Consider the following 110,352-nt stretch of genomic DNA (forward strand, 5'->3'; position numbering starts at 1 on the left):
TCGAAGCGCAGTGCGAACGTGCCGCGGCAGGGGATGAAGTTCTGCTCTTTGGGTCTTTTTTCTGCGTGGCCGAAGCCCTGATGTGGCTGGAGCGCTACGCCCAGGAGGATGTGCAGGATGGCCATGCTGGATAGTGGAACCAAGCAACGTATCGTCGGCGCACTGGTACTGGTCGCGTTGGCGGTGATTTTCCTGCCGATGCTGCTTTCCCGTCCCGACGAGCTGCGGCACGTGGTGGTCGACGCGCCGAGCATTCCCGCCAAGCCGGTCACCCCCGAAATCGAAATGCAGCCGGTGATCGTGCCCGATCCCCAGGAGCTGCCCCAGGAGCCGGTGCCGGGCGACGGCGCGCCGGCCGAGCAGGCGCAAGCCCAGGCGCCGGTCGAGCAGCCCATCGTCGAGCTGCCGGCCAGCGAGCCACCAGCGCCCACGCCGCCTCCGGCTGCGCAGCCTACTCCGAGCAAGCCGGCCGAGGTGGCGCCGCCGCCGCAAAAGGCGCCGGTCGAGCGCCTGGACGCCAACAGCCTGCCGGTCAGCTGGTCGGTGCAACTGGCCAGCCTGTCCAGCCGTCCGGGCGCCGAAACGCTGCAGAAGACCCTGCGCGCCCAGGGCTACAACGCCTATATCCGCACGGCCGATGGCATGAACCGGGTGTTCGTCGGGCCACTGGTCGAGCGTGTCGAGGCCGATCGCCTGCGTGACCAGCTCAACCGTCAGCACAAGCTCAATGGCTTCGTGGTGCGCTTCCAGCCGGAAAGCAACTGACGCATCGCACGCATCCGCGCTTAACCGATGGGCAGGGCTCTGCTAAAATGCAGCGCCTCTTCCATCGGTAGCCTGCATCGTGGCATTCACCTGGGTCGATTGGGCGATCATCGCCATCATCGCCGTTTCGAGTCTGATCAGTCTGAGCAGAGGCTTCGTCAAGGAAGCCCTGTCGCTCGTCACCTGGATCATCGCCGGCGTGGTGGCCTGGATGTTCGGCGGCGCGCTGTCGCAGCACCTGGGCGCCTATATCGAAACCCCGTCCGCCCGTGTCATCGCTGCCTGCGTGATCTTGTTCGTGTTGACGCTGCTGGTCGGTGCGCTGATCAACTACCTGATCGGCGAGCTGATCCGGGTCACTGGCCTGTCGGGCACCGATCGCTTCCTGGGCATGGTGTTCGGCGCTGCCCGCGGGGCTTTGCTGGTCGTGGTGGCGGTGGGGCTGCTCAGCCTGGGGCCGGTGCAGCAGGACAGCTGGTGGCAGCAATCGGCCTTGCTGCCGCATTTTCTGCTGGTTGCAGATTGGTCGAAGAACCTCATATTGGGTGTGTCCAGCGAGTGGCTGGCCAGCGGTATACGCGAGCCGGTCGAGCTGCCGTTCAAAGAGGTGCTGCAGGGGGCTACTCCTGTCGGCACCGGTAAATAGTCGTTTCACTGAGTAGGGGTTGCGTCACATGTGTGGCATTGTCGGTATCGTCGGTAAATCGAACGTCAATCAGGCGCTGTATGACGGCCTCACCGTCCTCCAGCACCGCGGCCAGGATGCTGCCGGTATCGTCACCAGCCATGAAGGGCGCCTGTTCCTGCGCAAGGACAACGGCCTGGTGCGCGACGTCTTCCAGCAGCGCCACATGCAGCGCCTGGTCGGTCACATGGGCATCGGCCATGTGCGCTACCCGACCGCGGGCAGCTCCAGCTCGGCCGAGGCCCAGCCGTTCTACGTCAACTCGCCGTACGGCATCACCCTGGCGCACAACGGCAACCTGACCAACGTCGAGCAGTTGGCCAAGGAGATCTACGAATCGGATCTGCGCCACGTCAATACCAACTCCGATTCCGAGGTGCTGCTCAACGTGTTCGCCCATGAGCTGGCCGTGCGCGGCAAGCTCAACCCCAGCGAAGAGGACGTGTTCGCCGCGGTCAAGGACGTGCACAAGCGCTGCCGTGGCGGCTATGCCGTGGTGGCGATGATCACCGGTTACGGCATTGTCGGTTTCCGCGACCCGAACGGCATTCGCCCGATCGTGTTCGGTCAGCGCCACACCGACGAAGGCGTCGAGTACATGATCGCCTCCGAAAGCGTCGCCCTGGACGTCCTCGGCTTCACCCTGATCCGCGACCTGGCGCCGGGCGAGGCGGTGTACATCACCGAAGAAGGCCAGATGTTCACCCGCCAGTGCGCGCCCAACCCGCAGCTCAAGCCGTGCATCTTCGAACACGTGTACCTGGCGCGCCCCGACTCCATCATGGACGGCGTGTCGGTCTACAAGGCGCGCCTGCGCATGGGCGAGAAGCTCGCCGACAAGATTCGCCGCGAGCGCCCGGACCACGATATCGATGTGGTCATCCCGATTCCCGATACCAGCCGCACCTCGGCGCTGGAGCTGGCCAACCACCTGGGCGTCAAGTTCCGCGAGGGCTTCGTCAAGAACCGCTACATCGGCCGGACCTTCATCATGCCGGGCCAGGCGGCGCGCAAGAAGTCGGTACGCCAGAAGCTCAACGCCATCGAACTGGAGTTCCGCGGCAAGAACGTGATGCTGGTCGACGATTCCATCGTGCGCGGCACCACCTGCAAGCAGATCATCCAGATGGCCCGCGAGGCCGGTGCCAAGAACGTGTATTTCTGCTCCGCGGCCCCGGCCGTTCGCTACCCGAACGTCTACGGCATCGACATGCCGAGCCCCCACGAACTGATCGCCCATGGTCGCACCACCGAGGAGGTGGCCGAGTTGATCGGCGCCGACTGGCTGGTCTACCAGGATCTCGATGACCTGAAGGAAGCGGTCGGTGGCGGCAAGATCAAGATCGAACAGTTCGACAGCGCGGTATTCGACGGCGAGTACGTCACCGGCGATGTCGACGAGGCTTATCTGAATCGCATCGACCTGGCCCGCAACGATGGCAACAAGGCCAAGTCGCAAGCGGTCAGCGAGATCATCGATCTGTACAACAACTGATCGATGTTAAATGATTCAACAACCGGGCCCTTTGGGCCCGGCCTGTTTTCTGGATGAGGAAAAGGATATGACACAGGATTGGCAAGCCGGTCGGCTCGACAGCGATCTCGATGGCGTAGGCTTCGACACCCTGGCGGTCCGTGCCGGCCAGCACCGCACGCCGGAAGGCGAGCACAGCGAGGCGCTGTTCCCGACCTCCAGCTACGTGTTCCGCACCGCCGGCGATGCCGCGGCGCGTTTCGCCGGTGAAGTGCCGGGCAACGTCTACTCGCGTTACACCAACCCGACGGTGCGTGCTTTCGAAGAGCGTATCGCCGCCATGGAGGGCGCCGAGCAGGCAGTCGCCACGGCGTCGGGCATGTCGGCGATCCTGTCCATCGTCATGAGCCTGTGCAGCGCCGGCGATCATGTGCTGGTCTCGCGCAGCGTGTTCGGCTCGACCATCAGCCTGTTCGAGAAGTACCTCAAGCGCTTTGGCGTGCAGGTCGACTATGTGCCGCTGGCCGACCTCGAGGGCTGGGCCGCCGCGTTCAAGCCTAACACCCGGCTGCTGTTCGTCGAGTCGCCCTCCAACCCCCTGGCCGAACTCGTCGATATCACCGAGTTGGCGGCCATCGCCCATGAGCGCGGTGCGTTGCTGGCGGTGGACAACTGCTTCTGCACGCCGGCGCTGCAGCAGCCGCTGAAGCTCGGCGCGGACATCGTCATGCATTCGGCCACCAAGTACATCGATGGCCAGGGCCGCGCCATGGGTGGCGTGGTGGCCGGTAGCGCCAAGCTGATGACCGAGGTGGTGGGCTTTCTGCGTACCGCCGGGCCGACCCTCAGCCCGTTCAATGCCTGGATCTTCCTCAAGGGCCTGGAGACCCTGCGAATTCGCATGCAGGCCCACTGCAGCAGTGCGCTGGAGCTGGCGCGCTGGCTGGAGCAGCAGGAAGGCATCGAGAAGGTGCATTACGCCGGCCTCGCCAGTCATCCCCAGCACGAACTCGCCGCGCGCCAGCAAAGCGCCTTCGGCGCGGTGGTCAGTTTCGAGGTCAAGGGCGGCAAGGCGGGTGCCTGGCGGTTCATCGACGCTACGCGGGTGATCTCCATCACCACCAACCTGGGTGATACCAAGACCACCATCGCTCATCCGGCCACTACTTCCCATGGTCGCCTGTCGCCGCAGGAGCGGGAGAATGCCGGGATCCGCGACAGCCTGATTCGCGTCGCGGTCGGCCTGGAAGATATCGCCGACCTCAAGGCCGACCTGAGCCGCGGCCTGAAAGCGCTGTGAGCACGAACCAGGGCCGCGTTGCGCTGGTCACCGGTGCTGCCCGTGGCATCGGTGAGGGGGTGGCGCGCTGGCTGCTGAACCATGGCTGGCGGGTGGCGCTCTGCGACCTGGCGGACAGCCAGGGCGACGCGGTCGCTGCGGCCCTGGGCGGCAATGCGATGTTCGTAGCCATGGATGTGGCCGAAGAATGTCAGGTCGAGAGTGGCGTAGCGGCGGTCATCGCCCGGTTCGGCAGGCTCGACGCCCTGGTGTGCAATGCTGGAGTGGCCAGCCCCCATAGCGGCCCTCTGGAGGACCTGTCCGTGGCGCAGTGGAATCAGGTGCTGGCGATCAACCTTGGCGGGCCGATGCTGCTCGCCAAGCACTGCGCCGCGCACTTGCGTGCCTCGGGTGGCGCCATCGTCAACATGGCCTCGACCCGGGCCAGCCAGTCCGAGCCGGAAAGCGAAGCCTATGCGGCCAGCAAGGGTGGGCTGGTGGCCTTGACCCATGCGCTGGCCGTCAGCCTCGGCCCGGAGGTTCGGGTTAATGCGGTGAGCCCGGGCTGGATCGATTCCCGCGCTGCCGCGCAGCGCGCCAGCGAGCCGCTGAGCGCTGACGACCATGCGCAGCATCCGGTCGGGCGGGTAGGGCAGGTGGAAGACGTGGCCGCGCTGGTGGCCTGGTTGCTGTCGGCCGAGGCGGGTTTCGTGACGGGCCAGGAGTTCGTCACCGACGGCGGCATGACGCGCAAGATGATCTACCGCTAGGGTCTGTTGCCATGCGCCTCGCGTTGAAACGGCAACAGACCTTGGGGCGCTTCGCGTCTTTTTCGAAAAAAATTCAACACCAGCCTTGACTTAGGTCGGGTGCCCGCGTAAATTTCGCGTCCTCGCAAGGCCAAGGGTGATTAGCTCAGCCGGGAGAGCATCTGCCTTACAAGCAGAGGGTCGGCGGTTCGATCCCGTCATCACCCACCACTTGCCTTGAGAGAAAACGGACGCAAGTCCACCGACGCGCAGCGGTAGTTCAGTCGGTTAGAATACCGGCCTGTCACGCCGGGGGTCGCGGGTTCGAGTCCCGTCCGCTGCGCCATATTTTCCATCCCCGACTCAGGTCTGGGATGTGATGGGAAAGCCAGGCTTTACCATCTGACGAAGCACGAGTTCCATGGACGTAAGTCCACCGACACGCAGCGGTAGTTCAGTCGGTTAGAATACCGGCCTGTCACGCCGGGGGTCGCGGGTTCGAGTCCCGTCCGCTGCGCCATATTCACCTGCCTCGAGCAGGTTCCTGAAAAGCGACCCTTGGGTCGCTTTTCTTGTTTCTGCCCGCCGGTTCCTGCGTGCTGGTCGCCTGACAGGCGAGTGCAGTGCCCTCCAAGTGCTGCCTAGCTCACTGCGCCTCGCGCGTTGCGCATCCGTTTTATTGCATGGATTACTGAAGCTTGCGCAGCCTTCGGTCTGAATCGCTCATTTAGTTCGAATTCCAACAGGTTCCTGGCTTTACCGCTTCACTAGCGAGTGCTATTTTCGCAAATGAAAATGTCACATAACTGTCACATTCTCATCTGCAGCTAAAACAAGAACCGGAGCCTTTGGATGTTTGCCTTCTTCCGTCCTGCCCCCCATCGGGAACCTCTGCCCGATGACCAGATAGACAGCACCTACCGCCGCCTTCGCTGGCAGATCTTCGCCGGTATCTTCATCGGCTATGCAGGCTATTACCTGCTGCGCAAGAATTTCTCCCTGGCCATGCCCTACCTGATCGAGGAAGAGGGCTATACCCGTGGGCAGCTGGGCCTGGCGATGTCGGCCATTGCCATCTCCTATGGCTTGTCGAAGTTCCTCATGGGGCTGATTTCCGACCGCTCCAACCCGCGTTACTTCCTGCCGTTCGGCCTGATGGTGTCGGCTGGGGTGATGTTCGTGTTCGGTTTCGCGCCCTGGGCAACCTCCAGCGTGACCATCATGTTCATCCTCCTGTTCATCAACGGCTGGGCCCAGGGCATGGGCTGGCCGCCCAGTGGCCGGACCATGGTGCACTGGTGGTCGCAGAAGGAGCGTGGCGGCGTGGTGTCGGTGTGGAACGTGGCCCACAACGTGGGCGGCGGTCTGATCGGCCCGCTGTTCCTGCTCGGCATGGGCCTGTTCAACGAGTGGCATGCGGCGTTCTACGTCCCCGCTGCGGTGGCGATGCTGGTTGCCGTTTTCGCCTTCGCGACCATGCGCGATACGCCGCAATCGGTCGGCCTGCCGCCGATCGAGAAGTACAAGAACGACTACCCGGAAGGCTACGATGACAGCCACGAGAAGGAATTCAGCACCAAGGAAATCTTCGTCAAGTACGTGCTGCGCAACAAGATGCTGTGGTTCATCGCCCTGGCCAACGTATTCGTCTACCTGCTGCGCTATGGCGTGCTGGACTGGGCGCCGACCTACCTGAAGGAGGTCAAGCACTTTACCGTCGACAAGAGCTCCTGGGCCTACTTCTTCTACGAGTGGGCGGGCATTCCCGGCACGCTGTTGTGTGGCTGGATGTCGGACAAGGTGTTCCGTGGCAATCGCGGCCTGACCGGCGTGGTGTTCATGGCCCTGGTGACCGTGGCCACCGTGGTGTACTGGCTGAACCCGCCGGGCAACCCGATCGTCGACATGGCGGCGCTCGTGGCCATCGGCTTCCTGATCTACGGCCCGGTGATGCTGATCGGCCTGCACGCGCTGGAACTGGCGCCGAAGAAGGCGGCCGGTACCGCGGCAGGCTTTACCGGTCTGTTCGGTTACCTCGGCGGCTCGGTGGCGGCGAGCGCGGCGATGGGCTACACGGTCGACCATTTCGGTTGGGATGGCGGTTTCGTGCTGCTGGTCGGCGCCTGCCTGCTGGCCATCGTGTTCCTGATCCCGACCTTGTGGCACAAGAAAGCGCCTAGCGAAGAGCGGGCGACCTGATCGCACTGTCCAGCGCGTGGCGCCCGCCACGCGTTGGACGGGTCGTGCAGGTGGCGATCATCCGTATCCTGCCAGCCTGTTCATGCCGAAGCGCGATGCCCGGCAGCCAGCTTTGCTCCACGTTTGGAGCCCCATCGATGCGTGCCGAGTGACAAACGCGTGGCGGCTTACGCTGCCCGACGCCCAGCAAAAACCCTGGTGAAGGCCGACGTCACCGGGCACCGACAACCTGTTACCCTTGGCGCATCAGGCTGCGGCGGAACGCCGGGTCGTCCAGATAAGCCACGTTGAGTCGCGTCCAGGGCACCGGGGTCTGCCGGTTGACGGCGAAGATCGAGCCCGGTGCGAGCATCACCCCCTGGCTCAGGCAATGGCGGGTCAGGGCGTTGGCGTCGTCGATGCCGGGAAAACGTGCCCACAGGTAGAGACTCTGCTGCGGCCGGCAGAACACCTCGGCTCCCAGTTCGTCGAGCACCGCGAGGCCGCGATGCGTGGCGGCACGCAGGCGATCCTGCAGGCGCGACAGGTGCCGCAGGAAATGCCCTTCGCCAAGGATCACCTCGATGGTGCGCTCGCTGTATTCGGCGCCGCTGTTGTGCAGCAGCATCTTCAGGTCGGCCAGCTCCTCGATGCGCTGTTTGCTGCCGGCGATGAAGCCCACGCGCAGGGCGGCGGAAATCGATTTGGAAAAACTGCCCAGGTACAGGGTGCGTTCGCACTGGTCCAGCGCCGCCAGCTTGGTGGCCGAGCTGGGCTTGAAGTCGGCCATGGCGTCGTTCTCCACCAGCAGCAGGTCGTGCGCTTCGGCAATCTGCAGCAGGCGGTGGGCCTTGGCGGGGGAGATGTCCGAGCCGGTGGGGTTGTGGCCCACCGACTGGAGAAAGAACAGCTTGGGCCTTGCCCTTTTCAGCACCCGCTCCAGGGCATCCAGATCCGGACCGTCGGCTTCCCGCGGCACGCCGAGCATGCGTGCGCCCTGCAGCTGCAATTTGCCGAACAGCGGGTAGTAGCCGGGGTCTTCGACCAACACCGCGTCGCCGGGAATGACATGGCGGCGGATGATCAGGTCCATGCCGTGGTTGGCGCCCAGGGTGGTGACCAGTTGCCGTGGCGAGACGGCGATGCGGTAGTCCGCCAGCTTCTGCGCCAGGCGCTGACGCAGGCCGGGGTTGCCCAGCCGCGTGCCGTAGCGAAACAGGGTGGTCACGCCGCCGCGCACCACCTGGCGGTGAAACTTGTCCAGGCGCATGTCCATCAGCCACTCCACCGGCGGAAAGCCCTCGCCAAGGTGCGAATGGCCGGGGTCGCGGACGAACTGCTGGCGCATCATCCAGATGGTGTCCAGCGCCCGGGTATAGGGCTGTGCTTCGTCGTCCTCGACGCTGGCGCTGAGGCTCTTGCAGACGAAGAACCCCTTGCCGTGGCGGGCTTCCACCAGCCCCTGGGAGGCCAGGTGCTCGTAGGCGGTGATCACGGTGTTCTTGGAGTGCCCGTGCAAGCGCATGTACTCGCGCAGCGAGGGCAGCTTGCTGCCTGCCTGCAGAGCGCCATCGGCGATCTGCCTGGCGATGGCATCGGCGACTTTCTGGGCAAGGGTCGGTCTGGGCATGGCGCTAATCCCTGGGTACAGGAATGAAGTGTCAGGGCAAACTGTACCTTCTTTCAGGGATACAGTGCGGCTAACGTTCGCCTCAACCAAGAACAAACGACTCCCCGAGGAGCGCCCATGTCGATCGATTCCCGCCTGCCCGATTTCCGTAATCTGTCCCCCTCGCAACGTCTCGAGCACGTGCAGCAGCTGCTTGGCCTGTCCGCCGAGGACACCGCGCTCTTGCGTGACACCGGTGCGCTGCCACTAGAGATCGCCGACGGCATGATCGAGAACGTGATCGGCAAGTTCGAGCTGCCCTACGCCCTGGCCAGCAACTTCCGCATCAACGGCCGGGAGATGCTGATTCCGCTGGTGGTGGAGGAACCTTCGGTGGTGGCCGCGGCTTCGTTCATGGCCAAGCTGACGCGCCCGGCAGGTGGTTTCCAGACCTCCAGCAGCGCGCCGCTGATGCGTGCCCAGGTGCAGATCATCGGCGTCAGCGATCCCTACAACGCGCGCCTCAGCCTGCTGCGCAACAAGGATGAGATCATCACCCTGGCCAACAGCAAGGATCAGTTGCTGAACAGCCTGGGCGGCGGTTGCCGTGATATCGAGGTGCACACCTTCATCGACAGCCCACGGGGGCCGATGCTGGTCGCGCACCTGATCGTCGACGTGCGCGACGCCATGGGCGCGAACACGGTGAACACCATGGCCGAGGCCGTGGCGCCGCTGATGGAACAGCTCACTGGGGGCAAGGTGCGCCTGCGCATCCTCTCCAATCTGGCCGATCTACGCCTGGCCCGTGCCCAGTTGCGGATCGCCCCGGAGCATCTGGATACCGCCGAATACAAGGGCACGGAGGTCATCGAGGGGGTGATCGATGCCTATACCTTCGCGGCCATCGACCCGTACCGTGCCGCGACCCACAACAAGGGCATCATGAACGGCATCGACCCGCTGGTGGTGGCCACCGGCAACGACTGGCGGGCCGTGGAGGCGGGCGCCCATGCCTATGCCTGCCGCCATGGCCATTACGGTTCCCTGACCACCTGGGAGAAGGATCGCCAGGGCCACCTGGTGGGCACCCTCGAGATGCCCATGCCCCTCGGCCTGGTCGGTGGCGCCACCAAGACCCATCCACTGGCCCAGCTGTCGTTGCGCATTCTCGGCGTGAAGAGCGCCCAGGAGCTGGGCGAGATCGCCGTCGCCGTCGGCCTGGCGCAGAACCTCGGGGCCTTGCGTGCCCTGGCCACCGAGGGTATCCAGCGCGGCCACATGGCCCTGCATGCGCGCAATATCGCGCTGTCGGCCGGTGCCCGTGGCGATGAGCTGGACTGGCTGGTCAAGCGCATGGTCGAGACCCGCGACGTGCGCGCCGACCGCGCCGAGGCGCTGTTGCGCGAAAAGCGCGGGCAATGAGCATGCCTGCGGTCAGGCTGGTGGAGGTCGGCGCCCGCGACGGCCTGCAGAACGAAGCCCTGACCCTGCCGGTCGAGGTGCGCGTGGCGCTGATCGAGCGGCTGGTGGCGGCTGGGCTGCGGAACCTCGAGGCCGGTGCGTTCGTATCGCCGCGCTGGGTGCCGCAGATGGCTGGCTCTGGCGAGGTGCTGCGCCGTCTCGGGCAACGCCCCGGAGTGACCTATACGGCGCTGGTGCCCAATCTTCAGGGGCTCGACGCTGCGCTGCAGGCCGGGTGCCGGGAGGTGGCGGTTTTCGCCGCGGCCTCCGAGGCGTTTTCGCAGAAGAACATCAACTGCTCCATCGCCGAAAGCCTGCAGCGTTTCCAGCCGGTACTGGGCAAGGCGCTGGCCCAGGGCGTGGCGGTGCGCGGCTATGTGTCCTGCGTGCTCGGTTGCCCGTTCACTGGCGAGGTGCCGGTGGCCGACGTGGTGCGGGTCGTGGGCGAGCTGCACGCCATGGGCTGCTACGAGATCAGCCTTGGCGACACCATCGGCCGAGGCACGCCAGGCAAGGCCAGAGCGCTGATCCAGGCCTGTGCCAGCGAGGTGCCGATCACGGCACTGGCCGGGCATTTTCACGACACTTACGGCATGGCGGTGGCCAATGTCCAGGCTGCCTTGGAAGCCGGGGTGAGGGTGTTCGACAGCTCGGTTTCCGGCCTCGGTGGCTGCCCCTATTCGCCCGGCGCCACCGGTAATGTGGCCACCGAGGAACTGGTCTATCTGCTCGAGGGCCAGGGCCTGGCAACCGGCGTGGATCTGCCGGCATTGCTCGAAGCCGGGGCTTTCATCGACGCGGCGTTGGGCAAACCCTCGGCCTCGAGAGTGGCCAACGCCATGCATAAAAGGACGCATTGACGTACAGAACAACAACCCGGAAAGGCTACGGCCAGCCGCGACAGCCTCAGGTCGCACTGCCCGGATCACCCCGTCAACTCACTGTCCCAACGTACATCGCTTTTCCATGGCGGCGCCTCTGCGCCCCCAGCGGCGTACGACACAGGAGAACCCATGAATTCACCGACCGATGCATTGGCGAGCTTCGCCAGAACCGCCGGGCCCCTGAAGGGCGTGACCGTCCTCGACCTGACCCGCGTCGTCGCCGGCCCCTACTGCGCCATGCTGCTGGCCGACATGGGGGCCACGGTGATCAAGATCGAGAACCCCGCCGACCCCGACCTGACCCGTGAATTTCCGCCCCTCAGCCGTAGCGTCAGCGAGCCGGTGAGTGGCTTCTTCGCCCAGTTCAACCGCAACAAGCTGGCGGTCGGCCTGGACCTGAAGAAGGCCGAGGGCAAGGCCACCTTCCTGGACATGGTGCGCAAGGCCGATATCGTCATCGAGAACTTTCGGCCCGGCACCATGGCCAGGCTGGGGCTGGGCTACGAGGTGCTCAGGGAGGTCAACCCGGCCATCGTGTTCACCGCCATCAGCGGCTTCGGCCAGTACGGCCCGAACTCGCTGCGCCCGGCATTCGACAGCAGCGCCCAGGCCAGCGGCGGCCTGTGGTCCATGAACGGCACGGTGGAGGAGCCGATGCGCGTGGGCACGGTGCTGGGTGATCTGTCCGCTGCGCTGTATGCGGCCATCGGGACCCTCGGCGCGTTGCGTGAAGCGGAGCGCACCGGCCAGGGCCAGCTGGTCGACGTGTCGCAGCAGGACTCCATCGTCTCGCTCACCGAGAACGCCCTGGTGACCTACACCGAGACCGGCAAGGTCACGGTGCCCGAGGGCAATGGCCATCCGTTCGTGCGCCCCTACGGGCGCTACGCCTGCAAGGATGGCTACGTGTTCTTCGGTGCCTACACCGACAAGTTCTGGCGCGAGGCCTGCCTGACCTTCGGCGACGAGGCGATGGCCAGCGACCCCGAGGTCGACAGCATGGCCAAGCGCTTCGAAACCGACGTCTACCTGCGCAAGGTCAAGCCTGCCGTGGAACGCTGGCTCGGTGCCCACACCAAGGCCGAACTGGAGGCCATGACCGGTGATCGTTTTCCGCTGTCGCCGATCAAGAGCATCGATGAAGTGGTGGCCGATCCCCACCTGCGCGAACGCGACATGGTGGTGCCCGTCGATTGCCAGGGGGCGCGCTTCGAAGTGTTTGGCAACCCGATCAAGCTCTCCGGCGGCACCCTGGAAGGCGGCGCCAGCGCGCCCTCGGTCGGCCAGCACAACGCCTCCATCTATCGCCAGTGGCTGGGTCTGGACGAAGCCGAATACGCCGAGCTGGTTCGCCTGGGGGTGATCTGATGGTCGATCTGATCAGCGCTGCGGCGCGGCGCAGTATCGGCACCTCGCTGCCGCCGTCGCGCTTCGAGGTGAACCGCAACGACATCAGGAAATACGCGGTGGCCACCGGGCAGCGTCAGCGCCGCTATCTCAATGGCGACGAGGCGCCGCTGCTGTTCCTGTTCAGCGCGATGATGCCGGTGTTGCCCCTGGAGCAACTGCTCGAGGACGGACACAAGCCCGACGACCCGCTGATCCCCGAGTTGCCGCTCAAGCGCATCATGGCCGGCGGCAGCGACTATCAGGTGCACCGCAGGATCTTCGCCGGCGACGTGCTGCTGTGTCGGCAGACCCTGCTGGACATCTATCAGAAACAGGGCGCCGAAGGGCCGCTGATCTTTCTGGTGTTCGAGAACCGTTTTGAAACCGAAGCGGGCGAGCCGGTGGTGACCGAACGCCTGACCCGGATCGCGAGGTGAGCATGGCCAGGCAGACGATCAGAGCAGGTCAGCGGTTGACCGAGCGCGAATATCGGCCCGGCACCGTGCAGCTGTTCCTGTACAACGCGGCCATCTGGAATGCCCACCGTATCCACTATGACCTGCCCTATGCCCAGCACAGCGAGGGGCACCCGGCGCTCCTGGTGGACGGCCCGTTGCAGGGCGACTGGCTGACCCAGCTGGTGTACGAGTGGATGGACGAGGGCGACGAGCTGCTGAGCTTCCAGTACAGCAATCGGCGCGCCGGTTATCTCGGCGATGTGCTGACCGCCGCCGGCGAAGTCGTCGCGGTGGAGGGCGGGCGCGTGACCCTGGCGCTGTGCCTGAGCAACCAGGCGGGCCAGGTGATCACCCTGGGAGACGCCAGCGTACGCCTTGCCGGCGCGGACTGAACAAGAGAAACGACCGGCGCCATGGCCGGTGCCTGGCGTGCACACGAACCCGACCTTGCGGTCGCCAACCAACTGCTTCCTCAATAACAACAAGAGCCCGAAAGGGCGGGGGACACCATGAGCCAAGAACTTGCCAGACCGGCCGCGACACCGCCCTGCGCGGACGCGGCGCGCAACACCGACAACCTCTACGAGGTGTGGGGCGACACCGTCGATGCCCGGCATCTGGTGCTGGCCATCACTGTCAGCGCCATCGTCAGCCTGGGTGCCTACGGGCTGGCGCTGTGGATACTCGACGGCCTGGTCGAGTCGGCGCAGATGGCCAGAGCCTACGCCATGCTGTTCGGCATTCTCGGTTGCCTGGGTGGTGGTGCGATCAGCGCCATGCTGTTCAAGCCCAAGCGCGAGGTGGTCGAGCACGTGGCGGACCCGGCCTTTCGCGAGCAGGTGGTAGCTGACCTGCTCAAGGAATACGGCAGCCTTGGCCGTCTCGAGGAGACCTCGCCCGAGGTGCTCGCCGAACTCCACGAGCTCGGCCTCTACGAGCTGTTCCGGGATGCCCAGGCCCGGGAAGAACAGGCCCGCGAGCAGCGTGCCGAGACCGACGTGGATACCCGCGATTCCCTGGTGCTGAGCGGAGGGCGCCGGTGATGGAAGGCCTGCTCTACGAAATCCTCATGGCCCTGGCCCTCGGCCTGTTCGGCGCCGTGCTGTTCTCGGCCATCGGCCTGGTATCGGGCACCGACGAAACCACCACCCTGGCGCCGCTGACCATGCTGGTGGTGCTGCTCGGCGCGCCGCCGGCCGGCATTCTCACCTTCTTTCTGGCCGGTGCGGTGGCCAAGCACATGACCCACGCGGTGCCCACCGCCTTGCTGGGTATTCCCGGTGATACCTCGGCAACCGCATTGATCGGCGACGCCAACCACCTGCGCCGCCTCGGCGTGCCCCATGTGGCGCTGCGCAAGATGATTTCCGGCGGCGCCGTGGCGGCCGTCATCGCGGTACCGCTGGCGGTGCTGTTCGCCGTGCTGCTGGCGCCGTTTGGTGACGTCATCAAGCAGTTCGCCCCCTGGGTGTTTCTCTGCGCCGCCTTTACCATCGCCTACTTCTCGGCCGGGCGCTGGGCCTCGGTGCTGGCCTTGCTGCCGTTCGTGCTGGTGATCGTCGCCCTGCAGACCCTGACGGCCCAGTACGGCGTCAAGCTGGCGGTCAGCTACTTCCTCGGCATCGCCGTGGCACCGCTGATCACCTCGCTCTTCTCGATGCTGGCACCCGCCGAGCGGGAACGCATGCGTCGCGACCAGTACCGGGTGTTCTCCCTGGCGCCGGACATGAAGGGCTGGCGCGGCTACTTTCCCAACCCGCTACGGGTGATCAACAAGCGCCAGACGCGCATGACCGCCATGGCGGCGAGCGTGACCAGCGCCACCTTCGTGTTCAGCCCGGTGGCCATGACGGTGATCATGGGCGAGCTCATCGGTGCGCGCATCAAGCAGGCCTACGAGCGGCTGACCACGGTGATCACCGCCCGTAACGGAGTGACCGAGTCGACCTATATCGCCGAGGCGCTGATCCCGCTGATCGCCTTCGGCCTGCCGCTCAGCCCGGTGGCTGCCGGGCCGGCCGCGCCACTGTTCAACGCACCGCCACGCTTCAGCGTCGACACGGCCACCGGAGAGGTCAACAACCTGCATAACCTGCTCAGCAACTGGGAGTTCTTCGGCTACGGCATGATGGCCGTGTTGGTGGCCATCGTGATCGCCTACCCCTTCACCATGAATTTCGCCCACCAGGCGGCTTCCTTCGTGTCGCGCAGGGTCAGCCACGAAGCGGTGATTGCCACCTTCATCGGCCTGGTGCTGGTGGTCGGGATCTGGGAGGGTGGCCTGCTCGGGCTGCTGGTGATCGTCACCATCGGCCTGCTCGGCGGCTTTCTGGGGCGCTTCCTGGGCTTCAATATCGGCGTGCAGTTCATGGGCTACTACACGGCGGTGCTCAGCGTGCCCGCGTTGATCGCCTTGTTGAACTGAACGAGGAGGGGCGTGCGGCTTTCGCCTGCACGCCCCCTTTCGTCATTGCGCCTTATGCAGCGGGTGATGGTCGGTCTGCTTGGGCTTGGTCCGCAGCAGCGACAGCACCCAGACGAAGAAGAGCGGCACGAAGATCACCCCCAGCAGGGTCGCGCTGAGCATGCCGCCGAGCACCCCGGTGCCGATGGCGCGCTGGCTGGCCGCGCCGGCGCCGGTGGCGATCACCAGCGGCACCACGCCAAGCATGAAGGCCATGGAGGTCATGATGATCGGCCTGAAGCGCAGGCGTGCGGCCTCGATGGCAGCATCGCGCAACGAGTAGCCGTCTTCCCACAGGTCCTTGGCGAACTCGACGATCAGGATGGCGTTCTTCGCCGCCAGGCCGATCACGGTGATCAGGCCGACCTTGAAGTACACGTCGTTGGGCAGGCCGATGGCGGTTACCGCGAGCACCGCGCCAAGGGCGCCGACCGGCACGATGAGCATCACCGCCAGGGGGATCGCCCAGCTCTCGTAGAGGGCCACCAGGAGCAGGAACACCACCACGATGGCCAGGGCAAAGAGCATCGCCGCCTGGCCGCTGGCGACCTTCTCCTGGTAGGAGAGGCCGGTCCATTCGTAGCCGATGCCCTCCGGCAGCCCGGCGGCGATGCGCTCCAGTTCGGCCATGGCCTCGCCGGTGCTGACCCCCGGCGCGGCGTCGCCGGAAATGCGGATCGACGGGTATCCGTTGTAGCGCGCCACCTGCACCGGGCCCTGTTCCCACTGGGTGGTCACGAAGGCGCTCAGCGGCACCAGGCTGCCGCTGTCGTTGGGCACGTGCAGCCTGAGCACGCTGTCCGGCGTCATCCGTGCGCCCTGTTCGGCCTGCACCACCACGCGCTGCTGTCGCCCGGCGTTGGCGAAGTCGTTGATCACCGAGGAACCGAAGGCGGTGGACAGCGCATTGCTGATCGACTCGAAGCTGACGCCCTGGGCACGTGCCTGCTCGCGGTCGATGACCAGGCGCAGCTGCGGCGCTTCGGCCAGGCCTTCCATCATGCCGTAGAGGAACAGCGGGTTGCCGTTGACCTTGCCGAGTACCTCGTCACGGGCGGCCAGCAGCGCCTCGCGGCCAAGGCCGCCGCGGTCCTGCAGGCGCAGGGAGAAGCCGCCCGAGTTGCCCAGGCCATCGATCGGTGGCGGTGGCACGGCCATCATGGCGCCGTCGTCGAGGTTGGCGAAGCGGCCGTTGACCGCGGTCGTCTCGGCTTCGACCGATTGCTCCGAATCACGCTCGGACCAGTCCTTGAGCAGCGGGAAGGCGATGGCGGCGTTCTCGCCCATGCCCGAGAAGCTGAAGCCCAGCACCAGGAAGGAGGTCGCCACGGCCTCGCGGGAGGCGAGGAACTCCTCCAGCTCCTTGCCGGCGGCCGAGGTGCGCTCGCGCGTCGCGCCGGGTGGCAGCTGGATATCGACGATCATGTAGCCCTGGTCTTCGACCGGCACGAAGGATTCCGGCAGGCGCAGGTAGAAGAAGCCCATCAGCACCACGATGCCCAGGTAGATGAACATGAAGCGCCCGGCGCGCGGTACCAGCTTGCTGTTGAGGTCGGTGTAGCGCCCGGTCAGCCCGGTGAATTTGCGGTTGAACCAGCCGAAGAAACCGGTTTTCTCGTGATGCCCCTGGGGGATCGGCTTGAGAATGGTGGCGCACAGCGCCGGTGTGAAGGTCAGCGCCAGGAAGCCGGAGAACAGGATCGATACCGCCAGCGACAGGGAGAACTGCTGGTAGATAACGCCCACCGAACCGGCCATGAACGCCAGGGGCAGGAACACCGCCGACAGCACCAGGGTGATGCCGAGGATCGCCCCGGACACCTGGCCCATCGCCTTGATGGTCGCCGGCACCGGCTCCAGGCCTTCTTCGGCCATGATCCGCTCGACGTTCTCGACCACCACGATGGCATCATCGACCAGGATGCCGATGGCCAGCACCATGCCGAACATGGTCATCATGTTCACCGAGAAGCCCAGCAGGTACATGAAGGTCAGGGTGCCGAGCAGGCACACCGGCACCACGATGGACGGGATCAGGGTGTAGCGCACGTTCTGCAGGAACAGGAACATCACCAGGAACACCAGCACCATGGCCTCGACCAGGGTCATGATGACCTTGTCGATGGCCACGTCGACGAATCGCGAGGTGTCGTAGGGCACCGAGAACTGCACGTTGTCCGGGAAGTTGGCGGACAGTTCGGTAAGGCGCTGCTTGACCGCCTCGGCGGTCTGGATGGCGTTGGCGCCCGGGGCCAGCTGCACGGCGGCGGCCACGGCGGGCTTGCCGTCCTGGCGCGAGCCGAAGTTGTAGTCCTGGCTGCCGACCTCGATACGCGCCACGTCGCCCAGGGTCAGGCGCGAGCCGTCCTGGTTGGCGCGCAGCACGATGGCGGCGAATTCCTCGGGGTTGTCCAGGGTGCCCTTGACCGCCAGGGTCGCGGTCAGCTCCTGCTCGGCGCTGCCCGGCGTGCTGCCGAAGGCGCCAGCCGGCACCTGCACGTTCTGGGCGCGGATGGCGTTGTTGACGTCGTCGATCGACAGGCCATAACCGACCAGCTTCTGCGGGTCGATCCACACGCGCATCGCCGCTTCGGAGGCGAAGAACTGCAGCTTGCCGACACCCGGCACCCGGCGGATCTCGTTGTTGATGTTGCGCGCCGCGTAGTCGGCCAGGGCGGTGGTGTCGTCGTTGGCGCTGCCATCTTTGTAGGTCAGCGAATAGATCAGCAGGAAACCCGCGGTGGCCTGTTCGGTCTGGATGCCGAGGGTCAGTACGGCCTGGGGCATGCGCGCTTCGGCACGCTTGAGGCGGTTCTGCACGTCGACCTGGGCCAGCTCCGGGTCGGTGCCCGGCTGGAAGGTCACGGTGATCTCGGCGATACCGTTGGCGTTGCTGGTGGACTCGAAGTACAGCAGGTTCTTGGCGCCGTTGAGCTCTTCCTCGATCACGCTGGTGACCGAGTCGGTCAGCACCTGGGCCGACGCGCCCGGGTAGGTGGCGGTGACGGTGATCTGTGGCGGTGCCACGTTGGGGTACTGCGCCACCGGCAGGAAGGGGATGGCCAGCAGACCGCCCATGGTGATGAACAGCGCGACCACCCAGGCGAAGTTCGGGCGCCGGATAAAAAACAAGGACATGTCGATGCTCCGGCTTATTGCGCCTGGGAAGGGGTGTCGGTCTGGGCGTCAGCGCCGGGGCGGCGTGGTACCACCTTGGCGCCGGGGCGGATGGCCGACAGCGAGCTGGTGATCACCTGGTCACCGGCCTTCAGGCCGTCGGTGATCTGCCAGCGGCCGCCCTGCATGGCGCCGGTGGTGACCGGCCGTGCTTCCACGGTATCGTCGGCGCCGAGCAGCATCACGCTGGCCTTGCCGTCGGCGGCGCGCTGCACGGCGCGCTGCGGCACCAGAATGGCGTCCTGATCGAGCCCCTGGGGCGTGCTCACGCGCACGTACATACCCGGCAGCAACACGCCCTGGGGGTTGTCGAAGCGTCCGCGCAGGGCGATCTGCCCGGTGCTGCGATCCACCGAGATGTCGGTGAACAGCAGGGTGCCCTGGCTCTGGATATCGGTGCCGTCGACGCGCAGCGACAGGGTCTTGTCGCCATCGCCGGAGACCTTGCCGTCGGCGATGGCAGCGCGCAGGCGCAGGGCATCGGCAGCCGGCTGGCTGAAGTCGGCATACACCGGGTCGAGTTGCTGGATACGGGCGAGCAGGGTGGTCTCGCCCTGGCCGACCAGCGCGCCCTCGGTGACCTGGGCACGGCCGATGCGCCCGGCGATGGGCGCGCGCACCTGGGCGTAACCCAGGTCGAGCTTGGCGGTTTCCACGTTGGCCTGGGCCGAGCGCTTGTCGGCCTGGGCACTGCGCAGGGTGGCGCGGGCCACGTCGAAGTCCTGCTGGCTGACCGCGTTGATCTTCACCAGCGGCTCGTAGCGCTTGAGCGTGGCCTGGGCCTGGAACAGCTGCGCATCGGCGCGGGCCAGCTCGCCCTCGGCGCGCGACAACGCGGCCTTGAACGGCGCGGGGTCGATCTGGAACAGCAGGTCGCCGGCCTTGACGTCGGCGCCTTCCTCGAAGGTGCGCTTGAGCACGATACCGGCGACCCGGGCACGTACCTCGGCGACGCGCACGGGTTCGATACGCCCCGGCAATTCGGCCACCACGGTGAAGGGCTCGGTCTTGATGGTAAGGACATCCACCTCGCGAGGCGGCGCTTCGCCCCAGCCCTGTTCGCCTTTGTCACAGCCGGCCAGGCCGATGACGATTGCAAGGGTGATAGCCGATACGACGTGACGGGTGCGAATCCTGCTCATGCTTCACCTGGGGCGATGCCCAATCCAGTTAGTCCTTGAAAGGCGCGAATGGTCGTTTATAGGTGCATGTGAGTCAATATTGTCTCATTTGCATTTTTTGTGTCTAAAATTGCCGGTCCTTTTGAACGCCCAGAATTTTCCTGCACAATGGCGCGGCCGTGCCGCTGAGCCCCGAGAAGAATGTAGTGATGCCAAGACCTGTCGCTGAAGAAAAACTGCTCAAAGCCCTGGCCGTGGCCATGGTCGAGCACCCGCGCGGCACCTTCAAGGAAATCGCCCAGGCGGCAGGTGTGAGCAAGGCGACCCTGAATCGCTACTGCGGCACCCGCGACAACCTGATCGAAATGCTCTTCGATTATGGCTCCGAAGTGATGAACCAGGTCATCGCCGAGGCCGACCTGCAGCATGCGCCGGTGCCCGAAGCCTTGCAACGCCTGGTGGACGGGCATCTGGTGCACCGCGACCTGCTGGTTTTCCTGATGTTCCAGTGGCGCCCGGACTCCCTGCACGAGTGCGGCGAGCAAGCGCGCTGGCTGCCGTACACCAATGCGCTGGATCAGTACTTCCTGCGCGGTCAGCAGGAGGGTGCCTTTCGCATCGACATCGGCGCGCCGGTGCTGACCGAGCTGTTCGCTTCGCTGCTGTTCGGCCTGGTCGACGGCGAACGCCGTGGGCGGGTGGCGCGGGCCAGCATGGGTCCGTCGCTGCAGACGTTCTTCATGCAGGGTGCGGCCACCTGAGGGCCCCGGTCACGGCCGGCAGCCGGCAGACGAGCGCGCCGGGTCGGAGGGCTGGTAGTATGCGGCTCATGTCGTGGCCCTGAGCCGGATTACGCAGAGGGACGCTGCGCCTCGCGGAGAAACCAAGCATGAATGTACAAGTGATCGAGCGTGACGGTGAACCGGAGTACGCGGTCGTGCCGTGGGCCGATTATCAGGCGCTGCTCCAGGCTGCCGGCCAGAGTGCCGTGACACCGGCGGCTCAGGCGGAAGTCGATGCCCCGAAAGCTTTGACCGAGCTGAGCGCGTTGCGCGAGGCCAAGGGCCTGAGCCGTGATGAGCTGGCGCGGGCGGTGGGTATCAGCCCCCATTACCTGGGCATGATCGAAAGCGGTGAGCGCCAGCCCGATGCGGCCATTCTGCGGGCCTTGGCCTGGGTGCTCGGCATCTCGGGTTGGCAGGCATGAGCGTGCGCATCAGCCGGGCCCACTGGGAGGCGCTGCTCGCGGCCCTCGACGATGCCCGGCGCCAGCGCCACCTGCTGACCTATCGCGCGCTGATCGAACGCCTGTCACTGCCGGCGCCCGCCATGCAGACCCTCACCGCCGCGCTGGAACACCTGGCCGCCCTGGATGCGCGTAGCGATCGCCCGCTGCGCAGCGCCCTGGTGATCAGTCAGGGCGCCAGCCGCCTGCCACGCACCGGCTTCTTCGAGTGCGTATCACGCCTGGGCCGCTTCGACGGCGCACCCGACGGCGTCGCCGCCGCGTCCTGGCATGCCTCGGAAGTGGCCCGGGTGTTCGAGTTCGATTATCCCGCCGAGGCCTGAGGGGGGCGTTCCTGCAGCGTATGGGTGTCGATCACGTGCAGGCTGTAACCCGGTATCGCCTTGGCCTGGCGCTTGGCTTCGGAGGCCAGGCCGGCCAACTCGCTGGCGTCCAGCTGCGGGCAATGCTGTGGGTGCAGGTGGACCACGCCGAGCGACAGTGACAGCAGCGGGAACTCCTCGCGCTGGCCCTGGCGGTTGTGGCTGATGAAGCAGCCAGCGTCCAGGTGTTCTTCCAGGTAGAAGCGCCGGCACTGCGCCTGGAAGTCCTCCAGCAACTGATTGAGGCGGGCACGCCAGTCCCGCGAGCCGAACACCAGCAGGAAATCATCACCGCCGATATGACCGACGAAATCCCGGCTGGGGTCGATGCGCTCGTTCAGACAGTGGGCCAGGCACAGCAGCACCTCATCGCCCTTGGCGTAGCCGTACAGGTCGTTGAAGGGTTTGAAGCTGTCGACGTCGACGTAGCAGACCGCCGCTTCGCGGTTCTGCTGCAGCAGGCGCGCCAGGCACTGCTGAATCGGCACGTTGCCCGGCAGCAGGGTCAGTGGGTTGGCATAGCGGGCCTGCTGGATCTTCAGTTCGGTGATCAGCTTGAGTACGTCGATCACCCGACCCAGACCCTGATAGCAGCCATCGACGGTGATCACGAAATCCTCTTCCATGCGCTGGCGGGCGCGGCTGGTCAGCAGACGGCTGACCTGTTGCAGCGACTGGGTGATCTCCACCGCCAGGAAATCGTTGCTCATCAGGCGGCTGATCGGCTTGCGCGCGTACAGCTCGGTGGCGAAGGGCTTGAGCAGCACGTCCGACAGCGAATGACGGTGCACGATGCCCACCGGGCGCTGCTCGTCGTCGAGCACCGCCAGGGAATTGAGGTTGGCCTGGGCGCGAAACGCCTCCAGCACGTCGGCGGTGGGTGTGGAAACGCAGACCGCCAGCTGTTCGTTGAGCAGGGCGGTGAGGTCGGTGCCTTCCTCACCCAGCGGCGTAGGCGCCTGGCCGACGGCAGGCAGCATCTTGCGGGCGTCGGTGGGGGGCGCTTCCTGGGGACGGCAGAGCAGGTAGCCCTGGAGCAGGTCGACGCCCATCTCGCAGAGCACGGCGAGCTCTTCCTCGAGTTCGATGCCTTCGGCGATCACCTTGGAGCGCGAGGCCTTGGCCATTTGCAGGATGGAACCGACGAACTCGCGTTTCACCGCATCACGGTGGATGCCGTCGATGAAGTGGCGATCGATCTTCACGTAGTCGGGGCGCAGTTCCGACCAGAGGCGCAGGCTGGAATAACCAGCGCCCAGGTCGTCCAGGGCGATGGAAAAGCCCATGTCGCGGTAATGGTGCAGGGCGGTGTCGAGCAGGTAGAAATCGTCGGTGGGTGATTGCTCGGTCAGTTCGATGACCACCCGGCTGGGGGCGATGCCGTAGGTCTGCAGCAATTGCAGGGTGCGGCCGGGTTGGTGATTGGCGTCGAGCAGCGAATCCGGCGAGACGTTGAGAAACAGCAAGCCATCGAGTTGCTGCTCGCTGAAACGGCGGCAGGCGCTCTTGCGGCAGGCCAGCTCCAGCTCGCTGAGCAGGCCGGTCTGGCGGGCCGCGGCAAACAGGGTCAGCGGCGAGTGCAGGGGGCTGTTGGACGGGCCGCGGGTCAGCGCTTCGTAGCCGAGGATGCGTCGTTCGGCGACCGACACGATGGGCTGGAACAGGCTATGCAGATCACCGTGGGCGAGGATCTGGCCCAGCGAGCTCAACTGTTCGGTGACGGTCATGGCGAATCTCTATGCGAATCGGGTGGCGGGAGATGGCTATTGGCCATGATGAGGCGTCCCGCTAGATGAGCATGATTTGACTACAGAATGATGACCGATTGATGAATGGGGCGGGCGTCAGAAGTGAATGGATGGTTTTTCTGGCACTGCCGGCAATCGTTCAGGCAATAAAAAAGGGCGTCGTAGTCGCGACGCCCTTCGGGTTACCGCTGGCCGGTGATCACTGCTTGGCCAGGCGGGTGTTGAGCTTGAGGTAATCGATAAGGATGTGGCCGGTTTCCGTCAGGTAGGCGTCGTCTTCCGGCTTGGTCTTCTTGTCTTCCTCGGCCTGGGCCAGCACGTCGTCCTCGTCTTCCTTCTTCAGCTCCTTGAGCGGCTCTTCGCCCTTGGCGCTGCGCCGGGCGTTCTCGATCGCCAACTGGCGTTTCTCGATGTCGGCCTGCTGGGCGCGGCGCTTGGCTTCGTTGAGGCTGACGGTCTTCTCGGCCATCAGCTCGCGGGACAGAGCCAGGCGTTCGCGGGCGAAGTTGAAGTCCGGGTTGTCCGCGGTGCGGGCGTCGTAGCGGTTCTTCAATTCGGTGAGGAACGGCTTGATCGGATCCAGCTCCGGCTTGATCGCCGGGCGGATGCTGTCCCAGGGCATGGCCTCGGGCAGCGCGCTTTCGCCGATTTCCTTGTTGTCCATCACGTCCGGGTAGGCGATGTCCGGGACCACACCGCGGTGCTGGGTGCTCTGCCCGGAAACCCGGTAGAACTTGGCCAGGGTCAGCTTCAGCTCGCCATGGTTGAGGGGCTGGATGGTCTGCACGGTGCCCTTGCCGAAGGTCTGGCCACCGAGGATCAGTGCGCGGTGGTAGTCCTGCATGGCGCCGGCGAAAATCTCCGACGCCGAGGCGGACAGGCGGTTGACCAGCACGGCCATCGGGCCTTTGTAGAAGGCGCCATCCTGCTCGTCGGCCAGCACGTCGACACGGCCATCGCTGTTACGCACCAGCACGGTCGGGCCCTTGTCGATGAACAGGCCGGTCAGTTCGGTGGCTTCCTGCAGGGAACCGCCGCCGTTGTTGCGCAGGTCGATGACGATCCCCTCGACCTTCTCGGCCTGCAGTTCGGTGATCAGCTTCTTGACGTCGCGGGTGGTGCTCTTGTAATCCGGGTCGCCGGCACGGAAGGCCTTGAAGTCCAGGTAGAACGCCGGGATTTCGATCACGCCCAGCTTGTAGGCGCGGCCACCCTGATCGACCTCGAGGACGGATTTCTTGGCCGCCTGCTCTTCGAGCTTCACCGCCTCGCGGGTGATGCTGACGACCCTGCTGGTCATGTCGTTCGGCGCATTGCTGGCCGGAATCACTTCCAGGCGCACGCGCGAGCCTTTCGGACCGCGGATCAGCTTGACCACTTCATCGAGACGCCAGCCGATCACGTCGACGATCTCGTCGTCGCCCTGGCCAACCCCGACGATCTTGTCGGCAGGCGAGATCTGCTTGCTCTTCTCGGCCGGGCCGGCGGGTACCAGGCGCACTACCTTGACGTGCTCGTTGTCGCTCTGCAACACGGCGCCGATGCCCTCGAGGGACAGGCTCATGTTGATGTCGAAGTTTTCCGCGCTGTCCGGCGACAGGTAGTTGGTGTGCGGATCGTAGGTCATGGCGAAGGCGTTGATGTAGGCCTGGAACACGTCCTCGCTGCGGGTCTGCTGCAGGCGCGCCTGCTGCGCCTTGTAGCGCTTGGTGAGCAGCTCCTGGATCGCCTTGGGTTCCTTGCCGGCCAGCTTCAGGCGCAGCACTTCGTCCTTCAGGCGTTTGCGCCACAGGTCGTCGAGTTCGGCGACGTCCCTGGCCCAGGGGGCTTTTTCGCGATCGACCAGGAGGCTCTCGTCAACCGTGAAGTCGATCTTGTCGACGCCCTTGGCCAGCAGCCCCTGCACGTAGTTCAGACGGTCCTGCTGGCGTTCGAGATGGCGCTTGTAGATATGGAAGCCGGGTTCCAGGTCGCCCTTCTTCAGGAGGTCGTCGAACTTGTCCTTCCAGCGGTCGAATTCGGCGATGTCGGCGGCGGTGAAATAGCTGCGCGCCGGGTCGAGCATTTTCAGGTAACCCTGATAGATCTTTTCCGAGCGGGCGTCGTCCAACGGGGGCTTGCTGTAGTGATGGCGCTGCAGCAATTCGACCACGTTGAGGCTGGCGATCACCTGATCACGATCAGGCTGCAGGTACTCCCACGAGTCGGCCTGGGTGGTTTTGGCCGCAAGGGGCAAGGCGCCCAGCCCGAGAACGAGGGCCAGGGTAGCGCTGATAAAGGATCGCTTCATGCTGATTCGACGTGGGGACAGTTGATAACGCATATTAGGCCGTCTTTGAGGGCGCCAGGTTCCATCGGCGCAATGCAAAGGCCCGTCGCTGAGCGACGGGCCAGGTTCAAATGCACTATGGAGGCACCGTGAAAGCATTGCAAGGCGTTGAAGGGCAGGTGGAATGGGTCGATCGACCCACGCTTGCCTGTGATGTAGGGGAAGTGCGCATTCGTGTGGCGGCAGCGGGCCTGAACCGCGCCGACCTGTTGCAGCGGGCCGGCAATTACCCGCCACCACCGGGTGCCAGCGACACGCTGGGCCTGGAGTGTGCGGGCATCGTCAGTGAAGTGGGGCCGGGTTGTGACGACTGGCAGGTGGGCGATCGCGTCTGTGCCCTGCTGGCCGGCGGCGGCGTGGCCGAAGAGGTGGTGGTCGATGCCCGCCATGTGCTGCCGGTGCCGGAAGGCTTGTCGCTGCACGAGGCCGCGGGGCTGCCCGAGGTGTACGCCACCGCCTGGCTCAACCTGTTCCAGCTGGCCTGTCTGAAGCCCGGCGAGAAGGTGCTGCTGCATGCCGGCGCCAGTGGCGTCGGCTCGGCGGCCATCCAGCTGTGCAAGGCGTTCGGCAGCAGCTGCTGGGTGACCGTCGGCTCCCAGGAACGCCTCGCGTACTGCGAAAGCCTGGGCGCCAACGGCGGCGCGATTCGTGACAAGGACGGCCTCAAGGTGCCCGATGATTTCGGCCCCTTCGAGGTCATCCTCGACCCGGTTGGCGCCAACTACGCGGCGCTTAACCTCAAGCTGCTGGCGCGCGATGGGCGTTGGGTGAACATCGGCCTGATGGGCGGGCGCAAGGCCGAGATCGACATGGCCCAGGTGCTCGGCAAGCGCATCCAGCTGATCGGCTCGACGCTGCGCAACCGCGACGAGCTGTTCAAGGCCGAACTGTTGCGTGACCTGCGCCAGCACGTCTGGCCGCTGTTCAGCGAGGGGCGACTCAAGCCGCAACTGGCCCGCACCTTCCCGATTGCCGAGGCCCACGAAGCCTACGCCACCCTGGAAGGTAACCAGGTCAACGGCAAGCTGGTACTGGTCATCGACGACAGCCTGAGCTGAGGTCCGCCGGCGAGCGGCCACGGTGGTGGACGCTCGCGGTTTTCCGCAGCGGGTCGGCAGCAAGGCGCGATGATCAGACGGCGCGGGTCACGCCGCCATCCACCCGGATGTTCTGGGCAGTGATGTAGGCGGCTCCCTCGGAGGCCAGAAAGGCGATGGTCGCCGCGACTTCCTCGCTGCTGCCATAGCGTTGCAGCGGCACGCTGGCGCGGCGCGCTTCGGTGGCCGGCAAGCTGTCTATCCAGCCCGGCAATACGTTGTTCATGCGGATATTATCGCGGGCATGGGTGTCGGCGAAGATCTTCGTGAACGACGCCAGGCCGGCGCGAAACACCGCCGAGGTCGGGAACAGCTCACTGGGCTCGAATGTCCAGGCGCTGGAGATATTGATGATCACCCCAGACTTCTGCCCCTGCATGACGGGCGTCACCAGGCGGGTGGGGCGAATCACGTTAAGCAGGTAGGTATCCAGGCCGCGGTGCCAGTCTTCGTCGCTGATATCCAGAATCGGTGCCCGTGGGCCGTGGCCGGCGCTGTTGACCAGCAGGTCGATGCGCCCCCAGCGCGCCAGCGTGCCTTCGACCAGCCTACCGAGATCCTCGCTGGACTGGTTGCTGCCAGTCACTCCGAAGCCGCCCAGCTCTTCCGCCAGCGCCTCGCCCTTGCCGGAAGAGGAGAGGATGGCGACCTTGAAACCGTCGGTGGCCAGGCGGCGTGCGGCTGCGGCGCCCATGCCGCTGCCGGCAGCCGTGATGATTGCTACTTTTTCTACAGGCATCGTATTGTCTCCTCAAATGCAGTTGTATGTCCTTTGAGGCTAACAGCGGGCCTGGCCAGGCAGAGAGGCAGCCCTGGCACCCTTAATCAGTAGAAAAACTACAGTCATGTCGGAAGAGTTCGGTCACTTGCCATCGCTCAATGCCCTGCGGGTGTTCGAGGTGGTGGCGCGGCATCTGAATTTTCGCCTGGCCGCCGATGAGCTGGGCGTTACCCAGAGCGCGGTGGCGCAGCAGGTGCGAGCCCTGGAAGCCGATCTGTCAGTCAAGCTCTTCGAGCGGCAGGCGCGTGGTCTGGCGCTGACCGAGAGCGGCAGAGGCTACAGCCAGAGCGTGCGCCGGGCTTTTGAGCAGATCGCTGACGCCACCCGGGCGTTGCGGCCGGCGCCCTCGTACCTGACGATCAGCGTGACGCCGACATTTGCCTCGAAATGGCTGATTCCGCGACTGCCGGATTTCTCTGCGCGCTACCCGGACGTCGACCTGAAAATCCTCGCCAGTGAGCGGCTTTCCAGCTTTCACAACGATGGGGTGGATATGGCCGTGCGTTATGGCTGCCCGCCGTTCGGCCCTGGCCTGCACGCCGAGCTGTTGCTGGAACAGGCGATTGTCGCCGTGGTGAGCCCAGGCTTGCTCGAGCGCTTGGGCGCCCCGGGCGATCTGCAGACCTTGGCGCGTTATCCCTTGCTGCATGACGCCCACAACCTCTGGCCGCGGTTTCTCGATCTGCTGTTCCCCGACGCGCTGCAGGCCTCTGCCAGAAGCGTGCGCTTCAACCAGACGTCACTGGCCATCGAGGCGGCAGTCGCGGGTCAGGGCATTGCCTTGGCCAATCGTTTTTTTGTCACCCGGGACATTCAGGCCGGGCGTCTGATCAACCCCTTTGACGCCACGTTGCGGGACGACCGCGGGTTCTATCTGCTCGGCCCGCGGCGAGTCAGACAGCAGGCACCCTTCGCGGTGGTTCGTGACTGGCTGCTGGCGCAGACTCATGACGATCTTCGATGACCGCGTCTTCAATTCCCGGCTTATCTGCCCAATGGGCGAGACCCCCAGGCCTGTGGCACACTTGAGCGCCAGTGAAAACGGGTTGTGAAGCGACGTGTGTCGCTCACCCGTGCACCGGTGCCGCCGGCCCTTTGCCGCGGTCTGCCAGGCAATCGCCGACAACAAGAGGAAGCAGCGTGCATAACGTCGTCATCAGCGGTACGGGCCTTTATACCCCGGCCAACAGCATCTCCAACGACGAGTTGGTGGCGTCCTTCAATGCCTATGTGCAGCAGTTCAACGCGGACAACGCCGCGGCCATCGAGCGCGGCGAGATCGAGGCGCTGAGCGAGTCGAACAGCGCCTTTATCGAGAAAGCCTCGGGCATCAAGAGCCGTTTCGTGATCGACAAGCAGGGCATCCTCGACCCGCAACGCATGGTGCCGTCCATCCCCGAGCGCGATAACGAGCAGTGGGGCATTCTTTGTGAGATGGCGGTGGCGGCCGCCGAAGAGGCGCTGGCCCGTGCCGGCAAGACTGCCGCTGATATCGACGGGGTGATCGTCGCCTGTTCCAACCTGCAGCGCGCCTATCCGGCGGTGGCCATCGAAGTGCAGGCGGCGCTGGGTATCCAGGGCTTCGGCTTCGACATGAACGTGGCCTGTTCCTCGGCGACCTTCGGCATCCAGGCGGCGGCCAATAGCATTCAGCTCGGCCAGGCGCGGGCGATCCTGATGGTCAACCCGGAGATCTGCACCGGGCACCTGAACTTCCGCGACCGTGACAGCCATTTCATCTTTGGCGATGCGGCCACGGCGGTGATTCTGGAACGCGCGGATCTGGCGACCTCGGAGCATCAGTTGGAGATCCTCGGCACCAAGCTGCTGACCCAGTTTTCCAACAATATCCGCAACAACTTCGGCTTTCTCAACCGCGCCGCCGACGAGGCAGGTGCAGTGGCCGAAGGCCGGCTGTTCGTGCAGGAAGGGCGCAAGGTGTTCAAGGAAGTCTGCCCGATGGTCGCCGAGCTGATCGCCGCCCACCTGCAGGAGAACGGCCTGGATGTGGCCGATGTGAAGCGCTTCTGGCTGCACCAGGCCAACCTCAACATGAACCAGCTGATCGCCCGCAAGCTGCTCGGCCGTGACCCGGAGGCCCATGAGGCGCCGGTGATTCTCGACACCTACGCCAATACCAGTTCGGCCGGCTCGGTGATTGCCTTGCACAAGCATCAGGATGATCTGCCGGCAGGTACCCTGGGTGTGCTCAGCTCGTTTGGCGCCGGTTATTCGATCGGTAGCGTGATTCTGCGCAAGCGTTGATCGTGTGGGGAGGGGCTGCTGGGTTTACCAGCGCTGAGGAGGAGCTCCCGCCGGTGGCAGGAGCCCGGTTCATCACTTACGGCTTGGCCCATTTCAGAAAGGCGCTGCGGCTTTCCGGAGTCAGCAAATTCCACATTTGCTGCAGGGTGGTCAGGGTGGCGTCGTTGTGCGGCAGGGCTGCGGCCTGGGCCGGCGCGGGGTGCAGCGCCACCGGCTGTGCGGCTTGTGCCGGAGCACTGCCCAACGGGGCGACGGTGGTGGGCTGAGCGGCGATTTCGCTGGTGCCCATCAGGGCCGCGAGTGCCGAAACGTTGCGATTGCCCTGTTGGGCCTGTTCACGTTCACCGGTACGGGTGTTCACCGCCCAGGCCTTGAATTCATCTTCGAACTTCTTGGCTTCGGCCAGGTTCTCCGGGCGGTCGAACTCCAGGCGCCAGACGTCGCCCGCTTTGCCATCGATGGCGAAGATGGCGGTGCGGCCGCGAACTATTTCATGGCTGATGCCACCGGCAACGTCGAAACCGTACTTGTAGAAGGCCTGGATCTGATAGGCACCCGGCTGCAGCAGCAGCTGCTTGTCGTCCAGGTTGTAGGCGGCATTGGCCGCCGTATAGGGCTGGCCGTTGATGCTGCGGATTTCCAGTTCGCCGGGTACCACGACTGTCAGCACTTCGCTCTGCGGCTGAGGTGCACCGGGATACAGCTGAACTTTGGGCTGCTGGGCACAAGCGGCCAGTAGACCGGCCAGGGCGATAACGAGCAAGCGGCGCATGAAAACTCCTAGGGGCGAAGACCCGCCGATGTCCGGCGGTGTCGGGATGGTTACATTTCGAAAACGAGAATAAGACGGGTAGGTGTCAGTTAAATGACAAGCCGGGCTGTCCTCAGAGAACAGCCCGGCTAGTTTTCATTCCAATCCGCGAATGGGATCAGAAGTCGTAACGCAGACCTACGGTAAAGCCAGAGGCTTTCTCGCCCAGCGCGTGGTTTACGCCATCATCATCGATCGACTGGCCGGTAGGGTTGGCGGTACGCGATTGGCTCCACGGGGTGTAGGCAACCAGGTCATCGTTGTCTACCACGGCGTAGTTGGCATAGACGCGTACGGCCTTGTCCAGCTTGTGCTCGACACCCACGACCCACATGGTGGCATCACGGTCCCTGGCATCGTTGTTGTGGGTCATCCAGGTGGCTTTCAGCGCGGTGTTCTTGGCAACGGCGAATTCGCCACCCAGACCATAGACGTCGAAAGTCCCCTGATCACGTTGAGCGGAGGTGGTGGTGCTGACGCCTTCGAAATCAGTGGTCTGGTAGAAACCGACCAGCTTGAAGTTGTCGACGATCTTGTAGGCGACAGCGGCGCGAATGGAGTCGGCCTCGCCACGCAGGGTGTCTTCTTCGACCTTCTCGTAGGCCAGGGAGGCTTCCAGCGGGCCGCCGAGGTAGTTCAGCGAGGTGCTGAAGGCGTCGCTGTCTTCGTTGTTGCCGGTGTCGGTGATGTTCAGCGACTGGCCCTGGTACATCGAGTAAGCCACTTTGACGTTGAAACCGGAGAAATCCGGAGTGGTGTACTGGATGGTGTTGTCATAACGCTCGTCGAGGCGGCCGGAGGTGACGCGGGCGAGGTTGTTCATGTCGCCGACCTGGTCACCGAACAGGTTGAACGGGCCGCGGGCCACCTTGAACGGGCTGTCGAAACGGCCAACCTGAATGGCGCCGAAGTTGCCGCCCAGGCCAACGAAGGTGTCACGGGTAGCGAAGCTGGTGCCACCGCTGGAGGAGCCGGTGGTGAAGTTGATCTGTTGTTCGATCTGGAAGAAGGCTTTCAGATCCGGGTTGATTTCATGGTCGCCTTTGAAGCCCAGACGCGAGGAGTTGCTCGACAGGTTGGTTTCGGAGTAACGGGCACCGTCATCGAGGTAGTCAACCGATACGTGCGCACGGCCGTAGATGCTCACGTCTGCCATTGCCACAGCAGGTACCGACAGGGCAGCACCAACAGCAACCGCAATCAACTTCATCTTCATTGAAAAAAGCTCCTTCGTTTATGAAACGCCGTCAGTGCCGGTGGCATGACATCGTCGGTTTGGACGGAGGCGATTATGGAAACCGGATGTGACAGAAGGCTTGCTGTGGCGTGACATTTTCAAGTCTGCGGAACTTTTTTAAAATCAGACGGTTGCGCTGGATATGAGGGTCTTTTGGCTGGGGCCGGCAGGGGGGCGAAGAGGGCGTAATTACGCGGCCGAACCTTATAGGGTGATTATTAAAGTTTGAGGATGACGGCGGTTGTGGTCGCCAGTAGGCAGCGGCATCATGCTTTGGCTTGCCCTCGCTGGCGCGCTTGCAGAGCCGCAACCTGCCCTGGATATTCCCTGCTGGAGCCTTGCCATGACCCTTGTTCTCGCCGAGTCCTTGAATGGCGTGCCGGCTGCGAGTTGGGACACGCTGTTGTCGAGTGATCAACCGTTTCTGCGCCATTCCTTTCTGGCCAGCCTGGAGGACAGCGGCAGCGTTGGTGGGCGTAGCGGCTGGCAGGCGGCCCATCAGGTGCTGCTCGGTGATGACGGCCAGCCGCAGGCGGCGCTGCCGGCCTACGTCAAACACCACTCCCAGGGCGAATACGTGTTCGATCACGGCTGGGCCGACGCCTGCCGCCGCGCCGGGATTGCCTATTACCCCAAGCTGCTCGGCGCCATTCCGTTTTCGCCGGTGACGGGCCAGCGCCTGCTGGGTTCGCCCGAGGCAGCAGGGCAGTTGCTCGATGGCGTCACGGCGACGCTCGAGGAGCAGGGGCTCTCCAGCCTGCACGTGAATTTCACCGATGTTGCCGGCGACCAGGCGCTGCAAGGTCGGGCCGGCTGGCTGCAGCGCCTGGGCTGCCAGTTCCACTGGCATAACCGCGGCTATCGGGATTTTCAGGATTTCCTCGATACCCTGAGCTCGCGCAAGCGCAAGCAGATGCGCAAGGAGCGTGAGCTGGTGGCGGGGCAGGGCATCGCGTTCGACTGGCGCGAGGGGCACCAATTGAGCGAAGCGGAGTGGGATTTCGTCTACCACTGTTACGCCAATACCTACCACCTGCGTGGCCAGCGGCCTTACCTGACCCGGGAGTTCTTCAGCCTGCTGGCCGAGCGCATGCCCGAGGCGATTCGTGTGGTGCTGGCCTGCCGCGCTGTACAGCCGGTGGCCATGGCCTTCAGCCTGCAGGGCGGTGGCAGCCTGTATGGGCGCTACTGGGGTTGCCTGGCCGAGTTCGACCGGCTGCATTTCGAGACCTGTTTCTATCAGGGCATGGAGCAGGCGATCGCGCAGGGGGTGCAGCGCTTCGATGCCGGTGCCCAGGGCGAGCACAAGCTGATTCGCGGCTTCGAGCCGACCCTCACCCACTCCTGGCACTACCTGGTGCATGAGGGCTTGCGTGATGCGGTGGCTGGGTTTCTGCAGGAGGAGCGGCTGGGGGTGCTGGCCTATGCCGAACAGGCACGGGAAATGTTGCCTTACCGGCAGGCGTGAGCGGCGCGCTGCGGTCGCCCGCAGCGTGCAGCATGCGTCCGATCAACCATCGTAACGGCCGCCCCACTCGAGGAAACGCATCTTGTGGGTTTCGCCCTGGCTGTCGGTGTAGACCATGATCACCGGCACGACGCCTCGCTTGTCGGAAACGTCGGTGCGGTACAGCACCTTCTGTACATCGACTTTCATGCCGTAGTGATAATCCTCGGTCGGCAGGCCGGCACCCGGTTTGTTCTGGATATCGGCGGCGAACACGGCGGGGGCGAGACTGGAGAGCAGGGCGGTGATAGCGGTTGCGACTTTCATGATGGAGTCCTCGATGGTTCGATGACCGGCAATCGCATCGACCCATTCGATTGCGTTGCCTGGTGGACTCATATGACCAGCAAAGCCGAAGCGGCGGAAATTGATGGTCTCGTTAGTGGGTATCATGAAAATTGATATCTGTTAGCTAGCTAACTAGTTTGCCGCTGCCAGCCGCGCCGGGCGAGAGCCCACCCGGTTTCAGTCGACGCCGACGAAGCCGCCGGTCTGGTGCTGCCACAGGCGCGCATACAGGCCACCGCGGGCGATCAGCTCGGCGTGGGTACCGGTCTCGATCACCTGGCCCTTGTCGATCACCACCAGGCGATCCATGCGCGCGATGGTCGACAGGCGGTGGGCGATGGCGATCACCGTCTTGCCGTCCATCAGGCTGTCCAGGCTTTCCTGGATCGCCGATTCGACTTCCGAGTCCAGGGCCGAGGTGGCTTCGTCGAGCACCAGAATCGGCGCGTCCTTGAGCAGCACCCGGGCGATGGCGATGCGCTGGCGCTGGCCACCGGAGAGCTTGACGCCGCGCTCGCCCACCTGGGCCTCGAAGCCCTGCCCGCCCTGGCTGTCGTCGAGGGTGGCGATAAAGCCATCGGCGCGGGCCTTGCGGGCGGCGGCCCAGAGCTCCTCATCGCTGGCCTCGGGGCGGCCGTAGCGCAGGTTGTCGCGGATCGAGCGGTGCAGCAGGGAGGTGTCCTGGGTGACCACGCCGATATTGGCGCGCAGGCTTTCCTGGCTGACCTCGGCGATGTCCTGGCCGTCGATGAGGATGCGCCCGCTCTCCAGGTCGTAGAGGCGCAGCAGCAGGTTGACCAGGGTCGACTTGCCGGCGCCGGAGGGACCGACCAGGCCGATCTTCTCGCCGGGACCAATCGCGATGTTCAGGCCGCTGATCACGCCGCCCTGCTTGCCATAGTGGAAGTGCACGTCGTCGAAGCGTACGCCGCCCTGTCGAACCTCAAGGGGCTTGGCGCCTTCGCGGTCGAGCACGTGGCGCGGCTGGACGATGGTCTGCATGCCGTCCTGCACGGTGCCGACGTTCTCGAAGATGCCGTTGACTACCCACATGATCCACTCGGCCATGTTGTTGATGCGGATCACCAGGCCCAGCGCCAGGGCGATGGCGCCGGTGCTGATCAGCGATTCGCTCCACAGCCACAGGGCCAGGGCGCCGGTGCCGACGATCAGCAGGCCGTTCATGCAGGTGATCAGGAAATCCAGGCTGGTGATGGTGCGCGACTGCAGGCGGAACTTGTCGAGCAGCTCCTGCATGGCCTCGCGGGCGTAGGTTTCTTCCTCTCGGGAATGGGCGAACAGCTTGAGCGTGGCCACGTTGCTGTAGCCATCGACCACCCGACCCATGACCTTGGAGCGCGCCGCCGAGGCTGCGGCCGAACGCTCCTTGATGCGCGGCACGAAATACCAGAGTGCCGCGCTGTAGCCGATGATCCACAGCGTCAGCGGCACGATCAGCCGCAGGTCGGCGGCGGCGAACAGGTACAGCGCGCTGCCGGCATAGACCACCACGTGCCACAGGGCGTCGATCACCTGCATGGCCGAGTCGCGCAGTGACGGGCCGGTCTGCATGACGCGCTGGGCGATGCGCCCGGCGAAGTCGTGCTGGAAGAAGTTCAGGCTCTGCTTGAGCACGTAGCGGTGGTTCTGCCAGCGGATCAGGTTGGTCAGCCCCGGGTTGATCGCCTGGTGCGTCAACAGGTTGTGCAGGCCGAATACCAGCGGCCTGATGATCAGCGCCACCAGGGCCATCCACAGCAGCTCGCCCTGGTGCTCGGCGAAGAAGGTGCGGGCGTCGGCGGTTGCCTGGGCCATGTCGATCAGCTGGCCGAGAAAGCTGAACAGCGCCACCTCGATCACCGCGGCGAAGAAGCCGACGATCAGCACCACCACCATCAACGGCCAAACCTGCTTCAGGTAATGGGCGTAGAACCGCAGCATGCCGCTGGGCGGCGCCACGTCGGGGCTGGGTTTGAAGACGTCGATGAGGTTTTCGAAGCGGCGAAACAACATGGGGTGCAGTCTGCTCTGGCGGATGAGGGGTGGTTGCGGGTAACGAAGGCTGCCGAGGGGGCAGGAGCGCAGGGCGCTGAGGTAACCCACGCGCTCAGGCACGTGGGTTACCAGGGGAGGGTAGCAGTATCAGAGGCGCTTGGCGTCGAGAATCACCACCGGGTCGATCGGCACGTTCTGCTGGCCGGCGCGGTTGGCGGTGCGCACCTGGGCGATACGGTCGACCACTTCCATGCCGCGGGTCACCTTGCCGAACACCGCGTAGCCGAAGTCGCGCGAGCCGTGATCCAGGAAGGCGTTGTCGGTGTGGTTGATGAAGAACTGGCTGGTGGCCGAGTCGCGTACCTGGGTACGGGCCATGGCCAGGGTGCCGCGCACGTTGTGCAGGCCGTTGTCGGCTTCGTTCTTGATCGGTGCCTGGGTCTGCTTCTGGCGCAGGTTCTCGTCGAAGCCGCCGCCCTGCACCATGAAGCCTGGAATCACGCGGTGAAACACGGTGCCCTTGTAGAAGCCGCTGTCCACGTAGGCGAGAAAGTTCCGGGTACTGATCGGCGCTTTCTGCTCGTCGAGCTGCACTTCGATTTCACCCAGGCTGGTGGTCAGCAGCACGGTAGGGTTTTCCGCGGCCATCAGGTGGGCGGTGAACAGCAGCGAGCAGGCGGTAAGGGCGAGTTTCTTCAACATCGGTCTAGTCCTTGGATGAGGTGGCGGCAGTGTTTTCGACTTCCTGCAGAAAGGCAAGCAGGCTGCGGTTGAAGTGTTCGGGCTGGTCGAGCGACCTGGCATGCCGAGAGTCGCTTGTCCGGCAAGCAGGCGTCGGGCAACCCGGCGGATACAGGTCGGCTGGTGCGCGGCCGGCAGGTAGTCGGTCCGGGCACCAGGGTAGGACAGGCGATGCGGTGCAGGCGTTCAGGTACGCCTCAGGCCGTGGAACGCTGCCCGAAGCAGGCAGGGACAGCGCTCAGGCCGGCGAAACGAGCGCGGCGTCGAGCGGCGCCGCATCGAAGCGCTGGATCAGATCGGTAAGGATCTGCGTGGCCGGGCCCAGGGCCTTGTCCTTGCTGGCGTAGAGAAAGAACACCGGCTTGCGGTTGCCGCCCTTGTCCAGCGGCAGCGGCTTGAGCAGGCCATCCTTGAGTTCGCGTTCGATCATGTGCCGCGGCAGCCAGGCGAAGCCCAGGCCGCTGCCGACGAAGGTGGCCGCCGTGGCCAGGCTGCCCACCGTCCAGCGCTGCTCGGCGCCGAGCCAGCCCATATCGCGGGGCTGGTGGCGCCCGGAGTCGCGGATCACCACCTGCATCTGGGTTTCCAGGTCCTGGAAATTGAGCTCGCGCTGCAGGCGATGCAGCGGGTGATCGGGATGGGCCACGGCGAGGAATTCCACCGGGCTCATTTCCGAGCCGAGAAAGCCTGGAATGTTGTAGGCGCTGATCGCCAGGTCGGCGACACCTTCCTTGAGCACCTCCTCGACGCCGGACAGCACCTCCTCGCGCAGGCGCACGCGGCAGCCGCGGCTCTGCGGCATGAAGGCGGTCAGGGCACGGACCAGGCGGGCGCTGGGGTAGGCGGCGTCGACCACCAGTCGCACTTCGGCCTCCCAGCCCTGTTCCATATGGTGCGCCAGGTCTTCGAGCTGACTGGCCTGCTTGACCAGTTGCCGGGAACGGCGCAGCAGCACGTCGCCGGCTTCGGTGAGCACCGCCTTGCGCCCGTCGATGCGCAGCAGCGGCACGCCCAGTTGCTCCTGCATGCGCGCCACGGTGTAGCTGACCGAGGATTGCGAGCGGTGCAGCACCTCGGCCGCCTGGGCGAAGCCGCCATGATCGACCACGGCCTGCAGGGTACGCCATTGGTCGAGGGTAACGCGTGGAGCCTTCATCTGTTCTCCTTGACCAGCGGCTGTGCACGAACAGGCCCTGGCTCTAAACTGACGGCTCACCTCGGAGGTTGGCCATGAAAAAACTCTGTTGCGCACTGATCGCCTGCTTGCCGCTGGCGGTGCAGGCCTATCCCATCGAACTGGAAAAGCAGTTCAACGGTGCCGAAGTGTCGGCGAGTACCCAGGAAATCGATCACAACATGGCCGCCGTGCGGGTGCAGAACTACGGTCAGCAGGCCGCTTCCTGCAAGGCGGTGTTTCGTAACGGCCCCGAAGCGCCGCGTACTCGTAGCGTCAAGCTGGCGGCCGGGCAGAGCGGCAACCTCACGGTGAAGTTCGCGCGCAGCATCATCCGCCTGCGCGTGCAACTCGACTGCCAGCCTCAATAGGCGGATCAGACTAGGGTCAGCGGCTGGACAAATCAACTTCATCGATGATTACCCGCGGATAATCATCGTTTCTTATCGGATACCAGCCAGGCAGCCTCCCGCTGGCGCAGGGTGCTGTCAGCCGCCTCAGGGGGCGGCATGCCGTGCGGATTGTCTGTCGGCCGGCGAACCGTTATGGTGCGCCGCCCATCCGTGCAGCGCTGCTCGCCTGACGGTCCGCGCTGTCGCTGCGGCCTGAGCGGCTGAACGGCACGGGTGACTTTCCTATCTTCGAGGTGCGCGATGACCCTTTCCGGACCCGGCGTGCTGTTCTCTGTCAGCGCCTCGATCCTCTTCGCCCTGATTCCCGGCTACGTGCAGATGCTCACGCCGCTGGATGGTTTCCAGGTATTCGCCCAGCGTGTGCTGTGGTCGATTCCGGCCGTGCTGTTGCTGCTCACCCTGTTGCGTCAGTGGCCGTTGCTGCTGAGCGCCCTGCAGCGCCTGGGCCGCGAGCCGCTGCTGCTGGCCGCATTGCCATTGGCGGCGGCGCTGATCGGCCTGCAGTGGTTCCTGTTCGTGTGGGCACCGCTGACCGGCCATATGCTCGACGTATCCCTGGGTTATTTCCTGCTGCCACTGGCCATGGTGCTGGCGGGTCGGGTGTTCTATGGCGAGCGCCTGCGCCCGCTGCAGCGGCTCGCCGTGGCCTGCGCCTTGGCCGGGGTGCTCCACGAGCTGTGGCAGTCCCAGGCATTTTCCTGGGTCACCCTGGTCACGGCTCTGGGCTATCCGCCGTATTTCATGCTGCGCCGCTGGATGCGCCTGGACGCGCTGCCGGGGCTGGTGCTGGAGATGCTGGTGATGGCGCCCCTGGCCATCTGGCTGATCGTCTACTGGGCGCCGGCCGGCATGTTCGTCGAGCATCCGCGCCTGTGGTGGATGGTGCCCGGCATGGCGCTGCTGGGCACCATCGCCCTGGCCCTCATGATGGCCTCGTCACGCCTGCTGCCGCTGGGTCTGTTCGGCATTCTCAGCTACGTGGAGCCGGTGTTGTTGTTCATGTTCAGCCTGCTGTTTCTCGGCGAACGGTTCGATCCGGACCAGTTCATGACCTATCTGCCGATCTGGGTGGCCGTGGTGTTGGTGGGCTGGGACAGTGGTCGGCTGCTGATCAAACAGCGGCGCCGGCAGACGCTGGCCTGAGTTCTTTCGGCTGCTGGCTAGAGAAAGCATTCGGCCCCGAGGCGCGAACGCGGTAACCTATGCGGCTGATTTAGCATTTGCATCGAGGTTGCCCCCGTGTTTGCCCAATTTGCCCTGCATGAACGCCTGCTCAAAGCCGTGGCCGAGCTCAAATTCACCGAGCCGACCCCGGTGCAGGCCGCTGCCATTCCACCGGCACTGGAAGGCAAGGACCTGCGGGTGATCGCCCAGACGGGGAGCGGCAAGACCGCCGCCTTCGTATTGCCGATGCTCAATCGCCTGCTCGGTGACGGCAGTTCCAATGCCCGGGTCAGCGTGCGTGCACTGATCCTGCTGCCGACCCGCGAACTGGCCCAGCAGACCCTCAAGGAAGTCGAGCGCTTCGCCCAGTACACCTTCATCAAGGCGGGGCTGATCACCGGCGGCGAGGATTTCAAGGTGCAGGCCGCCATGCTGCGCAAGATCGATATCGTCATCGGCACCCCTGGCCGGCTGATCGAGCATGCCAACGCCGGCAACCTGCTGTTCGACGACGTCGAGGTGCTGGTGCTCGATGAAGCTGACCGCATGCTCGACATGGGGTTCGCCGAAGACGTGCAGCGCCTGGCCGAATTGTGCGGCCGTGAGCACCAGACCCTGCTGTTCTCTGCCACCAGCGGTGGCGCTGGCCTGCGCGAGGTGGTCGGCAAGGTGCTGCGTGATCCCACTCACCTGCAGCTCAACCGGGTCAGCGAACTGGCCGAGGGCACCCGCCAGCAGATCATCACCGCCGACCACAGCTATCACAAGGAACAGCTGGTCGAGTGGTTGTTGAGTAACGAAACCTACGACAAGGCGATCATCTTCACCAACACCCGTGCCCAGGCCGACCGCCTGTACGGCAAGCTGGTGGCCAAGGAATTCAAGACCTTCGTGCTGCACGGCGAGAAGGATCAGAAGGATCGCAAGCTGGCCATCGACCGCCTGCGCCAGGGCGCCGTCAAGGTGTTGGTCGCCACCGACGTGGCCGCCCGCGGCTTGGATGTCGAAGGGCTGGATCTGGTGATCAACTTCGACATGCCGCGCTCCGGTGACGAGTACGTGCACCGCGTCGGGCGTACCGGTCGGGCCGGCGCCGAAGGCCTGGCCATCTCGCTGATCACCCACAGCGACTGGAACCTGATGTCGAGCATCGAGCGCTACCTCAAGCAGCGCTTCGAGAAACGTAGCGTCAAGGAACTCAAGGGCAGCTATCAGGGGCCGAAGAACCTCAAGGCCTCCGGCAAGGCTGCCGGCACCAAGAAGAAAAAGGTCGACCCGAAAACCGGCAAGAAGATCGCCAAGAAACCCGCGGCGAAAACCCCGGCCAAGCGCAACACGGTGAACAAGCCCAAGAGCGATGCCGGCCTGGTCAGCCAGGACGGGCTGGCGCCGCTCAAGCGCAAGGCGCCGTCGACCGACGCCTGATGCGTACTCCGGTCACCGGCAGCCACTGCCGGTAACCGGTTACCGCACCTGTTCCTCGACCTCGCCGCCGATGTCTTCCAGCTCCTGCAGGCGTTGGTCATAGGCATCGCAGTCGGTGGCATGCTGGCCGGTGCTTTGCGGCTGCGCCTGCTTCAGCTCCTGGCGCAGTACCGCGGCCCGCTCCGGGTCGCGCTGGGTAATTTCCTCGATCTTGGCCGCCAGTTCCTGGGCCTTGGCCGTCGCCTCGTCGGCCGTGCAGGCTTGCGCCTGGCCCACGCCGTAGAGGGCGAGAGCCAGGCCGCAAAGCGGTGCGATATGTTTGCTCATGCTCCAATCCTCACGCCTTCCCATTCGAGCGGTTGAGTGCCGCCAGCCGTCAAGGTTCAGGGCGTGTTACTGCTTGTTGTTCAGGCTTCTGACGGTCAGGTCCAGGGCCTTCTGCATGTCCAGCCTGGCGGAGCGGCCGATGTCCTTGTCGTTGAGGTCGAAGCCGCGTTCCGACGGCAGGATCGGCGCGGTCAGGTCGTCGGCATCGGTAGGCTCGAAATCGAATTCTTCGCCTATGGTCATGGCGCTGCGGCGCAGCAGCATGCGCAGCTGATCGGGGTGCAGGTCCGGGTTGATCGACATCAGCGCGGCCACCACGCCCGCCACCAGCGGCGTGGCGTAGGAGGTGCCGCAATGCACGCTGCCCTGCTGGTTCTCCTTGGCGGTGGAGGCGCGCACGCAGGCGGCGGCGGTGATATCCACGCGGGTGTCGACGTTGGATGAGCTGCGCCGTGTGACGTAGGCCGGATCATCCACGGCGACATCCTTGTGCTCGCTGCGCTGGTGGCCACCGACCACGAACAGCTGCTCGGTGACGAAAGAGGAGGGCAGGCGGTAATCGTCGGCACCGGAGAACGAGGCGCCGTTGCCGGCGGAGTTGACCACCACCACATCCGGGTGCTCGCGGCGCAGCCACAGGAAGAATTCCTCCAGCAGCTCTTCGTAGCCGCTCATGGCCACGCCCGAGCGCACCAGCGAGTCGACCTCGTCGCCGTGAATGTTCTTGGCGCCGATGCGATGAATGCCCCAGCTCCAGTTCAGCACCCGCACGCCGTCCTCGACCAGGTTGACCGAGGCGGCGATGTTGGCGGTGATGCCGGCGTCGGAGTTGCGGTCGACGATCACCTCGAAGCCCGGGCCGGCGCCGTCCAGGCCGCGCAGGAAACCGGTGTTGCCGCCATCGTTCCAGCGCGCGGCGAGGATGCCGGCCACGGTGGAGCCGTGGCCGTCCGGCTTGTCGGCGTCGCGGCTGTACAGGCGGGTGTGCGGTGTATGGCCCTGGCGCTCGGCGGCGCCGAGGTAATCCCTGAAGTCCGGCGCATCGAAATCGACGTTGCGCTCGATCAAGCCGATGCGCACCGGCTTGGTGGTGATGGGCGAGCGCTTGGAGGGAATCCGTCGCTGGTAATAGTTGACCGCATCGACGAAGCGGTTGGCGGCCCATTCCTCTTCGCCCAACTGATCTTCCTGGCTCGCGCCCGCCTGCGCTTCCTGCTCCTCGGCGGAGGATTCCTCGATCACCACGGCGTCCACGCTCAGCTCGCTGCCCAGGCGCAGCACCATGGCGTCACGCTGAACCAGGTCCTTGGCCGGCAGGCGCAGCTGATAGGTATTGAGCGGCGCAATCGCGCCGACCACCTCGGCGCCATATTTCCTGGCCAGCGCCTTGGCGGTGTCCAGGCCCTGGGCATCTTCCTCGATGACCACACTGACCAGGTCGACATAGGTGTTGAGACCGTCCATGTTCTCTGCCACTTCACCTGGCCTGGCGGCCACTACGTGGCTGCCGGCCATCGACAGCCACACCGGGTTGCTCACCTGGTTGCCCTGTTTCAGCCACAGCGGGCCGCTCTGGTAGCTTTTGCTCTCAAGTGTGATACGCAGCCCATCTCCTCGCCTGACGGCGCTGGCGGGCAGCGCCTTGCCATCGAGCACTACCTGCAATTGGCCGTCGGACACCCCGCGAGCCGTGAGGCAGAAGGTCTGGCGCTGGGTGTCGAGCGCGTCCTCGCAGCGATACAGGTGCTTGAGCCGCAGCGGCTCGGCCGCCAGTGCCGAGGGCGCGATGCTCGCCACGAGCAGAGCGCTGAAGACGGGGCGCAGCAGGGGCCGGCGGAGCATGCAGAGATCCTTTGTGCAGGGGGATGCGCCTCAGACTGGTGGCGCAGGCCTTGGTTCAGGCTGCGTTCGGCAGATAGCCCGAACCTTGTCCACGACCCAGGCGTCACACCTCTACAGGCGCGCCAAGCGCCGAAAACAAGAGGAGACCAGGCGATGACGACTCACCCGCAAACCCATAACTGGGATCTTGTCGAGCGTATGCTCCACGAGGTGCAAAATGGCGCCGGCCAGCCATTCGTGCCACGCCGCTGCGCCGAGGAACTGGCAGACGCGCTGCAGCAGGCCGGCAAGCCGATCGACAACCTCGATTCGCTCAAGGCCCAGGCCGACGACTACGAGGCCACGCTGCTCGACGGCGGTTTCATCGCACCACGCCCCGAGGCCGAGGGCGGCAATGGCGAGAACTTCGTGCTCACCCCGCGCGGTGCGCAGCTGCTGAGCATGATCGACAGCACCTTCCCGGGCGAGGAACACCCCCGTGAAGTGCTCGACCGCCATGGCCTGGCGGCGTTGACGCCCGAGGTGTTCGATGGGCTGGCGCCACGGGCGACGCTGGTCTGATACCCCTGCGCCCTGGCTGCGACCGTGCATACACGCGCTGACCTGCCAGGCCATGGGCAGGATCGGCGGCGAAGGCAGGTTGGCGATGAAAGGGTGGGCAATCGGGTTGCTGCTGGTGGCGATCAATGCCACGGCCGATGAGCTGCGCATCGGCTTCGGGACGCACAAGCCGCCTTATATCTTCGAGGGCGAGCACAGGGGGCTCGAGTACGACATCGTGGTCGCCGCTGCCCGGGCAGCCGGTATCAAGGTGGTGCCGTCCTACGCGCCGATGGAGCGCCTGCACCGGGCGCTGGGGCGTGGCGAGCTCGACGGCATCGCCACCACGCGCAGCCAGAGCGGCGTGGCGAGCTTTTATTCCCAGCCCTATATCCGTTACGACAACGTGGCCGTGGCCCTGAAAGCCCGTGGTTACCGGATCGAGCGGATTGCCGACCTGGGCCATTATTCGGTGCGTGCTTTCCAGCGTGCGCGGGTGATGCTGGGCGAGGAGTTCCAGCGCATGGCCGAGGCCAATCCGCGTTATCACGAGGAGGCCCAGCAGATCGCCCGTAATCGCTTTCTGTACAGCGGCCGGGTGGACGTGGTGGTCGCCGACCGACGGATCCTGCGTTATTTCAACCGGGACGTGTATCACCAGGTGGATGTCAGCCAGCCGATCACCGAGTACCCGCTGTTCCCGCCAACGTCCTACCAGCTGGGGCTGCGTGATCGATCGATGCGCGATCGCTTCGACCGGGGGCTTGCCGACATCATCACCAGCGGTGAGTACGGGGAAATCGAACGCCGCTACGCCCTGTATTGAGCCGTCTCGTCACTGGGTCAGTTGCTCGGGTTCTTCCTCGACCTTGGCAGCCAGCATCTCGGTCTCGATCGGGCGCGTCTCGACGCGGAAATCGGTGATTTCGATGGCCCCCTGGCCTTCGCCGAGCAGGTGGAAGGAGAACGCCTTGCGGGTATCCAGGTTGTCGAAGGCGAAGTTCAGCTCGACCGGCTGGCCCTTCTTCAAGCGCGGTATCGGCGGCACGTTGATCAGTACGTCACGGTCGAATTCCTTGGTCTTCAGGCGCAGCGTGGCGCCGGCTTCGCTCATGCTCAGCGCGTTGATCTCCAGGGTCACGCGGGTCTGGGTGCCCTTGGGCAGCTCCAGGTACTGGGCGCCGATCAGGTTGTCGGCCCAGTCATCGCCCGGTGTGGTGCGCAGGCGAATGCGCTCGGTGCTGGCGAACTGCAGCACCTGGTTGTCCTGGCCATCGGTCAACGAGCGATCCAGCAGCTCGGCACGCAGGCTGACCTGGCGCGCCGGCTTGCCGCTGACGCGGCCCAGGTACTCGGCGTGCTCGGCGATGAACCCCGGGCTGGCGTAGCGCCGGCAGACCTGCTGGAAGTTGCATTCGGTCAGCGTGCCCTGGCCGTCGTGCTCGCGCAGCAGGCCGTTGGTGTAGGAGATGATCTTCCGGCCATGGGCGTAGTCACGCAGCATCGAGCGCCCGGCGATGTTCGCCGGCAGCGGCAGGGCCAGGTAGTCGAGAATCGAGGCGGTCAGGTCGATATGCCCGTAGACGCCGCCCTTGAGCGAAGGCAACTGGGCCTGCTCGGGCGCCAGCATGAGATTGAAACCCCAGGCCGATGCCAGGCGCACGTTCTCGATACCGTGGGATTCGTCGGAGGTCACCACCACCAGGGTGTCGTCGAGCACGCCGCGCTGGTGCAGGCCGTCGAGGAAATCGCCAATGGCGTCGTCGAGGTAGGCGATGGCGGCCTGCTTGGCGCTGTCATGGCGCTCCAGGTAATCGGCCGGCGCGGAATAGGGCTGGTGGGTGCCGACGGTCAGCAGGGTCAGCATCCACGGGGTCTTCTGCTTGCGCAGGCCATCGACGTAGCTCAGGGCGCCTTCGAAATAGGCGCGGTCGTCCATGCCCCAGGCGAAGTCCAGGTATGGCGTGTTGCGGAACCAGTCGCGGCCCAGGGTCTTGTCGAAGCCCATGCGCGGCATGATCTGGTCCTTGGCCATGAAACGCAGCCCGGCGCCCTGCAGAAAGTGGGTGCTGAAGCCGTTGTCGCGCAACTGGGCCGGCAGGCACTGGGCGGCGCGCTCGGCATTGCCCAGCAATTCGAGGCCCTTGGGCGTTCCCGAGGCCAGCTTGTCGTAGTCGCCGCAGAGCATCGCATACAGGCCGCGAATGGTCTGGTGGGCGTGCAGCACGTAGTCGCTGGTGAGCATGCCGCGCTCGGCCCAGGCGCTCAGGCGCGGCATCAGGTCAGCCTGATAAGGGCTGCCGATGGCCCGACGGCTGGCGTCGATATAGGCGCCGGGAATGCCTTCCAGGGTAACGATCAGCACGTTGCGCGCGCGGCCTGGTCCCAGCAGCGGAGCGCCGTCCATGTCCAGGCGGGTCAGGCCGGTGATGTCCGGCGGGCTGTTGGGCTGGCCGCGGCTCATCCAGTCCTCGACCTCCAGCTGGGCGAAGCTGAGCCCTTCGGCCAGCCATTTGTGGGGCAGGTTGAACTGCACCCACTGGTCCGCTTCGCTGGGGCTACGGTACTGGTAGACGGCGTGGGCGGCAAGCAGCGCCAGGGGGGCCAGCAGCCAGGCCAGCGAGGGTTTGCGCACGGGCGGCCGAGCGGCGAGCAGGAGCAGGAACGCCAGGGCCGCCAGGATCGAGGCGCTGGCCAGCCAGGGATGAGTGAGCCCACCGCCCTGGGTCGAGTGGCTGAGGAACTGGGGGTCGGTCAGGTAATGCAGGTCGGCAGGCTCGGGCATGCGGCCCACGGCGCTGACCAGCTCGACGGTACCCAGGTTGAGCACCACCCAGCTCACCGCCAGTGGAATACCCAGCAACAGACGGCGGCGCAGGGTTAGCCAGAGCAGCAGGCTGCCGATCGCCAGGTCGGAGAGATAACCGAACGGGTGGGACCAGCCCAGCGAGTAGCGGCTGAGTAACGGCAATGCAATGAACAGCATAACCAGTACCAGCAGGACGCTGGTCGGGCGCTGCAGCCAGGGGCTGAGAGAACGCACGTATCTTCCTTAAACGATGATCGACAGACGATGGCTTTCAGCAGGCCTTTGGATCGACTAAGGGCTCGAAGCTGAAAAAACACTGACATCATTTTGAAACATGCATGTGCTCATCGCCAGCAACAAGCGCTGAAGACGGGAAATAAGTCGTTCAAATCATTGCCCGGGCGGGCGAGGGGGACTGCCGACCTGGCGCCCATCGTGGGGCGCGGCAGGTCGATGCAGAAAATCACTTTTTGGAGATGGTGATGTGCCGGCTGGCGGGGCCATTGGTCTGGCCGCTGACGCCTTTGGCGATCTCCTGGATCTTGCCGCCGGACTTGAGAAACGCCGCTACCTGAGCGTCGATCGATTCACTGGTTTCCACCGCAGGGGCGGGCTTGGCTTTGCTGTGGGATGCTTTGACGCGCATGACGGTCATATTGCCTACTCGAGTCATCAAGATGGCCGCCTATTGTATCACTGCTGAGCGCTCAGCTGTTCATTCGATGACCAATGGATGAGGTCGCGGTAGCCGGTCGGGTTTCCCAGCGGCGAGTCGGGTACACTGCCGGCCTGAAAACGAGGGTAGGTACCATGGCTGTTATCGGACGTATGAATTCCTTGCAGGTCGTCAAGCACACCGACTTCGGTCTGTACCTCGACGGCGGGCCGGACGGCGAGATTCTGCTGCCCAAGCGTTACATACCCAAGGAGACGCCGAGCGAGGTGGACGACTGGCTCAACGTGTTCGTCTACTTGGACAGCGAAGACAAGCTGATCGCCACCACCGACAAGCCCAGGGTGCAGGTCGGCGAGTTCGCCAGCCTCAAGGTGGTTGACATCAACCGCGTGGGCCTGTTTCTCGACTGGGGCCTGCCCAAGGACCTGCTGCTGCCGCATTCGGAAGAAAAACGTCCGCTGCAGATCGGCGATTATTGCGTGGTGCACGTGTTCGTCGACAAGCGCAGCCGGCGCATCACCGCCACCGCGCGCCTGGATCGCTACCTGGACAAGGTGCCGGCTACCTACCAGGCTGGCGAAGAGGTCGACCTGCTGGTGGTCGAGCCCACCGACATGGGCTTCAAGGCGATCATCAACGGCAAGCACTGGGGCCTGATCCACAAGAACGAAGTGATCGGCTACATGCGTGGCGGCATCCGCCAGCCGGGCTTCATCAAGGAAATGCGCAGCGACGGCAAGATCAGCCTCGCCCTGCAACCGGTCGGCCAGCAAGTCGCTGACAGCCTCGGGGAACAGATCCTGCAGCGCCTGCGTGACAGTGGCGGGGTGCTGGAGTTGAGCGACAAGAGCGCGCCGGAGCGTATCAGCGCGATGTTCCGGGTCAGCAAGGGCAACTTCAAGAAAGCCATCGGCGGCCTGTACAAGCAGGGCCTGATCCGCATCCATGACGAGCGCATCGAACTGGTCAAGTAGCCCCACCACGGCAGGCGCCGCAAAAAAGCACTTGAGCGGCACGCGGCGCTTGCCAATAATGCGAGCCCCGCCGGTGTAGCTCAGTCGGTAGAGCAGCGCACTCGTAACGCGAAGGTCGCAGGTTCGATTCCTGTCTCCGGCACCAGTCAACAGATTCATGCAGTGCCAAGCAGTCGCATGAAATCCCCCAGAAGCCCGCCTAGTGCGGGCTTTCTGTTTCATGCGGTGCCATCCAGTTCCATCCCAGCGCTTGTCCTTTGAGTACCTGTACGAGTACCTTATCGTGGTTCAATAATCCATGGGTACTCAGCATGCCTTTGACGGCACTACAGGTTAAGAATGCCGCTCCACGTGAAAGGGACTATGGGCTTGCCGACGGGGCAGGCTTGTTTCTCTGGATTCGTGCAGCGGGTGGCAAGTCGTGGCGCTTTCGATTCCGCTTAGATGGCAAGCAGTCACACATTTCGCTTGGCACCATCGAAAAGGTCACTCTTGCGCAGGCGCGACAGCATGCCTCCGAGGCCCGTCAGCTTGTGGCACAGGGGCGACATCCTGGGCTTGAGCGAAAGGTTGCACGAGCACAGGCAGCGGTCTCACGTGCGAATACTTTCAAAAGCCTGGCGTTGGAGTGGCATCAGCACAAGTCGCCTCGTTGGTCAGCAGGTTATGCCACTGATGTAATCGAGGCCTTCGAACTCGATATCTTTCCGCAAGTCGGGTCTTTCCCGTTAGCTGAAATCAAGCCCATGCAGTGGTTGCAGGTCTTCCGCCGTATCGAGTCCAGGGGCGCTCTCGAAAAACTGCGCAAGGTTCGGCAGCGTTGCCAAGAGGTTTATCGTTTTGCGATTGCCACTGGACGTGTTGAGTACAACCCCATCGCAGATATTGGAGGGGCGCTTCAAACCCCAACGTCTCGACACTACCCCTTCTTGCCCATCGCAGAGCTACCCGACTTGATACACAGCTTTCAGGCATGTCCTGGGCACGATGTGGTGAAAATCGCTACCCGCCTGCTCATTCTGACAGGGGTACGAACTGCTGAGTTGAGGGGAGCGCCCTGGTCTGAATTCGATCTTGATAAAGAGCTATGGGTCATCCCCGCTGAGCGAATGAAAATGCGCCGCGCGCATTCTGTGCCTTTGCCTAAACAGGCAGTGGCTGCATTGCGTGAGTTAGAGGGCATTACTGGCGGCTATACCCTTGCATTCCCTGGCCGGAACGATCCAGCCAAGCCCATGAGCGAGGCTGCCATAAATCAGCTACTCAAGCGCTCTGGTTACGACGGTCGTGCTACAGGGCATGGGTTCCGCCATACGATGTCGACCACTTTGCATGAACAAGGATATCGCAGCGAATGGGTCGAAACTCAGTTAGCGCATGTGGACAAAAACAGTATTCGCGGCACATACAACCATGCCCAGTATTTGGAGGGGCGTCGTGAGATGCTCCAGTGGTATGCGGACCTTTTGGATTCATTACCATCGAACAGGGTGGTCGTTTCCGCTGTATCGGGGGAGCGAAATACATGACTGATGAACTGATCCGTTTGTGTGATCTTCTACCTATGTACTCTAATTATCATGGGGTCAGTTTGCCTGAGGCTGCATTTGGCCTCCACGAGCTTATGGATGAAGCGTTTCTTGCATATTTAGGTCGTGCTGAAGAGCTGCTTCCCGAACGGCTATTTTGGGTTGGTGGGGTCGGTTCATCAAAAAGATCAGTCAGGGGTTATGTACTAAATCATGAAGGATTGATCAAATATTTTAAAGCTTTGTGTGAGCCTTCCGGTAGTACTCAGTTTATTAGCTGTTTTTGTCATGCTGAATATGAGTACGTTAACGTTCCTGCTAGCATTGTTTACTCCTCCAAGACGGCTCTCAGTGAATGGTTAAAAAATGCGGGAGTTTCAGATTGCTCGTTTGTCTTGGATGTTGGGATTAATTCGAAAGAATGTGGCGGCAGCAGTGCTATTAGTTCTAAAGAGCTTAATTCAATTAGCTTGATTATTAATGGCTTGGTTGAGTTGATTAAGGAAGTTGATGCGGCTCATGCAGTCCAAGGGCTTGATGCAGTTGCTCAGAATCGAGCTGATGCTATCAAGCGTCGTGCTTTGGGTATTCGTTCGGTACGCAAGAATTCTAATCCATGCATGGCAATTCTATCGTTAGCCGACGCTGCTCAAGTCGAAATGCCCAAAAGCCACAAGACCCTTGGAAAGTTCATGAAAGGCGATATTTAGAGTGATATAGCGAAAAGTTCGTGATTCTTGAGGATTTCTGGCATTTCCTTGAAAAAAAGGCAATTGCCACGACTCGCTGCCACAGGTGCCATTAAATCCCTAGCCATCCAATCCGGTTCCAAGGAGACCCTTCCAGATGGCTAGTCAACAAATCTCACCTCTACTGCTTCGTCTGCCTGGCGTCTGTGCTCTGGTAGGGCTTAGCAAATCTCAGATCTACCGGTTGATCCGGGCCGGCGATTTCCCCCCAGGCGTTTCCCTTGGTGCGAACTCTGTGGCTTGGCCAGCGGAACGTGTGAATGCGTGGATCGCTGAAAAAATTAAAGCGTCGCAGGGGTGATGCAATTTGTCATCCGATCATGGGCGTATCGTAAGAGAGGCTCGCCCTGGTGAGTCTTGGGCGGAAGTTGAGGCTAGGGTTAGTGGGAAGTGTATACAAGATCAAGCGCGTCCAGGTGAGTCATGGCAAGAGTTTAAAGCTAGGCGTCGTGAAATTTATAAAAGTAAAAAGCCGGAAGAAGTTGAGTTGGTTGATTGTTTTGTATCAGCTGACAGTGTTGCTATCAAAGATGGTCGGCACTTTATGGATGTTGCACTGTTCCGCATGTCCAAAAGGGAAAAGCGTGCTGGTGAAATAATACGCTACAACTTGGTAGATGGGTATGTCGAAGTGAAAGCAGGGCCTGATGGGATGGCAACGATTTGGGACTACGATATTGTGCTGATGCTGTTATCGCATTTGACCGAGTCTATGAATCGCTTTAAAAACGGGCGTGGGGCAATGCCGGGCCGTATTTTTACCATGCATGTCTCGGATGTGCTGAGATTTAGCAAGCGCGGCGATGGTGGTAGTCAGTCGGAAAGAGTTGAGTCAGCATTGGATCGCTTAAAGGGAACCATAATCAAAAGCGTATTTTCTCGTGCTGTAGGTAAGGAAAAGCTCTTAATGCGAGAGGTGAAAAGTGAGGGTCTTATTAGTGGGTATCGTGTGCTTTCCGTCACGGGCAGCGGTAGAGTTGATCGCGTTGAAGTTGAATTATCTAATTGGATCTATTTGCAGGTGACGCGCAGTCCAAGATCTGCGGTTCTTACTCTGAGTTCAGAGTATTTTCTTATCGAATCTGCTGTGGGACGCTTTGTTTATCGATTGGCCCGGCGTGCAGCGGGGAATGATAGGGCTCGGTGGGGATTCAAAACGATATATGAGCGAAGCGGAGTTACTCGCTTTAAGGAGTTTTGTCGAACCCTAAGACGTCTCATTAGGTTGAATAACCTCCCTGAGTATGAGTTACGCGAGGAGGCTGGACAATCCGGGCCGCAATTGATCATGACGCGACGGGGTTGGGATTCGGGCTGTGGATAACCCGTCTATTACCCACCACGTTCCGTCCATTGCACACCATTTTCCGTCGATTACCCACTATGGCCCGTCTATTGCCCACTTCTAATAGCCTCATGCCATTGAAAAATAACGGTTTTTCTGGGGTTTTCAGTCTTAAAGCTTTGAATCCCTTCAAAAACTCTGTAAATCGCTGATTTGTGGCTTGGCGCTGATTGCTGGCCATGAGCAGAAATTACGATCTCTCATGAAGGCTCGTCTCACGACTGCGGTCTTTGCATCGTCGCCAGTAGCCCAGATCTCCATCGGGTCGTAATTTTTCCAATGCTCAGCTACGCACTATTGTCTAGCGCTCGGATTTGGGACAGGGACGCGCTGATTCATGAATTGGCCTATGGGAGGTTGTGAAAGTCGCGAGAGCGCTCGGCATTCAGAGCATGTCTTACAGCACAGGCTGTTTCGTCGCCTCCGGAGGCCCAAGAGTCCATCAATGCGGAGACCTGATCCAGCCGGTCCTGCATTATCCGAAGTTGTTCTTGATCTCTGTAGGTGGCCCTCAATGCCACGTCGCGGTCTTGGTCAGAAATGGCAAGGATGTCACGCAGGCTTTCCATCTCTTGATGGTGACGTTTGGAAATGCCAGAAACATGGGCAATGTGGTGCAGCTCCATCTCTTTGAGTGCGTCGCTGTGCTCCTTAAGCAGAGCTTTGTGTCGCTCCACGCTCGCGTCGAGCGTCGCCTTGAGCCGCGTTGTGGACTTTTTGCTTTCCAAGAGCATCACTGCTAAAACACCAATCACGATCACCGCTACGCCGATCACGAAGAGTAAGCTGCTGCTGATCCATGTAGGGTCGATGTTTATTCTCAACGCAGGTAAACCTCTGTGATTTCCGGCCGGAAATGGCCCATTTCCTGCGAAACCACGGCCAGTGCCTGCTTTCGCGTTAAGTGGCTTTGCAATTTCGCCATGCGCTCCTGAGCGTAGGTATGCCGCAGTCCATGTGCGCCGTTCGACCACCCGAGTGCGACTTTGGAGGCTGCGCTAACGCTTTTGCTCCACGGCTGGCCCCCCCAATCTCGTAAAACTGTTGGTAGTTGATTCCTCGATCTTTGACAGTGCGTGGCTCTGTCAGCCGGGCTCTCTCAAGTCGCTGGGCTAGGGGAATTGGAATACGGACTTCGCGGATCAACCCACCTTTGCCGTGAACGGTGTAGCTGATGGTCGATTCGCGAATTCCTGAAAACTTCATCCCATGCGCAGGACGTTGATCCGGTACGCGTTGGTGCGTTCTGCGAAGGCCGAGTAACTCATGGGCACGGAGGCCTGCGGCATACGCGATCTCTGTCGCCAAGGCGTTGTGGGGAGCTTGACGAGCTGCAATCAATGACATTTGTTCGCCGTTGTAGGCTCTCGTTTGATCGGCCAGCCTGCGGCCCAAGGCAGGATGGTTTGTCGTTCCTGTGCGACCTATTGCGGTGCTCTTGATGACTTCAAGGGGCTGGCCCGGTGGTAGCTGGTGAGTGACATGCTGCATCATGGCTTGCAGAGCCTGGCGCTCCATATCCAAGGTTTTCTGGCCAACGACGGTCGCCCTTTGGTGTAGGTACTCAAGGGCGCGGGCGGGGGTCATTTCACGGAGGCTGCCGAGTCGATGCTCCTGAAGGTAAGCGGTAATGCGCACCAAGCGTTGCTCATAATTGCGAACGGTGCCCACTGACCGGATGTGAGTGCCCTGGAGGCTTTTCATCACGGACGCGGCTTGTTTTGCAGGCTTGGCAAACTTAGCCACTCAGGCGATTCCGATGTAGCCATCGGTGCACGGTCGAGCGCTGAATCTTGATGCCTTTTTCAGCTATCCAGCGTTGCAGTTCGGAGCCATTGCAACCTGCTGAATCAAGCTGCAAAAGCTCGTACTTGTAGTTATCCAGCAATGAGCGACGCTGGGCATAGGTTCGGGGCTTTCTCCGAATCCTAGATTCGGCCTTGAGGCGTGCAGTAATGCTCTGCGCATCGAATTCGCTCATGGGATTCTCTCTATCAGGTGTAAGAACTCCTGACCGTTTCCGGTTCAGCGACACACCATCCGTAGATGGTTCGTTGTGTGCCTGTTCGCCCCCCTTAGCATGAGATGCAGGCGGGGACTGTTCACGCCTACTCGGATTCTCCGAGTGAGTTCCTAAGTGTCCGCTCAGGTTCGGTTGCCATTGGGTCTGGCTGACCATGCTGGGTTGTCTTCTCTCCTCAAGTGGTTGGTCGTTGATGGTCCCGACACGTAGTCGGCGTTGGGCCGGGCACACATGCGATGACGCGGGTGTGTCCGATGGGCTAGTGCCCGCGATGACGCAGGCCGAGCCCCCTGCCACTGTCTCAACCCATGAATCACACGGGTAACGAAACTGCCGGGCAGTGCGGTTTGGTTCCCGATCAGCTTACGAAAATGAGGATGGGCAGACAACGCAATGTCGCTGCGTTGTATTTGTTGCGTCAAATCGGAATGGTCGAGTGTGCCCGCTATGTAGAGCGCCGTTTAGGCGCGTTACATAGCGGGCACATAGGCGCCGAAAGGTGAGACGGTAGTAACTACATCGAGTTGAGTGGAGACGCAGGAAGGGGAGCGATAGGCTGGAGGTCGTTCTGCCTTTTTACCGGAGAGATGTGAGCATGAAACTGAGGATTTTTCTGGACTCAATGCACCTGCGGATGCCTTGTGCCACAAAGTGGGTTGGTAGGGCTGGCATCGTCCTCGGGCCAGTTCTTGGTCTGCTGCACTTGTTCGCTGCGGCAGTTATGCGGCCATATGGTCAGCATGTGGTGGAACAGTATGATGCGGTTCAACGCACGGGCAATTTGCTAGCTGCACCTGCGGCCCAGTATTTCATCCTGCTCGGTTTTGCGCTGTGTCTGATCTGGTTTGGTTTGTGGGCCGCCAGGATTGGTTTGGCCCTTCGGAGCTGGATAATTCGGCGGCGGGCTGTTTGATGAGTGTCGCGTCGGCTGAGGATTTTGCCGGGTTCAACTGGGTATTCGGTCTATGGGAGAACGTCGCTTTGACGATCATGACCGCTACCGAACCACTGTTCGTTGCGCTCAATGAGACGAGCACTGAACTGATCGTAGTGGTGGGGATTGGCTGGCTACTGCTGGTTGTGCTGCGGTTAGGTGAAGGTGCAGGCCGTACATTTTTTGCCGGTGTCCTAATTTTCCTGCTGTTGGCGTATGGAATGAGACCGGCGGCTGTGACGCTTCCAAGTGGCGCATCAGTACGAATGATCGAGGTCCAAGCGGTTCCGCTTAAGGTTGTCATGGCGATACACGTGATGTACCGGCAGGCATTTGACCAGGTTTTGAGCGACCAAACTGTGGCCGGGACAATCGTCCCAGCGCAGGCGGCAATCGACAATATGGTTGGGCGCTCAGCGGATGTGTTTGCGGGTAGTGATCTCGCCCGGCTGATCAGGGATTACAACGCCAGTTGTGCCCCAGCACCGGCTGAGCTAGCAGGGCCTGAGCATGCAGCCAAAGTGGAGGCGCTGCATGCCATTGGCCTGTTGGGCGGCGGCGGGCTTGGGATTCCAGATAAAGAAGTTGGTCTCATTGCGCAGGCGCGTACCGGCCTTGGAGGTGCATGGACATATGTTTTTGGCTCCGCTGAAGAAAATGGCGGTTGGGGGCCTACTTGCTGGGAGGAGGGGCTGCTCGTACAGGTTTGGAGCATGTGCTCGATCAGAGAGCAATCCAGTTACGCCGAGAAGCGGGTATACGAGCTTTAGAATCGGCAGGCCCCTTCATGGGGAGCAGCTATGCGTTGCCAACTCAGTCACATTGGGCTGCAAGGCTTGCAGGTCTAGATGATGCGACGCCGTCCTATTTGCCAATCAGCAAAATGCCTAATCAGAAATCGACAATCGTCGGGGATGATCAGGGGATCATGTTTCGGCCATCCAGCTGTGTAGAGGCGTACCAGATCGCGCAGATAGGGGCAGAGCAGGCCTACCAAGCGCTGCGCGACTCAGGTCAGGTCATTGCGGGTGGGCAGCGAGTCAGCGCGGAGGTTGGAGCGGTCAGTACCGCCGTGGCGTGGCAACGATTCATGGCTCGTTCTCTAGGGAGAACGACGGGCATGTCGGCTGGGGACACCGAGGTCGCCGGTGGAATCTTGGCCGCTGCGCAGATGTTCAAAAACTTCAGTAGCTGGCTGGATCTGCAAACGCTGTTGCCGGGATATGTCATCATGTCGGCTTGGTTGTTCTGGATTGTCTTGATCCTTGCCCCGCTTTTCCTGCTGCTCGCGCCGCTGCGGGGCGCTACGATACTCGTTAATTGGCTATCTCTACTCCTTCTTCCGGTCGTCGCGGTTATGACCGCTCAGATGATCACCGTTGCGATCTCACAAACTATGGCTGCTGTAGCCGTAGCGCAGGCGGGAGCTGCAAGTGGATGGACTGGAGTAGGGGCTGATTACGATGGTCTTCGTGGATTGATGTCAGCCGTAGCTGCCGTATCGCTTGGCCTTTCCACTTGGATCACTTCGAGTATGCTAGGTGTTTCGCTGGGAGGCCTAGCGGGCAGCCTTTCAGGCGCCGTGGCTACAGCTAGTGATGCGGGTCGCTTCGCTATGAAAGCGGTTGGCGTTGCCATGTTGGGGTCTAGGTTGGTCGGGATAGGTGCTGCGGCTTCATCACGAGGTGGGGGTGGTTCGAGCCCTCAGAACGGTGCTGGAGTCTCTCCATCGGTCCCACGATCTCCCAATCCGGTTGGGCCTAGCTCAATTCCACCACCTCGGCCAAGTAGTCAAGGTGCGGGGCGGTCGCTAAACCCCCCGAAATTTAACAAGTAGAGTTTGGGCAGGAGGGGCGGCGCTGACTGCCCTGGTGCAGATGATGACGCCACGTTCAGTGGGGCGCGTCTGCACAAGCCCCCATTTCGCAGAAGCTCTCGTGCTGCTGCATGTCTCCGGCAGAAATCTCAAGTTTCGTCCCGCCCCAGTATTTGGCCGCACCGCTTCACCATCGGCATGCCAGTGAGTCACATCTAGGCTGCCCGTCAATGATCCCCTCGAAAGCTAGCGCTACCATCGACGTGTATTCGTACCAACTAATGGCGCCACTGCCGCACCAGTGACAGGCCGTTGGGATTCATCTTCATACTCTGTGACACCTTGTAATCTCCCTTGCGCACCTCGCGGCCTCTCAAGAAATCGTTACGGCATCCTCAAATCCCACTGGGGGAACTCAGCATCTTTTCTAGAGCGCAATGACACGCCCCGAGATGGAGGTAACTTCGGCTTCAAATGAGGCAGGAGGTCGGTATGAAGCAGTTTTGGGTCACAGTTGTGTGTGCCGGCGCGGGTTTTTGGCTAGGGGCTCACCGTTTGGTTCCCTTATGGTTGATCGTCGTTCTGGCAGTACTAGGCGCGGGGTTGTGGGGAGTGGCCGAGTGGATTGAGCGTCGAGAAACGAATGGCGAGCGCAAACCATGATGCGAGCCGATCTGCAGGAGCTTCTGGTGCTCGCTGCGATGTTTCCCTCCTGGTCGTGGAGGCAGACGGCAGCGCGTCGGGTCATTGTGGCCACGGAGGGCTCCGTCATCCGCCTGTACTGGATGCCGGCGCTTTTATGTCTGGACGAATTACGCTGCCAACTGTTTGTGCAGCAACTCAATGCTATGGGCGCAAGCCGTAGCTTTGTCGGGAGGTAAATGGAACAATGGCACATTGTCATCAAGGAGCGTGCTGGGTGAAGAAATGGAAATTGGCGTTACTGGCTATGGTATCTGTGTCTGTAGCTGGATGTTGGCAGGGCGATTATGCGTTCGAGGGAAAGTATTTCGCCACTGAAGGTGAGGACTGTACGACGCCGTCTAGCGTTACGGATCGGGAGCAGTACTTTCTGGAGATAACCAAGCAGGTACACAACGGCACTGCACTTTACTCGGCCAGGTTTCCAATCGCTTCTCGGGCAGGAGCCCCAATTGTCGCTGCTCAAAGCGTCTCTGCAACGGACGATGATGAGCTCACCTTCAACTTCACTAAGCCAGAGGTGACGGGGACATTTTCAGGGAGCCCGGCGGTGGATATCGTCATCACTGTCATCCCCAACAAGAGTAAGGAGGGTCACCTTTGGCTCAAAAAGGCAGAGCTCACAAGCGTTCGGAATGGAAAGGTCAGCGAAGCTGATCTTCTTGCGAACCTGAGAAGAGCTACCACTATTGGAGAGACAGGTGCCTGCTTGAGGAAGAGTAGCAACACTCACTGATATGGGCAGCCGTGTGTACCACGTTACCAGAGACGTTGCCTGTGCCGGAGATCACGCTGCATGCTTTGTCCTGCAATCCAGCATAGGTAGCGCCGTCGAGAGTGGCGGTTTTAATCAGGCCATAAGCGGGAGAGGTCTGCGGGTGCGCCCAAGTAATCGGTAGCATGTAACCGGTTGATGCAAGTCATGGATGACATCAACGAGCGCGAGAGGAGTACCGAACAGTGTGGGCCGCAGCGTACAGTCACCCTGACTTGGAGATGAGGAGGAGATGAGGAGGAGATGATGTGACAACCCTATCCAACGCGGGTTGTTAAACTGGAGAGTAAAGTGTTGATATTGGCTTGTTGTTGTGGTGATAGTATTCAACGGGGTTTTTTGGAGGCCGCAGTATTTTCACGACAACTCTTCAGTCTATCGGAACAATGACTGATTAGTTTAGTGCTTGGTGTCGGAATAATTTATCTACGCTGGTTGCCTAGATTGTGTTATCCATCTTTTCAAAGATAGGTCTGAACCTGTTTCCAATATAGTGGTTGAGCGCTGAGTATAATGTTGTTAGCTTTCCATCAATAACGAGTATGCTGCGGCGTGAGTCTTCCGTTGTATATGCGAAATTTGAAATTTGGTTTCTAAGATCGCTGATCATTTCAATGTATTGATCATAAAATTCTGGAGAATCGGCATCGTAAAAAAACATGCTAGAACACCGCCTGACTAACAATGAAAGAGTTGACTCAAGTAAGTCAAGCTTCATATTGAAAGTGGCTTCGTATATGTTGGCTTTGGCATGCTCGAAGGTGGCGTTGTCTTGCTCTAGCATTAAATATGATTCAAATTGGCGGTGCGTAATCTCCGAAAGCTCCTTGAGAATCGACTGAATGTTATTGGCCTGCTGGTGCGCTTCGTTGCGTACGCTGGCAGAAGTTGCAGATGCAAATGTGGCGACTATCGCAATAACGGCAATGATGAGCGCAAGTTTGTCCATTTTAAGATTTCTTTACTTAATTCAGTTTGGCTGCTGCTTCGTCGATGTATTTTTTTACATTCCTTTTAACGCTTTCGTATTTCGAGATCACGATAACGCGCCTTCTGAGCTCGGTTGGACTAAGAACTTTACTCCTTATGATACCCCCAAAAATTTCCTCAAGGAAGGAGGGTGTTGTGCCAATAGTTTCCGAGAAGTCAAGCTTAATTGTTTGGTAATCTATAAGCGCAGGTATGATAAAGTTATCTCTGTAGTCGGCGCCGTTTTTTGGACCGTCGAGGGAGTTTCGTCCGATTGGTGTGTCGGTATACTCTGCTACATTAAAGACTTTCTCAGGCTTCATCACTGTCACCATTTGCATCGGTCAAAGCAAAATTCCATTGAATTAAAGTTCCAGGAAACTTATTTTGAAGGTTCATCCAGTTCTCTGCTTTACCCTTGGAGCGGAATCTATACAGGCTCTTACCTGACATGATGTGTAGCTGTCCATTTGGGTTTATCTCAACAAAACGTTTTACGGCAGGTAGACCATTGCCTCTGCCTTGAGTTCGATATCTTGAATTCCCGTACTCTAGAGCAGTTTGAATGTCAATGCTATCTAAGCTCATTCCTTTTAATCTGGATAGCACCTCAGCGCTGAGTGATCTATACCATGATTTCTTCTGGGTACTTGCAGGTATGCCCACCCCAACATCATATACAGCCATAAAGAGCTGGTCATCAACATGCTGAAGAGCAATCCACCATTTTTGAGATTTAATCGCTACTGGCAAAGTGCTATGTCTCTTTTCGATGTCAGATGCATATGCATGTTGCCATACATTTGAAAATGATTCAGAGACGGCTTCAAATAAAAGGGCGTCTGTTTCTTCAGCGGGACTACTTGGTTCGTAGGAAGAAATTGCGCGTTCAGCGTAACGGATTGCCTCTTTCAGTGGGCGCTTATCGTCATTCTCTTTCTGCTGATGAGATATGGAGCAAATTTTTATGGTATTTTCCTTTGGGGTATAATTCCCCCCAAGGAGCTCCCAGAATCCAAGTTTATCAAGCGTTTCATTTATTCTTTCATCCAGGGATGGATGCCACCTTATTCTCATTTGTGCGCGCGATTCAATAAGTATCTCTAAGTGCGCAAAAAGAATTATAATTGCTGAGATCTTTAGTGTTGAGAGGCGACGAAAGTCTAGCAGTATTTTTGCTTCTTTAGGTGTATCGCTAATTTGGCGTAATAGCTTGTAAAGTGCATAGCGTTTAATATCGGAGAATACGCTCAAGTCCTTGGGCAAGGTAATGGTATACAAACCTAGCGCCGAATTCACGAGATACGGACTGGGTGAATACCTAGGTCTCGCCAAGCTGCGGTACGCACGCCGAGACGCATTGCATTGCTTTATCCAATCTGATTCTTTACGTTTCTTCACCAGATCATTTCCTTGCACTGGCATGGCAAAATTGCTCGACCGCAATACGGCGACCCTCCATCCTATCTCAAAATGGAGCGGATTTCCTCCAAACAGTGGTTAAACACAGGATGTAGGTCCCGTCGTTACGATTCATTTGGCCACTCTGAACACAAGCGCTCATCGGGGGCAAGCAAACGAGGATCAGGGCACTAGGGCGCTGCTCAGTAAAGGGCGGTGCTATCAAGACGGTCGTGAGATCCGCCGGTCTGTCGAGTCATCAGAATGCTTGCCCCTCCCACCATCCCCTCATGTTCAGGTTCGATTCCGGGCACCGTTTCCGCCCGGTGATCGCCGGAGTTGATTAGCTTGAGTACCTTATTGAGTACCTATTATTTTTTTGAAACTAACAGGGTCCCTGATTTTTCTGACTTTGGCATAGCAGATTCGACTCCTGTCTCCGCACCAGTCCTGGCCTCGAGCCAAGCTGACAAAACCCGCCTGGTGCGGGTTTTGTCGTTTATGGCGGGGTGATCATCCAGGCATCGGCAACCTGTATCGCTGGAACGACGCGCGCCCTGCCGTGCTGCTGCAGGCGCTATGTCAGGCGTGGCATCAGGCCGTTGCGCCGTGCCCCTGATGCGGCGCGCCCCGCCAGATACGCGACGACACCTGCCATCGCCAGGATCGCGGCGCTGAGCTGGAAGGTCGCCCGATAACCGCTGAGGTCGAATGCCAGGCCACCCAGGGCGGCGCCTAGGGCGATGGCCAGTTGAATGATCGCCACCATCAGGCCGCCGCCTGCTTCGGCATCGTCCGGCAGGGTGTTCGCCAGCCAGGTCCACCAGCCGACCGGGGCTGCCGTGGCGGCCAGCCCCCAGCAACCCAGGAGTAGGGTGGTGGCCGATGTTGAACCGCCAAACACCCGCAACGCCACGGCGATCGCCGCCATCGACAGCGGGATCGCCACCAGTGTGCGATACAGCCCGTTTTTCAGGAACGCTTCGATCACCAAGGTGCCCACGAGACCGGCCACGCCCAACACCAGCAGAATCAGTGAAAGGGTGCTGATGGTCACTCCGGTGACGGACTCCAGAAACGGGCGCAAGTACGTGAACAGCATGAACTGGCCCATGAAGAACAGGCTTACCGCGGCCATGCCGAGCGCCACGGGCGTACGTTTCATCAGGTTCAGGACGCTGCTGCCCGCATCACGGCGCGGCGTTCTGATCGAGGGCAGGCTCAGCATCAGCCAGACCGTGGCAAGCGCGGCGACCGGCACGATGCAGAAGAAGGCGCCCCGCCATCCGATCAGCGAACCCAGAAAGGCGCCCAGAGGCGCGGCGATTACCGTGGCCAGGGCATTGCCGCCGTTGACGACTGCCAGCGCCCGTGGCACTCGATCGGCCGGTACCAGACCCATGGCGGTGGCGGCCGAGAGCGACCAGAAGCCACCGATCGCGATACCGATCAGCCCGCGGCCAACCATGAAAATCGGATAGCTCGGGGCCAGGGCCACCACGGTGCCCGAAACGATCATCAGCGCTGTCAGGGACAAGAGCAGCCGCTTGCGGTCGATCCGAGCAGCGATCGAGGCGATGACCAGGCTGGTAAGCAGGGCGAACAGCCCGGATACCGAGATGCCCTGGCCCGCCTGGCCTTCAGAAATGTGCAAGTCGGCCGCGATGGGCGTCAGCAGGCTGACGGGCATGAACTCCGAGGCCACCAGTGCGAAGGCGGCGAGCGACAGGGCAAGTACGGCGCCCCAGGATTGGGGAAGCGCTGCCGGGGAAGAATGGGTGTGGGTCATGAAAATCCTGTGTCGGGTAATCCGGTGTGTCGTTTCCGAGTGGCTGTCGGGCTATGAACACGAGAAAAACGCCTGCCGCCCTGTGGGCGCAGGCGCTATAACCCTCGGGCGGATGCCGGCGCGCGGGGGCCGCCCCAGCCGACTCCGGTTACCTGAGGCTCTTGGCGAGGAAATCGCTGATGGTGTCGAAGGGGATCTTGTCCATGCGGTCATAGAGGTCTACATGGTTGGCGTCCTTGACGATCAGCAGCTGTTTCGGTTGCGCGGCGGCCTCGAAGGCGTCTTCGCTGAGGTAGCGCGAATGGGCGTTTTCACCGGCGATGATCAGCACCGGGCGGGGCGAAATCTCGGCGATGTGGTTCAGCAGTGGCAGGTTCATGAACGGCAGGGGCATGGTGGCGGTCCAGGCTCCGTTCGAGTTCGGCGAGTTCTTGTGGAAGCCGCGCGGGGTGCGGTAGTAGCCGAAGAATTCTTCGATGATTTCGCCATCCTCGCCGTCGAGTTTCTCCGGCAGGATGCGCGGCCCCGGCATCGCCGTCCCGTTCTGCGCGTCGACCCAGCGCTGCCGGCTCAGCCGGTCCAGCGTCTGCGCCCGTTGCTGCCGGGTCAGGCTGTCGTTCAGGCCATTGGCCATGACGCGTGACATGTCATACATGGCCGTGGTGACCACCGCCTTGATGCGTGTGTCCACCGCTGCGGCGCTCAGGCCCATGCCGGCAAAGCCGCAGATACCGATGATGCCGATGCGTTCGCGATCGACGCCTTTGTGCAGGCCGAGAAAATCCACGGCAGCACTGAAATCCTCGGTGTTGATGTCCGGTGAGGCCAGGTCGCGGGGTTCGCCGCCGCTTTCTCCCGTATAGGACGGATCGAACGCCAGCGTCACGTAGCCGCGCTCGGCCATGGTCTGCGCATACAGGCCGGACGATTGCTCCTTCACGGCGCCGAACGGGCCGCTGACCGCCAGGGCTGGCAGTGGTCGATCGGTGCGTTGCCTGGGCAGATACAGGTCGGCGGCCAGGGTGATGCCGTAGCGATTCTTGAACGTCACCTTGCGGTGCTCGACCTTGCTGCTTTGCGCGAAGGTCTTGTCCCACGCCTGGGTGAGCGGCAGGGCCTGGTTCGGCGTGGCACGCTGGGGTTCCTGGGCGAACGCTGCCGGCACGCTGGCAAGGGCGGCAAGCCCGGCGAAAATAGCGCTCTGAATGAGGCCCAGGCGCGGATACGAGTGGTTCATTGCATGCACTCCGTTTTTTTTGACGAGGTCTGTTTTCGGTGTTCTGCGCGGCACCTGATCGCAACCGGGTGGCGCACGGCTGAAGTCGAATCGCGGTTCATTTTGCAGACCGGCCCAAGGCGCCTGTAGGGCAATTCGCTGGATTACTTGCCCGATCCGATGGGCTTGCCGGCTTTTGATGGGAAGCTCCGCAGGAGCGGGGTAGAGTGCGCTGAAGCAGCAGAGACAAGAGCATGAAAGACCCGCAGATACATAACGCATCGCTACAACAGGCACTCGCCCAGGGCATCGGCGCGCGGATCACTCAGCCGGGGGACGAGGCCACGCCGATCGCCGGGCTCGGCTTCTTCCGGCGCGAAGTCCCTTCGCCCCCTGTGGTGTGCATGGTCGAGCCGAGCATCATTCTGGTCGCTCAGGGCGAGAAGCGCCTGTGGGTTGGGGGCGAGGGGTACCCCTACGATCCCTCGCGGTTTCTGGTCACCTCGCTCAACCTGCCGGCCAACTCCGAAGTGCTGGTGGCGAGCCCCGAGCACCCCTGCGTAGGGCTGACCCTGAAACTCGACCTGCGCATGCTGGCCGAGCTGATCACCCAGAGCGGCTTGCCGCCCAGCCGCGATCGCAGCGCGGGAACCGGCGTCGGGATCGGCAACATGACGGCGCCCTTGCTGAAATCCTTCGGGCGTCTGCTGGCGCTACTGGAGGAACCGGAGGCCATACCGGTGCTGGCACCACTGATCCAGCGCGAGATTCACTACCGGTTGTTGATGAGCGACCAGGCTGGCAAGCTGCGGCAGATCACCTCGGTCGATGGGCAGGGGTACCGGATCGCCAAGGCCATCGACTGGCTGAAGCTCAACTACAGCTCGGCGCTGCGTGTCGAGGAACTCGCCGCCCGCGTGCAGATGAGTGCGCCAACGTTTCATCATCATTTTCGCCAGCTCACTGCCATGAGCCCGCTGCAATACCAGAAATGGTTGCGCCTGAACGAGGCCAAACGGCTGATGCTCAACGAGCACCTGGACGTTTCCAGCGCGGCGTTCAGGGTCGGTTATGAAAGCCCGTCGCAGTTCAGCCGTGAATACAGTCGCCTTTTCGGGCAATCGCCCAGGCGCGATATCGGCATGCTGCGTGGGCAGGTCGAGGGCGCAGCAGGTGGCGAAGGCCAGCTTGCCGGGTAGGCTGCGGCGCGCCTGATTTGTTGTACGCGAGCGTCGTTGGCAATTAGGTGATTGCAGGCAGCGCCAGGCGGGCGACCGCGTTTCCACGCTGTGCTGACGTTATCGATCCAGAAGCCATCACCGCTTCGGCCTGCTTCTTAGCCGAGCGGTACCTGACAGGTCGTGTGCGGCCACAGCCGCCAGGCCGACTGCCACTCGTGGCACGACGAGGCATTGTTCTGCCAGGGAGATGGGCTCAGTGGGTTGCAGCCTAGTGGCGCGAGCCCGTCACACCAGGTGGCGAACCAGGGCCGCGACCAGTATGCCCGCGGCAATGGCGGCAAGCGGTTTCCTGACCAGAAGCATGACGATGGCGGTGCTCAGCAGCGCCAGCCTGGCGCCTGCGTCGCCTTCGAGCGCCAGGGGGGCGAGCAGGGCCACCAGCACCGAGCCGGACATGGCGCTGATGAACTGCTGGGTTCTCAGGTTGATCGGCACGAAGGACATCACGAACACGCCACCCCAGCGGGTGGCCAGGGTGACCACGGCCATGACGGCCACGACGATCAGGGCGCCGGAGCCGGCCGTTTCGAGCATCATTGTTGTTTCTCCATCCACAGGGCGCCCAGGGCTCCGCCGGCCAGGGCACCGACCACCACATGGCTGTTGCTGGGCAGGTACCAGTAGGCCAGCAGCGATGCGCCGGCGGCGACCGCCCAGATGATCAGCATGCGCAGGTTCTTCTGGCCGCCCACCACCATGGCGAGCAGAAAGCAGCCCATCACCATGTCGAGGCCGAAGCTCACCGGATCGTCGATGGCGCTACCGAAATAGATGCCCAGCCAGGTGCCGATCAGCCAGGCCAGCCACAGCGCCAGGCCACCGCCTAGCAACAGGCCGAGCCCGGGCTTGTCGGTGCCGAAGGCCTGCATCGACATGGCCCAGTTGGCGTCGGACACCACCAGCATCACGCCGTAGCGCTTGGCCGGCGGCAGGTTGCTGAGCCAGGGATACAGCGTGGCGCCCATCAGCAGGTGGCGGGCGTTGATGGCGAATACCGTCAGCGCCAGAGGCAGCAGCGGAATATGCGTGCCCCACATATCCAGCGCGGCGAATTGCGAGGCGCCGGCGAACACCAGAGCACTCATGCTCAGGCTTATTGTGCTGCTCAAGCCTGTTTGCGTGGCGGCCAGGCCGAATGCCAACCCGAACAGCACCACGAAGGCCGAGATCGGCAGAAACTGGCGGAAGCCATTCCAGGTCAGTGCGAGGTCGAGGGTTTGCAGAGGCCGTTGTTCTTGGGTGGGCATAGGGCTCCCGATGGGGCTTTGGTGGTGTTCAGCGCGTCGAGGCTACAGTGGGGGAATCGGGATCGGCCGTTTTGCCTGCCGATCCCGTGTTGCCGTCACCGGGCTTTCAATGGTGGCGTGCGCGACGGAATCTGCCGCTTGTTGCCGGTGGTTTCGAAAGCCGAGGCCAGGTGCAACAGCGCGTTATCGTCATAGGCACGGCCGGCGAAGGTCAGGCCGACTGGCATGCCGATATCGGCCATCACGCCCATGGGCACGGTAACCGTCGGCACACCGAGGTGGCGAATGGCGAGGTTGCCGTTGGCGACCCAAACGCCGTTGCTCCAGGCGATATCGGCGGACTGCGGGTTGACGTCGGCGTCGGCAGGGCCTACGTCGGCGACGGTAGGGAACAGCACGGCGTCGAGCTCGAGTTCGTCCATCCATTGTTCGAGGTCGAGCTGGCGGGTCTTCTCCAGGCCGCGCAGGCCGTCCGGTACGCTGGCGATTTGGTCCCAGGCCTTGAGGCCGCGCTGGGCCATGCGCACGTACTCGTCCATGCCGGCGGCCAGGTCGTCTTCACGGTTGGGCAGGGTGCCGGGGTCGTGGGGGAAGATCTGCGGGCCGTCGACGTCGGCCAGCCGGTTGAGCCTGGGGTCGCCGTTGGCGCGCAGGAAATCATCGAAGGCCCAGCCCGACAGTTCCCACAGCTCGTCATGCAGGAACTCGCGGGAGACCAGGCCGCGGTTGAACACCGTCGGCGCGCCGGGACGGTCGCCCTCGCAGTTGGACACCAGCGGGAAATCCACCTCGGTCACCGTGGCACCGGCTTTTTCCAAGGCGGCGCGCGCCTGCTCCCACAGGGCGATCACCGAGGCACGGGTATGGATGCGCTGGCCAGTCGGGCCGCCGATACCGGGCTTTTCGCTGGTGCCGGCCAGCTCGTCCTTATTGATGTACATGCGCGGTACGCCAAAGCGCTTGCCCTTGAGCGCATCAGTCCCGGCGGCCAGCGCGGGGTAGGAGGCGGGGCGTACGGCGGATGCTTTCGGGATCGGCACCCAGGGCTGCAGGCGCCACAGATCGCCACGGGTGTCAGGGTCGTCGGCGACCACCGCGTCGAGGATCTCCAGCAGGTCAGCCATGGTGCGGGCGAAGGGCACGACCACGTCCATGGTCGGGGTCAGCGGCCAGTTGCCGCGCACCGAAATCACCCCGCGCGACGGCGTGTAGGCGCACAGGCCGTTATTGGAGGCCGGGCCACGGCCGCTCGACCAGGTTTCCTCGGCCAGGCCAAAGGCGCAGAAGCTCGCGGCGGTCGCGGTGCCGGCGCCATTGGAGGAGCCGGAGGCGAACGGCGCGGTGAGGTAATTGGCGTTGTAGGGGCTTTCGGCACGGCCATAGACGCCGCGCTGCATGCCGCCATTGGCCATCGGCGGCATATTGGTCTTGCCCAGGCAGATGGCACCGGCGGCGCGCAGGCGCTCGATGGTGAAGGCGTCGCGCTGGGCGACCAGATCCTTGAAGGCCGGGCTGCCCGAAGCAGCGGTCAGGCCCTTGACCAGGTAGCTGTCCTTGGCGGTGTAAGGAATTCCGTCCAGCGGGCTCAGGGTTTCGCCACGGGCGCGACGGGCGTCCGAGGCCTCGGCCTCTTTCAGGGCATCGGGGTTATGCACCACCACGGCGTTGAGCCGGGTGGCCGTATCGGCGCCATCGTAGGCGTCGATCCGCGCGAGGTAGGCCTTGACCAGTTCGACCGCGGTCGTGCGGCCGGCCTCGAGCGCGGCGCGCAGCTCGGCGATGGAGACTTCGGTTACCTCGAACATGCTGTCACCCCTGATGGCTCGCGGGCCGGCCACGTGCTTGGCGCGCCTGTTGCCCGGTGGAATGGCGGCTCATGCGGAGCCGGTCGAGCGTCGATTCTAGTGCCACCGGTGCGGAAGAGGCAGCCCCAGGCGTTCAATTTTTTGCACAGGCCTAATGTTGTACATTGGCGCCTGGATTCTAGTGAGATGCCAATATGCACGATTCGATCAAGCCCGTGAGCCTGGACAAGGCCTACCGACTGCTCAGCCATGGCCCGACGGTATTGGTATCCGCCCGTCATGATGGCGTCGACGGGGTGATGGCCGCCGCCTGGGCCTGCGCCCTGGATTTCGATCCGCCCAAGCTGACCGTGGTGCTCGACAAGATCACCGCCACCCGCGTGCTGGTCGAGCGCAGCGGGCAGTTCGTCATCCAGGTGCCCACTGCCGCGCAGCTGGAGCTGACCTATCAGGTCGGTTCGCGCAGCCTCAGCGAGGAACCGGGCAAGCTGGCCGCCAGCGGCGTCGAACTGTTCTCGCTCGGGGACATGGATCTGCCGTTCGTGGCCGGCTGTTCGGCATGGCTGGCCTGCCGGCTGATCGACGAGCCGCACAACCAGCAGGCCTATGACCTGTTTATCGGCGAGGTCACCGCAGCCTGGGCCGACGACCGGGTATTTCGCGACGGGCGCTGGCATTTCGAGGATGCCGACCCAAGCTGGCGCAGCCTTCACCATGTCGCCGGCGGTCACTTTTATGGCATTGGCGAGGCGCTGGTGCGCAAATGATCCGCGTCTGGCGTTGTCCCAGATGGACATGCATCGAGGGCGCATTCGCGCCTCGCACGGAGTTCGCCATGAAAGCATCGATCAGTCTTGCCCTGGCGCTGGCCATCATGGCCGGCGCTCCTGCCGCGCTCGCTGACGAGCGTGGGCCGCAGACCATCCGTGTGATTCCCAAGGCCTACGTCAGCCCCGGAACGAGCGGTAGCGTCGACACCTATGAGCGGCAGGAGCGTTACAACCTCTATGGTGGCCAACGCCTGCCCCAGGGCATCGACTCCCGCCGCTACGAAAGCGGCCAGCGCAGCTCCACCTTCGAAACCCGCGGCGGTATCCGCCAGAGCATCGAATATCCCAACGGCTACGAGGTACAGCGCTATCCGGGGCAGGGCACCCAGCGGTACGAGCAGCGGCGTTAGACCGCACTAGACTTTGGTCTAAAAAGCAGAGGGCTTCGACTAAGGTCGTCTGTCGCAAGTTGACTGCTGACATACAGTTATCCGTACCAGCATCCTGCTGTGGAGGATAACAATAAAATGAACGACAGCATCTACCGGCGGATCGAGCAAAATCCGCGCTTCCAGGAGCTAGTAGCCAAGCGCGAGCGATTCGCCTGGATACTCTCCGCCATCATGCTCGGCATCTATGTCGGCTTCATTCTGCTCATCGCTTTCGTGCCCGGCCTGCTCGGTACCCGCATCAGTGCCGACTCACCGATCACCTGGGGCATTCCCATCGGTGTGGGCGTGATCCTGTCGGCCTTCGTGCTCACCGGTATCTACGTGCGTCGCGCCAACAGCGAATTCGACAACCTGAACCAGGCGATCCTGGACGAGGTGGGCAAATGATCGGCCGTATCCTTGGCGCCCTGGCCCTGATGGCCATGGCACCGGCCCTGTGGGCCGACGCGCTGACCGGTGACGTGCAGCGTCAGGCGGTCAACACCCCTGCCATCCTGATGTTCCTGGCCTTCGTCGGTGGCACCCTGTGCATCACCTACTGGGCCTCGAAGCGCAGCAAGTCGACGTCGGACTTCTATACCGCGGGGGGCGGTATCACCGGCTTCCAGAATGGCCTGGCGATCGCTGGCGACTACATGTCGGCCGCCTCCTTCCTGGGTATTTCCGCCCTGGTGTTCACCTCGGGCTACGACGGCCTGATCTACTCGATCGGCTTTCTGGTCGGCTGGCCGGTGATCCTCTTCCTGATCGCCGAGCGCCTGCGCAACCTGGGTAAATACACCTTTGCCGACGTAGCCTCCTACCGCCTCAAGCAGAAGGAAATCCGCACCCTGTCGGCCAGCGGCTCGCTGGTGGTGGTGGCCTTCTACCTGATCGCGCAGATGGTCGGTGCCGGAAAGCTGATCGAACTGCTGTTCGGCCTGCAGTACCACGTGGCGGTCGTGCTGGTCGGTATCCTGATGGTGATGTACGTGCTGTTCGGCGGCATGCTGGCCACCACCTGGGTGCAGATCATCAAGGCGGTGCTGCTGCTTTCCGGCGCCTCGTTCATGGCGCTGATGGTGATGAAGCACGTCGGTTTCAACTTCGCCACCCTGTTCTCCGAAGCCATCAAGGTCCACGCCAACGGCGAAGCGATCATGAGCCCCGGCGGCCTGGTCAAGGATCCGATTTCGGCGATCTCCCTGGGCCTGGCTCTGATGTTCGGTACTGCAGGTCTGCCGCACATCCTGATGCGCTTCTTCACCGTGAGCGATGCCAAGGAAGCCCGCAAGTCGGTGTTCTACGCCACCGGTTTCATCGGCTACTTCTACATCCTGACCTTTATCATCGGCTTTGGCGCGATTCTGCTGGTCAGCACCAACCCGGTCTTCAAGGACGCCACCGGCGCGCTGCTCGGCGGCAACAACATGGCGGCGGTGCACCTGGCCAATGCCGTGGGCGGCAGCATCTTCCTGGGCTTCATCTCGGCCGTGGCCTTCGCCACCATCCTCGCGGTGGTTGCCGGCCTGACCCTGGCGGGCGCTTCGGCGGTTTCCCACGACCTGTACGCCAGCGTGTTCAAAAAGGGCAACGTCAACGAGAAGGACGAGCTGCGCGTTTCGAAGATCACCACCGTGTGCCTGGGGGTGCTGGCCATCGGCCTGGGCATTCTCTTCGAGAAGCAGAACATCGCGTTCATGGTGGGCCTGGCGTTCTCCATCGCGGCGAGCTGCAACTTCCCGGTGCTGTTCCTTTCCATGTACTGGAAGAACCTGACCACCCGGGGCGCCATGATCGGCGGCTGGCTGGGCCTGATCACCGCCGTCGTGCTAATGGTGCTCGGCCCGACCATCTGGGTCACCGTGCTCGGCCACGCGAAGGCGATCTTCCCATACGAGTATCCGGCGCTGTTCTCGATCATCGTGGCGTTCGTCGGTATCTGGTTCTTCTCGATCACCGACAAGTCCGAAGCGGCTGCAGAGGAACGTGCGCTGTTCCTGCCGCAGTTCGTGCGTTCGCACACCGGCCTGGGGGCCAGTGGCGCTTCGGCCCACTGATCGCCCAACGGGTAAACCAAGGGGCGGCCTGCGGGTCGCCCCTTTTTTGTTCTTCGCATTTCGCGGGGAGGATAGGCTTGGCACCGGACTGGCAAGTTTGTGTGCGTATCACTTACTGGCTTGGCACTATCCATTACCGCGTGTACTGAACCTTTGTGTTGCGCCCCTTACGGGCGCCACACGCTGACTCGTTCGCAAGGGGTGAAACCTATTAGGCCAGGCGGCGGGCCAATGGAGAGTGCCAAGTCATCGGCAGCGAACACTTATTTGCCAGTCCGGTGTTAACCCACACTTTCCCCAAACTATGCAAAGAACCCTTCTTGCGCCGTCGCTCCCGGGCCTGCTTCAAGGGCAGGCAGGAGGGCGTTCGTTTTTGCCAGGCTACCTGGCTGGACGTGCCAACGTGTGGGCTCGGGGGGCGGGCTGCTGGCCTGGCCAGACTGGCTCGGCCGGACAGGCTCGCCGGGCCTGAGGCCGGCTTGGGGTGAAGAGTCCGCTGCCGCCTTCGCTAGGCCAGTGCCGCCACCTGGTAGGTGTCGATATGGATGCGGTTACGCCCGGCGCGCTTGGCTTCATAAAGCTGGTGATCGGCCCGTTGCAGCCAGTCCTGCCAGTGCTCGTTGGCGTACAGCACGGCGCCGCCCATGGACACCGTCACCGGCCCGCCCGGGCTGGTCAGATGCTGGGCGATCTGCGCCTGCAACTGCAGAGCGGCTGCGCGCAGGCCCTTTTCGTCGGTATTGCACAGCAGCAACAGGAACTCTTCACCGCCAAAACGGAACAGCCGGTCTTCGTGGCGGAAGCACCGGTTGGTCAGCTCGACGAAATTCACCAGCACCTGATCGCCCACCGCATGACCGAAGCGGTCGTTGACCTGCTTGAAGTGATCCATGTCGATGACCAGTACGGCGCTGTTGATGTCGTGCCGGCGCTTGTTGGCCACGGCGATCTTCAACTCCTGATCCATCACCCGCCGATTGCGCGCGCCGGTCAGCGCGTCGCGGGTGGCCCAGGACTGCAGTTGGTTGCGCTGGTAGCTCGCGCGTTGGGCGAAGATGAAACTGAGGGTGCTGGAGAGCATCGCGGTGACGATGAACGACAGCATCTGGTAATCGCTTTCGAATACCGTACCCGGTATCAGCCTCGAGTAGACCACCAGCGCGACCAGCACTGCGACGGTCGCCAGCAATGCCAGCAGCGGCGGCACCATGAAGAAGTTGAGAAGGATCAGCGGATAGATCCAGAACAGGCCGTTGATGCCCAGCTTGATGACGATCAGGGTGGCGCACAGGGAGGCGACGACCATCAGGCAGAGACCCGGCTTGCGCGTATCGCCGGTTCGCCAGGCGTAGCCCATGGCGAAGAGGGTTGATAGCACGATGATGGTGTCGGCGATACCGACCGCGTAGTTGCCTTGCGACAGGCGATAGATGGCGTAAGGCGAGATACCGAGTACCCCGAAGAACCCCATCAGGGTAATGATGGAGAGCTGAAAGTCCCTGCGCAGCCGCGCAAGAGCACGATTGAACGGTCTGCCCATGGTCTGTTGTTCTCATTGTTCGCGCGTTCGCCTGGCAGCAGTGCTCGCTTCTCGGTAGCGCTGGAATCCATGGACGTCGACCACGGCGGGCAGTAGCGGCTATCGCGAAGCGAGGTGGCTCGGTTGCCAGCGTCACGTCAGTGCTTATGAAATATCAACGTGCCATTACGTTCAATATCTTTTTCTTTTTGTAACGCTGCAGGCGTTCGGCCAGGGGGGCGGGTGGCGATGGGCAGGGCGCGAAGCCCAGGCGGCCGTAGAAAGGTTCGAGATCAGGATGGCAGAACAGCCACACCGGTGTGTCGATCCCGTGCAGCGCATGGCTGATCAGGGCGCTGGCCACGCCTTGCCGGCGCTGCTCGGTGTCGACCAGCAGGCTGGTCAGCCACTGGCCGTGAGCCATCGGCTGCAGGCACAGGGCGGCGATGATCTGCGTGCGCTCGGCCACCCACACCCGGTGGGCCGCCCGGGTGCGCATGGCCGAGTGCTGGCTGCGGTAGAACTTGTCGGCCAGGGGGCGCAGGTGGTCGGGCAGGCAGCGAAACTCGGTCATCGATAGCGGGCAGCGGTGGGCGGGGCGCCAGTCTACGTTTCAGTCGCCCCCGCCACCAGTATCAGGTGCGGCGTTGCAACAGGCGTACGGCAGTGATTTCCGGCAGATCATCGCGGCGCAGATAGACGCGCAGTGGTTCGCTGATGGCCAGGCGTTCGTCGATGCGTAGCTCGACCAGCTGGCGCAGGCGGTCGCGCTTGAGGGTCATCTGCTCGGTGCTGTCCGAAGCATGCCAGACGAACTCGCTGGTTGGGGTGATGCTGCCTTCGGCGACGTCCAGGCCGAAGGAATCTTCGCTGAAGCGAACGATATGTTGGCCGGTCTTGACGTTGAAACCGACGAAGCCTTGCAACTGGTCGGCGGCGGCGCAGATGCCGGCGGAAGTGATAGCCATGGTGAGCCCTCGCGGTAGCGCAATGGATCGGCTCAGGCTAAGGGCTGCGCCTGTATGGACGTTGCTGTGGGTCAATGAATCGGTGACAGGCGTGCTGCGCCGTTGCCGCAGGGGCTGACTGATCAGCCTTCCGGCAGCACGCGCGGTTGCGGGCCGATATCGCGGATCGAGTTCGACACACGGTAGTTGGGCGCCTGCAGAGCGCTGCGGATCTTCTCGTAATCCTCGTACGGCAGGCCGCTGCGGCTGAGCATCTCCAGGGCGAACTGCTTGATCTCGGCGTCGGTGTAGGGGCGTTCGGCGGCCGACTGCGGGGTGGCGCAGCCGGCTAGCGAGAGGGTGAGGAGGGTGAGCAGAACGAGCAGTGAACGTTGCATGGCGGGCACCTGTAAGCGAAGCCGTTGAGATGGTGCCTAGGCTATTGGCTGGCCGCTTGGTGCAGAAATCATTCGGCTCGATAGTGGCTATCGGTGCCCGAGAGGCCGAGGTGTGCTCAGTCGTGGGGCCAGAGCAGCGGCAGTACATGCAGGCGCAGCAGCGGCGCCAGGTCGTCACCGCGCGGATCCTGGGGCGCCAGCCAGCGCAGCGCTTCGAGTTCGGCTGCCGGGGCAACCGGATGGCAGAGTGCGGCGCGAAAGATATCGGCTGCCACGCGGGTATCGGCTTCGTTGGCGGCCGCTTCGTTGAAGTGGCCCAGTGGTGTGAACGCCGCCTCGGGGAGTTGCAGGTGGAGCTCTTCGTCGAGCTCGCGGGCCAGGGTCTGCAGGGCGCTTTCACCGGCTTCGCGTTTGCCGCCCGGCAGCATGAACATCCGCGTGCCCCGTTTACGCACCAATAGCAGCCGGCCCGCGTCGTCGAGCAGGCAGGCGGCCGCGATGTTCAGGGTGCGCGGCGACATGCTCAGCGCAGGTGGTTGTGCGGAGTTTCGCGCAGGCCGACCTTCACCGCCATCAGCGGCGAGTTGTTGATCCACACGTCATCGATGACGATGGTGCGGCCAATGTCTTCCCTGTCGGCAGCCACCAGCAGGTAGTAGGTGCCGTCTTCCGGCGCTTCGCCATCCCAGCCCATGCTGGTCATGCCGATCACCGTGGAGGGGCGGGCAGGCGTGTTGGGGATCACCGTGCCGTAGGCGTCCATCAGCACCGCGCGGGGCTTCAGGGCGAACTTGTTGATGCCCATGCAGGTGTGGTCGCACAGCGAGTTGACGTTGAGGCGATAGCGTTCGCCCTGCTTGAGTTGTAGCGAGTAGACGCGGTAATTGGACAGCGAGCTGCCGAACTGCATGCTGGCATCGCTTGCCAGGCCGTGAGGCACTTTGCTGCCTGGATCCAGCGGCAGCGGCACGACCTGGGCGTTATGGATCGCCTCCAGGTTGCTGCGTACGATGCTGTCCTGCTCGGCCGCAAGCGGTGCCGGCGACGACTGTGGGGCGCTGCTGCAAGCTCCGAGCATAAGGCAGGCGGCGAGAAAGAGGGATTTGTGCACGATGAAGCTCCTGTAAGGCTGTATTCCGCTGCGCTCGTGATCGGCGCAGAAGGAAGCCGGACAGTATACCGGGTTATGGCGGCAATACCGTGATGGATTGCCGCAAGTCATCCGTCGCGCGTGATCAGCCGGCCAGGCCCACGTAAACGTTCTGCACGTCGTCGTGGTTGTCGATGGCCTCCAGAAAGGCTTCGACCTCTTCGCGCTGCTCGGGCGTCAGGCTGGTAACCGGGTTCTTCGGGCGGTAACCCAGGTTGGCCGAGTTGACGGTAAAGCCCTGCTCGGGCAGGGCGCGGCTGACCAGGTCGAGGTCGGTCGGCTCGGTAATGAACAGGGTGTTGCCTTCGTCGGCCTCGTCGAAATCCTGGGCGCCGGCTTCGATGGCGGCCAGCTCAGGGTCGGCGCCGCTGTCGCTGGAGGCTTCGATCAGCCCGACATGGTCGAAATCCCAGGCCACCGAGCCGCTGCTCCCCAGCTGGCCCTTGCGGAACAGCACGCGGATCTCGGCCACGGTGCGGTTGACGTTGTCGGTCAGGCACTCGACGATCAGCGGCACCTGATGAGGCGCGAAACCCTCGTAGGTGGTGCGCTCGAAGTTCACCGTCTCGCCGCTCAGGCCGGCGCCTTTCTTGATGGCGCGGTCCAGGGTGTCCTTGGGCATCGAGGCTTTCTTGGCCTGGTGGATGGCCAGGCGCAGCTTGGGGTTCATGTCCGGATCGGCGCCATTGCGCGCGGCGACCATGATCTCCTTGACCAGGCGACCGAAAATCTTGCCCCTGGCGTTGGCGGCGGCTTCTTTAGGTTTGGCTTTCCACTGGGCGCCCATGTCTGTTCTCTCGGCTATGCGGATGATGGCGTGGCGCAGCCTCGAGGTGACCGCAACGGGCTGTGCGACGAATTAGGGTGGCAGATTTTAATGCCTCGGCGCGCTGCTGGCATCCGGCAAATCGTATTTTGCCGCTGCCTGGTGCCTGACCGCGCACGGCGGCGCGCCTACGAACCGCTTGGCATGGGCCGGCCGTGGCGCAGTCGCCACGACCTTGCCCGAGCCGCTCAGGGCATTTGCACCAGCCCGTCGACCAGTTCCAGGGCCTTCTCGAAGGAGGGGTAGCCGCTCTTGGCGACATCCAGCTCGGCATAGTCGGCGCGGTACTCTTCGGCGCGGATCGGGTCGGCTTCATCGACCAGGTAGGGCTGCGACCAGATTCGATAGAGCAGCGCCACGGCATAGGGCTGCTGCTTGTCGGCAGCGGCTTCCAGCTTGGCCAGCACCTCGTCGGTCTGCGGGCCCTCGCGGATCATCAGGATCGCCTGGTAGAACTCCACCTCGCCGCGTTCGTCCTCGCTCGCGGCGCGGCGCAGCAGGGCGTTGGCCAGCTCGTGGCTTTCCATGTCGCCGGACATCACCAGCATCTTGGCCTGCAACATGTCGTTCTGATAGAGCAGCTGGCGATCACGGCAGCTGTCGCCGCTCAGCGGCTCGTCGCAGGTGGTCGGTGAGGCACAGCCCGCGAGCATCAGGCTCAGCAGCAGGCAGCCAACGCCATGTCGGCGGTCAATCATAGCAATCCCCCAGGCAAATCTGATGTATCGACCCGCGCGCCGCCTTCAGGTTCGGCTCGCCGGTGTTTTTGGCTCAACGCAGCGCGTCGACCGCCGCCCCGATAAAGGCGTAGGTTTCCATCTCCCGCTCGTCCATCTCGGGCTTCGGCCAGGTGCTCCACACCACCGCCACCACCTTCTCCCTGGGGTTGATATACAGGAACTGGCCGAAGATGCCCTGGGCCTCGAAGGCGCCGCCGTCGTGATTGGGCAGTGCCTCGGCTCCGGTGGGGAACAGCCACCACTGGTAGCCATAGCCCAGGGCGTAGTCGCCGTTGTACAGCTTGCCGGGTTGCAGGTGCGAGCCGGCCGGCGCCCGAGTGGCGCGTTGCAGCCAGCCGGCCGGCAGGATGCGTTCGCCGTCGATCACCCCGTCATCGAGGATGAACTGGCCGAAGCGGCCGTAATCGCGCAGCGTTGCCGACAGGCCGCTGCTGCCGATTTCCTGGCCGGCCCGGCTGTCGAGCTGCCAGAAGGCATCACGCTCCATGCCCAGGCGCGCCCAGATGCGCTCGGACAGGTAGTCGCTGGCGGTCATGCCGGTGGCCGCGTGGACCAGCTCGCTCTGCAGATGCGATTCGCCCGTGCTGTAGTTGAAGGTGGTGCCCGGCGCTTGCGCCTTTTTGAGGCCGGTCATCTGCTTGAGCAAGGCACCCGGTTTGTTGGCCAGCTGCAGCTCGAACATGCGGCGCCGGTCCGATTGCGGGTCGCGGTAGGTTTCGTCCCAGGCGACCCCGGAACTCATCTGCAGTACCTGCTCGACGCTCACGCCATCGTAGGCACCGTCCTTGAGCTGCGGCAGGTAGCGGGTGATCGGGTCGTTCACGCTGGCGATCTTGCCCTGCTGCACCGCAGCGCCGATCAGGGTCGAGGAGATCGACTTGACCACGCTGAAGGAGGTCCAGCGGGTGCTGGCGTCGTTGCCCAGGGCGTAGCGTTCCAGCGCCACCTTGCCGTCGTTGAGAATCAGCAGCCCGCTGACCTGGTTGCGCTGCATGAAGGCCTCGACGCCCAGGCGCTGGCCGCCTGCCGTGTACTGCACCGGCACTTCGCTGCCCTTGGGCAACGGCAGAACCTGCGGACCACGGTGCACGGTGCGCGTAAAGAACAGCGCGTCCATGTGCCGGTAGGTGCCGGCCTGATAGGCCGGCGGCAGTTCGTAGAGGTCCTGGGCGCGACCGATGCGCTCCGCCTGGTCGGTGGGTGGCGTGGGCACGTTGGCGCAGGCGCCGAGCAGCAGGGCGATGACGGCTGGGAGAAGGGCGGTGCCGCAAGGTCGGAAAGGGGTCACGAGGCGTCTCGGAGCATGGGTCGATGGCTCAACCATAGCCGATAACGGGCCCTCGCAGCGCATTGCATCACAGCCGAGAGGTTGAACTGTCGTTTGTGGGGGTGGCTCTACACAGCACATAGAATCAACCTGATGGAGACCCCCATGGAACTGCCCAACAAAGACCTCGGTACCCTGTTCGAGCAACTGGGCCTGCCGTCCGACCCCGCCAGCATCGATGCCTTCATTGCCAAGCACTACCCGCTGCCCGATGACGTGAAGGTCTCCGAAGCGCCGTTCTGGAACCAGGCCCAGGCCACCTTCCTCAAGGACGAACTGCTGGAAGATGCCGAATGGGCGCCAGTGGTCGACGAGCTCAACGTGCGCCTGCACGAGAACAAGCCCGCCTGAACTGCCATCAGGGCGACGTCAGACGCTGCAGCTCGCGCCTGACCATGGCCGCATATTCCGGCGGCGAAAGCTGGTAGAGCTCCCTGGCCACCCAAGTCAGCCAGCCGGCGCCGAGGCTGGCCTGGCGTTCCAACAGGCGCTGGGCTTCGGCGGTCGCCTGGGCGGCGCGTTGCTGGTGGAAGTCGGCGCGGCTCATGGTTGCCTCATGTTCATTGGCGCGAAGTGCCCATTGTCCCTGGCGCCAGGTGCTTGGTAAACCGGGCGCTGCGCGTTAGGCTCGCGGCTTGTATGCCTGATCGAGAGCCCGAGGATGTCAGCAGCGGTGAACTTCAAACAGCGAATCTGCGCGTTGCGGCCCGGCGATCAGGCCGGCGGCGATGTGGACCTGCTCTATGCCTTCGAAAGCGACCGGGGGCGGATCATCAACTCCGCCGCCATCCGCCGCCTGCAGCAGCGTACCCAGGTGTTCCCCCTCGAGCGCAACGCCGCGGTGCGCAGCCGTTTGACCCATTCCATGGAGGTGCAGCAGACCGGACGTTTCATCGTCCGTACCCTGTATGCCCAGCTGGGCCAGCGGGCTGCGGATTACGGTCTGGACGGCTTGCAGGGCGCGCTGGAAAGCCTGGTGGAAATGACCTGTCTGATGCACGACATCGGCAATCCGCCGTTCGGGCACTTCGGCGAATTCGCCATTGGTGAATGGTTCGAGCGGGCCCTGGATGGGCTGTTTGCCGTGGCCGTGCCACAGCATTCGGCCAACCCCGAGCTGCAGGCGCGCATGCGCGCCGATCTGCGCAACTTCGAAGGCAACGCCCAGGCCGTGCGGCTGGTGGTGAACCTGCAACGCCTGCGGCTGACCTACAGCCAGACCGCCGGCCTGCTCAAATACCTGCGCCCGGCTTACCAGTCCAAGCCCGGCAAGGGCGTGCCTGGCGCCTACCTGAACAAGAAGCCCGGCTTTTATCTCTGTGAAGAGCACTTCGTCGCCGAGCTGCAGCAGGCCCTGGGCCAGGCGCCGGGGACCCGCCACCCGGTGGCGTACATCATGGAGGCCGCCGACGACATCTCCTACTGCCTGGCCGACATCGAGGATTCGGTGGAGAAGGGCATCCTCACCGTGACCGAGCTGGCGCCGCTGCTGGTGTCCACCTTCGAGAAGCTGCAATCCCCGGACATGCCGATTCCCGGCTCCCAGCAGTCGTTCCGCGGCCTGGTCAATCAGGCCCTTGCACGCTATGACCAGGAAGAGATCAACAAGGCCGGCGAGTTCTTCGTCAAGCTGCGGGTGAGCATGATCCACCCGCTGGTGCAGCACGCGGCGCGGCAGTTCATCGACAATATCGATGCGGTGCACGCCGGCACCCTGGATCGCGCCCTGATCGAAGACGACAGCCTGCCCCACGCCATCGTGCAGACTTTCAAGGACGTGGCCATGGCCCGGGTGTTCTGCCACCGCGAGGTGGAAACCCTGCAGTTGCAGGGGCACCGCATCATCCAGGGCCTGCTGGACAGCTACGGCGCGCTGCTCCGGGTGGATGCCCAGACCTTCGTGGAGTTGACCGAAGGCAGCTGCCGCCGTGAGGCCTATCTGCAGATGCTGGTGCGCCGCCTGCCGGGCCAGTTGATCAAGGCCTATCGCCAGGCCGTGCGCGAGTGTGGCGAAGCGGATCGCGCGGCCTGGGAGTTCTACCACCGTTGCCGGCTGGTGCAGGATTTCGTCAGCGGCATGACCGATCAGCATGCCCATGATGAGTATCGCACCCTGTTCGCCCTCTAGGCTCTGCACGATAAGTACCTGCGCTCGGTGATGCTTCGTTAAAAATCGGTTCGGAATGCTCATTTACAGCTCGTAAACTCCGCTTCCTCACCGATTTTTGCCTCGCCTGACCTTCGCTGGGAGACTTCTCGTGCAGAGCCTGGCTTTAGATGTTCTTCCAGATCAGCTGCAGCCCGGCCAGCAGCATGCCCAGCCGGGCGATGCGGTAGAACCAGGTGTGGTTGATCCGCGATTGCAGCCACAGGCCCGTCCATACGCCGAGGGGGACGATGGGGGCGAGCATTAGGCTGAGCAGCAGGTTCTCCCGGCTGAACTGGCCGAGCCAGGTGTAGGGAATCAGCTTCATGGCGTTGGTCAGCAGGAAGAACAGGTTGATGGTGGCCACGTAGCGCAGCTTGTCCAGTTGCTGGGGCAGCAGGTGCATCATTACCGGCGGCCCGCCAGCGTGGGCGACGAAACTGGTGAAGCCTGCCACCGAGCAGAGCGCCAAGCCGCGCCGGGGTTGCAGAGGGCGAGGCGCCGGGTCGTCTTTGAGCAAGCCCAGCAGCACGAAGGAAATGGCGATGATGCCGATCAGCAGGCCGATCAGGTTCTCGTTGAGCAGTTCAAAGGTCAGCGAGCCGATGACGATGCCGATCAGCGCGCCTGGCAGCATGATCCTGAGGTTGGCCGTATCCCATTTGCCCCAGTAGGCCTTGAGCCCCACCACATCGGCCAGGCAGAGGATCGGCAGCATCACCGCCACCGCCTGCATCGGCGAGGTGGCCAATGCCAGCAGCGGCACGGCGATGCCGCCCAGCGCACCGCCAAAGCCACCCTTGGACAGGCCGGTGAGAAACACGGCGGGAATGGCGAACAACAAAAGGTCGGCGAGGGTCATTGCAACAGCGCTCATTCGGCGAGTGCGCAGGGTAGAGGCTGTGGCCGCTGCCTCGCAAGCCAGCCGATCACCCCCATCCGATACAGGAGCATCTACCCATGACCGATTTCCAGCAGCCAAGCCTCGACGATGGAGGACTCGACGCCCGTTATGGGTTCGCCAAACGGGTGGCGAAGGAAGCGGCCGAACGGGCCATGGCCTTCTATGTGCGCCGTGGCAGCCTCGCCGTGGCGCACAAGGGCGACGACCTGCAGGATATGGTGAGCATCGCCGATCAGGACGTCGAGGCGTTCATTCGCGGCGAATTGGCCCGCCACTTTCCGCACGACGGCATCGTCGGCGAAGAGGGCGGCAGCGACGGGCTGCAGGCGCGCTGCATCTGGGTGATCGACCCCATCGACGGCACCGCGTGCTTTGTCAATGGCTTGCACAACTGGTGCGTGTCCATCGGCCTGCTGGTGGACGGCGAGCCGTTGCTCGGTGCAATCGCCGATCCCAATCATGATGAGCTGTTCCACGGTTTCGTCGGCCGCGGCGCCTTCGTCGACGACACGCCGTTGCAGGCCCATGGCGCCCGCCATGTGCGTGAAGGGCTGGTCGGCGTCGGCACTACCCACCGCCCCGGCAAGGAGCACTTCCTGCCGTTTCTGCATGCGTTGCTCGACCAGGGCGGCCAGTTCGTGCGCAATGGCTCCGGGGCCCTGATGACCGCCTATGTGGCCGCGGGGCGCCTGATCGGCTACTACGAAACCCACCTGAAGAGCTGGGACTGCCTGGCCGGCCTGGTGCTGGTGCGCGAGGCCGGCGGACGCAGCAGCGACTTCCTGCGCGGCGATGGTCTACTCGGCGGCAATCCGTACCTGGTTGCCGCCCCCGGCGTCTATGAGCAGTTGGCGGCGATGATCGGGCCGTCCCTGGACGCGCCGTGATCAGCCTTGTTCGAACTCCGCGAACACCTGTTCGCCGGTCAGCTCACGGGTCTGGTTGGCGAAGCAGTAGTAGGTCGGTCTGGATTCGATAAAGATCTGGCTGTCCAGCTGCCAGTCGTCATGCTCGTCGAGCAGACCGACCGGCACCGCGTGGTGGCCAGTGCTTTTCAGGCGATAGAACAGGTGGCTGCCGCACTGGCCGCAAAAACCGCGCTCGGCCCACTCCGATGAGTCATGGATGCGCACCTGCTGCTCGCCGCTGAGCCGGGTCAATTCACCTTCGGCCACCAGCAGCGGGCCACCGCCCCATTTGCGGCAGGTGGCGCAGTGGCAGGCACTGAGGCTCGGACTGGTGATGCGCAAGGTCAGGTTGACGGCGCCACACAGGCAACTGCCGTGTCGGTCGAGTTGAGTCATGGATGAACTCCTTCAGCTCGGCCGGCGAGCTGCCCTGCCGGCCTCAAATGACGGGGGAGGCCGCCTCGACGACCCGATGGATGAATTGCAGCTTGCCGACCACCGCAGCGGACAGCACAAAGGGATAGACATCCTTGTGGCCCATGCTGCGCGCCAGCTCATTGAGCATAGCGGCGAGCTCGATCCAGGCATTGATGAACTGCAAGAACTCTTCAGCCTGGGGATCGTCCCGGTCGTACAGCGCAGCCTTGGTAAAGGGCCGGAACTCCAGTTCCACGTCGCCGGCACGCATGCCGAAGCTCAGGGCAGTGTCCAGGGTGTCCATCATGTGCAGGTAGTGGGCCCAGGTTTCGGCCCAGTCTTCCCAAGGGTGCATGGTGGCGTAGGCGCTGACGAAGGACGTCTGCCAGTCGGCCGGCGCGCCTTGCTCATAGTGGCGTTGCAGCGCCGCGCCATAGTCGGCGCGCTCGTCACCGAACAGCCGGCGGTAATCGTCCAGCCAGGCGCTGCCGGCGATCAGCCGGTCCCAGTAGTAATGGCCGACCTCGTGGCGAAAGTGGCCGAGCAGGGTGCGATAGGGTTCGTGCAGCTGGATGCGCGTCTGCTCGCGCACGTCGTCGTCGGCTTCGGCGATGTTCAGGGTGATCAGGCCGCTGGCATGCCCGGTCATCGGTGGCTGGCCGCTGAGATCCGGGCCGAGGAAGTCGAAGGCCAGGCCGCGCTCGCTGTCCTCGTACTTGCTGAGTAGCGGCAAACCCAGATTCAGCAACTGCGCGACCAGCCGGCGTTTGGCCATTTCCAGGCGCGCCCAGCGCTGTTCATTGCCGGCTATCGACAGATCGGGAATGGTGCGGTTGAGCCGGCAGGCGATGCACAGCGTCGCTTCGCTGGCGTGGGGCAGCAGCCAGTTGCAGCCGGCGGCGGTGTGCAGGTTGGCGCAGCGCCGGTAGCGCCGCAGGTCGCCTGCGATTCGCCAGCTCTGGGCATCCTCGTCGGCAACCAGGCTTACCACCTGGCCACGTTCGGGCTCGTAGCCCAGGGGCGAGTGGCAGGCCAGGCACTGGCTGTTGCGAAAGAAGATGGGCTGACCGCAGGTGCATTTGCCCAGGGCTTTCTGGCTGGGCATGCGGGTTTGCTTGGCCGAGTCGCCAATGCGCAGGCCAAGGGCCTGGAAGAACCGGTTCATGTGATGGCCTCGCCCACGCTGACTACCGCAGCGATAGAGTGGTGTGCAGGGGCGGCGGTTCCGGGCTTTTCGCCGGCAGCTGAGGCAGGGGGGAGCGGGGAAACGCCTGGCACCAGGACGGCGCCAGGCGAGGCGTGAATCAGTCCTGGCGGCTGGTCACTTCGAGCAGGTGGTAGCCGAACTGGGTCTTCACCGGACCCTGCACCACGTTGACCGGGGCGCTGAATACCACGGTGTCGAATTCCTTGACCATCTGGCCCGGGCCGAAGGAGCCCAGGTTGCCGCCGTCGCGGCTGGACGGGCAGCTGGAGTTGTCTTTGGCGACCTGGGCGAAGTCGGCACCGCCTTCGATGGCAGCTTTCAGTTCGTTGCACTTCTCTTCGGTGGCAACCAGGATGTGGCGGGCAGTGGCTTTGGCCATGGGAAACACTCCATTCAAATGAGCTGCCGAGCCTACCGGATTCGCCCCGCGAGTCAAATTGCTCGAACACCTGACGTCGCGGATCCCGGGCTGGCGCTAAGGGCGCCAGTCGTCACGCAGGCTGGCGAGAACATGTTCGGTGAAGGCGCGCACCTTGGGGGTCAGCTCGTAGCGGTCGCGCACGCACAGGTAGTAGTCGAGTGGCTCGATAAGCGCCTGGTTACCGGCATCCTGCGAGGGCGCGAACAGTGGCTGCAATTGTCCGCTGGCCAGCAGAGGCTCGGCGACGAAGGCGGCCAGGCGGGTGATGCCACCGCCGTTGACCGCCGCGCGGGCCAGCACGTCGATATCGTCGCTGACCAGGGCGACACGAATCGGCGCCTCGAAACGCACGCCGTCACGCACGAAGCGCCAGGGCATCAGGCGACCGTCCACGGCGACCTTGAACGCCAGGCAGTCATGCTCGCGCAGCGCTTCGGGGGTATCCGGCACGCCGGCTCTGTGCAGGTAGGCGGGGGCGGCGCAGTAGATCGATGGCACGCTGGCGATATGCCGCGCCACCAGGCCGTCTTCGAGCTGCTGGGGAATGCGGATGCTGACGTCCACCGATTCCTGGATATGGTTGACGCTGCGGTCCGTGGTGCTGAGTTCGCAGGCGATGCGCGGAAAACGGGCGCTGAAGGCGGGCAGCATCGGCGCCAGCACATAGCGCCCGAACGCGGCACTGGCGGCGATGCGCAGGCGGCCCTGGGGATGATCGTGCTGCAGGGTGGCGTTGCTGCGCGCCAGTTCGAGGTCGCGCAGCACGTTGCGCACCTGGCTGAAATACAGCTCGCCGCTTTCGGTCAGTGCCAGGCTGCGCGTGGTGCGGGTGAGCAGGCGACTGCCCAGGGACGCTTCCAGCCGCGCGATGTTCTGGCTTGCCGCCGCCGCACTGATGCCCAGCAGGCGCGCACCAGCGGCAATGCTGCCGCTCTCCACCGCCTTCACGAAACTCTCGATGCCACGCAGGGTATCCATAGCCAAGCTTTATTCTGATCATCTGATTGATAAGGTTTGCTTGGTACTGACCTTACCCGTGGCGCGCTACTCGCAGCAATGGCCGACAACGATAATGGCCGCTCGCCGCTGGCGGCATCACTCAACCTGCAAGGAACCGACATGCCCGATTCCACACTGAACCTCGCCCGTACCACCTGGAAGCTGCCGGCCAAGCTGTCGCCGGTGGTCTTCGCCTTTTTCATGTCCGGGATCATGGCGTTGCTCATGTGCCTGGTGATCACCGCCACCAACCGTGGCTTGAGCGACGGTTACCTGAGCGCAGTGCTGGATGCCTACCGGCTGGCCATGCCGGTGGCGTTCGTCTGTGTGATGGGCGTGCGGCCGGTGGTGGTGCGCCTGGTCAAACTGACGGTCAGAAGCTGAGCAGCGGGCGCGGCCGAATGTGAGGTGTATCCAAAAATGACAAGGCGTTACCAAATAATTCGGTTATCGATGGTAGGCTGGCACCCGAAATTCAGCCGATCCCATGGAGTTGCAGATGTTCTACAAGGAGTTGTTACTGGCCGGCCTGCTGGTCACCGCCGTTCCCCTGACCTGGGCGGACCAGGCGTCGGCGCAGGCCGAGCAGGAAACCCCAGCCGCGCAAGCGGCTGACGGCGAGTACCTCAGCGAGGAGCAGTTTCTAGACAGCCTCACCTTTCGCTCCGGCAAGGTGGTGGTCGGCAGCAACCTGGCGACCCTGAACCTGCCGGACAACATGGTGTTTCTCGATGGCGCCGATGCCGAGCGCGTGCTGGTCGAAGCCTGGGGCAACCCGCCGGATGACAAGCTGCCGCTGGGCATGATCTTGCCCAAGGGCGTTTCGCCCCTGGCCGACGAGTCCTGGGCGGTGACCGTCGAGTACGAGGAAAGCGGCTACGTGTCCGACGAAGACGCCGCCGATATCGACTACAACGACATGCTCGAGGACCTGCAGGACGGCGCCAGGGCCGACAACGAATGGCGCGCCGAAAACGGCTACGAGCCGATCGCCATCGTCGGCTGGGCCTCGGCGCCGCACTACGATGCGGCGGGCAAGAAACTGCACTGGGCCAAGGAAGTGAAGTTCGGCGACAGTGACGAGCACATCCTCAACTACAACATCCGCGTGCTGGGCCGTAAGGGTGTGCTGGTGCTGAACTTCATCGCCGGCATGCACCAGTTGCCGCAGATCGAGGAGAACGTGCCGGCGGTACTGGCCATGACCGACTTCAACGATGGCAACCGCTACGCCGACTTCAACCCGGACCTCGACGAAGTGGCGGCCTACGGCCTTGGCGCGCTGATCGCCGGCAAGGCGGCGGCCAAGGTGGGCCTGTTCGCTGCGGCGCTGGTGCTGCTGAAAAAGCTGTGGTTCCTGCCCGTGCTGCTGATCGGCTGGTTATGGCGGCGCGTCACCGGCAAGAAACAGCAGCCGGCGCCAGTCGAGCCTCAGGTACAGCCTGAAGCCAAGGCAGAGCCCGCACCGAGCGAAGCGCCGCCGCGGGTGGCGAGCGTGATGGATCTGAACAACCCGCCTGACGACAAGCACAAGTAACGCAGTCCTCGGCACGAAAAAAGCCCCGGCATCGACCGGGGCTTTTGCATGTCACTCGGGTAGGAACATCGCGATGACGATAAACAGCCAGAGCAGCAGCCCGGGCAGCATGCACAGCCAGTTGGCCAGGCTGAAACGGCTGTTCTGCTCGCCTGCCGGGTCGCCGCTGGCCAGGTTGGCCTGCTGCTGGATGGTTGCCAGCGGCCAGGCGGTCGCCAGAGTGGCCGCGATCAGCAGCACGATGTCCAGCATCGGATGGCCGAAACTCTCGACGCGGGAAAGACCGTTGCCGAAGAAGACCATGCCGATGTACAGCCATGCAATGGCGCTGTACTTCCACTCGCCGAGGCCCTTGGCCTGCAGCTGGCCCTGAATCAGCCGGCACAGTGAGTGGATGAAAAAGATATGAAAGATCGAGCGCGCGGCCGGGTTGATCTTCTTCGGCAGCATGCTGGCCCGCTGGCGATCCCAGTGCTTGTAGGCCCAGTAGATCGAGTAGAAGCCAAGCGTGAAGAAGTACAGCAGGTACAGCTTGCGGGTGGAGGTAACGAAGAAGGTGCCGTCGGCGCGCGCTTGCTGCAGCAGATCGGCGCTGGGGGGCTGATAGAGATTGTCCATTCCGGGGTCTCGCAAGCACTGCCAGGGCAGTGCGGTGGCTAGGCGTTCTTCAGGCGAACGGCTCCTCCAGGAGCGCGAGAGATTTTACCGGGTATTACCAGATCATGCCGTGTCACTCGCCGTGCAGAGGGTGGGCCGTTGCGGCCCACCTCGGGATTGGCTCAGCAGTAGCTGTCGAGCAACTGCTGCTTCTGGCTGCGCGCGCGTGCCCAGTCGTGTTGCAGGGTGCGCAACACGTTGGCGATGAAGTCCCGGTCAGCCGCGGCGCGGCGGCCCACGTAGCCCTGGCCGCGGCGGTAGGTGCGCAGGCGAGTGCGCATGTTGGGGCGCTGGCTGACGAATTCGTGCTCCGGCTGGTCCGCCGGAACGCGGTCGATGCGTACTTCGCCGCGCTCGCAGACCCACAGGATGTGGTTGTGCAGGCTGTCCTTGTGCTGGGAGAACAGCTGGGCGAGGTCGTCGATGGTCGGTTGCTGATTCAGGTTCATGGCGTTTACCCCTTCATTCTCTGATCTGTCTAGGGCGACCGCTTGCGTGCGGCCGTCATGCCCGTGGCGTTTGAGTGCTGCCGACAGCCGTGTAGTGATGCGTGAGTATCGCTACGCAGCGGCGGCCAACGGAGGCCGAGGAGGCGGGGAGAAGGCAGCGAAGACAGGATCGGATGCAGGTGATCCCCAGGATCAGCCACAGGCATCATGACAATGTCTCGCTAACGCTCTCGTCCGCAGGACGCTCGACTTCATCAATCTGCCTTGTGGGCAGTACATATCGTGGAACGCTCGGCTGGTATTACCGAGCTCGCCCAAGTGCCCTTGTCAGGGCTCCCGTCAGGGGAGGCGAGTCCATCATGCAAAAGCGCAAAGGGGCCGTCAACAGTTTTGTAGTGATTTATTTTTGTTACTACAGAAAAAACTCGAGCCCGCCGCAAGGCGTCTGGCACGCCGAAAAATGACCCTCCGGTCAGTCTTCGAGGAGGCGCCCGTCGCGCTCGCGCTGCGCGTCGCGTTGCATCGATTCGAGGTTCTTCTCGATGGTCTCGCACAGCGCATCCATCTGGATCTGGTGCTCGCTGACCTGGAAGGGGCTCTGCAGATCGCTGCCCACCCGTTCGATCGCCAGCAGCATGAAGCCGACCACCGTCGAGGCCAGCGGCGTGTACCACTCCAGGGTCTCGACCAGGCCGATCGGCACGATCACGCAGAACAGGGTGATGAACAGGCGCGGGAAATACACGTAGGGGTAGGGCAGCGGCGTGTTGGCGATACGCTCCAGGCCGCCCTGGCAGTTGGAGACGTCGACCAGCGTCGATTCCAGACGGGTAAGGCGGATGCTGTCCAGGCGCCCCGCCTTGTATTCGCTGGCCAGCATCGCCGCAGAGCCGTTGAGGATATCGTTGGGGAAGTTGTTGGTGGTGCCGCGCCGGTCGAACTCCTCGGCGGAGACGAACGCCCGCACCTCGTCCTCGCAAGGCTGGTTGCGCAGGCTGGCGGACAGGCTTCGGATGTAGGCGACGTGGCGGCGTAGCAGCACCACCTTGGCAGGGTTAGCGCCTTCATGGTCGTCGATCAGGGTCAGCACCTGGCGGGCGAAGCTGCGCGAGCCGTTGATCAACGCGCCCCAGATGGTGCGTGCTTCCCACCAGCGGTTATAGGCGCTGCTGTTGCGAAAGCTGATCAGCACCACCAGCGCCGAGCCGAGCAGGGTCAGTGGCATGGAGGGCAGGTTGATCCTGCGGTCGAGAAACAGCATGTAGTCGACTGTGACGATGATGTCCCAGATCAGCAGCCAGAACAGTGACCAGCCGACATAGCCGAAGGTCTTGAGCAGGTAGCGATAACCACGGGTAACGGAATGCATCACGTGGAATTCTCCGTGAGCGAGTGAGGCGAAAGCGCAGAGATTCGGACGTGGGGGCGGATGAAAGGTTCGCCGGGGCGCTCGAATCAGCGTGGCTGGCGCGCCCTGGCCAGCTCGCCGAAGAAGGCGACGTACTGGCGGGGTCCGTCGGCGAAGAGGGTATTCAGGCGCAGCGGATCCCTGGCATCGGTGATGCCGTCGAGCGCCGGCCAGGGGGCCTGTGGGTGATCACGCAGGTAGGCGGCATCCACGCCGGGGCGCTGCACCTCGCCCTGGCTGCTGTCGACGTAGAGCACGCGGTTGTCCTGCCCGAACGCCTTGCCCAACGCCTGTACCAGGGTGAGAAAGCCACGGTCGCTACCACCGCGCAGCCAGTGGGTGCGGCCATCATCGGCCAAGGCCGGGGAGCTGGTCAGGGTGTCGCCAACGCCCACCAGGCGCGGCATGTGCCGAGGATCGAAGCGTTCCACCGCCAGTTGCAGCAGCGCGTCGAGGCTGGCGGGTGCCTGGCGTACGTTGAAGGCTTCGCCCAGCGGATAGGTGCCGGTGCGTTGCCCGTAGTAGCGGTTGAGGATCACCAGCACCCCGGCTTCCTTGACGGCGCCGCGCAGCATCAGTTGCAGATCGGTGGTGCCGGCCGCGCTGCCCTGCGCCGGCCGCAGGCGCTCGCGGCCGCCGGCATCGCGGCCGAGATTGGGCGCGTAGTGGACGAAGAACGACTGCGCCAGGCCCTGGGCGGCTGCAGCCTCGAGCAACCCTTGTAGCAGCCCGGCGCCATCGGCCTGGAGGCGCGCATACAGCACTGGCTGGTCAGGCCAGTGGTGATGGAAGGCGTTGAGATTGAGCGTCGGCGACACCCGGTTGTCGAGCACGCTGCTGGCCAGTAGCCGCTCGATATCGCTATCCGCCAGCTGGTAGGGCGCCTGCTGAAGTAGCTGTTTCAGCGATTCGTTCAACCATGCCGGCGCCGCGGCGAGAAACGCCAGCTCCTCGGTGCTGATGCCCGGATGGGAGATGCGCCCGTGACGATCCTGCACCTGCACACCGCCGGCTGCCAGCCCGGGCAGGTACAGGCCCTGTTCCTGGCAGCGCCTTGCCGTGCCCATGGCCCGCTCGACCAGACCGTTCACCCCGCGGCTGCCCAGGTGCTCGCCATTGGTCAGCACCTGGACGTGGCCATTCAGGGTGTGGGCCGCCTGCAGGTAGGCAGGGTCGAGGGCGCGGGTGATGGGGTCGCGCACCAGGTCCATGCATACGCCATCCAGATCCTGGATGATCAGCAGGTTATCGGTGCCGGCGAGGCTGTCGAGCAGCGAAGTGGGGTCGAGCGAGTACGCGGTTTCGGTCACAATCATGGGCCCGAGTCTATCGCGGTTGCGGCCGATGGGGCGATTGGCTGAAGCATTTGGCCAGAGTGGTTGTCCATCATCAGATTGGCAGAGCGGATTGAGAGGAAGCACGGATGAATGATTCACCCAAGCGGGTTCGGCAGATCGTTACGGCAGCGCTGCTGCTCTGCGCGAGTGCCGCAGGGACTGCGAGGGGCGATGAAGCCGCGCAATTGGCCAAGCTGATCAACAGCTATCGCGAGGCCGGGCAGAGTTGTGGTGGGCAGTCCAGCCCGGCAGCCGGCCCGCTGGCGCCCGACCGGCGCCTGGCTGGGCAGAAGGTCAATTCTTCCGAGCAGTTGCAGCAGGCCCTGCAGCAGGCCGGTTATCAGGCCGCGGCCGTGCAACTGATCCGCGTCACCGGCCCCGATACGCCCGAAGCGGCCATGGCCATGCTGCAACAGTCCTATTGCAAGCAGCTGCAGGATGCACAGTTCGCCGATATCGGCGTGCTTCACCAAGGCAACAGCTGGCAGGTGGTGCTGGGTCGCGCGCTATTGCCGGCGCGCCTGGGCGACTGGCAGGAGGAAGGCAAGGCGATTCTCGAGGCAGTCAACCAGGCCCGTGGCACGGCGCGTAAATGTGGCGACCAGCCGTTCGATGCGGCGCAGCCGTTGCGCTGGAGCGATGCCCTGGGCCAGGCGGCCCTGGCCCACAGCCGCGACATGGCGATGAACAGCCTGTTCAGTCACCAGGGCAGCGACCGCAGCCTGGTCGGCGCCCGGGCCACCGCCGCCGGCTACACCTGGACGGTGATCGGCGAGAACATCGCCGCCGGCCAGGGGCGCGCCCAGCAGGTGGTCGAAGGCTGGCTGGCCAGCCCCTCGCACTGCTACAACCTGATGAATCCGGATTTCCACGAAATGGGCGCGGCCTACGCCAGCAACCCGCAGAGCCAGGCGACCATCTACTGGACCCAGGTGTTTGGCGCGGCGGGACGCTCGGGGCTCTAGGCGGGTTTGATTTGTGGTGTTGATGGGCTGGCGTAGATATCCGCCCAGCCATATCACCTGTGGGAGCGCGCCATGCGCGCGAATCGCGGGCATAGACTAGGCGTCCCCGCCCGCTCCCACAGAAGCAGAAGTTGCTGCAAATAGCAGACTCTTCCTGAGCCGTCAGGCCTGCCTATCTCGCAACAGCGGCGGCATCGGGCAATCCAGGGTATCGGCGACGGCGCGCATCAATTCCGCCTCGCCTGCGCTGATCCGCCCGTCGTGCTCGATGCAGCGGGCCATGGCCTTGAGCAACTGCGGCTTCTGCAGCGGGCGCATCTGGTTGAGGCGGTTGAGCGCGTCGTTCAACCCGCCGATCCCGGCGCGGGGCTGTTCGGCAAAGGGCCGGGCGGTGAACGGCAAGGTGTTCCAGGCCGCCTGGAAGGCCGCGCTGGCTGCCTGCTCCGTGGCACTGCCGGCCCGCGCCAGCGCCGCCAGCAGCACGCCGCTTTCATTGCCAAGCGCGGCCAGCGGCAGGCGACCCTGCACGGGGCGTTGCATGCCCAGGTTGCGTTCGACGATGCGCAGCAGCGTCCATTCCATGAAACCCAGCTGCTGCGTGCTGATCAGCAGGGTGCCGATATCGCGCTTGAGGCTGACGAAATCCTGGGGTTCGAGTTGCTTGAGCGCGGGAATGGCCAGCTCCAGCAGTGGCAGGCGACGCCCGGCGGGCAACTGTCGCAATGGCTGGGCGAGTTCCAGCAGGCGGTCGGCCAGCAGGGGCGGCAGGTTGGCCTGCATCCAGGTCATGCGTTGCTGACGGGTGGCGTCGTCGGGGCCGAGCAGCAGGCCGTAGAGAATCGCCAGTGCGCCGTGGGGGTCGTGGGCGGCGTCGCGTAGGCGCTCGTCGATCTGCGCCAGGCTCTCGCGGGCTTCTTCCAGGTGCAGCGGTTGCGGCTCGCCGATGCTGGCGATGGCGGCGCTTGCGGCGGCGGCGCTGAAGCCTGCGGTTTCGGGTTGCTGAGGCGCTGCAGGCTGCGTCGGGGCCTCGAACACCTCGTCGCCGAGGACCACGCCGTTCCAGTGTGGATCGATACGGCGGATACGCTCTTCCAGCGGCGGATGGGTGGCCATCATCCGGCTCAGCGCCAGGCCCTGGCCGAAGTACATATGGCTGTACTCGGCGGCGTGGCTGGCTTCCAGGCGCGAGCCGGCGCCGAGCTTCTTGAGGGCGCCGGCGATGCCGTTGGGGTTGCGGGTGTACTGCACGGCCGAGGCGTCGGCGAGGAACTCGCGCTGGCGGCTGACCGCGGCCTTGATCAGGTTGCCGAAGAAGGTGCCGGCGTAGCCGATCACCAGCAACGCCAGGCCGACCACCATGACCAGCGCGACCGCGTTGCCACGGCCCTTGTCGTCCGAGCGGCTGGAGGAACGGGCCGCGCCGCTATGGCCGACCCCACGCATCAGCAGCTCGCCGATCAGGCCGAGCAGCAGGATGCCGTGCAGCACCGCCACCAGGCGGGTATTGAGGCGCATGTCGCCATGCAGAATGTGGCTGAATTCGTGGGCGATGACGCCCTGCAGCTCATCGCGGTCGAGCCGTTCGATGGCGCCGCGGGTCACCCCGATCACGGCGTTCTCCGGCCGCAGCCCGGCGGCGAAGGCGTTGATGGCCGGTTCTTCGAGGAGGTACACGGGCGGCACCGGCACGCCGGCGGCCAGGGCCATTTCTTCCACCACGTTGAGCACCCGTTGCTCGTGCAGGCCTTCGGGCTTGAGGTTGAGCAGGCGCCCGCCAAGGCGCTCGGCGACCACCTTGCCGCCGGCGCGCAATTGCGCGGCCTTGAACGCCCAGCCGAGGAGCACCACGCCGACCACCACCGCAGCCACGCTGAACAGCAGTTCCCCGCTCAGTGCCTCGAGACTGTAATTACCGTATTGGTAGACCTGCCAGGCCACGGCGATCACCAGGGTGGTGCTGACCACCAGGGTGACCACCGCCAGCATCAGCAGGATCACCAGGCGCGAGGTGTTACGTCGGGCGCGATCCTGATGCTCGAAGAAATCCATCCGCTAGGCCCCTGCTCAGAAGGAGACTTTGGGCGCGTCCTGAATCGCCGCGCTGTCGGCGAACTCCAGCAGCGCCGCATCGCTGCCATGACCGAAGGCACCGGCCAGCACCACCGGTGGGAAGCTCTGGCGGTAGGCGTTGTAGGCGGTGACCGCATCGTTGTAGGCCTGGCGGGCGAAGGCCACCTTGTTCTCGGTGCTGGAGAGCTCTTCGCTGAGCTGCTGCATGTTCTGCGAGGCCTTGAGATCCGGGTAGGCCTCGACGGTCACGTTGAGGCGGCCCATGGCGTCCTTCAGTACGCCTTCGGCATTGGCCAGCAGGTTCATGCTCTGGGCATCGCCCGGATTCTGCGAGGCCTGCTTGAGGCCGTCGACCGCGCCATTACGCGCGGCAATCACCGCCTCGAGGGTTTCCCGCTCGTGGGCCAGGTAGGCCTTGGCGGTTTCCACCAGGTTGGGGATCAGGTCGTAGCGGCGCTTGAGCTGCACCTCGATCTGCGCGAAGCCGTTCTGGTAGCGGTTGCGCAGGCTGACCAGGCGGTTGTAGACGCTGATCACGTAGAAGACCACCACGACCAGTACGGCGATGATGATAAGGGTGGAGATATCCATGAGATGTCCCTATCGGTTGGTAGACGTGGCCGCATGGTAACGGAAACTGCAGCCTGCCGGGCACACCCGGGCCGGGCAGTCCGTGCGGATGTGCGGTGGTTCCGGTTACTGGGCGTCTGGCTTGCTCGGGCTGGGGGCGGACATCTGGATGGTCAGGCGCGGCGTGGCCAGGCTCAGGCCGGACTCGTCCAGGTGGCGCTTGAGCGCCAGGTTGAAGGCGCGTGAGACCTCCCACTGCTTGATCGGTGCGGTCTTGAAACGCGCCCGCAGCACGGCGTTGCCGGACTCGAAGCTCTCCACGCCCTGGATCTCCAGGGGCGACCAGATGTTGCGGCGCATCAGCACGTCGTTGCGCAGCTCGGTGGCCACCTCGCGCAGCAGCTTGATGGCCTCGTCGATGTTCATGTCATGGGGCACCGCGACTCGAAAGATGGCGTAGCCGAATTCGCGCGAGTAGTTCTTGATGCTCTTGATCTCGCTGAACGGGATGGTGTGCACGATGCCGTCGATGTCGCGCAACCGCACGGTGCGGATGGTCAGGCCCTCGACGGTGCCGAGGTGGCCGCCGACGTCGACGTAGTCGTCTATGGCCAGGGAGTCCTCGATGATGATGAACAGGCCGGTGATCAGGTCCGCCACCAGCGATTGCGCACCGAAGCCGATGGCCAGGCCGATCACCCCGGCACCGGCCAGCAACGGCGTGACGTTCATGCCCAATATTGGCCAGGGCGACGATGGCCGCGATGATGAAGATGCTGACGAACAGCACGTTGCGGATCAGCGGCATCATGGTCTGCGCGGGCGTTGGTCTGGCCCTTGCGCGAGCGGGTCAGGGCATGGAGCACCGCGGTGTTGGCGAGAATCCACACCAGCCAGCCGCAAGCCAGGGTGGCGCCCAGGCCGATCAGCTTGAGGCTGATCTCATGGCCGTCGCCCTCGGCGAAGCGGATCAGCGACAGCCCCCACACCCGCAGCCCCAGTTCGATGAACACCAGCCAGATGGCCAGGCTGAGCATGGTGTGAAAGAAGTTCTGCAACCGCTCGAAATACGCCGCATGCCGACGGTGGCGCGAGCGGCGCGGAACAGCCGCCGTCTGATCAGTCCGTTGATGAGCATGCAGGTGACCAGCGGCACGGTGCACACCAGCGACTGGCGAAAGGCGGTGCTGGTGTCGCCGGCCGACACGAAGGTGGCCGACAGGGAGATGGCCACCAGGGCCAGGGCCGGCAGGTACCAGAAGCTGCCGAGCAGCTCCACGGTTTCGCTGATGCCGCGCTGCCTGAGGCGCCGCGCCAGGGGCTGATTGCGGATCAGGTGGGCGATCGGCCGGCGAAAACGCAGGATGAACAGGCCGGTGCACAGCGCCGCCAGCACGTTGGTCAGGGTGGCCGTGGTGTGCGCCAGGTTGCCACCGAGGCTGGCGACCAGGCGTGGGTCGTTGAGGGCTTCGCCAAAGGCGGCGAAGCTGCCGATCAGCCACAGCGGACGAAAGGCGCGGCGGCGCAGGATGTTCAGGGCGGTACGCCGGTGCGGGCCGTCGAGCAGCGAGAAGGCGATCACGCAGATGGCCGAAAAGCGGGTGCCGACCACCAGCGCGTAGGCCAGCACCATGGCCAGGTCACGGCCCAGGGAGGCGGGCAGCACGTAGCTCAGGTAGCCGGTGATCAGCAGGGCGGCGAACCAGGGGCCGAGTTTGCGCAGGGCCAAGCGCAGCAGATCGGTGGGGCGCGGGTTCTGCGGCAGCTCCTCGGCCAGGCCGAAACGCAGGCGCACCTGGTGGCTGAGGGCGCGCAGCCCGAAGGCCAACAGGCTGCAGATGCCGAGGATCAGGGCGAAATTGCTGACCAGCGCAAAGCGCTCGCCGGCCTCGGGCAACAGGGCCGCCAACTCGCTGCGGCTGCGCGACAGCTCCAGGGGGCTGTGCTCGCCGGAGAACTGGCTCTCGATGGTGGTCAGGGTGTTGCCGATCAGCCCCAGCACGCCATCGCGGCTCTCGGGCTGGGCTTTCTGGGTGGTGTCGCGCAGGGTTTTCAGGTCGTTGAGCAACTGCGCGCGCTGCTTGTCGTTCTCCAGCGACTGGATCACTTCGTCGAGGGAGCGATCCAGCGGCTGATCCGCCTGGGGCTGGGTGCTGGGGTCGCTGCTGCTGCCGAACAGGGGCGGGATGCCTGCCGCCTGGGCAGAGGAGCAGGCGAGCATGACCAGAGTGAACAACAGCAGGCGGCGCAGCACGGCGCTGAGGCGGATCACGCGCGAACTCTCCATCACCCGGGTCAGTGTCGGGGCGGTGCCGACCGACGCCGCCTCGGGCTCAGGCGTAGTTTTCCGGGCTGAGACGGCGCTCGACCAGTTCGATGAGGATATGGATGACCTTGATGTGCAGCTCCTGGGTACGGTCGGCGAAATCGCCGCCCGGCGCGCAGATGCACACGTCGGCCAGGCTTTCCAGCAGCGAGCCCGGCTTGCCGGTCAGGGCGATGACCTTGATGCCCAGGGCCTTGGCCGCTTCGGCGGCCTTGACCACGTTGGGGCTCTTGCCGCTGGTGCTGATGGCCAGCAGCACGTCACCTTCGCGACCGTGGGATTCCACGTAGCGCGAGAAGATGTGGTCGTAGCCGAAGTCGTTGGCCACACAACTGATATGGCTGGCGTCGCTGATCGACACCGCGGCGATGCCCGGGCGGTTCTTGCGATAACGGCCGGTCAGTTCCTCGGCGAAGTGCATGGCGTCGCACATCGAGCCGCCGTTGCCGCAGGAAAACACCTTGCCCCTGGCTTCGAAACTGCTCACCAGCAGGTCGCCGGCACGTTCGATACTGGCCAGCGTCTGCTGGTTGCCGATAAAGGCGTCGAGGGCGCGCTGGGCTTCGAGCAGGCTGTTGCGGATATGGTCGATCATGGTCGCCTCAGGGCAGGTCATGGCTGTTGTAGAAGGCGCCCAGCACTTTCACCAGATGGGCCAGGTCCTGGCTGCCGGCCAGCTCGCGGATCGAGTGCATGGCGAAGGTCGGCAGGCCGATGTCCACCGTACGCACACCCAGCTGGCTGGCGGTGATCGGGCCGATGGTCGAACCACAACCCATGTCGCTGCGGGTCACGAAGCTCTGTACCGGCACCTCGTTTTCCAGGCACAGGTGGCGGAAGAAGCCGGCGGTTTCGCTGTTGGTGGCGTAGCGCTGGTTGCTGTTGATCTTGATCACCGGGCCGGCGTTGAGCTTGGGCCCGTGGTTGCCGTCGTGCTTGGCCTCGTAGTTGGGGTGCACGCCGTGGGCGTTGTCGGCCGAGACCAGCAGCGAGCGCTGGATGGTGCGTACGAAGTCGTCACCCTGGGGCAGCACGCGGCGCAGCACCTGCTCGAGCATCGGACCGTCGGCGCCGCACGCCGAGCTGGAACCGACTTCTTCGTGGTCGGTGCACACCAGCACGCAGGTTTCCTCGTCGCCGGCGTCGAGCAGCGCCTGCAGGCCGGCGTAGCAGGACAGCAGGTTGTCGAGGCGCGCGCTGGCGATGAAGTCCTGGTTGAGGCCCACCACGGCGGCGCTCTGGGTGTCGTAGAAGCTCAGCTCGTAATCGAGCACCGCATCGGCGTTGAAGTCGTGCTCCATGGCCAGTTGCTCGCTGAGCAGGGCACGGAAGTCGGCACCCTCGGCACCGGCCAGCTGGGCGAGGATCGGCGGCAGCTCGTTCTGCGCGTTGATCGCCCAGCCCTGGTTGGCTTCACGGTTGAGGTGGATGGCCAGGCTGGGGATCACGGCGATGGGCTGGTAGAAATCGATCAGCGCGCTTTCCACCTTGCCGTCGCGGCGGTAGGTCACCCGGCCGGCCAGGGACAGGTCGCGGTCGAACCAGGGGGCGAGCAGCGCGCCACCGTAAACCTCGACGCCGAGCTGGAAGTAACCCTGACGCTCCAGCTCGGGGTTGGGCTTGACACGCAGGCAGGGGCTGTCGGTATGGGCGCCGACCAGGCGCACGCCACCTTCGACCTGCGAGCGGGTGCCGAGCTTGAAGGCGATGATCGAGGAATCGTTACGGGTCACGTAGTAGCGGCCACCGGCTTCGGTGTACCAGGGCGCGCGCTCGTCTAGCTGGCGATAACCGGCGGCCTCGAGGCGCATGGCCAGGCTGCTGGTGGCATGGAAGGGGGTAGGGGAGGCGTTGAGAAAGTCGAGCAGGCCTTGATTCAATTCTTCGCGCATGGGGCACTCCGGACGGCAATGTGCCGAGTTTATCGGATTTGCCCCGGCGGCGCTGGGACGCGATGCGGTCCGCCGCTGCGGTCACATTCTGTCACGTCTTTGTCGAGCGCCTGGATCCGGCGCCGTCGGCCGTCAGGCCCGATGTAGAAAGGCCATGCCCGGGCCCGTTTCTCCGTGCGCCAGGGCATGCGACTAAAGTCGAACAACGGGGCGGTGCGAGGCTGCTAGCTTCAAAACGCCATTAGAACAATAACAACTCCGAGGAAAAATCCATGGACATGCCCAAGCAAGAGGCCGCTGCGGCCTATTGGAAGGAGAACCTGCGGCTGATGCTCTGGCTGCTGGTGATCTGGTTCGCCGTCTCGTTCGGCTGCGGCGTGCTCTTCGTCGATCAGCTGAACACCATCAACGCCTTTGGTTTCCCCCTGGGATTCTGGTTCGCCCAGCAAGGCTCCATCTACGTGTTCGTGCTCGAGATCTTCTTCTATGTGTGGAAGATGAATCGCCTCGATCGCAAGTACGACGTCCACGAAGACTGAGGCCGCGACCATGAGTACACAGTTCCTGATCTACCTGTTCGTCGGCGCGACCTTCGCGCTGTACATCGGCATCGCCCTGTGGACGCGCGCCGCGTCGACCAGCGAATACTACGTGGCCAGCAAGGGCGTGCACCCGGTGCTCAACGGCATGGCCACGGGCGCAGACTGGATGTCGGCGGCATCCTTCATCTCCATGGCCGGGATCATTGCCTTCGCCGGTTATGACGGCTCGGTCTACCTCATGGGCTGGACTGGCGGTTATGTGCTGCTGGCCATGTGCCTGGCGCCGTATCTGCGCAAGTTCGGCAAATTCACGGTACCGGAGTTCATTGGCACCCGTTACTACTCACAGACCGCACGCATGGTCGCAGTGGTTTGCGTGATCTTCATCTCCTTCACCTACGTGGCCGGGCAGATGCGCGGGGTCGGCATCGTCTTTTCGCGTTACCTGGAGGTGAGCATCGAGACCGGCGTGATTATCGGCATGGCCATCGTGTTCTTCTATTCCGTGCTCGGCGGCATGAAGGGCATCACCTACACCCAGGTGGCGCAATACTGTGTGATGATCTTCGCCTACATGGTGCCGGCGATCTTCATCTCGATCATGATCACCGGCAACCCGATCCCGCAGTTGGGTTTCGGTAGCGAGGTCACCGGCACGGGCCAGAGCGTGCTCGAACGGCTCAACGGGCTGGGCGCGGAGCTGGGTTTCACGCCGTATACCGATGGCAGCAAGTCGACCACCGACGTGTTCTTCATCACTATGGCGCTGATGGTCGGCACCGCCGGCCTGCCGCACGTGATCGTGCGCTTTTTCACCACGCCGACGGTCAAGGATGCACGCAAGTCGGCGGGCTATGCCCTGCTGTTCATTGCCGTGCTGTATACCACCGCGCCTGCGGTGGCGGCCTTCGCCCGCACCAATTTGCTGACCAGCATTCCCAACACCAGCTACGAGCAGGCACCAGGCTGGTTCAAGACCTGGGAGAGCTCGGGACTGATCGGTTGGCTGGACAAGAACAACGACGGCGTCATCCAGTACGGCCCGGGCGCGGCGTTCGCCGGCAAGCCGATCTACAGCGCCGAGCGTGGCGATGTGGGCCAGCGCCTGCTCACCAACGAGCCCACCGCGGCGAGCAACGAACTGTACGTCGACAACGACATCATGGTGCTGGCCAACCCGGAAATCGCCGGCCTACCGGGTTGGGTGATCGCCCTGATCGCCGCTGGTGGCCTGGCGGCGGCGCTGTCCACGGCTGCCGGTTTGCTGCTGGTCATTTCGACGTCGATTTCCCATGATCTGCTCAAGAGCAACCTGATGCCGACCATCAGCGAGAAGAAGGAGCTGCTGGCCGCGCGCATCGCCGCAGGCCTGGCGGTGGTGATCGCTGGTCTGTTCGGTATCTATCCGCCGGGGTTCGTCGCCCAGGTGGTGGCATTCGCCTTCGGGCTGGCGGCCGCCTCGTTCTTCCCGGCCATCGTCATGGGCATCTTCTACAAACGCATGAACAAGGAAGGGGCGATTGCCGGGATGATCGTGGGCCTCACGTTCACCTTCGCCTACATCATCTACTTCAAGTTCATCAACCCGACGGCGACCGCCAATGACTGGTGGTTCGGCATTTCGCCCGAGGGCATCGGCACCCTGGGGATGATCTTCAATTTCGTCGTGGCCTTCGTGGTTTCGCGCATGACCGCGCCGCCACCGGAGCACATTCAGCATCTGGTCGAGGACATTCGTGTCCCGCGTGGCGCTGGCGCTGCAGTCGATCACTGATAAGGGGAAAAACAAAACCAGGCGCCGGCAATCGGCGCCTGGTTTTTATGCGCTCAGTTGGTGATCGCCACCAGGCTCAGCAGGCGGTCGCCAACCTCGGTGTACAGGCCCGACAGCTGGCTGCCGGCCGGCCAGGCGGGGCTCAGCGTTTGCAGCAGGCGCAAGGTGGCGGTGCGTTGATCTTCATCGATGCTCAGCAGTTCGGCTTCCTGGAAATAGAAGCGCGTGAGCACCAGCGGATAGAGGGCCTTGAACAGGCTCTCCTTGAGGGAAAAGGTCAGGCTGATCCGCCATGCCCGCCGCTCGGCGCTCAGGTCGGCAATGCGCGCCAGTTCGCCTGCCGTGAGAATCTCGCCGGCCAGCCGCTCGGCTCGCTCGCTTGGGAGCAGCTGCTCGGCATCCAGGCCCAGGCCACGCCAGTGCCGGGCTGGCGCGACGATGGCGGCGGCCCAGCCCTGGCCGTGGGTGATCGAGCCGCTGACCTGCGCCGGCCATTGCGGCGCCCGATCCTCGCCGACCGCCGGCACACTGGCCACGCCGGTTACCCGGCGCAGTGCCTCGCGCGCGCATAGGCGCCCGGCCAGGTGTTCGGCCTGGCGCTTGGCCACGCCGCGAACCGGCGGTACGCCAGCGGCCAGGTAGTCACCGTCATCCAGAAGGCCAGGGTCGAAGTGGGTGCTGATCAATTGCGCACCGAGCAGTGGCCGGGCGAACGGCCAGTGGTCGTCGAGGGGGCTGCAGCAGCGAGGTAGAGGGGAGCTGGTCATGGCTGGCATTCTGCCGCGCCGGCCCGCCGCTTACCAGCCGGGCACGCCGTGCATGTCTGGCAGTTTGTGGGCGATGCCCTTGTGGCAGTCGATGCAGGTGGCCTCGCCATTGGCCAGGGCCGTGGAGTGCATCTGCGCGGCGCGCTTGCTCTGGCGGGTGAAGTCCATGAAATCGAAGTTGTGGCAGTTGCGGCATTCCAGCGAGTCGTTGGCTTTCAGGCGCGCCCATTCGTGTTCGGCCAGCTCGCGGCGTTTGTCGAGGAATTTCTCGCGGGTGTTGATGGTGCCGAAGATCTTGCCCCACACCTCCTTGGAGGCCTGCATCTTGCGGGCGATCTTGTCCGTCCACTGGTGGGGCACATGGCAGTCCGGGCAGGTGGCGCGCACCCCGGAGCGGTTGTTGTAGTGGATGGTGTCCTGCAGCTCGACGAACAGGTTGTCGCGCATCTCGTGGCAGGAAGTGCAGAACTGCTCGGTGTTGGTGGCCTCCAGGGCGGTGTTGAAACCGCCCCAGAAGATGATCCCGGCGATAAAGCCGCCCAGGGTCAGAAAGCCCAGGCTGTAGTGCACGCTGGGGCGGCGCAGGACCCTCCAGTAGCGGCCGAGTACGGCAAGCAGCGATTTCATGGTGCCTCCTCAGCGGCGTCCGGCAGGTTGGTTTTCGTCCTGCAGGATCTGGTCGATGTTCCTGAAGCCGTTTTCCACCAGCGGTTTCACCTCGGCCTGGGTAACGTGGCACTGGGTGCAGAAGTAGCGGCGCGGCGACATCGCCGCCAGGGCCTGGCCATCGCGGTCCATGTAGTGGCTGATGCTGATCATCGGCGCCTGGCTGCGCGCGCTGTTGGCGCGGCTGTGGCAGGCCAGGCAACGGTTGCCGAAGCGGTCCACCTGGTAGCCGGCGATGGTGTGGGGGATGGTTGGCGGCTGCTCGGGGTAGTTGCGCTCGCGGCGGATGTCCTTGTTTTCCTCGGGGGCGATGCGCGGCGCCGGGAATTCCTGGGTCAGGGTGCCGCCAGGGCGGCGCCCGTCCGGTGCCGGGGCGTCCAGCGGGTAGCCGAGGTCGGCGGCCACCGCCACGCCGAACACGGCGAGCAGCAGCAGGGGCAGATAAGGCAGTTTCATGGCTGAGCTCCTCATGCCGCGCTGATCAACTGGATCTTCACCGCGCACTTCTTGTAGTCGGTCTGCTTGGAGATCGGGTCGGTGGCATCCAGGGTGACCTTGTTGATCAGCTTGTTGGCGTCGAAGAAGGGCACGAACACCAGGCCACGGGGCGGCTTGTTGCGCCCGCGGGTCTCGATGCGCGCGCGGATCTCGCCGCGTCGGCTGATCACCTTCACCTCGCTGCCGCGCCGGGCGTTGAGGGCCTTGGCGTCGTCCGGGTGCATGTACACCAGGGCGTCGGGCACGGCGCGGTGCAGCTCGTCGACACGCTGGGTCATGCTGCCGGTGTGCCAGTGCTCGAGCACGCGGCCGGTGCTGAGCCAGAACGGGTAATCGTCATCCGGCGCCTCGGCTGGCGGCTCGTAGGGCAGGGCGAAGATGATCGCGCGGTTGTCCGGGTAGCCGTAGAACTGCAACTCGCTGCCCTTGGCCACGTAGGGGTCGTGGCCCTCGCGGTAGCGCCAGCGGGTTTCAGCGCCTTCCACCACCGGCCAACGCAGACCGCGCTCGCTGTGGTAGCGGTCGAAGGGCGCCAGGTCGTGGCCATGGCCGCGGCCAAACTGGGCATATTCCTCGAACAGGCCCTTCTGCAGGTAGAAGCCGAAGGCCTCCGCTTCGTCGTTGCGAAAGCCCGTTTCCAGCTGTTCGGCCGGGAAGGCGTCGACCTGGCCGTTCTCGTACAGCACTTCATAGAGCGTCTTGCCCTTGAGCTCTGGCGCCGTGGCCAGCAGCTCGGCGGGCCAGACCTCGTCGGTGGTGAAGCGCTTGGAGAATTCCACCAGCTGCCACAGGTCGGATCTGGCCTCGCCCGGTGCACCGACCAACTGGTGCCAGAACTGCGTGCGACGCTCGGCGTTGCCGTAGGCACCTTCCTTCTCGACCCACATGGCGCTGGGCAGGATCAGGTCGGCGGCCTGGGCCGAGGTGGTCGGGTAGACGTCGGAGACGATCACGAAATTATCCGGCTTGCGCCAGCCCGGCAGCACCTCCTGCATGATGTTGGGGCCGGCCTGCATGTTGTTGCTGACCTGGGTCCAGTACACCTTGAGCACGCCGTCCTTGAGCATGCGGCTCTGCTCCACGGCGTGGAAGCCGGGCTTTTCCTGGATGGTGCCGGCGGGCAGCTTCCAGATCTTCTCGGCGGTGGCGCGGTGTTTCGGGTTGGTCACCACCAGGTCGGCGGGCAGGCGATGGGAGAAGGTGCCAACTTCGCGGGCGGTGCCGCAGGCCGAGGGCTGGCCGGTCAGCGAGAAGGGGCTGTTGCCCGGTTCGCTGATCTTGCCGGTCAGCAAATGGATGTTGTAGATCAGGTTGTTGGCCCACACGCCGCGGGTGTGCTGGTTGAAGCCCATGGTCCAGAACGACACCACCTTGCGTTGCGGGTCGGCGTACAGCTCTGCCAGGGCCTTGAGGCGCTCGGCCGGCACGCCCGATTCCCGGGCGGCGCGCTCCAGGGTGTAGGGTTTGACGAAGGCGGCGAACTGCTCGAACGACATGTCGCTCCAGGTGTTGGCATTCTTCGCGTTCCTGGCCTTCACCTCCAGCGGATTGTCCGGGCGCAGGCCATAGCCGATGTCGTCGGCGCCCAGGGCGAAGCGGGTGTGGCGTTTGACGAAATCCTGGTTCACCGCGCCGCTCTGGATGATGTGGTTGGCGATGTAGTTGAGGATCAGCAGGTCGGTCTGCGGCTTGAACACCATGGGGATGTCGGCCAGGTCGAAGCTGCGGTGCTCGAAGGTCGACAGCACGGCGACCTTGACGCCGGGCTTGCTCAGGCGCCGGTCGGTGACCCGGCTCCACAGCACCGGGTGCATCTCGGCCATGTTCGAACCCCATAGCACGAAGCTGTCGGTGGCCTCGATGTCGTCGTAGCAGCCCATTGGCTCGTCCATGCCGAAGGTGCGCATGAAGCCCATCACCGCCGAGGCCATGCAGTGGCGCGCGTTGGGGTCGATGTTGTTGCTGCGAAAGCCGGCCTTCATCAGCTTGTTGGCGGCGTAGCCTTCCCAGATCGTCCACTGCCCCGAGCCGAACATGCCCACGGCCTGGGGGCCGTGCTCGCGCAGGGCGGCCTTGAACTTCTTCTCCATGATGTCGAAGGCCTGCCCCCAGCTGACTGGCTGGAATTCGCCCTGCTTGTCGTAAGCGCCGTTCTTCATGCGCAGCAAGGGCGTGGTCAGGCGGTCGACGCCGTACATGATCTTCGACAGGAAGTAGCCCTTGATGCAGTTCAGGCCACGGTTGACCTCGGCCTTGATGTCGCCGTGGGTGGCCACCACGCGGTTGTCGCGGGTGGCGACCATCACGCTGCAGCCGGTGCCGCAGAAGCGGCAGGGTGCCTTGTTCCAGTCCAGGCGGGTGTTTTCCGCATCGGCGATCAGGTTGCTGGCGGTGGAGGCGATCGGCAGGCCGGCAGCAGCGGCAGCGATGGCTGCGGCCTGGGCCTTGGTGAATTCGCGGCGGGTCATGCTCATTGAGCGGCTCCTTGCGGACTGAGGCATTCGTGGTAGATCAGCGCGGCGTTGAGTACGCCGGGTAGCGCGTTGACCTGGTCGATGCGCTGCAGGATGAGTTGTTCGTCGACCGCCTCGATCACCACCACCGCCTTGCCTTGCGGGCTGTGCTGGTGCACGTCCAGGTCGTCGAGCAGGCGCAGGTTGGCGAGCACCGCATCGAGCTGCTCGGGGCGGGCATGCACGATGAAGCTGGCGATGTGCAGGGGGCTTCCATGAAGGGCTCCTGTAAGCCGGGCGAGTCAGTTGGGTGGGCCGGGCGGGCCGAAGAGCATCTGCAGGAACCACACGGCGAAGCCGTAGGCGCCGACGAGAGCTACGGAGAGCAGCGGGAAGAGGAATATCACCAGGAATAGAAACAGCCGGCGTTCGCGGCGTTTGCCCCCGGTGTCTTCGGATGGGCTGGGCATGGGCAGTTCTTCATCGGTCAGGCTGGTTGAGGTGCCGTCATCGAGCGGTGCCGGCGCGTGCGCTGGCGACCTGATGGTCTCTGGTGGATGAGTCCGACCTTAGTCGCACTGGCCCGCGGGGTATTGATCCGGGTCAATGGCGGTGCCGTTACCCCGTGGCAGCCGGCGAAAAGCTGCCTTGCCCGTCGTTCAGCTGAGGTTCAGCAAGGGTTCAGGAGGGGTTCAGTCGCCGTCGGGCAGGATGATCCTCGAGTTTTTCATTAACCCACTGCCATTCGAGAGGCATCTCCATGAAAGCGACTCTGAGCAAACTGGCTCTGGCAACCTCCCTGGTATTTGGCGCGGCGGCCACTGCCCACGCCGACAACAACTTCGCTGGTTTCACCTGGGGCCAGACCAGCAACAACATCCAGAAGTCTTCGGCGCTGAACGCCAATCTGGGCAACCCGAACTTCGACAGCGTCATCAACAACGAAAGCACCTGGGGCGTGCGTGCCGGCCAGCAGAACGACGTCGGCCGCTACTACGCCACCTACGAGTACATCTCCGGCAGCAATGATGGCCTCAAGCTGCGCCAGCAGAACCTGCTCGGCAGCTACGATGCCTTCCTGCCGCTGAACGAGAACGGCACCAAGCTGTTCGGTGGTGGCACCCTGGGCCTGGTCAAGCTGGAGCAGAACAGCCCCGGTGTCTCGCGCGACACCAATGTCGGGTATGCTGCCGGCTTGCAGGCGGGCCTGCTGCAGGAAGTCAACGAGAACGCCTCCGTCGAAGGTGGCTACCGTTACCTGCGCACCAACGCCAGCACCGAGTTCGCGCCGCACGGCGAAGGCAAGGTCGGCTCCCTCGATCTGCATAGCAGCGGTCAGTGGTATCTGGGTGCCAACTACAAGTTCTAAGTCACCCTGATCCGCTGCGCGTCGGCCCTGCGACGTTGAAAACAGGCTTGAAGTGATCATGTACGCGAGTACAGTCGCCCGCGGCTCCGACCGCTTCTCGCCTGTTTTTTGCAGGGCCGCCTAGGCCTTGCAGGGCTCTGGCTGGCAAGATTGTTGATAAATGGTTTGAGTTTCTTGCCGTTTCATAACGAAGAGGGCATGCAACGATGAAACTGCTGGTCGTGGAGGATGAAGCGCTGCTGCGCCACCATCTGTATACCCGACTCGGCGAACAAGGCCACGTGGTGGACGCGGTCGCCAACGCCGAGGAGGCGCTGTATCGCGTCGATGAATACCACCATGACCTGGCGGTGATCGATCTCGGTCTGCCAGGTATCAGCGGGCTGGATCTGATCCGCCAGCTGCGCAGTCGCGACAAGACCTTTCCCATTCTGATTCTCACCGCCCGTGGCAACTGGCAGGACAAGGTCGAAGGCCTGGCCTCCGGTGCCGACGATTACGTGGTCAAACCCTTTCAGTTCGAAGAACTGGAGGCGCGCCTCAATGCGCTGCTGCGACGCTCCTCCGGGTTCATCCAGTCGACCATCGAAGCGGGCCCGCTGCTGCTCGACATGAACCGCAAGCAGGCGCTGATCGATGGTACGGGCATGGGGCTGACTGCCTACGAGTACCGCATCCTCGAGTACCTGATGCGCCACCATCAGCAAGTAGTGCCCAAGGAGCGGCTGATCGAACAGCTGTACCCGGATGACGAGGAGCGCGATCCCAACGTCATCGAAGTGCTGGTCGGCCGCCTGCGCCGCAAGCTGGAAAGCTGCAACGGCTTCAAACCGATCGAAACGGTGCGTGGCCAGGGCTATCTGTTCACCGAGCGCTGCCGGTGATCGCCGCCCTGCGGCAATTGAAAGAGCGCTGGGTTTCGTCCCTGCGTCTGCGCCTGATGTTCGGCTACACGGTGATCGCCGTGCTGTTCATGCTGGCGCTGTTGCCAGCCTTGCGGGGCGCCTTCCTGATCGCCCTGGAAAAATCAGTCGAGAAACGCCTGGCCGCCGACACCGGTGCGCTGATTTCTGCCGCTCGTACCGACGACGGCAAGCTGCGCATGCCCAGCAAGTTGCCCGACGAGGAGTTCGACCTGCCCGATGCCCAGTTGCTGGGCTTCATCTACGACCGCGAAGGGCACCTGGTCTGGCAATCGCCCTCCACGCGGGATATCTCCGTGTCCTACTTGCCGCGCTACGACGGCAGCGGTGATGAACTGCTGCGTACCGTGGACCGCCAGGGCCGCGAATTCTACATCTACGACGTGGAGATCAAGCTGCTGCGCGGCCAGGACGCAGCGTTCAGCATCGTCACCATGCAGCCGGCCAGCGAAACCCAGGCGCTGTACGACGATTTCATGAAACAACTCTATCTCTGGCTCGGCTGCGCGCTGCTGCTGCTGTTGGGGCTGCTGTGGTTCGGGCTGACCTGGGGCTTTCGCAGCCTGCGCGGTTTACGTGAGGAGCTCGATGAGGTGGAGAGCGGCACCCGCGAACGCCTGAGCGACGACCACCCCCGTGAGCTGCTGCGCCTGACCGGCTCGTTGAACCGCCTGCTGGACAGCGAACGCCAGCAGCGCGAGCGCTACCGGCATTCCCTCGATGACCTGGCGCATAGCTTGAAGACACCGCTTTCGGTGCTGCAGGGCGCCACTGAAGTGATCACCGCCAAGCCGGAGAACCGCGAGCAGGCGCAGATTCTGCAGGGGCAGATCGAGCGCATGAGCCAGCAGATCGGCTATCAGCTGCAACGCGCCAGCCTGCGCAAGAGCGGCCTGGTCCGCCACCGGGTGCCATTGGCCAGGGTGGTGGACAACCTTTGCGAGGCGCTCGACAAGGTCTACCGGGACAAACAGGTCAGCGTGCAGCGCCAGTTCGATGCCTGGCTGGAAATTCCCATGGAGCGTGCCGCGCTGCTCGAGCTGCTTGGCAACCTGCTGGAAAACGCCTATCGCCTGTGCCTGGGCCGGGTGCGCGTCAGCGCCCGAATCGAGGGCGGCACCTGCCAGCTGTGCGTGGAGGACGATGGGCCGGGCGTGCCGGTGGACCAGCGCGAGCGCATTCTTAGGCGTGGCGAGCGCCTGGACGCCCAGCACCCGGGGCAGGGCATCGGCACCGCGGTGGTCAAGGACATCATTGAAAGCTACGAGGGCGAGCTTTTTCTCGAGGACTCCGAACTGGGCGGTGCAGCATTCCGGGTGCGGATCTGAGCGGGCGTTGATCATCTTGGTGGGAATCCGCCACGGCTTTCGAGACCGCGTGCGGAAAACCGCCAAATGCAGGATTCATGACCCGTGAATTTCTCCTAAAAGCCAGCATTATCAAAGGTTTATCCGAAATTTTCTTGTATGGCATGGCGCTTGCTTTTGCTGCGTCAAGGTCGCGTCGAGCGTACCTACTAACAAATCCCTCCAGGTCAGGAGGGTTGGCGCCTAAACAAGAAAGGTGGTGCGACGTCGCTGGATGTCATTGCCGCACCCATGAGGATTCACCATGACTGCAACAACGAACGAAGTTGTCCGTCAACCGTTCTACAAAATGCTCTACGTCCAGGTGCTGTTCGCCATCACCGTGGGCATCCTGCTCGGCCATTTCTACCCGGAAACAGGCGTCGCCCTCAAGCCGCTCGGCGATGGTTTCGTCAAGCTCATCAAGATGGTCATCGCGCCCATCATCTTCTGTACCGTGGTCAGCGGCATCGCCGGCATGCAGGACATGAAGGCAGTCGGCAAGACCGGCGGCTACGCGCTGCTGTATTTCGAGATCGTCTCCACCATCGCCCTGATCATCGGTCTGGTCGTGGTCAACGTGGTGCAGCCGGGTGTTGGCATGCACGTCGATCCGAGCACCCTGGATGCCAGCAAGATCGCTGCCTATGCCCAGGCGGGTGAAGCGCAGAGCACCATTGGCTTCCTGCTCAACGTGATCCCGGCCACCGTGGTGGGGGCGTTCGCCAACGGCGACATCCTCCAGGTGCTGTTCTTCTCGGTGATCTTCGCCTTCGCCCTGCAGCGCATGGGTGAGTTCGGTCGCCCGGTGCTTGAGTTCATCGATCGCATCGCCCACGTCATGTTCGGCATCATCAACATGATCATGAAGGTCGCGCCCATCGGTGCCTTCGGTGCCATGGCCTTCACCATCGGTCAGTATGGTGTCGGCTCGCTGGTGCAGCTGGGCCAGCTGATGCTGTGCTTCTACATCACCTGCTTCTTCTTCGTGCTCATCGTGCTGGGCGGCATCTGCCGTGCCCACGGCTTCAGCGTGCTGCGCCTGATCCGCTACATCCGCGAAGAACTGATGATCGTGCTGGGTACCTCGTCGTCCGAGTCGGCGCTGCCACGCATGTTGACCAAGATGGAAAAACTCGGTGCCAACAAGTCGGTCGTCGGCCTGGTGATCCCCACCGGTTACTCGTTCAACCTCGACGGTACCTCGATCTACCTGACCATGGCCGCGGTGTTCATCGCCCAGGCCACCGACACCCCGATGGACATCACCCACCAGATCACCCTGCTGCTGGTGCTGCTGGTTGCCTCCAAGGGTGCTGCTGGCGTGACCGGTAGCGGCTTCATCGTGCTGGCTGCCACCCTGTCCGCCGTCGGCCACCTGCCGGTTGCCGGCCTGGCGCTGATCCTGGGTATCGACCGCTTCATGTCCGAGGCCCGCGCACTGACCAACCTGGTCGGCAACGGCGTGGCCACCATCGTGGTCGCCAAGTGGTGCAAGGAGCTGGACGAAGACACCCTGCAGCGCGAGCTGGCTTCCGGTGGCCGTCCGGAAGTGGTGGCCGTGCCTGCCGACAGCGCTGGCAAGGTTTCCTGATACCGATGTCGTCGACCTTCCCGTGAGGGAAGGTCACCTGGCCCGCCCTTGTGGCGGGCTTTTTTATGGGCGATCGAAACTGCAGCGAAGCTGGCACAGGGCCTTTAGGTAACCTGTTCTATTGAGCCTGGCCCGGTCCTGCAGGAGCATTTCCGGGCGGGTGGTGTGTCGTGAGTTGGCAAGCTGCGGTGCGATGCGCTGCTCATCAATCCTGGATCGATGGAAAGGTTTCCATGAAAAGCATGAAGATGCGCTCACGCCGTTTGGGGCTGGCGGCAGCGCTGCTGGCGGGTATCGCGTTCAGCGGCACCGCCAGCGCCTGGACGTTCGAGCATGGCTGGAGCTGCCAGAACAAGTGGTATCAGATGGGGCTGATCGAACTGATTGCCTGCGGAGGCGGAGGCGAGGGTTGATCCGCCTGGCGCTGGGCCGCGATATTCGACCCGGCAATGCCAATCCTAAAGCCCGCCATGAGCGTTGTTCAGTTAAGAAAAAACGCCGCTTTCCCGGAATGGAAAGCGGCGTTTTTTTGGGTTTCCAGCCCGATACAAGTGATAGTTGTACTTACTGTAGGGCGTAGTCGCCGAAGGCAGTACGCCGTGACGGGCTGGCAGCATGCCTCTGCAGGTTGTCCCCTCCGGGCGGCGGGTGTTCGCTTGGGCTACGAGCGGCCGGCGTCCCGGTCCGTCCTACGCAGCTGGCGAGCGGTCGGCAGGGGAGTGAGGTGCTGCCGGATCACGGCGGGAAAAGGATGCCGCGGCCAGAACGAAAAAACCGGCCACAAGGGCCGGTTTTTCTGGGCTTTGGTCGGAGAGACAGGATTCGAACCTGCGACCTTCTCGTCCCGAACGAGACGCGCTACCAAGCTGCGCTACACTCCGAATTCGCCAAATTCTACTCAAAAACTTTTGCAGCACAAGGGGTTAGCAAAAAATTTTAATCGGGGCGCCGCGCTTGGCGTGCGCCCGCGAGACAGCAGGGCGCTTACAGCTCCTTGACGGTACGAACCTGGTCCTTGTTGACCTTGGTGCGCTTGCCGTCCAGCTGTTCG

Annotated in this window: 107 protein-coding genes, 5 tRNA genes and 1 pseudogene (2 of these 113 only partly in view); 55 read left to right on the forward strand and 58 right to left on the reverse strand. The window is 63.3% G+C overall.

All coding sequences use genetic code 11. The features are described 5' to 3' along the window. The 10 genes from folC to glpT all read left to right on the forward strand — a co-directional run. Window positions 1-134 carry the end of a bifunctional tetrahydrofolate synthase/dihydrofolate synthase gene (gene folC, locus SA190iCDA_RS09785; RefSeq protein WP_070886750.1) on the forward strand. The gene continues 1,174 nt to the left of window position 1, outside the view, so only the last 134 of its 1,308 coding nucleotides appear in the window; the start codon falls outside the window, past its left edge; its stop codon occupies window positions 132-134. Continuing rightward, window positions 118-765 (forward strand): SPOR domain-containing protein, encoded by a 648-nt coding sequence (locus tag SA190iCDA_RS09790; protein ID WP_070886751.1) that lies wholly within the window; start codon window positions 118-120, stop codon window positions 763-765. Before folC ends, SA190iCDA_RS09790 begins: the two co-directional genes overlap by 17 nt. 79 nt (window positions 766-844) lie before the next feature. After that, window positions 845-1,411, forward strand: coding sequence for a CvpA family protein (locus SA190iCDA_RS09795; RefSeq protein WP_070886752.1), 567 nt, complete (start codon window positions 845-847; stop codon window positions 1,409-1,411). A gap of 28 nt (window positions 1,412-1,439) precedes the next feature. Continuing rightward, window positions 1,440-2,945 (forward strand): amidophosphoribosyltransferase, encoded by a 1,506-nt coding sequence (gene purF, locus SA190iCDA_RS09800; RefSeq protein ID WP_070886753.1) that lies wholly within the window; start codon window positions 1,440-1,442, stop codon window positions 2,943-2,945. Between the two features lie 67 nt (window positions 2,946-3,012). After that, window positions 3,013-4,224, forward strand: coding sequence for an O-succinylhomoserine sulfhydrylase (locus SA190iCDA_RS09805; protein ID WP_070886754.1), 1,212 nt, complete (start codon window positions 3,013-3,015; stop codon window positions 4,222-4,224). Further along, window positions 4,221-4,973: an SDR family oxidoreductase gene (locus SA190iCDA_RS09810; protein WP_070886755.1), complete on the forward strand. Its 753-nt coding sequence runs from the start codon at window positions 4,221-4,223 to the stop codon at window positions 4,971-4,973. The genes SA190iCDA_RS09805 and SA190iCDA_RS09810 overlap by 4 nt, the downstream gene beginning before the upstream one ends. 134 nt (window positions 4,974-5,107) lie before the next feature. Then, window positions 5,108-5,183: transfer RNA gene (locus SA190iCDA_RS09815), tRNA-Val, on the forward strand. Window positions 5,184-5,221: 38 nt separating this feature from the next. Next, window positions 5,222-5,298: transfer RNA gene (locus SA190iCDA_RS09820), tRNA-Asp, on the forward strand. A gap of 97 nt (window positions 5,299-5,395) precedes the next feature. Next, window positions 5,396-5,472 (forward strand) — tRNA-Asp (locus SA190iCDA_RS09825). A 332-nt stretch (window positions 5,473-5,804) separates the two neighbouring features. Beyond that, window positions 5,805-7,151 (forward strand): glycerol-3-phosphate transporter, encoded by a 1,347-nt coding sequence (gene glpT, locus SA190iCDA_RS09830; protein ID WP_070886756.1) that lies wholly within the window; start codon window positions 5,805-5,807, stop codon window positions 7,149-7,151. 232 nt (window positions 7,152-7,383) lie between these two features. Here glpT and SA190iCDA_RS09835 read toward each other — a convergent pair whose 3' ends face one another. Next, window positions 7,384-8,760: a PLP-dependent aminotransferase family protein gene (locus SA190iCDA_RS09835; protein WP_070886757.1), complete on the reverse strand. Its 1,377-nt coding sequence runs from the start codon at window positions 8,758-8,760 to the stop codon at window positions 7,384-7,386. A 117-nt stretch (window positions 8,761-8,877) separates the two neighbouring features. Here SA190iCDA_RS09835 and SA190iCDA_RS09840 point away from each other — a divergent pair, with 117 nt between their 5' ends. From SA190iCDA_RS09840 to SA190iCDA_RS09870, 7 genes are all read left to right on the forward strand, one after another. After that, window positions 8,878-10,164 carry a hydroxymethylglutaryl-CoA reductase, degradative gene (locus SA190iCDA_RS09840; protein ID WP_070886758.1) on the forward strand — a complete coding sequence of 429 codons (1,287 nt, stop codon included), beginning with the start codon at window positions 8,878-8,880 and terminating at the stop codon, window positions 10,162-10,164. After that, window positions 10,161-11,063, forward strand: a complete 903-nt coding sequence (locus SA190iCDA_RS09845) for a hydroxymethylglutaryl-CoA lyase (RefSeq protein WP_070886759.1) — start codon at window positions 10,161-10,163, stop codon at window positions 11,061-11,063. Before SA190iCDA_RS09840 ends, SA190iCDA_RS09845 begins: the two co-directional genes overlap by 4 nt. A 153-nt stretch (window positions 11,064-11,216) precedes the next feature. Then, window positions 11,217-12,455 carry a CaiB/BaiF CoA transferase family protein gene (locus SA190iCDA_RS09850; protein ID WP_070886760.1) on the forward strand — a complete coding sequence of 413 codons (1,239 nt, stop codon included), beginning with the start codon at window positions 11,217-11,219 and terminating at the stop codon, window positions 12,453-12,455. Next, window positions 12,455-12,913 (forward strand): FAS1-like dehydratase domain-containing protein, encoded by a 459-nt coding sequence (locus tag SA190iCDA_RS09855; protein WP_070886761.1) that lies wholly within the window; start codon window positions 12,455-12,457, stop codon window positions 12,911-12,913. Before SA190iCDA_RS09850 ends, SA190iCDA_RS09855 begins: the two co-directional genes overlap by 1 nt. Before the next feature lie 35 nt (window positions 12,914-12,948). Then, window positions 12,949-13,326, forward strand: coding sequence for a hypothetical protein (locus SA190iCDA_RS09860; RefSeq protein WP_205881605.1), 378 nt, complete (start codon window positions 12,949-12,951; stop codon window positions 13,324-13,326). Window positions 13,327-13,443: 117 nt separating this feature from the next. Next, window positions 13,444-13,977 (forward strand): hypothetical protein, encoded by a 534-nt coding sequence (locus tag SA190iCDA_RS09865; protein WP_070886763.1) that lies wholly within the window; start codon window positions 13,444-13,446, stop codon window positions 13,975-13,977. Then, window positions 13,977-15,359: a tripartite tricarboxylate transporter permease gene (locus tag SA190iCDA_RS09870; protein WP_139159523.1), complete on the forward strand. Its 1,383-nt coding sequence runs from the start codon at window positions 13,977-13,979 to the stop codon at window positions 15,357-15,359. Before SA190iCDA_RS09865 ends, SA190iCDA_RS09870 begins: the two co-directional genes overlap by 1 nt. A gap of 42 nt (window positions 15,360-15,401) precedes the next feature. Here the strand turns inward: SA190iCDA_RS09870 and SA190iCDA_RS09875 are convergent, their stop codons facing one another. Then, the gene (locus tag SA190iCDA_RS09875) at window positions 15,402-18,536 is read right to left on the reverse strand and encodes an efflux RND transporter permease subunit (RefSeq protein WP_070886765.1); all 3,135 of its coding nucleotides are present in this window, start codon (window positions 18,534-18,536) and stop codon (window positions 15,402-15,404) included. Window positions 18,537-18,550: 14 nt separating this feature from the next. After that, complete coding sequence (locus SA190iCDA_RS09880; RefSeq protein ID WP_070886766.1) at window positions 18,551-19,717, reverse strand: MexC family multidrug efflux RND transporter periplasmic adaptor subunit; 1,167 nt, start codon at window positions 19,715-19,717, stop codon at window positions 18,551-18,553. 188 nt (window positions 19,718-19,905) lie between these two features. Between SA190iCDA_RS09880 and SA190iCDA_RS09885 the strand changes: the two genes are divergently transcribed. From SA190iCDA_RS09885 to SA190iCDA_RS09895, 3 genes are all read left to right on the forward strand, one after another. Then, the gene (locus SA190iCDA_RS09885) at window positions 19,906-20,457 is read left to right on the forward strand and encodes a TetR/AcrR family transcriptional regulator (protein WP_070886767.1); all 552 of its coding nucleotides are present in this window, start codon (window positions 19,906-19,908) and stop codon (window positions 20,455-20,457) included. A 128-nt stretch (window positions 20,458-20,585) separates the two neighbouring features. Further along, window positions 20,586-20,903 (forward strand): helix-turn-helix domain-containing protein, encoded by a 318-nt coding sequence (locus SA190iCDA_RS09890; RefSeq protein WP_070886768.1) that lies wholly within the window; start codon window positions 20,586-20,588, stop codon window positions 20,901-20,903. Next, a complete protein-coding gene (locus tag SA190iCDA_RS09895; RefSeq protein WP_070886769.1) occupies window positions 20,900-21,265 on the forward strand; it encodes a hypothetical protein in 366 nt (121 codons plus the stop codon). Before SA190iCDA_RS09890 ends, SA190iCDA_RS09895 begins: the two co-directional genes overlap by 4 nt. Here SA190iCDA_RS09895 and SA190iCDA_RS09900 read toward each other — a convergent pair. Together SA190iCDA_RS09900 and SA190iCDA_RS09905 are read right to left on the reverse strand one after the other, a co-directional pair. Then, window positions 21,247-23,031 carry a bifunctional diguanylate cyclase/phosphodiesterase gene (locus SA190iCDA_RS09900; RefSeq protein WP_070886770.1) on the reverse strand — a complete coding sequence of 595 codons (1,785 nt, stop codon included), beginning with the start codon at window positions 23,029-23,031 and terminating at the stop codon, window positions 21,247-21,249. The genes SA190iCDA_RS09895 and SA190iCDA_RS09900 overlap by 19 nt on opposite strands. A gap of 220 nt (window positions 23,032-23,251) precedes the next feature. Continuing rightward, window positions 23,252-25,375, reverse strand: a complete 2,124-nt coding sequence (locus SA190iCDA_RS09905; protein ID WP_070886771.1) for a carboxy terminal-processing peptidase — start codon at window positions 25,373-25,375, stop codon at window positions 23,252-23,254. 95 nt (window positions 25,376-25,470) lie between these two features. Here SA190iCDA_RS09905 and SA190iCDA_RS09910 point away from each other — a divergent pair, with 95 nt between their 5' ends. Continuing rightward, window positions 25,471-26,439 carry an NAD(P)H-quinone oxidoreductase gene (locus SA190iCDA_RS09910; RefSeq protein ID WP_070886772.1) on the forward strand — a complete coding sequence of 323 codons (969 nt, stop codon included), beginning with the start codon at window positions 25,471-25,473 and terminating at the stop codon, window positions 26,437-26,439. Between the two features lie 73 nt (window positions 26,440-26,512). On the opposite strand, the gene SA190iCDA_RS09915 is transcribed toward SA190iCDA_RS09910, so the two are convergent. Next, window positions 26,513-27,217 (reverse strand): SDR family oxidoreductase, encoded by a 705-nt coding sequence (locus tag SA190iCDA_RS09915; RefSeq protein WP_070886773.1) that lies wholly within the window; start codon window positions 27,215-27,217, stop codon window positions 26,513-26,515. A 106-nt stretch (window positions 27,218-27,323) separates the two neighbouring features. Between SA190iCDA_RS09915 and gcvA the strand changes: the two genes are divergently transcribed. Both gcvA and SA190iCDA_RS09925 read left to right on the forward strand, forming a co-directional pair. Then, window positions 27,324-28,223 carry a transcriptional regulator GcvA gene (gcvA, locus tag SA190iCDA_RS09920; protein WP_070886774.1) on the forward strand — a complete coding sequence of 300 codons (900 nt, stop codon included), beginning with the start codon at window positions 27,324-27,326 and terminating at the stop codon, window positions 28,221-28,223. A gap of 176 nt (window positions 28,224-28,399) precedes the next feature. Further along, window positions 28,400-29,524 (forward strand): beta-ketoacyl-ACP synthase III, encoded by a 1,125-nt coding sequence (locus SA190iCDA_RS09925; RefSeq protein ID WP_070886775.1) that lies wholly within the window; start codon window positions 28,400-28,402, stop codon window positions 29,522-29,524. A gap of 76 nt (window positions 29,525-29,600) precedes the next feature. On the opposite strand, the gene SA190iCDA_RS09930 is transcribed toward SA190iCDA_RS09925, so the two are convergent. Continuing rightward, on the reverse strand, window positions 29,601-30,296 hold the full coding sequence (locus SA190iCDA_RS09930) for a DUF2057 family protein (protein WP_070886776.1): 696 nt from the start codon (window positions 30,294-30,296) through the stop codon (window positions 29,601-29,603). Between the two features lie 157 nt (window positions 30,297-30,453). Further along, complete coding sequence (locus SA190iCDA_RS09935) at window positions 30,454-31,551, reverse strand: porin (RefSeq protein WP_070886777.1); 1,098 nt, start codon at window positions 31,549-31,551, stop codon at window positions 30,454-30,456. 364 nt (window positions 31,552-31,915) lie between these two features. On the opposite strand from SA190iCDA_RS09935, the gene SA190iCDA_RS09940 reads away from it, so the two are divergent. Next, a complete protein-coding gene (locus tag SA190iCDA_RS09940) occupies window positions 31,916-33,040 on the forward strand; it encodes a GNAT family N-acetyltransferase (protein WP_070886778.1) in 1,125 nt (374 codons plus the stop codon). A 42-nt stretch (window positions 33,041-33,082) separates the two neighbouring features. On the opposite strand, the gene SA190iCDA_RS09945 is transcribed toward SA190iCDA_RS09940, so the two are convergent. From SA190iCDA_RS09945 to SA190iCDA_RS09960, 4 genes are all read right to left on the reverse strand, one after another. Then, on the reverse strand, window positions 33,083-33,346 hold the full coding sequence (locus tag SA190iCDA_RS09945) for a DUF2790 domain-containing protein (RefSeq protein WP_070886906.1): 264 nt from the start codon (window positions 33,344-33,346) through the stop codon (window positions 33,083-33,085). 198 nt (window positions 33,347-33,544) lie between these two features. Then, complete coding sequence (locus SA190iCDA_RS09950; protein ID WP_070886779.1) at window positions 33,545-35,380, reverse strand: ABC transporter ATP-binding protein; 1,836 nt, start codon at window positions 35,378-35,380, stop codon at window positions 33,545-33,547. Between the two features lie 129 nt (window positions 35,381-35,509). Beyond that, on the reverse strand, window positions 35,510-36,064 hold the full coding sequence (locus tag SA190iCDA_RS09955; protein ID WP_070886780.1) for a peptidylprolyl isomerase: 555 nt from the start codon (window positions 36,062-36,064) through the stop codon (window positions 35,510-35,512). A gap of 277 nt (window positions 36,065-36,341) precedes the next feature. After that, window positions 36,342-37,259, reverse strand: a complete 918-nt coding sequence (locus SA190iCDA_RS09960) for a LysR family transcriptional regulator (RefSeq protein ID WP_070886781.1) — start codon at window positions 37,257-37,259, stop codon at window positions 36,342-36,344. Window positions 37,260-37,333: 74 nt separating this feature from the next. On the opposite strand from SA190iCDA_RS09960, the gene SA190iCDA_RS09965 reads away from it, so the two are divergent. The 3 genes from SA190iCDA_RS09965 (at window position 37,334) to SA190iCDA_RS09975 (ending at window position 40,279) form a co-directional block, all read left to right on the forward strand. Next, window positions 37,334-37,648 carry a 3-phosphoglycerate kinase gene (locus tag SA190iCDA_RS09965; protein ID WP_070886782.1) on the forward strand — a complete coding sequence of 105 codons (315 nt, stop codon included), beginning with the start codon at window positions 37,334-37,336 and terminating at the stop codon, window positions 37,646-37,648. 282 nt (window positions 37,649-37,930) lie between these two features. Beyond that, entirely contained in the window at window positions 37,931-38,833 is a 903-nt protein-coding gene (rarD, locus tag SA190iCDA_RS09970; RefSeq protein WP_070886783.1) for an EamA family transporter RarD, read from the forward strand. Between the two features lie 96 nt (window positions 38,834-38,929). Next, the gene (locus tag SA190iCDA_RS09975; RefSeq protein WP_070886784.1) at window positions 38,930-40,279 is read left to right on the forward strand and encodes a DEAD/DEAH box helicase; all 1,350 of its coding nucleotides are present in this window, start codon (window positions 38,930-38,932) and stop codon (window positions 40,277-40,279) included. 39 nt (window positions 40,280-40,318) lie between these two features. Here SA190iCDA_RS09975 and SA190iCDA_RS09980 read toward each other — a convergent pair whose 3' ends face one another. Both SA190iCDA_RS09980 and SA190iCDA_RS09985 read right to left on the reverse strand, forming a co-directional pair. After that, window positions 40,319-40,606 (reverse strand): hypothetical protein, encoded by a 288-nt coding sequence (locus SA190iCDA_RS09980; RefSeq protein ID WP_083329834.1) that lies wholly within the window; start codon window positions 40,604-40,606, stop codon window positions 40,319-40,321. Between the two features lie 66 nt (window positions 40,607-40,672). Beyond that, window positions 40,673-42,448 (reverse strand): S8/S53 family peptidase, encoded by a 1,776-nt coding sequence (locus SA190iCDA_RS09985; protein ID WP_070886785.1) that lies wholly within the window; start codon window positions 42,446-42,448, stop codon window positions 40,673-40,675. 153 nt (window positions 42,449-42,601) lie between these two features. Between SA190iCDA_RS09985 and SA190iCDA_RS09990 the strand changes: the two genes are divergently transcribed. Together SA190iCDA_RS09990 and SA190iCDA_RS09995 are read left to right on the forward strand one after the other, a co-directional pair. Continuing rightward, window positions 42,602-43,009 carry a transcriptional regulator gene (locus tag SA190iCDA_RS09990; protein WP_070886786.1) on the forward strand — a complete coding sequence of 136 codons (408 nt, stop codon included), beginning with the start codon at window positions 42,602-42,604 and terminating at the stop codon, window positions 43,007-43,009. Between the two features lie 85 nt (window positions 43,010-43,094). Then, window positions 43,095-43,814, forward strand: coding sequence for a substrate-binding periplasmic protein (locus tag SA190iCDA_RS09995; RefSeq protein ID WP_070886787.1), 720 nt, complete (start codon window positions 43,095-43,097; stop codon window positions 43,812-43,814). 9 nt (window positions 43,815-43,823) lie between these two features. On the opposite strand, the gene SA190iCDA_RS10000 is transcribed toward SA190iCDA_RS09995, so the two are convergent. After that, the gene (locus SA190iCDA_RS10000) at window positions 43,824-46,031 is read right to left on the reverse strand and encodes an LTA synthase family protein (RefSeq protein WP_083329835.1); all 2,208 of its coding nucleotides are present in this window, start codon (window positions 46,029-46,031) and stop codon (window positions 43,824-43,826) included. 229 nt (window positions 46,032-46,260) lie between these two features. Continuing rightward, a complete protein-coding gene (locus tag SA190iCDA_RS10005; RefSeq protein ID WP_170833962.1) occupies window positions 46,261-46,452 on the reverse strand; it encodes a hypothetical protein in 192 nt (63 codons plus the stop codon). Between the two features lie 155 nt (window positions 46,453-46,607). On the opposite strand from SA190iCDA_RS10005, the gene SA190iCDA_RS10010 reads away from it, so the two are divergent. From SA190iCDA_RS10010 to SA190iCDA_RS10035, 6 genes are all read left to right on the forward strand, one after another. Continuing rightward, window positions 46,608-47,447 (forward strand): S1 RNA-binding domain-containing protein, encoded by an 840-nt coding sequence (locus SA190iCDA_RS10010; RefSeq protein WP_070886788.1) that lies wholly within the window; start codon window positions 46,608-46,610, stop codon window positions 47,445-47,447. A gap of 69 nt (window positions 47,448-47,516) precedes the next feature. Next, a tRNA-Thr gene (locus SA190iCDA_RS10015) sits at window positions 47,517-47,592 on the forward strand. A gap of 166 nt (window positions 47,593-47,758) precedes the next feature. After that, entirely contained in the window at window positions 47,759-48,976 is a 1,218-nt protein-coding gene (locus tag SA190iCDA_RS10020) for a tyrosine-type recombinase/integrase (RefSeq protein WP_070886789.1), read from the forward strand. Continuing rightward, on the forward strand, window positions 48,973-49,686 hold the full coding sequence (locus SA190iCDA_RS10025; protein WP_139159524.1) for a hypothetical protein: 714 nt from the start codon (window positions 48,973-48,975) through the stop codon (window positions 49,684-49,686). Before SA190iCDA_RS10020 ends, SA190iCDA_RS10025 begins: the two co-directional genes overlap by 4 nt. A 136-nt stretch (window positions 49,687-49,822) precedes the next feature. Then, window positions 49,823-50,026: a helix-turn-helix transcriptional regulator gene (locus SA190iCDA_RS10030; RefSeq protein WP_083329836.1), complete on the forward strand. Its 204-nt coding sequence runs from the start codon at window positions 49,823-49,825 to the stop codon at window positions 50,024-50,026. Window positions 50,027-50,032: 6 nt separating this feature from the next. Beyond that, a complete protein-coding gene (locus tag SA190iCDA_RS10035; RefSeq protein ID WP_083329837.1) occupies window positions 50,033-51,049 on the forward strand; it encodes a replication initiator protein A in 1,017 nt (338 codons plus the stop codon). Between the two features lie 368 nt (window positions 51,050-51,417). Here the strand turns inward: SA190iCDA_RS10035 and SA190iCDA_RS10040 are convergent, their stop codons facing one another. After that, a complete protein-coding gene (locus tag SA190iCDA_RS10040) occupies window positions 51,418-51,894 on the reverse strand; it encodes a hypothetical protein (protein ID WP_070886790.1) in 477 nt (158 codons plus the stop codon). 914 nt (window positions 51,895-52,808) lie between these two features. Then, window positions 52,809-53,051, reverse strand: coding sequence for a hypothetical protein (locus SA190iCDA_RS10045; RefSeq protein ID WP_083329838.1), 243 nt, complete (start codon window positions 53,049-53,051; stop codon window positions 52,809-52,811). A gap of 873 nt (window positions 53,052-53,924) precedes the next feature. Here SA190iCDA_RS10045 and SA190iCDA_RS10050 point away from each other — a divergent pair. Then, on the forward strand, window positions 53,925-54,797 hold the full coding sequence (locus SA190iCDA_RS10050; protein ID WP_236101150.1) for a hypothetical protein: 873 nt from the start codon (window positions 53,925-53,927) through the stop codon (window positions 54,795-54,797). 1,965 nt (window positions 54,798-56,762) lie between these two features. Further along, window positions 56,763-57,281: a hypothetical protein gene (locus SA190iCDA_RS10055; RefSeq protein WP_236101152.1), complete on the forward strand. Its 519-nt coding sequence runs from the start codon at window positions 56,763-56,765 to the stop codon at window positions 57,279-57,281. Between the two features lie 478 nt (window positions 57,282-57,759). Here the strand turns inward: SA190iCDA_RS10055 and SA190iCDA_RS10060 are convergent, their stop codons facing one another. The 5 genes from SA190iCDA_RS10060 to SA190iCDA_RS10080 all read right to left on the reverse strand — a co-directional run bounded on the left by SA190iCDA_RS10060 (window position 57,760) and on the right by SA190iCDA_RS10080 (window position 62,716). Beyond that, complete coding sequence (locus tag SA190iCDA_RS10060; RefSeq protein WP_070886796.1) at window positions 57,760-58,269, reverse strand: hypothetical protein; 510 nt, start codon at window positions 58,267-58,269, stop codon at window positions 57,760-57,762. A 16-nt stretch (window positions 58,270-58,285) separates the two neighbouring features. Then, complete coding sequence (locus SA190iCDA_RS10065; RefSeq protein WP_170833964.1) at window positions 58,286-58,612, reverse strand: STAS-like domain-containing protein; 327 nt, start codon at window positions 58,610-58,612, stop codon at window positions 58,286-58,288. Next, window positions 58,602-59,570, reverse strand: coding sequence for a sensor histidine kinase (locus SA190iCDA_RS10070; protein WP_139159526.1), 969 nt, complete (start codon window positions 59,568-59,570; stop codon window positions 58,602-58,604). Before SA190iCDA_RS10070 ends, SA190iCDA_RS10065 begins: the two co-directional genes overlap by 11 nt. 697 nt (window positions 59,571-60,267) lie before the next feature. Next, window positions 60,268-61,479, reverse strand: coding sequence for an MFS transporter (locus SA190iCDA_RS10075; RefSeq protein ID WP_070886798.1), 1,212 nt, complete (start codon window positions 61,477-61,479; stop codon window positions 60,268-60,270). A gap of 148 nt (window positions 61,480-61,627) precedes the next feature. Beyond that, a complete protein-coding gene (locus tag SA190iCDA_RS10080) occupies window positions 61,628-62,716 on the reverse strand; it encodes an alpha/beta hydrolase (protein ID WP_070886799.1) in 1,089 nt (362 codons plus the stop codon). 233 nt (window positions 62,717-62,949) lie between these two features. Here SA190iCDA_RS10080 and SA190iCDA_RS10085 point away from each other — a divergent pair, with 233 nt between their 5' ends. Next, the gene (locus tag SA190iCDA_RS10085; protein WP_070886800.1) at window positions 62,950-63,894 is read left to right on the forward strand and encodes an AraC family transcriptional regulator; all 945 of its coding nucleotides are present in this window, start codon (window positions 62,950-62,952) and stop codon (window positions 63,892-63,894) included. A 267-nt stretch (window positions 63,895-64,161) separates the two neighbouring features. On the opposite strand, the gene SA190iCDA_RS10090 is transcribed toward SA190iCDA_RS10085, so the two are convergent. From SA190iCDA_RS10090 to SA190iCDA_RS10100, 3 genes are all read right to left on the reverse strand, one after another. After that, on the reverse strand, window positions 64,162-64,473 hold the full coding sequence (locus SA190iCDA_RS10090; protein WP_070886801.1) for an AzlD family protein: 312 nt from the start codon (window positions 64,471-64,473) through the stop codon (window positions 64,162-64,164). Beyond that, window positions 64,470-65,183: an AzlC family ABC transporter permease gene (locus tag SA190iCDA_RS10095; protein ID WP_070886802.1), complete on the reverse strand. Its 714-nt coding sequence runs from the start codon at window positions 65,181-65,183 to the stop codon at window positions 64,470-64,472. The genes SA190iCDA_RS10090 and SA190iCDA_RS10095 overlap by 4 nt, the downstream gene beginning before the upstream one ends. A 95-nt stretch (window positions 65,184-65,278) precedes the next feature. Continuing rightward, entirely contained in the window at window positions 65,279-66,988 is a 1,710-nt protein-coding gene (locus SA190iCDA_RS10100; RefSeq protein ID WP_070886803.1) for an amidase, read from the reverse strand. Between the two features lie 194 nt (window positions 66,989-67,182). On the opposite strand from SA190iCDA_RS10100, the gene SA190iCDA_RS10105 reads away from it, so the two are divergent. From SA190iCDA_RS10105 to SA190iCDA_RS10120, 4 genes are all read left to right on the forward strand, one after another. Further along, the gene (locus tag SA190iCDA_RS10105) at window positions 67,183-67,755 is read left to right on the forward strand and encodes a flavin reductase family protein (protein WP_070886804.1); all 573 of its coding nucleotides are present in this window, start codon (window positions 67,183-67,185) and stop codon (window positions 67,753-67,755) included. Between the two features lie 68 nt (window positions 67,756-67,823). After that, window positions 67,824-68,168 (forward strand): hypothetical protein, encoded by a 345-nt coding sequence (locus tag SA190iCDA_RS10110; RefSeq protein WP_070886805.1) that lies wholly within the window; start codon window positions 67,824-67,826, stop codon window positions 68,166-68,168. Window positions 68,169-68,285: 117 nt separating this feature from the next. Further along, complete coding sequence (locus tag SA190iCDA_RS10115; protein WP_070886806.1) at window positions 68,286-68,597, forward strand: DUF485 domain-containing protein; 312 nt, start codon at window positions 68,286-68,288, stop codon at window positions 68,595-68,597. Further along, on the forward strand, window positions 68,594-70,249 hold the full coding sequence (locus SA190iCDA_RS10120; protein WP_070886807.1) for a cation acetate symporter: 1,656 nt from the start codon (window positions 68,594-68,596) through the stop codon (window positions 70,247-70,249). The genes SA190iCDA_RS10115 and SA190iCDA_RS10120 overlap by 4 nt, the downstream gene beginning before the upstream one ends. A gap of 508 nt (window positions 70,250-70,757) precedes the next feature. On the opposite strand, the gene SA190iCDA_RS10125 is transcribed toward SA190iCDA_RS10120, so the two are convergent. The 9 genes from SA190iCDA_RS10125 to SA190iCDA_RS10165 all read right to left on the reverse strand — a co-directional run bounded on the left by SA190iCDA_RS10125 (window position 70,758) and on the right by SA190iCDA_RS10165 (window position 77,153). After that, the gene (locus SA190iCDA_RS10125) at window positions 70,758-71,789 is read right to left on the reverse strand and encodes a GGDEF domain-containing protein (protein WP_070886808.1); all 1,032 of its coding nucleotides are present in this window, start codon (window positions 71,787-71,789) and stop codon (window positions 70,758-70,760) included. 154 nt (window positions 71,790-71,943) lie between these two features. Continuing rightward, on the reverse strand, window positions 71,944-72,342 hold the full coding sequence (locus SA190iCDA_RS10130; RefSeq protein WP_070886809.1) for a GNAT family N-acetyltransferase: 399 nt from the start codon (window positions 72,340-72,342) through the stop codon (window positions 71,944-71,946). A 61-nt stretch (window positions 72,343-72,403) separates the two neighbouring features. Further along, a complete protein-coding gene (locus SA190iCDA_RS10135; RefSeq protein ID WP_070886810.1) occupies window positions 72,404-72,736 on the reverse strand; it encodes a DUF2025 family protein in 333 nt (110 codons plus the stop codon). A 122-nt stretch (window positions 72,737-72,858) separates the two neighbouring features. Continuing rightward, complete coding sequence (locus SA190iCDA_RS10140) at window positions 72,859-73,113, reverse strand: hypothetical protein (RefSeq protein WP_070886811.1); 255 nt, start codon at window positions 73,111-73,113, stop codon at window positions 72,859-72,861. 116 nt (window positions 73,114-73,229) lie between these two features. After that, complete coding sequence (locus tag SA190iCDA_RS10145; protein ID WP_070886812.1) at window positions 73,230-73,634, reverse strand: NUDIX hydrolase; 405 nt, start codon at window positions 73,632-73,634, stop codon at window positions 73,230-73,232. 2 nt (window positions 73,635-73,636) lie between these two features. Next, a complete protein-coding gene (locus SA190iCDA_RS10150) occupies window positions 73,637-74,224 on the reverse strand; it encodes a hypothetical protein (protein ID WP_070886813.1) in 588 nt (195 codons plus the stop codon). Between the two features lie 124 nt (window positions 74,225-74,348). Further along, the gene (locus SA190iCDA_RS10155) at window positions 74,349-75,050 is read right to left on the reverse strand and encodes a YebC/PmpR family DNA-binding transcriptional regulator (protein WP_070886814.1); all 702 of its coding nucleotides are present in this window, start codon (window positions 75,048-75,050) and stop codon (window positions 74,349-74,351) included. Window positions 75,051-75,277: 227 nt separating this feature from the next. Next, on the reverse strand, window positions 75,278-75,787 hold the full coding sequence (locus tag SA190iCDA_RS10160) for a hypothetical protein (protein WP_070886815.1): 510 nt from the start codon (window positions 75,785-75,787) through the stop codon (window positions 75,278-75,280). A 73-nt stretch (window positions 75,788-75,860) separates the two neighbouring features. Next, a complete protein-coding gene (locus tag SA190iCDA_RS10165; protein ID WP_419203840.1) occupies window positions 75,861-77,153 on the reverse strand; it encodes a serine hydrolase domain-containing protein in 1,293 nt (430 codons plus the stop codon). Window positions 77,154-77,261: 108 nt separating this feature from the next. Here SA190iCDA_RS10165 and SA190iCDA_RS10170 point away from each other — a divergent pair, with 108 nt between their 5' ends. After that, a complete protein-coding gene (locus SA190iCDA_RS10170; RefSeq protein WP_070886817.1) occupies window positions 77,262-77,507 on the forward strand; it encodes a DUF2789 domain-containing protein in 246 nt (81 codons plus the stop codon). A gap of 7 nt (window positions 77,508-77,514) precedes the next feature. Here the strand turns inward: SA190iCDA_RS10170 and SA190iCDA_RS10175 are convergent, their stop codons facing one another. After that, a complete protein-coding gene (locus tag SA190iCDA_RS10175; RefSeq protein ID WP_070886818.1) occupies window positions 77,515-77,703 on the reverse strand; it encodes a hypothetical protein in 189 nt (62 codons plus the stop codon). Window positions 77,704-77,817: 114 nt separating this feature from the next. Between SA190iCDA_RS10175 and dgt the strand changes: the two genes are divergently transcribed. Further along, window positions 77,818-79,284, forward strand: a complete 1,467-nt coding sequence (gene dgt / locus SA190iCDA_RS10180; RefSeq protein WP_070886819.1) for a dGTPase — start codon at window positions 77,818-77,820, stop codon at window positions 79,282-79,284. A 145-nt stretch (window positions 79,285-79,429) separates the two neighbouring features. On the opposite strand, the gene SA190iCDA_RS10185 is transcribed toward dgt, so the two are convergent. Then, entirely contained in the window at window positions 79,430-80,164 is a 735-nt protein-coding gene (locus SA190iCDA_RS10185; RefSeq protein ID WP_070886820.1) for a sulfite exporter TauE/SafE family protein, read from the reverse strand. 98 nt (window positions 80,165-80,262) lie between these two features. On the opposite strand from SA190iCDA_RS10185, the gene SA190iCDA_RS10190 reads away from it, so the two are divergent. After that, entirely contained in the window at window positions 80,263-81,093 is an 831-nt protein-coding gene (locus SA190iCDA_RS10190; RefSeq protein ID WP_070886821.1) for an inositol monophosphatase family protein, read from the forward strand. Here SA190iCDA_RS10190 and SA190iCDA_RS10195 read toward each other — a convergent pair whose 3' ends face one another. The 4 genes from SA190iCDA_RS10195 to SA190iCDA_RS10210 all read right to left on the reverse strand — a co-directional run bounded on the left by SA190iCDA_RS10195 (window position 81,094) and on the right by SA190iCDA_RS10210 (window position 84,137). Then, window positions 81,094-81,510, reverse strand: a complete 417-nt coding sequence (locus tag SA190iCDA_RS10195; protein ID WP_070886822.1) for a GFA family protein — start codon at window positions 81,508-81,510, stop codon at window positions 81,094-81,096. 43 nt (window positions 81,511-81,553) lie between these two features. After that, window positions 81,554-82,696: a zinc-binding metallopeptidase family protein gene (locus SA190iCDA_RS10200; protein ID WP_070886823.1), complete on the reverse strand. Its 1,143-nt coding sequence runs from the start codon at window positions 82,694-82,696 to the stop codon at window positions 81,554-81,556. A 139-nt stretch (window positions 82,697-82,835) separates the two neighbouring features. Then, window positions 82,836-83,117: a peptidylprolyl isomerase gene (locus tag SA190iCDA_RS10205; protein ID WP_070886824.1), complete on the reverse strand. Its 282-nt coding sequence runs from the start codon at window positions 83,115-83,117 to the stop codon at window positions 82,836-82,838. A gap of 96 nt (window positions 83,118-83,213) precedes the next feature. Further along, a complete protein-coding gene (locus SA190iCDA_RS10210) occupies window positions 83,214-84,137 on the reverse strand; it encodes a LysR family transcriptional regulator (RefSeq protein ID WP_070886825.1) in 924 nt (307 codons plus the stop codon). A gap of 141 nt (window positions 84,138-84,278) precedes the next feature. Between SA190iCDA_RS10210 and SA190iCDA_RS10215 the strand changes: the two genes are divergently transcribed. Both SA190iCDA_RS10215 and SA190iCDA_RS10220 read left to right on the forward strand, forming a co-directional pair. Then, entirely contained in the window at window positions 84,279-84,542 is a 264-nt protein-coding gene (locus SA190iCDA_RS10215; protein ID WP_070886910.1) for a DUF2798 domain-containing protein, read from the forward strand. A 115-nt stretch (window positions 84,543-84,657) separates the two neighbouring features. Then, a complete protein-coding gene (locus SA190iCDA_RS10220; RefSeq protein ID WP_070886826.1) occupies window positions 84,658-85,695 on the forward strand; it encodes a DUF2167 domain-containing protein in 1,038 nt (345 codons plus the stop codon). 51 nt (window positions 85,696-85,746) lie between these two features. Here the strand turns inward: SA190iCDA_RS10220 and SA190iCDA_RS10225 are convergent, their stop codons facing one another. The 4 genes from SA190iCDA_RS10225 to stpA all read right to left on the reverse strand — a co-directional run bounded on the left by SA190iCDA_RS10225 (window position 85,747) and on the right by stpA (window position 89,525). Then, window positions 85,747-86,313 (reverse strand): MFS transporter permease, encoded by a 567-nt coding sequence (locus SA190iCDA_RS10225; RefSeq protein WP_070886827.1) that lies wholly within the window; start codon window positions 86,311-86,313, stop codon window positions 85,747-85,749. A gap of 161 nt (window positions 86,314-86,474) precedes the next feature. Then, window positions 86,475-86,801 carry a hypothetical protein gene (locus SA190iCDA_RS10230; RefSeq protein WP_070886828.1) on the reverse strand — a complete coding sequence of 109 codons (327 nt, stop codon included), beginning with the start codon at window positions 86,799-86,801 and terminating at the stop codon, window positions 86,475-86,477. A 472-nt stretch (window positions 86,802-87,273) separates the two neighbouring features. After that, entirely contained in the window at window positions 87,274-88,170 is an 897-nt protein-coding gene (locus SA190iCDA_RS10235; protein ID WP_070886829.1) for a bestrophin family ion channel, read from the reverse strand. Between the two features lie 86 nt (window positions 88,171-88,256). Next, window positions 88,257-89,525 carry a glucosylglycerol 3-phosphatase gene (gene stpA / locus SA190iCDA_RS10240; RefSeq protein ID WP_070886830.1) on the reverse strand — a complete coding sequence of 423 codons (1,269 nt, stop codon included), beginning with the start codon at window positions 89,523-89,525 and terminating at the stop codon, window positions 88,257-88,259. Window positions 89,526-89,632: 107 nt separating this feature from the next. Here stpA and SA190iCDA_RS10245 point away from each other — a divergent pair, with 107 nt between their 5' ends. Further along, on the forward strand, window positions 89,633-90,511 hold the full coding sequence (locus tag SA190iCDA_RS10245) for a CAP domain-containing protein (protein ID WP_070886831.1): 879 nt from the start codon (window positions 89,633-89,635) through the stop codon (window positions 90,509-90,511). A gap of 162 nt (window positions 90,512-90,673) precedes the next feature. Here SA190iCDA_RS10245 and SA190iCDA_RS10250 read toward each other — a convergent pair whose 3' ends face one another. From SA190iCDA_RS10250 to SA190iCDA_RS10275, 5 genes and pseudogenes are all read right to left on the reverse strand, one after another. Next, on the reverse strand, window positions 90,674-92,560 hold the full coding sequence (locus tag SA190iCDA_RS10250) for a M48 family metallopeptidase (RefSeq protein WP_070886832.1): 1,887 nt from the start codon (window positions 92,558-92,560) through the stop codon (window positions 90,674-90,676). A gap of 15 nt (window positions 92,561-92,575) precedes the next feature. After that, window positions 92,576-93,172 (reverse strand): LemA family protein, encoded by a 597-nt coding sequence (locus SA190iCDA_RS10255; RefSeq protein ID WP_070886833.1) that lies wholly within the window; start codon window positions 93,170-93,172, stop codon window positions 92,576-92,578. A 105-nt stretch (window positions 93,173-93,277) separates the two neighbouring features. After that, window positions 93,278-95,372, reverse strand: a pseudogene (locus tag SA190iCDA_RS23390) (mechanosensitive ion channel family protein). Between the two features lie 112 nt (window positions 95,373-95,484). After that, on the reverse strand, window positions 95,485-96,072 hold the full coding sequence (lpcA, locus tag SA190iCDA_RS10270) for a D-sedoheptulose 7-phosphate isomerase (RefSeq protein ID WP_070886834.1): 588 nt from the start codon (window positions 96,070-96,072) through the stop codon (window positions 95,485-95,487). A gap of 7 nt (window positions 96,073-96,079) precedes the next feature. Continuing rightward, window positions 96,080-97,369, reverse strand: a complete 1,290-nt coding sequence (locus SA190iCDA_RS10275) for a M18 family aminopeptidase (protein WP_070886835.1) — start codon at window positions 97,367-97,369, stop codon at window positions 96,080-96,082. A gap of 272 nt (window positions 97,370-97,641) precedes the next feature. Between SA190iCDA_RS10275 and SA190iCDA_RS10280 the strand changes: the two genes are divergently transcribed. Together SA190iCDA_RS10280 and SA190iCDA_RS10285 are read left to right on the forward strand one after the other, a co-directional pair. Further along, window positions 97,642-97,908, forward strand: a complete 267-nt coding sequence (locus SA190iCDA_RS10280; RefSeq protein ID WP_070886836.1) for a DUF4212 domain-containing protein — start codon at window positions 97,642-97,644, stop codon at window positions 97,906-97,908. 10 nt (window positions 97,909-97,918) lie between these two features. Further along, window positions 97,919-99,685 (forward strand): sodium:solute symporter family protein, encoded by a 1,767-nt coding sequence (locus SA190iCDA_RS10285; protein WP_070886837.1) that lies wholly within the window; start codon window positions 97,919-97,921, stop codon window positions 99,683-99,685. A gap of 53 nt (window positions 99,686-99,738) precedes the next feature. On the opposite strand, the gene SA190iCDA_RS10290 is transcribed toward SA190iCDA_RS10285, so the two are convergent. The 6 genes from SA190iCDA_RS10290 to napE are packed head-to-tail and all read right to left on the reverse strand — an operon-like array spanning window position 99,739 to window position 104,539. Beyond that, entirely contained in the window at window positions 99,739-100,461 is a 723-nt protein-coding gene (locus SA190iCDA_RS10290; RefSeq protein WP_070886838.1) for a 4'-phosphopantetheinyl transferase family protein, read from the reverse strand. 21 nt (window positions 100,462-100,482) lie between these two features. Further along, entirely contained in the window at window positions 100,483-101,079 is a 597-nt protein-coding gene (locus SA190iCDA_RS10295) for a cytochrome c3 family protein (RefSeq protein WP_070886839.1), read from the reverse strand. A 9-nt stretch (window positions 101,080-101,088) separates the two neighbouring features. Continuing rightward, entirely contained in the window at window positions 101,089-101,574 is a 486-nt protein-coding gene (locus SA190iCDA_RS10300; protein WP_070886840.1) for a nitrate reductase cytochrome c-type subunit, read from the reverse strand. 11 nt (window positions 101,575-101,585) lie between these two features. Continuing rightward, window positions 101,586-104,090 carry a nitrate reductase catalytic subunit NapA gene (gene napA / locus SA190iCDA_RS10305; RefSeq protein WP_070886841.1) on the reverse strand — a complete coding sequence of 835 codons (2,505 nt, stop codon included), beginning with the start codon at window positions 104,088-104,090 and terminating at the stop codon, window positions 101,586-101,588. Continuing rightward, window positions 104,087-104,314 (reverse strand): chaperone NapD, encoded by a 228-nt coding sequence (locus SA190iCDA_RS10310; protein WP_236101159.1) that lies wholly within the window; start codon window positions 104,312-104,314, stop codon window positions 104,087-104,089. The genes napA and SA190iCDA_RS10310 overlap by 4 nt, the downstream gene beginning before the upstream one ends. A 57-nt stretch (window positions 104,315-104,371) precedes the next feature. Next, complete coding sequence (napE, locus tag SA190iCDA_RS10315; protein WP_027906290.1) at window positions 104,372-104,539, reverse strand: periplasmic nitrate reductase, NapE protein; 168 nt, start codon at window positions 104,537-104,539, stop codon at window positions 104,372-104,374. A 290-nt stretch (window positions 104,540-104,829) separates the two neighbouring features. On the opposite strand from napE, the gene SA190iCDA_RS10320 reads away from it, so the two are divergent. The 5 genes from SA190iCDA_RS10320 (at window position 104,830) to SA190iCDA_RS10340 (ending at window position 109,714) form a co-directional block, all read left to right on the forward strand. Next, window positions 104,830-105,438: an outer membrane protein gene (locus SA190iCDA_RS10320; RefSeq protein WP_070886843.1), complete on the forward strand. Its 609-nt coding sequence runs from the start codon at window positions 104,830-104,832 to the stop codon at window positions 105,436-105,438. A 206-nt stretch (window positions 105,439-105,644) separates the two neighbouring features. Continuing rightward, complete coding sequence (locus SA190iCDA_RS10325) at window positions 105,645-106,322, forward strand: response regulator (protein ID WP_070886844.1); 678 nt, start codon at window positions 105,645-105,647, stop codon at window positions 106,320-106,322. 56 nt (window positions 106,323-106,378) lie between these two features. Beyond that, complete coding sequence (locus SA190iCDA_RS10330) at window positions 106,379-107,689, forward strand: ATP-binding protein (RefSeq protein ID WP_139159529.1); 1,311 nt, start codon at window positions 106,379-106,381, stop codon at window positions 107,687-107,689. A 283-nt stretch (window positions 107,690-107,972) separates the two neighbouring features. Next, entirely contained in the window at window positions 107,973-109,301 is a 1,329-nt protein-coding gene (locus tag SA190iCDA_RS10335) for a dicarboxylate/amino acid:cation symporter (protein WP_070886846.1), read from the forward strand. A 233-nt stretch (window positions 109,302-109,534) separates the two neighbouring features. Next, window positions 109,535-109,714, forward strand: a complete 180-nt coding sequence (locus SA190iCDA_RS10340; RefSeq protein ID WP_070886847.1) for a hypothetical protein — start codon at window positions 109,535-109,537, stop codon at window positions 109,712-109,714. A 391-nt stretch (window positions 109,715-110,105) separates the two neighbouring features. On the opposite strand, the gene SA190iCDA_RS10345 is transcribed toward SA190iCDA_RS10340, so the two are convergent. Together SA190iCDA_RS10345 and SA190iCDA_RS10350 are read right to left on the reverse strand one after the other, a co-directional pair. Then, window positions 110,106-110,182, reverse strand: a tRNA-Pro gene (locus SA190iCDA_RS10345). Between the two features lie 103 nt (window positions 110,183-110,285). After that, window positions 110,286-110,352: the end of a YgdI/YgdR family lipoprotein gene (locus SA190iCDA_RS10350; protein WP_070886848.1), read on the reverse strand. Its footprint extends 155 nt past the window's final position; only the last 67 of its 222 coding nucleotides appear in the window; its start codon lies beyond the right edge, outside the window; it ends in the stop codon at window positions 110,286-110,288.

Origin of the sequence: Pseudomonas argentinensis, assembly GCF_001839655.2 — a bacterium.
Lineage (GTDB): Bacteria > Pseudomonadota > Gammaproteobacteria > Pseudomonadales > Pseudomonadaceae > Aquipseudomonas > Aquipseudomonas argentinensis_B.

Bases quoted from the DNA above. Each gene is read 5' to 3' on its own strand.
- SA190iCDA_RS09790 (WP_070886751.1), top strand. From the start codon at position 118: ATGGCCATGCTGGATAGTGGAACCAAGCAACGTATCGTCGGCGCACTG.
- purF (WP_070886753.1), top strand. From the start codon at position 1,440: ATGTGTGGCATTGTCGGTATCGTCGGTAAATCGAACGTCAATCAGGCG.
- SA190iCDA_RS09805 (WP_070886754.1), top strand. From the start codon at position 3,013: ATGACACAGGATTGGCAAGCCGGTCGGCTCGACAGCGATCTCGATGGC.
- glpT (WP_070886756.1), top strand. From the start codon at position 5,805: ATGTTTGCCTTCTTCCGTCCTGCCCCCCATCGGGAACCTCTGCCCGAT.
- SA190iCDA_RS09835 (WP_070886757.1), bottom strand. From the start codon at position 8,760: ATGCCCAGACCGACCCTTGCCCAGAAAGTCGCCGATGCCATCGCCAGG.
- SA190iCDA_RS09840 (WP_070886758.1), top strand. From the start codon at position 8,878: ATGTCGATCGATTCCCGCCTGCCCGATTTCCGTAATCTGTCCCCCTCG.
- SA190iCDA_RS09845 (WP_070886759.1), top strand. From the start codon at position 10,161: ATGAGCATGCCTGCGGTCAGGCTGGTGGAGGTCGGCGCCCGCGACGGC.
- SA190iCDA_RS09850 (WP_070886760.1), top strand. From the start codon at position 11,217: ATGAATTCACCGACCGATGCATTGGCGAGCTTCGCCAGAACCGCCGGG.
- SA190iCDA_RS09855 (WP_070886761.1), top strand. From the start codon at position 12,455: ATGGTCGATCTGATCAGCGCTGCGGCGCGGCGCAGTATCGGCACCTCG.
- SA190iCDA_RS09865 (WP_070886763.1), top strand. From the start codon at position 13,444: ATGAGCCAAGAACTTGCCAGACCGGCCGCGACACCGCCCTGCGCGGAC.
- SA190iCDA_RS09870 (WP_139159523.1), top strand. From the start codon at position 13,977: ATGGAAGGCCTGCTCTACGAAATCCTCATGGCCCTGGCCCTCGGCCTG.
- SA190iCDA_RS09875 (WP_070886765.1), bottom strand. From the start codon at position 18,536: ATGTCCTTGTTTTTTATCCGGCGCCCGAACTTCGCCTGGGTGGTCGCG.
- SA190iCDA_RS09880 (WP_070886766.1), bottom strand. From the start codon at position 19,717: ATGAGCAGGATTCGCACCCGTCACGTCGTATCGGCTATCACCCTTGCA.
- SA190iCDA_RS09885 (WP_070886767.1), top strand. From the start codon at position 19,906: ATGCCAAGACCTGTCGCTGAAGAAAAACTGCTCAAAGCCCTGGCCGTG.
- SA190iCDA_RS09890 (WP_070886768.1), top strand. From the start codon at position 20,586: ATGAATGTACAAGTGATCGAGCGTGACGGTGAACCGGAGTACGCGGTC.
- SA190iCDA_RS09895 (WP_070886769.1), top strand. From the start codon at position 20,900: ATGAGCGTGCGCATCAGCCGGGCCCACTGGGAGGCGCTGCTCGCGGCC.
- SA190iCDA_RS09900 (WP_070886770.1), bottom strand. From the start codon at position 23,031: ATGACCGTCACCGAACAGTTGAGCTCGCTGGGCCAGATCCTCGCCCAC.
- SA190iCDA_RS09905 (WP_070886771.1), bottom strand. From the start codon at position 25,375: ATGCGTTATCAACTGTCCCCACGTCGAATCAGCATGAAGCGATCCTTT.
- SA190iCDA_RS09915 (WP_070886773.1), bottom strand. From the start codon at position 27,217: ATGCCTGTAGAAAAAGTAGCAATCATCACGGCTGCCGGCAGCGGCATG.
- gcvA (WP_070886774.1), top strand. From the start codon at position 27,324: ATGTCGGAAGAGTTCGGTCACTTGCCATCGCTCAATGCCCTGCGGGTG.
- SA190iCDA_RS09930 (WP_070886776.1), bottom strand. From the start codon at position 30,296: ATGCGCCGCTTGCTCGTTATCGCCCTGGCCGGTCTACTGGCCGCTTGT.
- SA190iCDA_RS09935 (WP_070886777.1), bottom strand. From the start codon at position 31,551: ATGAAGATGAAGTTGATTGCGGTTGCTGTTGGTGCTGCCCTGTCGGTA.
- SA190iCDA_RS09940 (WP_070886778.1), top strand. From the start codon at position 31,916: ATGACCCTTGTTCTCGCCGAGTCCTTGAATGGCGTGCCGGCTGCGAGT.
- SA190iCDA_RS09945 (WP_070886906.1), bottom strand. From the start codon at position 33,346: ATGAAAGTCGCAACCGCTATCACCGCCCTGCTCTCCAGTCTCGCCCCC.
- SA190iCDA_RS09950 (WP_070886779.1), bottom strand. From the start codon at position 35,380: ATGTTGTTTCGCCGCTTCGAAAACCTCATCGACGTCTTCAAACCCAGC.
- SA190iCDA_RS09955 (WP_070886780.1), bottom strand. From the start codon at position 36,064: ATGTTGAAGAAACTCGCCCTTACCGCCTGCTCGCTGCTGTTCACCGCC.
- SA190iCDA_RS09960 (WP_070886781.1), bottom strand. From the start codon at position 37,259: ATGAAGGCTCCACGCGTTACCCTCGACCAATGGCGTACCCTGCAGGCC.
- SA190iCDA_RS09965 (WP_070886782.1), top strand. From the start codon at position 37,334: ATGAAAAAACTCTGTTGCGCACTGATCGCCTGCTTGCCGCTGGCGGTG.
- rarD (WP_070886783.1), top strand. From the start codon at position 37,931: ATGACCCTTTCCGGACCCGGCGTGCTGTTCTCTGTCAGCGCCTCGATC.
- SA190iCDA_RS09980 (WP_083329834.1), bottom strand. From the start codon at position 40,606: ATGAGCAAACATATCGCACCGCTTTGCGGCCTGGCTCTCGCCCTCTAC.
- SA190iCDA_RS09985 (WP_070886785.1), bottom strand. From the start codon at position 42,448: ATGCTCCGCCGGCCCCTGCTGCGCCCCGTCTTCAGCGCTCTGCTCGTG.
- SA190iCDA_RS09990 (WP_070886786.1), top strand. From the start codon at position 42,602: ATGACGACTCACCCGCAAACCCATAACTGGGATCTTGTCGAGCGTATG.
- SA190iCDA_RS09995 (WP_070886787.1), top strand. From the start codon at position 43,095: ATGAAAGGGTGGGCAATCGGGTTGCTGCTGGTGGCGATCAATGCCACG.
- SA190iCDA_RS10005 (WP_170833962.1), bottom strand. From the start codon at position 46,452: ATGACCGTCATGCGCGTCAAAGCATCCCACAGCAAAGCCAAGCCCGCC.
- SA190iCDA_RS10010 (WP_070886788.1), top strand. From the start codon at position 46,608: ATGGCTGTTATCGGACGTATGAATTCCTTGCAGGTCGTCAAGCACACC.
- SA190iCDA_RS10020 (WP_070886789.1), top strand. From the start codon at position 47,759: ATGCCTTTGACGGCACTACAGGTTAAGAATGCCGCTCCACGTGAAAGG.
- SA190iCDA_RS10025 (WP_139159524.1), top strand. From the start codon at position 48,973: ATGACTGATGAACTGATCCGTTTGTGTGATCTTCTACCTATGTACTCT.
- SA190iCDA_RS10030 (WP_083329836.1), top strand. From the start codon at position 49,823: ATGGCTAGTCAACAAATCTCACCTCTACTGCTTCGTCTGCCTGGCGTC.
- SA190iCDA_RS10045 (WP_083329838.1), bottom strand. From the start codon at position 53,051: ATGAGCGAATTCGATGCGCAGAGCATTACTGCACGCCTCAAGGCCGAA.
- SA190iCDA_RS10060 (WP_070886796.1), bottom strand. From the start codon at position 58,269: ATGGACAAACTTGCGCTCATCATTGCCGTTATTGCGATAGTCGCCACA.
- SA190iCDA_RS10065 (WP_170833964.1), bottom strand. From the start codon at position 58,612: ATGAAGCCTGAGAAAGTCTTTAATGTAGCAGAGTATACCGACACACCA.
- SA190iCDA_RS10075 (WP_070886798.1), bottom strand. From the start codon at position 61,479: ATGACCCACACCCATTCTTCCCCGGCAGCGCTTCCCCAATCCTGGGGC.
- SA190iCDA_RS10080 (WP_070886799.1), bottom strand. From the start codon at position 62,716: ATGAACCACTCGTATCCGCGCCTGGGCCTCATTCAGAGCGCTATTTTC.
- SA190iCDA_RS10085 (WP_070886800.1), top strand. From the start codon at position 62,950: ATGAAAGACCCGCAGATACATAACGCATCGCTACAACAGGCACTCGCC.
- SA190iCDA_RS10090 (WP_070886801.1), bottom strand. From the start codon at position 64,473: ATGATGCTCGAAACGGCCGGCTCCGGCGCCCTGATCGTCGTGGCCGTC.
- SA190iCDA_RS10095 (WP_070886802.1), bottom strand. From the start codon at position 65,183: ATGCCCACCCAAGAACAACGGCCTCTGCAAACCCTCGACCTCGCACTG.
- SA190iCDA_RS10100 (WP_070886803.1), bottom strand. From the start codon at position 66,988: ATGTTCGAGGTAACCGAAGTCTCCATCGCCGAGCTGCGCGCCGCGCTC.
- SA190iCDA_RS10105 (WP_070886804.1), top strand. From the start codon at position 67,183: ATGCACGATTCGATCAAGCCCGTGAGCCTGGACAAGGCCTACCGACTG.
- SA190iCDA_RS10110 (WP_070886805.1), top strand. From the start codon at position 67,824: ATGAAAGCATCGATCAGTCTTGCCCTGGCGCTGGCCATCATGGCCGGC.
- SA190iCDA_RS10115 (WP_070886806.1), top strand. From the start codon at position 68,286: ATGAACGACAGCATCTACCGGCGGATCGAGCAAAATCCGCGCTTCCAG.
- SA190iCDA_RS10120 (WP_070886807.1), top strand. From the start codon at position 68,594: ATGATCGGCCGTATCCTTGGCGCCCTGGCCCTGATGGCCATGGCACCG.
- SA190iCDA_RS10125 (WP_070886808.1), bottom strand. From the start codon at position 71,789: ATGGGCAGACCGTTCAATCGTGCTCTTGCGCGGCTGCGCAGGGACTTT.
- SA190iCDA_RS10130 (WP_070886809.1), bottom strand. From the start codon at position 72,342: ATGACCGAGTTTCGCTGCCTGCCCGACCACCTGCGCCCCCTGGCCGAC.
- SA190iCDA_RS10135 (WP_070886810.1), bottom strand. From the start codon at position 72,736: ATGGCTATCACTTCCGCCGGCATCTGCGCCGCCGCCGACCAGTTGCAA.
- SA190iCDA_RS10140 (WP_070886811.1), bottom strand. From the start codon at position 73,113: ATGCAACGTTCACTGCTCGTTCTGCTCACCCTCCTCACCCTCTCGCTA.
- SA190iCDA_RS10145 (WP_070886812.1), bottom strand. From the start codon at position 73,634: ATGTCGCCGCGCACCCTGAACATCGCGGCCGCCTGCCTGCTCGACGAC.
- SA190iCDA_RS10155 (WP_070886814.1), bottom strand. From the start codon at position 75,050: ATGGGCGCCCAGTGGAAAGCCAAACCTAAAGAAGCCGCCGCCAACGCC.
- SA190iCDA_RS10160 (WP_070886815.1), bottom strand. From the start codon at position 75,787: ATGATTGACCGCCGACATGGCGTTGGCTGCCTGCTGCTGAGCCTGATG.
- SA190iCDA_RS10165 (WP_419203840.1), bottom strand. From the start codon at position 77,153: ATGGTTGAGCCATCGACCCATGCTCCGAGACGCCTCGTGACCCCTTTC.
- SA190iCDA_RS10170 (WP_070886817.1), top strand. From the start codon at position 77,262: ATGGAACTGCCCAACAAAGACCTCGGTACCCTGTTCGAGCAACTGGGC.
- SA190iCDA_RS10175 (WP_070886818.1), bottom strand. From the start codon at position 77,703: ATGAGCCGCGCCGACTTCCACCAGCAACGCGCCGCCCAGGCGACCGCC.
- dgt (WP_070886819.1), top strand. From the start codon at position 77,818: ATGTCAGCAGCGGTGAACTTCAAACAGCGAATCTGCGCGTTGCGGCCC.
- SA190iCDA_RS10185 (WP_070886820.1), bottom strand. From the start codon at position 80,164: ATGACCCTCGCCGACCTTTTGTTGTTCGCCATTCCCGCCGTGTTTCTC.
- SA190iCDA_RS10190 (WP_070886821.1), top strand. From the start codon at position 80,263: ATGACCGATTTCCAGCAGCCAAGCCTCGACGATGGAGGACTCGACGCC.
- SA190iCDA_RS10195 (WP_070886822.1), bottom strand. From the start codon at position 81,510: ATGACTCAACTCGACCGACACGGCAGTTGCCTGTGTGGCGCCGTCAAC.
- SA190iCDA_RS10200 (WP_070886823.1), bottom strand. From the start codon at position 82,696: ATGAACCGGTTCTTCCAGGCCCTTGGCCTGCGCATTGGCGACTCGGCC.
- SA190iCDA_RS10205 (WP_070886824.1), bottom strand. From the start codon at position 83,117: ATGGCCAAAGCCACTGCCCGCCACATCCTGGTTGCCACCGAAGAGAAG.
- SA190iCDA_RS10210 (WP_070886825.1), bottom strand. From the start codon at position 84,137: ATGGATACCCTGCGTGGCATCGAGAGTTTCGTGAAGGCGGTGGAGAGC.
- SA190iCDA_RS10215 (WP_070886910.1), top strand. From the start codon at position 84,279: ATGCCCGATTCCACACTGAACCTCGCCCGTACCACCTGGAAGCTGCCG.
- SA190iCDA_RS10220 (WP_070886826.1), top strand. From the start codon at position 84,658: ATGTTCTACAAGGAGTTGTTACTGGCCGGCCTGCTGGTCACCGCCGTT.
- SA190iCDA_RS10225 (WP_070886827.1), bottom strand. From the start codon at position 86,313: ATGGACAATCTCTATCAGCCCCCCAGCGCCGATCTGCTGCAGCAAGCG.
- SA190iCDA_RS10230 (WP_070886828.1), bottom strand. From the start codon at position 86,801: ATGAACCTGAATCAGCAACCGACCATCGACGACCTCGCCCAGCTGTTC.
- SA190iCDA_RS10235 (WP_070886829.1), bottom strand. From the start codon at position 88,170: ATGCATTCCGTTACCCGTGGTTATCGCTACCTGCTCAAGACCTTCGGC.
- stpA (WP_070886830.1), bottom strand. From the start codon at position 89,525: ATGATTGTGACCGAAACCGCGTACTCGCTCGACCCCACTTCGCTGCTC.
- SA190iCDA_RS10245 (WP_070886831.1), top strand. From the start codon at position 89,633: ATGAATGATTCACCCAAGCGGGTTCGGCAGATCGTTACGGCAGCGCTG.
- SA190iCDA_RS10250 (WP_070886832.1), bottom strand. From the start codon at position 92,560: ATGGATTTCTTCGAGCATCAGGATCGCGCCCGACGTAACACCTCGCGC.
- SA190iCDA_RS10255 (WP_070886833.1), bottom strand. From the start codon at position 93,172: ATGGATATCTCCACCCTTATCATCATCGCCGTACTGGTCGTGGTGGTC.
- lpcA (WP_070886834.1), bottom strand. From the start codon at position 96,072: ATGATCGACCATATCCGCAACAGCCTGCTCGAAGCCCAGCGCGCCCTC.
- SA190iCDA_RS10275 (WP_070886835.1), bottom strand. From the start codon at position 97,369: ATGCGCGAAGAATTGAATCAAGGCCTGCTCGACTTTCTCAACGCCTCC.
- SA190iCDA_RS10280 (WP_070886836.1), top strand. From the start codon at position 97,642: ATGGACATGCCCAAGCAAGAGGCCGCTGCGGCCTATTGGAAGGAGAAC.
- SA190iCDA_RS10285 (WP_070886837.1), top strand. From the start codon at position 97,919: ATGAGTACACAGTTCCTGATCTACCTGTTCGTCGGCGCGACCTTCGCG.
- SA190iCDA_RS10290 (WP_070886838.1), bottom strand. From the start codon at position 100,461: ATGCCAGCCATGACCAGCTCCCCTCTACCTCGCTGCTGCAGCCCCCTC.
- SA190iCDA_RS10295 (WP_070886839.1), bottom strand. From the start codon at position 101,079: ATGAAATCGCTGCTTGCCGTACTCGGCCGCTACTGGAGGGTCCTGCGC.
- SA190iCDA_RS10300 (WP_070886840.1), bottom strand. From the start codon at position 101,574: ATGAAACTGCCTTATCTGCCCCTGCTGCTGCTCGCCGTGTTCGGCGTG.
- napA (WP_070886841.1), bottom strand. From the start codon at position 104,090: ATGAGCATGACCCGCCGCGAATTCACCAAGGCCCAGGCCGCAGCCATC.
- napE (WP_027906290.1), bottom strand. From the start codon at position 104,539: ATGCCCAGCCCATCCGAAGACACCGGGGGCAAACGCCGCGAACGCCGG.
- SA190iCDA_RS10320 (WP_070886843.1), top strand. From the start codon at position 104,830: ATGAAAGCGACTCTGAGCAAACTGGCTCTGGCAACCTCCCTGGTATTT.
- SA190iCDA_RS10325 (WP_070886844.1), top strand. From the start codon at position 105,645: ATGAAACTGCTGGTCGTGGAGGATGAAGCGCTGCTGCGCCACCATCTG.
- SA190iCDA_RS10330 (WP_139159529.1), top strand. From the start codon at position 106,379: ATGTTCGGCTACACGGTGATCGCCGTGCTGTTCATGCTGGCGCTGTTG.
- SA190iCDA_RS10335 (WP_070886846.1), top strand. From the start codon at position 107,973: ATGACTGCAACAACGAACGAAGTTGTCCGTCAACCGTTCTACAAAATG.
- SA190iCDA_RS10340 (WP_070886847.1), top strand. From the start codon at position 109,535: ATGAAAAGCATGAAGATGCGCTCACGCCGTTTGGGGCTGGCGGCAGCG.